The 93,798-nt window shown below is 43.5% G+C and carries 75 protein-coding genes, 1 tRNA gene and 3 pseudogenes (1 of these 79 cut by a window edge); 22 read left to right on the top strand and 57 right to left on the bottom strand.

The window, feature by feature from the left end:
• The first annotated feature begins 191 nt into the window (after nucleotides 1-191).
• Nucleotides 192-1,097: a hypothetical protein gene (locus ACVBIO_RS06165; protein ID WP_447172210.1), complete on the top strand. Its 906-nt coding sequence runs from the start codon at nucleotides 192-194 to the stop codon at nucleotides 1,095-1,097.
• A gap of 696 nt (nucleotides 1,098-1,793) precedes the next feature.
• Here ACVBIO_RS06165 and ACVBIO_RS06160 read toward each other — a convergent pair.
• Nucleotides 1,794-2,622: pseudogene (locus tag ACVBIO_RS06160) on the bottom strand (IS5 family transposase).
• Between the two features lie 185 nt (nucleotides 2,623-2,807).
• On the opposite strand from ACVBIO_RS06160, the gene ACVBIO_RS06155 reads away from it, so the two are divergent.
• On the top strand, nucleotides 2,808-6,623 hold the full coding sequence (locus ACVBIO_RS06155; RefSeq protein ID WP_447172209.1) for a hypothetical protein: 3,816 nt from the start codon (nucleotides 2,808-2,810) through the stop codon (nucleotides 6,621-6,623).
• Nucleotides 6,624-6,890: 267 nt separating this feature from the next.
• On the opposite strand, the pseudogene ACVBIO_RS06150 reads toward ACVBIO_RS06155, so the two are convergent.
• Both ACVBIO_RS06150 and ACVBIO_RS06145 read right to left on the bottom strand, forming a co-directional pair.
• A pseudogene (locus tag ACVBIO_RS06150) lies at nucleotides 6,891-7,363 on the bottom strand (IS5 family transposase); the annotation flags it as partial.
• Nucleotides 7,364-7,380: 17 nt separating this feature from the next.
• Nucleotides 7,381-7,965 (bottom strand): annotated as a pseudogene (locus ACVBIO_RS06145) (IS3 family transposase); the annotation flags it as partial.
• An 84-nt stretch (nucleotides 7,966-8,049) separates the two neighbouring features.
• Here ACVBIO_RS06145 and ACVBIO_RS06140 point away from each other — a divergent pair.
• Nucleotides 8,050-9,030: a transposase gene (locus ACVBIO_RS06140; protein ID WP_447172208.1), complete on the top strand. Its 981-nt coding sequence runs from the start codon at nucleotides 8,050-8,052 to the stop codon at nucleotides 9,028-9,030.
• A 730-nt stretch (nucleotides 9,031-9,760) separates the two neighbouring features.
• Here ACVBIO_RS06140 and ACVBIO_RS06135 read toward each other — a convergent pair.
• The 9 genes from ACVBIO_RS06135 to ACVBIO_RS06095 form a co-directional block, all read right to left on the bottom strand.
• Nucleotides 9,761-12,163 carry an alpha/beta hydrolase family protein gene (locus ACVBIO_RS06135; RefSeq protein ID WP_447172207.1) on the bottom strand — a complete coding sequence of 801 codons (2,403 nt, stop codon included), beginning with the start codon at nucleotides 12,161-12,163 and terminating at the stop codon, nucleotides 9,761-9,763.
• Nucleotides 12,156-14,552, bottom strand: coding sequence for an ABC transporter permease (locus ACVBIO_RS06130; RefSeq protein WP_447172206.1), 2,397 nt, complete (start codon nucleotides 14,550-14,552; stop codon nucleotides 12,156-12,158). Before ACVBIO_RS06130 ends, ACVBIO_RS06135 begins: the two co-directional genes overlap by 8 nt.
• 2 nt (nucleotides 14,553-14,554) lie before the next feature.
• Nucleotides 14,555-15,229, bottom strand: a complete 675-nt coding sequence (locus ACVBIO_RS06125) for an ABC transporter ATP-binding protein (protein ID WP_447172205.1) — start codon at nucleotides 15,227-15,229, stop codon at nucleotides 14,555-14,557.
• A 51-nt stretch (nucleotides 15,230-15,280) separates the two neighbouring features.
• On the bottom strand, nucleotides 15,281-16,510 hold the full coding sequence (locus tag ACVBIO_RS06120; RefSeq protein WP_447172204.1) for an efflux RND transporter periplasmic adaptor subunit: 1,230 nt from the start codon (nucleotides 16,508-16,510) through the stop codon (nucleotides 15,281-15,283).
• Between the two features lie 14 nt (nucleotides 16,511-16,524).
• Nucleotides 16,525-18,648 (bottom strand): peptidase domain-containing ABC transporter, encoded by a 2,124-nt coding sequence (locus tag ACVBIO_RS06115; RefSeq protein WP_447172203.1) that lies wholly within the window; start codon nucleotides 18,646-18,648, stop codon nucleotides 16,525-16,527.
• Nucleotides 18,649-18,664: 16 nt separating this feature from the next.
• Nucleotides 18,665-19,366 carry a hypothetical protein gene (locus tag ACVBIO_RS06110; protein WP_447172202.1) on the bottom strand — a complete coding sequence of 234 codons (702 nt, stop codon included), beginning with the start codon at nucleotides 19,364-19,366 and terminating at the stop codon, nucleotides 18,665-18,667.
• 4 nt (nucleotides 19,367-19,370) lie between these two features.
• Entirely contained in the window at nucleotides 19,371-20,402 is a 1,032-nt protein-coding gene (locus tag ACVBIO_RS06105) for a radical SAM protein (RefSeq protein ID WP_447172201.1), read from the bottom strand.
• A gap of 68 nt (nucleotides 20,403-20,470) precedes the next feature.
• A complete protein-coding gene (locus tag ACVBIO_RS06100) occupies nucleotides 20,471-20,650 on the bottom strand; it encodes a hypothetical protein (protein WP_447172200.1) in 180 nt (59 codons plus the stop codon).
• Nucleotides 20,651-20,766: 116 nt separating this feature from the next.
• Entirely contained in the window at nucleotides 20,767-20,961 is a 195-nt protein-coding gene (locus tag ACVBIO_RS06095) for a hypothetical protein (RefSeq protein WP_447172199.1), read from the bottom strand.
• A 447-nt stretch (nucleotides 20,962-21,408) separates the two neighbouring features.
• Between ACVBIO_RS06095 and ACVBIO_RS06090 the strand changes: the two genes are divergently transcribed.
• The gene (locus tag ACVBIO_RS06090; protein WP_447172198.1) at nucleotides 21,409-23,589 is read left to right on the top strand and encodes a winged helix-turn-helix domain-containing protein; all 2,181 of its coding nucleotides are present in this window, start codon (nucleotides 21,409-21,411) and stop codon (nucleotides 23,587-23,589) included.
• A 33-nt stretch (nucleotides 23,590-23,622) separates the two neighbouring features.
• Here the strand turns inward: ACVBIO_RS06090 and ACVBIO_RS06085 are convergent, their stop codons facing one another.
• The 5 genes from ACVBIO_RS06085 to ACVBIO_RS06065 form a co-directional block, all read right to left on the bottom strand.
• On the bottom strand, nucleotides 23,623-24,300 hold the full coding sequence (locus ACVBIO_RS06085; protein ID WP_447172197.1) for a helix-turn-helix domain-containing protein: 678 nt from the start codon (nucleotides 24,298-24,300) through the stop codon (nucleotides 23,623-23,625).
• A gap of 750 nt (nucleotides 24,301-25,050) precedes the next feature.
• Nucleotides 25,051-25,920, bottom strand: a complete 870-nt coding sequence (locus tag ACVBIO_RS06080; protein ID WP_447172196.1) for a hypothetical protein — start codon at nucleotides 25,918-25,920, stop codon at nucleotides 25,051-25,053.
• 286 nt (nucleotides 25,921-26,206) lie between these two features.
• On the bottom strand, nucleotides 26,207-26,608 hold the full coding sequence (locus tag ACVBIO_RS06075) for a hypothetical protein (RefSeq protein ID WP_447172195.1): 402 nt from the start codon (nucleotides 26,606-26,608) through the stop codon (nucleotides 26,207-26,209).
• A gap of 8 nt (nucleotides 26,609-26,616) precedes the next feature.
• A complete protein-coding gene (locus tag ACVBIO_RS06070; RefSeq protein WP_447172194.1) occupies nucleotides 26,617-26,892 on the bottom strand; it encodes a hypothetical protein in 276 nt (91 codons plus the stop codon).
• Nucleotides 26,893-26,962: 70 nt separating this feature from the next.
• Entirely contained in the window at nucleotides 26,963-28,315 is a 1,353-nt protein-coding gene (locus ACVBIO_RS06065) for a tyrosine-type recombinase/integrase (RefSeq protein WP_447172193.1), read from the bottom strand.
• Nucleotides 28,316-28,797: 482 nt separating this feature from the next.
• Here ACVBIO_RS06065 and ACVBIO_RS06060 point away from each other — a divergent pair, with 482 nt between their 5' ends.
• The gene (locus ACVBIO_RS06060) at nucleotides 28,798-29,154 is read left to right on the top strand and encodes a hypothetical protein (RefSeq protein WP_447172192.1); all 357 of its coding nucleotides are present in this window, start codon (nucleotides 28,798-28,800) and stop codon (nucleotides 29,152-29,154) included.
• Nucleotides 29,155-29,265: 111 nt separating this feature from the next.
• Complete coding sequence (locus ACVBIO_RS06055; RefSeq protein ID WP_447172191.1) at nucleotides 29,266-29,595, top strand: hypothetical protein; 330 nt, start codon at nucleotides 29,266-29,268, stop codon at nucleotides 29,593-29,595.
• 282 nt (nucleotides 29,596-29,877) lie between these two features.
• Here ACVBIO_RS06055 and ACVBIO_RS06050 read toward each other — a convergent pair.
• The 5 genes from ACVBIO_RS06050 to rpsU all read right to left on the bottom strand — a co-directional run bounded on the left by ACVBIO_RS06050 (nucleotide 29,878) and on the right by rpsU (nucleotide 34,778).
• A tRNA-Ile gene (locus ACVBIO_RS06050) sits at nucleotides 29,878-29,954 on the bottom strand.
• Between the two features lie 344 nt (nucleotides 29,955-30,298).
• Nucleotides 30,299-32,134, bottom strand: coding sequence for an RNA polymerase sigma factor RpoD (gene rpoD / locus ACVBIO_RS06045; RefSeq protein WP_447160351.1), 1,836 nt, complete (start codon nucleotides 32,132-32,134; stop codon nucleotides 30,299-30,301).
• A 126-nt stretch (nucleotides 32,135-32,260) separates the two neighbouring features.
• Nucleotides 32,261-33,991 (bottom strand): DNA primase, encoded by a 1,731-nt coding sequence (gene dnaG, locus ACVBIO_RS06040; RefSeq protein WP_447160352.1) that lies wholly within the window; start codon nucleotides 33,989-33,991, stop codon nucleotides 32,261-32,263.
• Nucleotides 33,992-34,111: 120 nt separating this feature from the next.
• The gene (locus ACVBIO_RS06035; RefSeq protein WP_299801993.1) at nucleotides 34,112-34,555 is read right to left on the bottom strand and encodes a GatB/YqeY domain-containing protein; all 444 of its coding nucleotides are present in this window, start codon (nucleotides 34,553-34,555) and stop codon (nucleotides 34,112-34,114) included.
• A 7-nt stretch (nucleotides 34,556-34,562) separates the two neighbouring features.
• On the bottom strand, nucleotides 34,563-34,778 hold the full coding sequence (gene rpsU, locus ACVBIO_RS06030; protein ID WP_142872304.1) for a 30S ribosomal protein S21: 216 nt from the start codon (nucleotides 34,776-34,778) through the stop codon (nucleotides 34,563-34,565).
• Nucleotides 34,779-35,006: 228 nt separating this feature from the next.
• Between rpsU and tsaD the strand changes: the two genes are divergently transcribed.
• The gene (gene tsaD, locus ACVBIO_RS06025) at nucleotides 35,007-36,023 is read left to right on the top strand and encodes a tRNA (adenosine(37)-N6)-threonylcarbamoyltransferase complex transferase subunit TsaD (RefSeq protein WP_447172190.1); all 1,017 of its coding nucleotides are present in this window, start codon (nucleotides 35,007-35,009) and stop codon (nucleotides 36,021-36,023) included.
• Between the two features lie 64 nt (nucleotides 36,024-36,087).
• Here tsaD and ACVBIO_RS06020 read toward each other — a convergent pair whose 3' ends face one another.
• Together ACVBIO_RS06020 and plsY are read right to left on the bottom strand one after the other, a co-directional pair.
• Nucleotides 36,088-36,711, bottom strand: a complete 624-nt coding sequence (locus ACVBIO_RS06020) for a 2OG-Fe(II) oxygenase (protein WP_447162705.1) — start codon at nucleotides 36,709-36,711, stop codon at nucleotides 36,088-36,090.
• 309 nt (nucleotides 36,712-37,020) lie between these two features.
• Nucleotides 37,021-37,623, bottom strand: a complete 603-nt coding sequence (plsY, locus tag ACVBIO_RS06015; protein WP_447162704.1) for a glycerol-3-phosphate 1-O-acyltransferase PlsY — start codon at nucleotides 37,621-37,623, stop codon at nucleotides 37,021-37,023.
• 312 nt (nucleotides 37,624-37,935) lie between these two features.
• Here plsY and folB point away from each other — a divergent pair, with 312 nt between their 5' ends.
• Genes folB through ACVBIO_RS05990 form a run of 5 tightly spaced genes read left to right on the top strand, consistent with a single transcriptional unit; the run spans nucleotide 37,936 to nucleotide 41,445 of the window.
• The gene (gene folB / locus ACVBIO_RS06010; RefSeq protein ID WP_447162703.1) at nucleotides 37,936-38,289 is read left to right on the top strand and encodes a dihydroneopterin aldolase; all 354 of its coding nucleotides are present in this window, start codon (nucleotides 37,936-37,938) and stop codon (nucleotides 38,287-38,289) included.
• Entirely contained in the window at nucleotides 38,290-38,781 is a 492-nt protein-coding gene (folK, locus tag ACVBIO_RS06005; protein WP_447162702.1) for a 2-amino-4-hydroxy-6-hydroxymethyldihydropteridine diphosphokinase, read from the top strand.
• A 23-nt stretch (nucleotides 38,782-38,804) separates the two neighbouring features.
• The gene (locus tag ACVBIO_RS06000) at nucleotides 38,805-39,605 is read left to right on the top strand and encodes an undecaprenyl-diphosphate phosphatase (RefSeq protein ID WP_447162701.1); all 801 of its coding nucleotides are present in this window, start codon (nucleotides 38,805-38,807) and stop codon (nucleotides 39,603-39,605) included.
• Between the two features lie 53 nt (nucleotides 39,606-39,658).
• Nucleotides 39,659-40,492, top strand: a complete 834-nt coding sequence (locus ACVBIO_RS05995) for a putative RNA methyltransferase (protein ID WP_447162700.1) — start codon at nucleotides 39,659-39,661, stop codon at nucleotides 40,490-40,492.
• Nucleotides 40,493-40,545: 53 nt separating this feature from the next.
• Nucleotides 40,546-41,445: a L,D-transpeptidase family protein gene (locus ACVBIO_RS05990; protein WP_447163747.1), complete on the top strand. Its 900-nt coding sequence runs from the start codon at nucleotides 40,546-40,548 to the stop codon at nucleotides 41,443-41,445.
• Between the two features lie 267 nt (nucleotides 41,446-41,712).
• On the opposite strand, the gene ACVBIO_RS05985 is transcribed toward ACVBIO_RS05990, so the two are convergent.
• Both ACVBIO_RS05985 and ACVBIO_RS05980 read right to left on the bottom strand, forming a co-directional pair.
• Nucleotides 41,713-41,979: an Lpp/OprI family alanine-zipper lipoprotein gene (locus ACVBIO_RS05985; RefSeq protein WP_447160360.1), complete on the bottom strand. Its 267-nt coding sequence runs from the start codon at nucleotides 41,977-41,979 to the stop codon at nucleotides 41,713-41,715.
• 233 nt (nucleotides 41,980-42,212) lie between these two features.
• Entirely contained in the window at nucleotides 42,213-43,436 is a 1,224-nt protein-coding gene (locus ACVBIO_RS05980) for a multifunctional CCA addition/repair protein (RefSeq protein WP_447160361.1), read from the bottom strand.
• Nucleotides 43,437-43,819: 383 nt separating this feature from the next.
• Between ACVBIO_RS05980 and ACVBIO_RS05975 the strand changes: the two genes are divergently transcribed.
• Complete coding sequence (locus ACVBIO_RS05975; RefSeq protein WP_447172189.1) at nucleotides 43,820-45,445, top strand: AAA family ATPase; 1,626 nt, start codon at nucleotides 43,820-43,822, stop codon at nucleotides 45,443-45,445.
• Nucleotides 45,445-46,530, top strand: coding sequence for a general secretion pathway protein GspB (locus ACVBIO_RS05970; RefSeq protein ID WP_447172188.1), 1,086 nt, complete (start codon nucleotides 45,445-45,447; stop codon nucleotides 46,528-46,530). Before ACVBIO_RS05975 ends, ACVBIO_RS05970 begins: the two co-directional genes overlap by 1 nt.
• A gap of 103 nt (nucleotides 46,531-46,633) precedes the next feature.
• Here ACVBIO_RS05970 and nhaD read toward each other — a convergent pair whose 3' ends face one another.
• From nhaD to ACVBIO_RS05955, 3 genes are all read right to left on the bottom strand, one after another.
• Nucleotides 46,634-47,881: a sodium:proton antiporter NhaD gene (gene nhaD, locus ACVBIO_RS05965; RefSeq protein ID WP_447160364.1), complete on the bottom strand. Its 1,248-nt coding sequence runs from the start codon at nucleotides 47,879-47,881 to the stop codon at nucleotides 46,634-46,636.
• A gap of 438 nt (nucleotides 47,882-48,319) precedes the next feature.
• Complete coding sequence (gene hemL, locus ACVBIO_RS05960) at nucleotides 48,320-49,609, bottom strand: glutamate-1-semialdehyde 2,1-aminomutase (protein WP_447163743.1); 1,290 nt, start codon at nucleotides 49,607-49,609, stop codon at nucleotides 48,320-48,322.
• 28 nt (nucleotides 49,610-49,637) lie between these two features.
• Nucleotides 49,638-50,657, bottom strand: a complete 1,020-nt coding sequence (locus tag ACVBIO_RS05955; protein WP_447160366.1) for an aspartate carbamoyltransferase — start codon at nucleotides 50,655-50,657, stop codon at nucleotides 49,638-49,640.
• A 284-nt stretch (nucleotides 50,658-50,941) separates the two neighbouring features.
• Here ACVBIO_RS05955 and lgt point away from each other — a divergent pair, with 284 nt between their 5' ends.
• Nucleotides 50,942-51,727, top strand: coding sequence for a prolipoprotein diacylglyceryl transferase (gene lgt / locus ACVBIO_RS05950; RefSeq protein WP_447160367.1), 786 nt, complete (start codon nucleotides 50,942-50,944; stop codon nucleotides 51,725-51,727).
• 91 nt (nucleotides 51,728-51,818) lie between these two features.
• Here lgt and ACVBIO_RS05945 read toward each other — a convergent pair whose 3' ends face one another.
• From ACVBIO_RS05945 to ACVBIO_RS05920, 6 genes are all read right to left on the bottom strand, one after another.
• Complete coding sequence (locus ACVBIO_RS05945) at nucleotides 51,819-52,958, bottom strand: glucosaminidase domain-containing protein (RefSeq protein ID WP_447160368.1); 1,140 nt, start codon at nucleotides 52,956-52,958, stop codon at nucleotides 51,819-51,821.
• Nucleotides 52,959-53,412: 454 nt separating this feature from the next.
• A complete protein-coding gene (locus ACVBIO_RS05940) occupies nucleotides 53,413-53,826 on the bottom strand; it encodes a c-type cytochrome (protein WP_447160369.1) in 414 nt (137 codons plus the stop codon).
• A gap of 1 nt (nucleotide 53,827) precedes the next feature.
• Nucleotides 53,828-54,223, bottom strand: coding sequence for a cytochrome C (locus tag ACVBIO_RS05935; protein WP_447160370.1), 396 nt, complete (start codon nucleotides 54,221-54,223; stop codon nucleotides 53,828-53,830).
• Entirely contained in the window at nucleotides 54,223-55,449 is a 1,227-nt protein-coding gene (locus ACVBIO_RS05930) for a molybdopterin-dependent oxidoreductase (protein ID WP_447160371.1), read from the bottom strand. Before ACVBIO_RS05930 ends, ACVBIO_RS05935 begins: the two co-directional genes overlap by 1 nt.
• Nucleotides 55,449-55,769, bottom strand: a complete 321-nt coding sequence (locus ACVBIO_RS05925) for a c-type cytochrome (protein WP_447172187.1) — start codon at nucleotides 55,767-55,769, stop codon at nucleotides 55,449-55,451. Before ACVBIO_RS05925 ends, ACVBIO_RS05930 begins: the two co-directional genes overlap by 1 nt.
• Nucleotides 55,770-56,500: 731 nt before the next feature.
• Nucleotides 56,501-58,222, bottom strand: a complete 1,722-nt coding sequence (locus ACVBIO_RS05920; protein ID WP_447160373.1) for a chloride channel protein — start codon at nucleotides 58,220-58,222, stop codon at nucleotides 56,501-56,503.
• Between the two features lie 61 nt (nucleotides 58,223-58,283).
• Here ACVBIO_RS05920 and ACVBIO_RS05915 point away from each other — a divergent pair, with 61 nt between their 5' ends.
• Together ACVBIO_RS05915 and erpA are read left to right on the top strand one after the other, a co-directional pair.
• Nucleotides 58,284-59,087 carry a DUF6776 family protein gene (locus ACVBIO_RS05915; RefSeq protein ID WP_447160374.1) on the top strand — a complete coding sequence of 268 codons (804 nt, stop codon included), beginning with the start codon at nucleotides 58,284-58,286 and terminating at the stop codon, nucleotides 59,085-59,087.
• The gene (gene erpA / locus ACVBIO_RS05910; RefSeq protein ID WP_447160375.1) at nucleotides 59,080-59,430 is read left to right on the top strand and encodes an iron-sulfur cluster insertion protein ErpA; all 351 of its coding nucleotides are present in this window, start codon (nucleotides 59,080-59,082) and stop codon (nucleotides 59,428-59,430) included. The genes ACVBIO_RS05915 and erpA overlap by 8 nt, the downstream gene beginning before the upstream one ends.
• Before the next feature lie 89 nt (nucleotides 59,431-59,519).
• Here the strand turns inward: erpA and ACVBIO_RS05905 are convergent, their stop codons facing one another.
• The 6 genes from ACVBIO_RS05905 to ACVBIO_RS05880 form a co-directional block, all read right to left on the bottom strand.
• Nucleotides 59,520-60,041 (bottom strand): hypothetical protein, encoded by a 522-nt coding sequence (locus tag ACVBIO_RS05905; RefSeq protein ID WP_447172186.1) that lies wholly within the window; start codon nucleotides 60,039-60,041, stop codon nucleotides 59,520-59,522.
• Between the two features lie 83 nt (nucleotides 60,042-60,124).
• The gene (locus ACVBIO_RS05900; protein ID WP_447163738.1) at nucleotides 60,125-60,505 is read right to left on the bottom strand and encodes a DUF2750 domain-containing protein; all 381 of its coding nucleotides are present in this window, start codon (nucleotides 60,503-60,505) and stop codon (nucleotides 60,125-60,127) included.
• A 135-nt stretch (nucleotides 60,506-60,640) separates the two neighbouring features.
• Nucleotides 60,641-61,336, bottom strand: a complete 696-nt coding sequence (gene aqpZ / locus ACVBIO_RS05895) for an aquaporin Z (protein ID WP_447160378.1) — start codon at nucleotides 61,334-61,336, stop codon at nucleotides 60,641-60,643.
• A gap of 177 nt (nucleotides 61,337-61,513) precedes the next feature.
• Entirely contained in the window at nucleotides 61,514-62,845 is a 1,332-nt protein-coding gene (locus ACVBIO_RS05890) for an alkaline phosphatase (RefSeq protein ID WP_447172213.1), read from the bottom strand.
• A gap of 304 nt (nucleotides 62,846-63,149) precedes the next feature.
• Complete coding sequence (locus ACVBIO_RS05885; protein WP_447168815.1) at nucleotides 63,150-65,672, bottom strand: prolyl oligopeptidase family serine peptidase; 2,523 nt, start codon at nucleotides 65,670-65,672, stop codon at nucleotides 63,150-63,152.
• A gap of 165 nt (nucleotides 65,673-65,837) precedes the next feature.
• Entirely contained in the window at nucleotides 65,838-68,657 is a 2,820-nt protein-coding gene (locus tag ACVBIO_RS05880) for a TonB-dependent receptor domain-containing protein (RefSeq protein WP_447172185.1), read from the bottom strand.
• Between the two features lie 353 nt (nucleotides 68,658-69,010).
• Here ACVBIO_RS05880 and ACVBIO_RS05875 point away from each other — a divergent pair, with 353 nt between their 5' ends.
• Complete coding sequence (locus ACVBIO_RS05875; RefSeq protein ID WP_447172184.1) at nucleotides 69,011-71,173, top strand: winged helix-turn-helix domain-containing protein; 2,163 nt, start codon at nucleotides 69,011-69,013, stop codon at nucleotides 71,171-71,173.
• A 126-nt stretch (nucleotides 71,174-71,299) separates the two neighbouring features.
• Here ACVBIO_RS05875 and ACVBIO_RS05870 read toward each other — a convergent pair whose 3' ends face one another.
• Both ACVBIO_RS05870 and ACVBIO_RS05865 read right to left on the bottom strand, forming a co-directional pair.
• A complete protein-coding gene (locus ACVBIO_RS05870; protein ID WP_447172183.1) occupies nucleotides 71,300-72,409 on the bottom strand; it encodes an anhydro-N-acetylmuramic acid kinase in 1,110 nt (369 codons plus the stop codon).
• 80 nt (nucleotides 72,410-72,489) lie between these two features.
• Nucleotides 72,490-73,920: a peptidoglycan DD-metalloendopeptidase family protein gene (locus ACVBIO_RS05865; RefSeq protein ID WP_447172182.1), complete on the bottom strand. Its 1,431-nt coding sequence runs from the start codon at nucleotides 73,918-73,920 to the stop codon at nucleotides 72,490-72,492.
• A 127-nt stretch (nucleotides 73,921-74,047) separates the two neighbouring features.
• Here ACVBIO_RS05865 and tyrS point away from each other — a divergent pair, with 127 nt between their 5' ends.
• Entirely contained in the window at nucleotides 74,048-75,244 is a 1,197-nt protein-coding gene (gene tyrS / locus ACVBIO_RS05860) for a tyrosine--tRNA ligase (protein WP_447172181.1), read from the top strand.
• Nucleotides 75,245-75,335: 91 nt separating this feature from the next.
• On the opposite strand, the gene ACVBIO_RS05855 is transcribed toward tyrS, so the two are convergent.
• The 6 genes from ACVBIO_RS05855 to ACVBIO_RS05830 form a co-directional block, all read right to left on the bottom strand.
• Nucleotides 75,336-75,746, bottom strand: a complete 411-nt coding sequence (locus ACVBIO_RS05855; protein WP_447163735.1) for a hypothetical protein — start codon at nucleotides 75,744-75,746, stop codon at nucleotides 75,336-75,338.
• A 128-nt stretch (nucleotides 75,747-75,874) separates the two neighbouring features.
• Entirely contained in the window at nucleotides 75,875-76,354 is a 480-nt protein-coding gene (locus ACVBIO_RS05850) for a nuclear transport factor 2 family protein (RefSeq protein ID WP_447160386.1), read from the bottom strand.
• Complete coding sequence (locus tag ACVBIO_RS05845; protein WP_447160387.1) at nucleotides 76,354-76,977, bottom strand: trimeric intracellular cation channel family protein; 624 nt, start codon at nucleotides 76,975-76,977, stop codon at nucleotides 76,354-76,356. The genes ACVBIO_RS05850 and ACVBIO_RS05845 overlap by 1 nt, the downstream gene beginning before the upstream one ends.
• Nucleotides 76,974-77,351, bottom strand: a complete 378-nt coding sequence (locus ACVBIO_RS05840; protein WP_447160511.1) for a DUF2721 domain-containing protein — start codon at nucleotides 77,349-77,351, stop codon at nucleotides 76,974-76,976. Before ACVBIO_RS05840 ends, ACVBIO_RS05845 begins: the two co-directional genes overlap by 4 nt.
• A gap of 169 nt (nucleotides 77,352-77,520) precedes the next feature.
• Nucleotides 77,521-78,501, bottom strand: coding sequence for a cobalamin biosynthesis protein CobD/CbiB (locus tag ACVBIO_RS05835; protein ID WP_447172180.1), 981 nt, complete (start codon nucleotides 78,499-78,501; stop codon nucleotides 77,521-77,523).
• A 47-nt stretch (nucleotides 78,502-78,548) separates the two neighbouring features.
• Nucleotides 78,549-79,241 (bottom strand): 5'-methylthioadenosine/adenosylhomocysteine nucleosidase, encoded by a 693-nt coding sequence (locus tag ACVBIO_RS05830; protein WP_447172179.1) that lies wholly within the window; start codon nucleotides 79,239-79,241, stop codon nucleotides 78,549-78,551.
• Between the two features lie 229 nt (nucleotides 79,242-79,470).
• Here ACVBIO_RS05830 and ACVBIO_RS05825 point away from each other — a divergent pair, with 229 nt between their 5' ends.
• From ACVBIO_RS05825 to ACVBIO_RS05815, 3 genes are all read left to right on the top strand, one after another.
• Nucleotides 79,471-79,989 carry a GNAT family N-acetyltransferase gene (locus ACVBIO_RS05825; RefSeq protein WP_447172178.1) on the top strand — a complete coding sequence of 173 codons (519 nt, stop codon included), beginning with the start codon at nucleotides 79,471-79,473 and terminating at the stop codon, nucleotides 79,987-79,989.
• Nucleotides 79,990-80,054: 65 nt separating this feature from the next.
• A complete protein-coding gene (locus tag ACVBIO_RS05820; RefSeq protein ID WP_447172177.1) occupies nucleotides 80,055-80,438 on the top strand; it encodes a VOC family protein in 384 nt (127 codons plus the stop codon).
• 26 nt (nucleotides 80,439-80,464) lie between these two features.
• Nucleotides 80,465-80,950, top strand: coding sequence for a GNAT family N-acetyltransferase (locus ACVBIO_RS05815; protein WP_447163731.1), 486 nt, complete (start codon nucleotides 80,465-80,467; stop codon nucleotides 80,948-80,950).
• A 23-nt stretch (nucleotides 80,951-80,973) separates the two neighbouring features.
• Here the strand turns inward: ACVBIO_RS05815 and ACVBIO_RS05810 are convergent, their stop codons facing one another.
• The 8 genes from ACVBIO_RS05810 to gltB all read right to left on the bottom strand — a co-directional run.
• The gene (locus tag ACVBIO_RS05810; protein ID WP_447160392.1) at nucleotides 80,974-81,456 is read right to left on the bottom strand and encodes a MarR family winged helix-turn-helix transcriptional regulator; all 483 of its coding nucleotides are present in this window, start codon (nucleotides 81,454-81,456) and stop codon (nucleotides 80,974-80,976) included.
• Nucleotides 81,457-81,622: 166 nt separating this feature from the next.
• The gene (locus tag ACVBIO_RS05805; RefSeq protein WP_447163748.1) at nucleotides 81,623-82,327 is read right to left on the bottom strand and encodes a TorF family putative porin; all 705 of its coding nucleotides are present in this window, start codon (nucleotides 82,325-82,327) and stop codon (nucleotides 81,623-81,625) included.
• Nucleotides 82,328-82,356: 29 nt separating this feature from the next.
• A complete protein-coding gene (locus tag ACVBIO_RS05800) occupies nucleotides 82,357-83,574 on the bottom strand; it encodes a BCCT family transporter (RefSeq protein ID WP_447172176.1) in 1,218 nt (405 codons plus the stop codon).
• 333 nt (nucleotides 83,575-83,907) lie between these two features.
• Entirely contained in the window at nucleotides 83,908-85,605 is a 1,698-nt protein-coding gene (gene betA, locus ACVBIO_RS05795) for a choline dehydrogenase (RefSeq protein WP_447172175.1), read from the bottom strand.
• Nucleotides 85,606-85,614: 9 nt separating this feature from the next.
• The gene (gene betB, locus ACVBIO_RS05790) at nucleotides 85,615-87,078 is read right to left on the bottom strand and encodes a betaine-aldehyde dehydrogenase (protein ID WP_447172174.1); all 1,464 of its coding nucleotides are present in this window, start codon (nucleotides 87,076-87,078) and stop codon (nucleotides 85,615-85,617) included.
• Nucleotides 87,069-87,674, bottom strand: coding sequence for a transcriptional regulator BetI (gene betI / locus ACVBIO_RS05785; RefSeq protein WP_447172173.1), 606 nt, complete (start codon nucleotides 87,672-87,674; stop codon nucleotides 87,069-87,071). Before betI ends, betB begins: the two co-directional genes overlap by 10 nt.
• 662 nt (nucleotides 87,675-88,336) lie before the next feature.
• Nucleotides 88,337-89,746: an FAD-dependent oxidoreductase gene (locus tag ACVBIO_RS05780; RefSeq protein WP_447172172.1), complete on the bottom strand. Its 1,410-nt coding sequence runs from the start codon at nucleotides 89,744-89,746 to the stop codon at nucleotides 88,337-88,339.
• Between the two features lie 5 nt (nucleotides 89,747-89,751).
• On the bottom strand, nucleotides 89,752-93,798 hold the 3' portion of the coding sequence (gltB, locus tag ACVBIO_RS05775) for a glutamate synthase large subunit (protein WP_447160398.1). Its footprint extends 402 nt past the window's final position; 4,047 of the gene's 4,449 nt are visible here — the last part of the coding sequence; its start codon lies off the right edge, out of view; it ends in the stop codon at nucleotides 89,752-89,754.

The following is a 93,798-nucleotide window of genomic DNA, read 5'->3' as shown; positions in this document are numbered from 1 at the left end:
TGTGTCACGAAGTGATTCATTCATCAGGCAAAGCCTGGCTTGGTAGCGATACCTATCGCTATTTTCATCCCGAGAGGGAGAAATAAGTATCTCGGAATAAAAATCAGTACTTTTTTGCCTGAACAGGCATTGTTTGTGTTCTAAGATTCTATCTCTTGATAACCATGTTCAACGTAACAACGGATATCAAGATGAATGAGCAAAACAATCCAATCCAACAGTTAAATCAAACCGTCGAAACAGCGGGTGAAATAGCTCCTGAAGCAGCGCGGTTATATCAACCTTATATCTCCATGCTCATGCACTACCAACCGGGAACAAGCAACAATCAGATTGGTAAAGATAGGCGCATATTAACGATGAAAATCGTTACACGTTTCGGCCTAACATCACCAACGATTATCAGCTGGCTTTACGGCATTCCACACCGGCTGGCATTAGAGCATTTAAACAAGCTCGTCAGCGAGAAATTACTGAGCCTTGTTATCACCCATCGCTCCATCGATGACCGTGTTTATGTGCTGGATTATGCTGGGGCGAAATACGTCGAAGAGTTGTTATCAGTTGCGGTCTATTTCCGTGCTGGAGAACCCAGCTTACGAGTCAACCAAAACACCATAATGCACGACCTTATGATGCAGTACGTTCTGCTCAAAGGCGTGCACAATCAAACAAAAGATAAGATAGCTAAACCCTACTGGTATTCATTCGTTACTGAGCCTGAGTTTAAGCGGCTATTTAAATCCAATGATGTGCGCAATGTCGATGGCATAGCGATAGAGCCCTACGGCGCAGTCGCAGCGATTGAAATTGAGCATTCATTTAAGACCAAGGCTGCAAGGCAAACCATCCTCTTAAAGTGGCTGTATGGCCTCAATAACGGTTATTACGATAAGGTCATGCTGTTCTCGCAATCCCTGCAAATCTTCAATGACATAAAGAGGCTGCACAACCAGCTCTATGAAGAGATGCCAACAAGGTTTGATAAGAAGACGCGGCAGGTACTACTTAGCGTAGAAGATGCTTCATTGCTCAAAGCACGGATAGTGCAACGAACGGTGCTGTGCGAGGAATTAACTGACGTGTTTTATCGATAATAGAACGGAGAAAAGGGCGCCGAAGCGCCCGATCCCCAGCTAACCCAAAGGCAAGCCAAGTGATGATGTCAGTCTGCACGCTTTGGTGCTGTCTAACGAAAGGCTAGCACTAGTTACTAGTCTTACTCTCTAAGAGAATCAAGTGAACCAGTCTTCCATTACGGGTTCAATAGTAGATAGACCCGCTTATGGGGTAATTTGATGAAATAGGCAATAGATTAACCTTCTATTAAGAGCGTCTGCTAAGAAGATTTTGCCCCATTGTGTGTGCGTATTACGACGATTGCGATCACCCATTTCGGTTTAATCCGATCACCTAAATCATCTTTTTCTCCCCCCCCTACTTCTACCCTAAGTGATCGGATTACTCCGAAACATGCAGACCTTGTGTCTGGCACGAAAGTGAGCCTATTTCCAGCTGGTCTCCCGTTGCAAGAAAATTTGGAGAACTTTATTAATGGAGAAACGCAAATGATGACTTCATCTGAAGTTAGTGCCTCTCCTTACTGCACTCAATGGCAATCCATCGACTGGAAAGTCATTGAGCAGCAGTATCAAAGCTTCAAGTGTGTATTGCAAAAGTAACCCGAGTGGTTGCTGGGTAACATGGTACGCCTTAGTGGAGGTTTGAGCCCAGTGCAGGGTGTTGTTGCTTAAATCAAAAATGAAGACGCAACAACCCTTCCCAAACTTAAGCTAGTCCACAGCCTGTCTTACAGGCATGCCAAGACTGCACATTTTGTTAAGAGCCCACACTCCTGAAAGTATTTCGCCAACTTGGCCATTGTAATCACGCAGAGATAGCTTATCGCTGACCAATTGCTTAAATCGGTACATCGCCGTTTCTGATATCGAGCGCTTGTGATAACCCGTTTCTTCCTTCCATTCCTTCAGCTCTCCAGCTTTCAGACGGCCTACGGCTTCATTTCTAGAATGTCCTTCCTCCCATATCGCCGCATTACTTCTTGGCGGAAAAATAGCGAGGGCTTTTTTCTTCGCAACCTCTTCATAGCATTGCCTAGTATCGTAAGCACCGTCACCAGATATTGCGTTAATATGTCGACTTAACTGCCTTAATAAAGAGGGTAAGACTTCACTATCACCGACGCTCATCATCGTGACTTGCGCACTCACTATTTGATGTGTATTAGTATCTACTGCTAAGTGAAGCTTGCGCCATACGCGCCTTTTCTCTGCGCCATGCTTCTTAACTTTCCATTCGCCCTCGCCAAAAACCTTTAAGCCAATAGAGTCTATTGCCAAATGCATAACGGCACCTTTAGCTGGCATTCTATAAATGACCTCCACTGTTTGGGCGCGCCTGCTAAGGCAACTATAATTAGGCGATTTGATATCGAGTCCCATGCTCGCTGTAGGTATGCCCTCTACCACGACGGCCATGGTGCTCTTTACAGTACCAGCTTGCGGTAGCTTCCTCATCAAGCCAGAAGATCACCGAACCTCGATTGACCAGTGCCTTGTTGTACTCTTTCCAATTGATGATTTTATGCTTAGTTTTGCCCATTATTATCTACGATGACCGCTCACTTGGTCGATCTGATCGTCCCTATGGGAAAGGGTTCAATCTATTTGTGCAACAACGCCACTTCGCAGTTGAATTCGGAGATAAGTAAACGCTTTAAGAAGACTACGTCTATACTCTTTTGTCTAGTTAACAAATTAGTGGGTAACCTAGTAGAGGTCTATTATATGGACAAGCCTATTTACATTAAAAGAGATGTTGTTAGTGAAATTACCGATAGCATTCAACGCTCTAATTTTACATGTGTAGGTGGTTTGGGGGGCTCTGGGAAAAGTAAAATTTTTGAGAGTGATAGCTGTTTTTCAGCAAATAAAATACACCTATACATCAACCGTAAAGATTTTGATGCGCAACATAACTTAATACTCCCGTTGTTGTCTTATCGTTTAATACAAAAAATTTTAAGTCTAGGAAAAAACAAGAACGCCAAGCTGCTTTATAAATATCACGAAGATGTCTACTCATATGCATCTGGAACTGAGGAAGTGTCCAAAATTATATCCAGAAATTTCAATTGGATTAGTTTCGGAATTGTAATATTTTTCATTATATTGTTTCATGTTGTATCTGACTTTGGAACCCCGTTATTAGGTCTTTCCAATATTCAAGATGCTGTCGTTAAAATGATTGTTATTATTTTTGGAATGTATATTTTTTATATAAGGTATAAGAATAAAAATATTATTGAAGAGGTTTTTTTGTCGATCAAACATCTTTATCCTGCATACTTGGTTGGAGATGGTTTTAACTATTTTAGAAAGAGTAGGGGGAATTATCATAAAGAAGAATTCGATTGTGATAATGTAATGAAGTATCTGGATAAAATTGGAATAAGTGATGACTCTAGTGTTATTATTGTTATTGATATCAATGAAACACCAAAGGATACAGAATCAATTGTTCAGTTAATAAGGTATGTCGATAAGTTAATTTCAAACAGTAATAATAAAATAAAAGTGGTTTTTGTTTCTAAGAGAAGACGGTTACTTTTTGATGCTGCAGATAAGTGCTCTAATCATATTAATGAACGTATTAGAAAGCAAATTGGAGTTGGTGAACTCACGATAGAGGAAAGCGAGTCGTTAGTAACAGAAATGCTTAATGATTTTTCTGGAGGTACTGATAGAAATCTCGTATTGAGTGAAATCCTTTCTGTCAGGGAAAATAAAGACGAGAATTTATGTAAGAAAGAAGTCCAACTTGCACAAGGTATTTTTGATTTCTTAGTTAGTGGGCCAATTGGTAGGCAGTCTCGTTTAGCCATAACCGTCAAAGAAAGAGTGGAGGTTTTTTATAGGATATATAAAGACGCTTCGCTAAAAGAGTTAGTTTTGCCTGATGATGTGAGTAACAGGTTAGCTATAAAAAATATCATTGATGAAATGGCAAAGCAAGAGTATACGGATGAGGATAGGTTCTTCTACGCAATAGAAAATAAGGGGCAATTTAAGAGGAGCGCAAAACTTTTGACTTACTTTAAGTATATAAGAAAGCAGGACTGGGAGATTCTATCTCCAGTAACTAACAACTTAGCTTCATTTGTTGATATAAAAAATATGCATTCTATATTTATATCTAAAGTTTATTCAGGAGGAATAACTGAGACAATAAAAGTTAGAGCTGAGGTAAGGAATGTCCTTTTGAGAAGGGCATTCATCAATAATGAGTTTGGTAGAGATATAAAACGACTAATGCTAGATAACTTTAGTTTGCTAAGTAATCTAGATAAGAGTAAATATAATGATTCCTTATGTATTTCACTACTGTTCTGTATCGAATCTATGACCTATATTGCTAACTTTAAAATGATAAGAACTACCGAGGATGTGAGTATTCTAAAGTCATTACTAATAAAAATCAATGAAGTGTTAGAAAACTGTAGAACAAAATCTGACTACAATATTGATATTATGGATGATATTTACCTTTCGGTGTTTTCTCTATTAGAGTCAATGGTTTGCCCAAAATATGAAAGCGAAGATATTCTTATTTATCATTCTGATAAGCTCTTATGGAGTGATGTAATTGATGAGTTCAGAGCAATACTAGATAAATTTAAGAGTTATGGGAATATATTCATACTTTCAAACGAAAACAAGGGCGCATTACATAATATCGAATTCATGATTCCGGCTGTCAGTACTGATGTTGAATTGAGTCCGTCATATATACTTTTGGAAGAAACTGTAAACGCTCTTAATAGCAAGGTTTCCAAATGGGAAGAGATGTCTTTTTTGGTTGCTAAAAGTCGAGAAGACTCTAGTGAAGAGCTTGACAATAATCTCGCTCATGAATTGATGACGGCATTTGAAAATAGGCCTGTCGACTACGATGAATTGGAAAATGATTTGGCAATATTTGAGGGAATGCTAGTTAGTTATCTAAAAAATAATAACAATGAAGAAGCAAGGCTTGAAGCGTTGATTACGTATAGGAAGTATGCAAATTCGTTTATTTCACAAATAATTCATTATAGAGGATTTGATCAAACCCATTGTCAGATTGTTATAAGAAATACAATTTTATCGGTCTGTCGTTTATTCGATTCTGAATGTTTAGTTGCTAATCGTGTAGCTATAGATTGGTTAATGCTACGATTTTTATCTTATTCTAAAGGCTTTTTGCTGGAGAGCGATAAAACTATAGAAGAATACTGGTCAAACTGTATATCTAATATGTTTAATATTTGCAAGTTTTTAAATGAAGAACAGCGAATTAAATTGTTTGAATGCGTAGGTTATGTACTTGAACACAATTCTCTGTTAGAAAGGGATTCTGTTTTAAATCTAATTGTATCATTGGATGGATCTGAGGACTATGATTGCGTTGGCATTTTAATTAATCAGCTTTTCAGTTTCTATAGAAATAAAAACACTGCATTCCAATTTGTATCGCTGATAATAGATTATGTAGAATATTCTATGAATTCAGAAAATCTAGTCTATTCGCGGGTAAGCAATTTGACTAGAGTAATGTATTTAGTTGTTGCTATTACGCTAAATAATGACGACGCGTATCAATCGAAACTCCGTAGGTTATATTTGAAGTTGGTTGTGATTAATTTGTCATTTAAAGAAATAAAATGGGAAAATACAGACTATAATTTTATTCTAAATAGTGATTCAGCTCATGAATTCTACGATATGGACTTTGATGGTAATTCCAATTCGTTTTTTAGTTCCATATTGGAAGTTTTGGCTGAGTTTAGTCCGTTAAAGTCTAACTATGAATGTGGTGATTTTGCTTTTTTAAAGCTGAAGTCACGTAATGATAAATTTGCTTTGTTTTCGAGTGAGCGCACAAGTGAAGATAGTGTATGGGTCAGTAACGAGTTGTTGTCAAGCAGGCTTTTTTATATCTTAAATTTAAATAACAGTAAGGATATTCCCTTTAGCTTGACTCAACCTTTAGTTATAAAAAATACAATATCCTCATGTGGCTCTCCTACAGGCACGCTACGTGGACCTGATTATGTTAGTGCAGTACTTCAACTGTTTTTTCCGATTGCTAATAGTTGGAATGGGATTGGTACCAGTTATTCCACTCAAGCAAAAGATGGCAGAGTTAAACGAGAGTGGATAGGGAACTTGTGGGCTGGTGGGTCTAATAGTTGGGTAGTTATAAGGGTAACCAATCTAAATATGACATATATGCTGGCGAACAAAGGTGTTTTTACAAAATCCTTAGAGTTTGTCACGGGTATACGTCGATTAACATTATTTGAAAAATCAAGTTATTCAAAAGAGATTGCGTCCAATCAAGAAATAAAACATTTTGTCAATAACGCTAAAGAAAAGTTTGTTATTAACTATGGTTTAAACGATGAGGTAATACTTACTCATACAGAACTGGTTCATGACGATAGAGAAAACAGAACATTCATTTCTATGTTTAGGAAGATTTTTGATAATCCTGTGTCAATTTATGGCTGGGATAATAATGCACTATTAAGCGATGACTCAGAACTAGAAGAAGGCATGTAGTTTTGGTCGCGTGGAATTGGATACTTGAGTTAGAGGGGTTGTAATTACTAAATCAATCTTTGGCCGAATCGCGATACGTAAGCTCATCCGAGAAAAGCTAGATTAGCAAAATCGTTGACACATATCTGTCTAAAAGCCCAAAAGTTAGATAAGTGGTAAGTCTCTAGGAAGCTCATATGTGAGATTTTTCCAAATTACAGAGTAGAGGAGCCTGGCGTTGTTGCTTAAATCAAAAATGAAGACGCAACAACCCTTCCCAAACTTAAGTTAGTTCACAGCCTGTCTTACAGGCATGCCAAGGCTGCACATTTGTTAAGAGCCCATACTCCTGAAAGTATTTCGCCGACTTGGCCATTGTAATCACGCAGAGATAGCTTATCGTTGACCAATTGCTTAAATCGGTACATCGCCGTTTCTGATATTGAGCGCTTGTGATAACCCGTTTCTTCCTTCCATTCCTTCAGCTCTCCAGCTTTCAGACGGCCTAAGGCTTCATTTCTAGGATGTCCTTCCTCCCATATCGCCGCATTACTTCTTGGCGGAAAAATAGCGAGGGCTTTTTTCTTCGCAACCCCTTCATAGCATTGCCTAGTCTCGTAAGCTCCGTCACCAGATATTGCGTTAGTTTGTCGTCTTAACTGCCTCAATAAAGAGGGTATGACTTCACTATCACCGACGATCAACATCGTGACTTGCGCACTCACTATTTGATGTGTATTAGTATCTACTGCTAAGTGAAGCGGTAATCCCCCCATTTTTAATGGAGTTCAGAAGTAGAGATATTAATTTGTGCTAAACGCTGCATAGGAGTTATTCCTCCCAATGCCATGTTTGGCCGTTCATTGTTATAAACCCAAAGCCATTCAGTTGCAAAGTTTTGTAGTTCGGTCACCGAGTCAAATAAGTAATGACTTAGCCAATCATAACGCACTGTTCGGTTGTAACGTTCGATATAGGCGTTTTGCTGAGGGTTGCCTGGTTGAATATAGCAAAGTGCTATTTCATGTTTCTCAGCCCAAGCTAGAAGCAATTTACTTATATACTCAGGCCCATTATCACACCGTATAGACTTTGGTTTACCACGCCACTCAATGATCTGTTCAAGTGTTCTTTGTACACGGATCGCAGGCAGAGAAAAATCAACTTCGATAGCTAGTCCTTCTCGATTAAAGTCATCGATCACATTAAATAGTCTGACTGAGCGACCGTCTGCAAGTTGATCATGCATAAAGTCCATTGACCAACATTCGTTGGCTTTTTCAGGTACGGCTAGTGGTTGTGGCTTATTACGAACCAATCGCTTCTTAGGTTTAATACGAAGGTTTAACTCAAGCTCACAATATGATTAACTGTGACACCCATAATTGTTGGCTGGATTTTCAACCTCTGACTAAGCTTTACTAATCACAATTGGACTGAGGTTGTTATGGCCAGACCAAGAAGTACTTTAGTTAGCATAGAAGACACTCCTTTTTACCACTGCACATCTAGATGCGTGCGAAAATCCTGGCTGACTGGCGTCGATAAATATACGGGCCAGTCTTATGAGCATCGTCGTGATTGGGTTGAATCAAGGCTACTTGAGTTAGCTAGTATTTTTGCTATAGACGTCAGCGCTTATGCGGTGATGTCCAATCACCTTCACTTGGTGCTGAGGGTGGATGTTTTTGAAGCGAACAATTGGACAGATAGAGAGGTAATAGAGCACTGGCATCAACTGTTTAAAGGCACCGACATTACTCAAAAATTTGCTAAAGGTGAGGTCATTGAAAGTGTAGAGGTTAGCAGTTTAAAACATTCGATTGCTCAATACCGAGGTCGATTAAGTGATATCTCTTGGTTTATGCGGGCACTGAATGAGCCCATTGCTCGCATGGCCAATAAAGAAGATAACTGCACAGGTCGTTTCTGGGAAGGAAGGTTCAAATCTCAAGCCTTGCTTGATGAAGCTGCCGTCTTGGCTTGCATGGCTTATGTTGACCTCAATCCTGTTCGCGCAAAAATGGCTGAGACCCCAGAAACCTCAGACCAAACGAGTATTCAGCTTAGAATTAAATCCGCCCTAAACGGTGAGCAACCCAGTACGTTACTGCCTTTTGTTGGTAACGAACGCAAGGATATGCCCAAAGGGCTGATGTTCAGTGCCAAAGATTACCTGCAACTGGTTGATGATACCGGGAGGGTAATTCGCAAAGATAAGCGTGGAGCTATAAGTGCTACCTCTTTGAAAATACTCCAAAGGCTTAATATTCCACAAGCAAACTGGATTAAACTCACGAGTGATTTTAGTCGATTATTCAAAGGTCCAGTAGGCACGCTTGAAGAGCTCGATGCGTATCGCGGACACTTAGAGCGTAAGCGAAGGCAAGGCGCAGCTAATTGTCGACGATGGTTAGATAGCGCTTAACAAAGACTTAAATTCATAATTTTTAAAAAAGCTCCCGAACCTATGTTCGGCATTTTTGTTGCATGCTCACTGGTGAAATAGCTGGGATTTTAGTGATTGAAAACGGTTTTACGCTTAATTTAGTTTTGAGGGCAGGAACTGAATGTAAGTAACCCAGATTATTTTGTTAACTCTAGAAAATGAAACAATAATGGATGGCCATGTTGTTAAGCTCTATGAAGAGATGCCAACAAGGTTTGATAAGAAGACGCGGCAGGTACTACTTAGCGTAGAAGATGCTTCATTGCTCAAAGCACGGATAGTGCAACGAACGGCGCTGTGTGAGGAGTTGACTAATAGGTTCTATAGATAATAGAAGGGAAGAAAGGGCGCCGAAGCGCCCGATCCCATAATTGTGCAAGCGATGCCTCGCAACGTAAATACCTTCTTCGCTTTCGTGTCGGGTATTCAACTCAGACTATCCCACTCGTACTCGCTCTCTCAGTATTCGCTTTTATTGGGACACAATTACTAGGCCATGAGAGTTGTCGCTTAGAGGGTTTGATGATTCAAACCGTTCTAATCGTAGGTAATGACTGCAATGGAGAACTTTAGACGTTCGTTAATATTTATACCGTGATGTAGATATGCAGCTAGCGTTGCTAGTTGAGTTAACATTCTTCTGCTTGGTGACTTCTACCTGATGATTAAATCCAGTTTTATCCATCGACTGATAGGCGCCACTGTGTCATTATTGGTCCTGGGTTATAGTTAGCCAACGAGCTAACCATTCAGACTGCTGAATGAGTAACTGTTGTAGGTTTTCTTTAGCTCGATACTGATGGCCCTCATATGGCAGTATGATCAGCTTTGCTGTTTTGTTATTACTGGCCAGTGCATTATACATCCGTGTTGACTGCATAGGAGAAGTTCCAGGATTAAGATCTTTCTCCCCGTGAACGAGTAGGATGGGTTCGTTAATTTTATCGGCGAACAAAAAAGGTGACATCATAAGGTAAGTCTGATTTGCTTGCCATAAATTGCGCTTTTCACCCTGAAAGCCAAATGGGGTTAGTGTTCGGTTATATGCCCCACTTCTTGCAATTCCTGCACTAAAAAGGTCGGTGTGAGCGAGTAAGTTAGCGACAGCGAATGCTCCATAAGAGTGTCCCATTACTGCTAACCGTTTCACATCGATAATACCGGTTTGTTCTAATGCTTTGACTGCAGCTTCTGCGTTCATGGTTAACTGCGCTATAAATTGATCGTTCGGTTCTCCATTGCCAATAGCCATAATGGGCATTGATGGGGCCTCAAAAACTGCGATATTGTCGTGTAATAAAGGCAGCGGACCTAAGGGGTCAAATTGCCTAAATTGGTTTGGGACAGTCGAAGATTGCTGGCTTATCTTTATGTTTTTGAATGCCTTTGGATAGACCCACAACACAGCAGGGATCTTACCGCTTTTAAGGTGTTCTTTAGTGACGCCATTAGGGAGGTGTAACGTCCCCTGTAATTGTAAACCATCTTGGCGTTGATAATTTATAATTTGAGGTGAAGATGAGATCATATTCTGGTGCTCGCTCTTATATATGACAGTCTTTTTTGCGTAGTTATCCCCTGCTAGGCTGATATATTGGCGAGCTTTACTAACGCTCTCTGAGCTGATTATTAGTGAGTTGCCATGCATTGCGAGTGGTATTTCTAATGCAGACTCTTTGCCAGTAAAGATCCGCTCTTTGCTATTAGTATAGAGATTGTGAGTGTCGATGAAAGGAGTTAGCCCCTTATTCGTTCTGCCCATGGCTTTCATATAAATCTGCTTTTCATTGCCTTCTAGCAACACCCTATTTCCAGCTGGAGTACGAGTTGTCATTGGATCGCCGATGTCAGCGTACTTATCGCGATAATCTCGCTGTGACAACACTCTGGTTTTCTCTGGTTGTTGGTATTTTAGCAGTTGAGTTCGTGACTGCCGGTCTTGATAACGCCATTCCTGCAGCAACCCGATACCATCTGGACTCCAGATGAGATCATAGTATCGCCAGGTTAATGCTAAAACCTCTTTTCCCTCGTTTAAAAAGGGACTAGTGAGACTATAAACCCTATCATGAACGCTTTGGTCATTGGTCATTAATCCCTGTTCGCTTGCTTCAACCCATGATATTGTAGATGATTTAAATGGGAGCCATTGAACTCCCCTTGCGCCCATAGCAACCCTATCCTTGGCTTGTGCTAAATGTGGTTTATTCCCTAGTGACGGTAGCGAGTAAACATGTTGCTTTGTGAAGAGATCGACAATTGAATACTCCCGTCCCCATTTTTTTAATGGCAAGGTTGATGAGGGGGTACTAGGCAGTTTTTCAATAAGTAAGTAATTTCCATCGGGAGAAATAGCAAAATGGTAGATGAGGCCACTATCAGCGATAGGTAGGCTATTGCCTTGTCGATCAATCTTGGTTAGTTGTGACCGGCTGATAGATTTGAACGCTCGCTGTTTATCCGGTGAATTGAGTAGGTGTTTATAAGTTCTACCTGGTTTTACTTTATCATCAGTTGAAGATATTCGTGGTTGTAATATGTTAGTGGCAAGGACATGTTCTGAAGGTATGCTTACTTTAACGATGACAGCACTACTATCTGGTAGCCAGCGAAGGTGCCTTTCACCTATGCGGGTTGAAAGTTCAAGTTGGGACAGGGAGATTAGCCTGTGTTGTGCGACATCATAGTTCCATAAATGTACCCCTATATCGCTTTGTATAAGCAATGCTAGTGCGCTTGAGTCAGGAGCCCAACTATAATCGATAATGACACCGTTATCTGGTTGGATGGTTTTACTGTATTGGCCATTTTTTATTACTGTGATATGGCTATATAATCGTTGATTGGGTCTACTGGCAATTTCGGTATAAAATGTTTCCCCCGCCAATGTTCGGCTTGGCTGCGCAAGAGTTGCCAATGAGGGATAGTTTATCTGATGTAAAATAGCCGTTTGTTCCCCATTGGGAGCACCATACCACTGTGTTGTTGTACTTTGTGCTAGAAGGTCACCCCAGAGATCACTGGGCTGACTTTCTGGCTGCGCGAAAGCCAAGCTGTTAAAAAGCACTGCAAAGAGAATAACGCTATAACAGCTGATTGAAGACTTATTCATCTCTTAGTGCCTTTATTGGATTTTGACTTAGAATCTGCCGTACAGGTATAAAACTCACTGTAAATGATAACAAGCAGACTCCGAACCAGATCGCGGTTGTCATTGGCCAGTTTGGAGTTATCTTACTGAGCGTCTGGCTATTAAAGTACGCCATTAACAGGTAGCTCAGTGAGAAGGAGAATACCAAGCTCATAATGACTGGCCGCATTAACTCTACCAAGCTTTCATTTAATAACTTTTGATTATTGGCTCCCATAGCAAGTTTGACCCCTAGGGAGTAACGACGAACCTGCACCATATAATTTACGATGCCATTAATACCTATACAGACCATAAGCAGGGAGAGTGAAGCTAGCACTATTGCGACACCCGCAGCAGCAATGTGCAGCTGCCGCTTTTGCTTAAACTGCTGCTCTAGAGTGATTAACTTGGCAATATCTAGGCGTGGGTTTACCCGGGTGATTAAATCTCTAAGCTGCTGCTCAAACTCTTGGCTCTGTGCTGTGGTGATCAAGTAAGAGTATTCACGCCAGCCACCGTTTTTTAATGGATTAAACACCTCATAAGCTTCATCCTCTATACTCCCTGGCACATAAGTGTTTGCAGTGATCCCAATAATAGGATGGAAAGTCTTACTGTTAAAACTGATCTTTTGGCCGATAATATTGGCACTGTTTTGATCGATTAAATCGGCTAAACGCTGATTGATTATGACCGGAAAGTTGGCTAGCTCGCTATCTCCAGCCTTGAAGCCACGACCAAAAATGGACAACTCGAGCGCTTCAAGATAACCGGACCCGATACGAGTTTGGCGAACCTGAGCAATATAGCCCCCATCTTCACCGTAGATTTGATTAACGTTTAAGCTCTCAGGCAATCTTGGTTCAGAAACCGGTAGCACGTGAGTGACGGTATCGAGTTGAGATATCTGTTCTAGCAGAGTTCTATGTAGGTTTATGCGTTCATTCTTGATATCGAGATTCGAGTAATTAACGGTTAATGACCACTTGTTATCGGTGTTGAGTCCATTGGCACGCAATGCTTCAGACAGTGTCAGCAACACCACATGGCTCGCGGCGAGTAAAACTATAAATGAAAACATCACTTGTAGACCAATCAAGGTATGACTCACACCTGCACCGACCTGTTTGCCAACCCCTTTACCGCTGCTTTGCAGGCTGTCAGTAAGATTTTTCTCTTTAACAACACTGAGTTCAATATAGGTATAGAATGCTGAAATAGTGAGAGCTAAAGCGATGGAAAGCAGTAGGGTGTTGGTACTGATTGATAATGTATCTAGCCTTTGTATGGAGTCTGTGGCGAGCAACTCCATAACTGAAAAGCTACTCTGGGTCAGTAGTAGTGCCAATACGACGGCTAAGCCGATGATAACAATATTATGTTTAAATGCAGCGATAGCTAACTTTTTGCTGTTTGCACCGAAGGCAAAGCTAATGGCTAAGTTTTTTATTTTCGAGATAGCTCTCGCAATTTGCATACTCGATAAGTTGATCAGTGCGATAACCATTAGCAGCACTGCGCCGATTAATAGCATAAGCACAATCTTGCCACTGTCCCCTTGGAGAGCCGTTTTAAAGTCCGTAATTTTAGCTCCTACAGTAAAGTCCTTTAACACTTCAGGCGTGTATATTTCGGCGCCTGCAATGGCCAGTAGGTTTAACTGCTCAGTGATTTTCTCTAACTCTATACCAGGCTTCAGTCGAACAACTGCTTTATAAGATCCCATAAATCCAGGTGAAGTTTTGGGCTTGAAGGTTTCATCCATGTCCATGGGAATCCACACGGCATCATTGATATCGTTGTATTGTGGTAGGACTAAGTTATCTGGCGTGACGCCAATGACATTAAAGCGGCGTTGGTTGAGCTGAATTTTTTTGCCAATAATATCTTTATCTGCACCATAATGCTGCTGCCAGACCCGGTAGCCCAATATCACCGAGGGTTGCTTTGTTCCTAACGCCTCATTTTTGTTGAACAGTCGCCCAAGCTCAGGCTCTACACCTAGTACAGAGAATAGGTTACTCGACGTCAGTATCACATCCACTTCAGGGCGCTTTATTTTGTCGTAGAGTTTATAGTCATTCCACGTGTGGTAAGTGGCTAGCTCATCAAACAGATCATTTTGCTCATCTATATGAGTCATTATTTGAGCATTGGAGGCGGCTCCATCGAACCCTTCAGCTTTAATTCGTCCTTCTAACAAATAAAGGTTGTTACTTTCGTTGTAGGGAAGGGGAGCAAAGAACACCAAGTCGACGAGGCTAAATACACTCAATACCATAGAAAGGGTCAGGGTGAGTGTCAGTACAGTGGTTATATAATACTGTTTGGCGCGCTTAAAGTTATTGATGGCGAGTTGGATTAACATGCTTAGGCCACCTCACTGCAAGGGGCTGCGTCAGAGGGCTGTATTAAGCCATCCTTTAACTTAATATTGCGTGATGCCATATCGGCATAACGGGGATCGTGGGTGACCAGCACTATGGTGGTGCCCTGCTTATTTAACTCCTGCAGCAGTGACATTACCGCATCACCATTTTTAGAGTCCAAATTACCCGTGGGCTCGTCGACAAGCATAATGCCAGAATCCCCTGCTAGTGCTCTAGCAATTGAGATGCGCTGCTGTTGTCCACCAGATAGTTGGCTTGGATACAGATTGGCTTTATCCGCTAATCCGACCTTATCTAGGCAGTCTAAGGCGCGCGCTTGACGCTGCTCTAAGCTATCGCCGCGGTACTTTAGCGGTAGGGCGATATTCTCAACGACCGAATACTCATCAATTAGATTAAATGATTGAAATACAAAGCCAATTCTATTGCCTCTGATGCTAGCTCGTTGACTAGCATTCATTCCTGTGACCAGTAACCCATCGATATAATACTCGCCACTGTTGGGGGTGTCTAACAGCCCCAATATATTTAACAAAGTCGATTTACCACAACCAGACGGCCCTGAAATAGAGACAAATTCGCCATCAAATATTGAAAAACTGATTTTTTTCAATATTTGCACCTGCTGTTCGCCCGAGTCAAATGACTTGCTCATGCTATTTATCTTGAGTATTTCAGTATTCACGTTATTCATCCTTGGCTCGGGTTAGTTGGTCAATGTAAGGTGGTAGGTTTCTGCTGAAAGCTCATGGGATGAGGTGATCACTTCATCGCCCACTTGCAGACCTGAGAGGATCTCTATCTGTTGCCCTGAGACTTTTCCAAGTTGAACATCGACTCGGGTTGCACTGAGGTTATCTGTTAACTTAAACAGAGTGATCTGACTGTTCTCTTTTACACCCTTGGGCTTTTTCATAAATTGCACCCCTTGGCGCACCTTGGCAAAGATGGTGGCATCGACCAACTGCATAGGTTTTACGTTGATCTTTGACTGTGTAGTGAGCTCTATATCCACTTGAACAGCTCCTTCGTTGACTACAGGGTCTACACGGACAACCTCACCAAGGATCTGACCATGCAGTGTGGTGATCTCGGCTACCATGTTAGAGGTGACCATATGGGATTGCATCTGAGGTACTTTAATCTCAGCCACCAGGGGAGATAAGCTACCTATCAAGGCCAATTCAGTACCCGCAGTGACACTCTGGCCAAGATTTAGCGGTAAGCGTTGAATCACCCCTTTCATTCCTGCTGTGACAGAAAGTTGATTGACCATGAGTGTGGCTACATCAAACTCCTCTTGTGCTTGAGCGATAAGGTCGTCCTGAATTGATAGCGCTTCAGTTTGCATGGCAATCATTTTACTTCGCTTGGATTTTTCGAGTGTTATCCGTTTGATAAGCTGTTTTGCTGTAAGCTCATTTTTCTTGGCATGGATCCCAGAGATGATGCCTGACTTCGCTAATGAGCGTTCTGCGTCAACCTGTAGCATTGCAATCTCAGATTCTGACTCTAGTTCTGACAGACTCGTTTCAATATTGAGCAGCTCCCTTTGATGTTGCAAAACTAATTTGCGTTTCTGGGTTTTACTATTTTGTAACTTGGCAAGTGCTTTACGTAGCTGACTTTCTAGCTCAGGGTTTTTCAGGATCATAATGACTGTATCGACATCGACTGCAGCCCCAGATTTTAAGACAATTTCATCTACAACAGCATTGCTTGTCGCTGTCAGCAGTCGCTTGTTGATTGATTGTAGTGAGCCATACCCTGTCACCTTTGTGGAAAAGTCACCGCTTTCAACCTTGCTGATAGAGACACTAGCGTAAGGCAGTGTTTCTATATCGGAATAACCTAAGCGCCATCCAGTAATCAGCATTATCAGTGAGATCCCTGTTAAGGCGCGATAAACCACTTTTTGATTGATTTTGATTTTCATATATAGCCTTACAATTATGATTTAGCCGCTATTTCTTCAATGTTGTTATCTGAAATTAGTTGATTTAGATCTATTATGCGATCAGCTGCATTTATCGTTTCTTGACGATGTGCGACACTAATTCTGGTGATCTTTTTCGTTTTAAGATATTGGTTGACCATAAGCTCGGTTTTACTATCTAGATGACTGGTGGCTTCATCTAGAAATAGTATTTTTGGTTGACTATACAACGCTCTGGCAAGTAATAATCGCTGCTTTTGCCCCCCAGACAGCGTACTGCCCAGATCGCCAACTTGTGAATGCAGACCCATTGGCATCGCTTGGATCTCTTGCCAGATGTAGGCGCCTTTAGCCGCTTCCTGAACTCTTTCAAGATCGGGTTTAGGTTCAAAAAATGAGATATTTTCTATAAGTGAGCCATTAAGTAGTTGATCGTTTTGCATGACGGTGGCACATAAGGATCTGAAGTTACGAACCCCCATATGGTTTACACTGTAGCCATCCAGTCGATAGTCAACCTGCTGGGGTTGAATCAATCCTGTCATCAATTTAAGCAAGGTCGATTTACCTAGACCAGAGCGACCCACTATCACAACAGATTCGCCTGCATCAACATGAAAGCTGATGCCTTGGAATAACCAAGGAGAAGAGGGACTGTAGCGAAAATGTAAGTTTTTAACTTCAATCAAGCCTGATGTGTTGTCCTTTGATAACCCTAACCCACCTTCCTCAGTCTCTTGTTTTTGTAAGACAATATCCGACATTCGGCGCAAATAGGTGGATGCTAATCGAAAACGAAACAGTTGGTCGACAAGTGCTTGTGCGCTATTTGAAAATTGTAATCGATAGGCTAAAAATGCGATGAACATCCCGACACTAAATACATTATCTATGATCAGCAGAGCACCGATATAGATCACTAACAAATATTCAATTTTCCCAATCAGATCTTGTGATATCTCAGCAACGATGCTGACTTTTTCGCGTTTGATATTTTCATTGGTGGTATCAGCAAAAAGATTTAACCAAGACGATAAACGGGTGCTTTCCTTCACATAGCATTTGATTGGCATAATAGCCCTGATTGTTTCCAGGAAGTGGCTATTTTCCTTCGCCTGCTTAGACAAGGCTTGCTCAAGGTACTTATTTTCTTTATTTGTCAAAAAAAATCTAACGATGAAGGTTAATAAAAGAGATGAAACAGAGATCAGGGCCAAGTATGGCTCATAGTTGTACATGATAATTAGCGTCGTAATACCCAGTAATCCTTCTACAACTGAAGTAATGAATCCGCGACTGATCATTCTTTGTACTTCATTAAACGCTTCAAAGCGGGACTTTATATCACCAATGTGACGCGTCTCGAAAAAGGATAATGGTAGGTGGAGTAAGTGCCTTTGAATATTGGCTTTCACCTGAAAACCTAAATTCTTGTCCAGATACAAGATCGCAGCAGTTCGTAAAAAATTGCTTGCCGAAGTGAGCAGAGTGATAAAGATGAACCCAAAAAGGAACCACAATAGAATACTATGGTCTGACAGGGGAATGCCCTGATCGATGACCAATCTTATGTAATAGGGAGCGACTAAAAATAAGCCCTGCAATATTATGGCGATCACAAAAATTTTAAACAGCGATAGTCCTAATCCCTCAATATTGCCGATAAAAGCGGTTAAGGGGACTTTAATACGCTCATCACTGGTCTCAAAGCCACTGGAAGGGGTGAGCTCAATGACAATACCAGTAAACGCCTCTGAAACTTGAGTCCAATCCAGCTTCACTTTGCCTTTGGCGGGATCATGAATGACTATCCCGTGCCGATTTACGGCCGTCAAAGTGACAAAATGATTGAAATTCCAGTGTAAAATTGCAGGCCCTTTAATTCTAGATAGCTGTCCCAGCTCAAGCTTTAATACTCGGCCAGATAAACCGATATCATCGGCGACCTTGATGATCTCTTTTACTGTGATCCCTTGAATGCCAACCGGATACTTTTTTCGCATCGCCAACATGTTCGTTTTATAGCCATGATAATATGCAACCATGGCTAGGCAGGTAATGCCGCATTCTGCTACTTCGCTTTGGACGAATACGGGGGTTTTTGAAGAACTAAAGTCAATATAATCGGTGAGTTGCATACTGGTACCTTAGTTTTTATCTGAGTAATTGAGCTATGGTTGCTGGCTGTTCATTAAGCATGATTTTCAAGCTTGATGTAGGAGACAAGAGGGGAAAGTATCGTGAGCTTATGAATGTCACTAAGATTTTTTGCCCCTTTCCAGGGATAAATGAACCCACAATCATGGATATTCGACCTTCGATGGATTTATCATTGATAATAATATTGATAGACTGGCCAATGCTCACGGGTTTGCGAGGCTCTTGTTGTAACCACAATGAAAAATCATCAGAGCTTGAGGTGTCTAAAAGGTAGCCGATAGCTTGATATGCAGGGATGATGGTGGAATCTGCTTGAGACTGAAAATAGATCCCCGCTTTGGTCGCTCTTAAGTATTGGTGTTCGCCAGTTTGTTCTTGCTCATTAATAATATTGATATTTACCAAGGGCTGGCCTTTTGCTACCAGAGCTCCTTCGCTGGCTAATTGCTGTGAAATTACCACTGCTTCAGACATAACTAGGGGAGAATAATTATCAGCCCCTAGTACTACATCATAAGTATGACTGGTTGATAAGGTTACAAATTGGATTGTAATTACACAAACGATAATAGTTATGCATAAACCCATTATTGACTTGCTTATAATACTGGGTTGTTTTATTACAGAGTGGCCAAACTCTTGCGATCTGTATTGATGCCTTAATGCTTCTTTTCGAAACATATTGATAATTGACATTGGATTAGCCCACTTTTTTAATCTGAATATCACCAATAGTTGAGTTGCTATTCATATAGCTTAGTGGGCAGCCCATTTGCCAACTATCTAATGTAGTAAATCCCTGTAACCAGGTCTGCATTTTTTTACTTTCGATAGTGAGTGTGCCATCTTGATTTATTTGACCGATTTTGTTTTTAGGGTCACTCAGAGCTACTGTACATTTATTAAGTTCACCATTGGCTCTTATCGCAATGGAGTTGGGTTTACCCGCATAACATATGTAATTGCCTTTTTTATTTAAATCAAAACTGTTTTCTCGATATTTTTCTGTTTGATTTTTCGCGAATAGTTTTGCTGTTTTACGTTCGATAAGCTGTTTAACACTCTCTGTATTATCACCACCTAGGTTTTCGATGGCTTTAAAAAAAAGAATAAATCGATCATCTTGAGCCAAGTGCTGATCAAAGCGTTCACAAAATTGAAGCACACTCTCTTGGTTGAAATCGGTAACGTGTATTCTTAAGGTTATTTTAAATGGCAAAGTGGTTTCTGCTGCGGCGATAAGACGGGCCCAGATCTTATCAAAACTGCCTTTGCCAGTGCGAGTAACACGAGTTTGATCATGACCTTGCTGATCGCCATCGATTGAAATTTGAAAGTGATCTTGCTTAAGTGATACTAACTTTGATAGCGTTTTTACATCAAGTAATAAGCCGTTGGTCGTCATATCACCACCTAATTTGAAGTGATACTTTTCCGCGAGTTGTAAGGCATGCTCCGCAAGGTCAAAAACGATGTCTTTTGCCAGTAGAGGTTCACCACCGAACCAACTTAACGATAAAAGCTTGAGAGTCTTAGCTTTTTTTTCTATTAATAATTTAGTCGCATCAACTAACCAAGTTGGCATTTGGCCAATCTCAAAATCTTCATAACAATAGACACACCTGAAATTGCATTGTTCCGTTGGATAAAGAATGAGGTGAAAGTTTTCTTTGCTTAAACTACTGGATAGGGCTTGATGAGAGAAACCATTAATCATATTGATGTCGTCCATTTCTATTATAATACCATCACAGAAATAATGGCTAACCCAGTAATGGGTTAGCTATTACTATCTGCTGATTATTTTAAATCAGCAGCACATGAGCCATTAATACAACCTACGTTATTACCTTCTAGCTCTTCTTCTTCAGGGTTGAAACCACCGGCTACTGCTTCAGCGAGTTCAGGGCTTAGTTCAACATCGCCTTCTTGGTTAACTGTAATATCTGTGTTTTTAATGTTTTCAAATTTAGTAGTCATAATATTTCCTTTATTATCATTTTGTTGGTTATCCATATTTGGATGAATCTATTATGCTCAACGCCTATTTTTATGAAACTGGTAAATATACTAGGGCAATAATTCGGATATACTCTCTAAAGTCCTTCAGACGCTACATGTTTAGTCACTGTTACATCCTCATCATTCAACTGACAAAAAATAGCTTCAGGATTAACCATGCCACCAACCATTTCATCCAATAAGTCTAGACTTGTTATTTCAATAAACCCTTCAGCAGTCCTTACAGCACTTGCCACTGACGGTTTTTCTTTTTGCTTATTACTATTCATGAACCAGATCCTTTAGTTGAAATTATCTAATGTGTTTTGATGGCATTTCGTCCCGCTATTATTCTAGGTATAGAAGGAGTCCGACCTCTTTGTATCTAAAAGTAATTTCAATACTGGGCACTAGCAATAATCTGGCTAAAACCATCGCGTAACCAAGTTGTAACTTTCTTTTAATTCAGTTGGTTACCAGCATGTGTTGACAGTGTTAGTTACGCAAACTATGAAATTGTTCCCGTAATAATCCAGATTTGACTGAGGCGCCGGCTAAGTTTACTTAACCCGTGACTATGCTGTTAAATACGCCGATGTTGTGCAAATGATGTTTTACTGTAATGTCTATGTATTTAAAGGTTTAGGTGTTAACATCAGAGAAAAATTGGAATTACTACGGCATTCACTTAGGGGAATGAGTGGATAAAGAGCGGTATTGATAGGGCGGGTGGATAATTGATCACAATTGGTAGTTACACTTTAAATGTCGAAGAGATGACCCTTACCCGTGATGAGTTTGAGGTTGTGCTTGAACCTAAAGTCTTTGACGTTTTGTTGTATCTTTGCAGCAATCCGAACCGTTTTATTTCAATGGATGAGCTGCATGACAATGTTTGGCAGGGTCGATGTGTTTCTGATGCTGCTGTGCGAAGAACGATCAGTAAATTACGCCTACTATTCAATGATGACCACAAAGTACCGCAATACATTAAATCGCTACCCAAGCGTGGTTATAAACTGATTTGCCATGTATCTTCACCGCTTGAACCTGCTGATAATTCAACAACGGATACACCACAAGCCTCAGCCGTCGCCATACTGTCATCAGACAATCAGATTCAGAGCTCTGCAACTATTGATCCTGAGGTAACACCGAACATTACAATAAGCCACACTTCTTCTTGGCGTGTTATCTTAGATAGGGTGGCAACAAGCAAAAAAATGGCGATGTTCCTAACCTTTATTTTGGTATCGATATTGGCTGTTGCTGTGTTTAGAGATGGCTTTATAGATGGATTGATAGAAAGTCCAGTTCTCACTGAGCAACGGGCTACCAGGGAAGTCATCAAGACTTTGCCCGGTGACAAAATGGCCATCGCACAATCAGCAGATAAGCAGTTTTTAGCCTTTTCTGGCCAAGTTAATCAACAAACTGGCTACCAGATATATGTCAAGCAACGTCATGAAGCAAATTTTATTCCTGTAACCCAAAATGCGTTTTTGCCTGGTGCTTTGGCTTTTTCTGCTAATAACAAGCATTTATTTTATTCGGATATAGCGCAAGGAAATTCTTCACTCAATAGTATTTCGCTGGCTGAGGAGGGGAAAGGCAACGTTGATACACTTTTAGCTAATTACCATTTTATTGGTGATGTATTTACCTCCTTAGATCCTGCTTACGTTTACTTTTCTGGGCAGGAGCGGGTGGAACAACCCCAATACATCTATCAATATGACCTAAATAATCAAAGTGTGAATAGGATGACCTCTAGCACTAATAAAACCTATTTTGATGTAAAAGGCGCTATATCTCCTGACGGGAAATTCTTGGCAGTGTTACGTTACTCTAAATATGAAAAATCTTCAGACATCAGGGTATTCGAGCTCGCCAGTCATGACGTAGTCTTTAAACACCATCAAAAACAACTTGTTTATGATTTTCAATGGCTTAATGATCAAGAGTTTATCTTGCTTGATAGAAATAAGTTATACAAACTTGAGTTTAACGAAAGCGCTATTGTGACCGTACTCGAGAACTCGCCACCGTTAGCCAAATTCATTGTAGATGAGCAGCATATTATAGGGTTGTCCACTTCTGACTATGCCGAGAATGTACTCTTCTTTGAACAAGCTTTACCGTTTGAACATTGGTCTACAACTCACATCTATACTTCTCTTACAGATAGCTATTTTTTAGGTTATCAGCCTGAAATTGACTCAAAATTAGTCTTGTCTTACACAAACCATGTTACTAGTTTGGGGAAACTGAATACCAAAACCAACAATATCACCCCCTATATACAAACTGAATACAGTTTAAGAGCCTTAGATTCATCATCGGGCAAGCTGGAACTTATAAAGTTAAACTATCGCTTTGCTTTATTTAATACAGAGACTCAAGCCATAAAATATATCACTGCAGGTGATGATTTTATTGGGGATGCGTCGTTCTCAGCGGATGAACAATATGTTTACTTCTCCATTAAAAATTATGAAAAATGGGTTATTTTTCGATACAGTATAGATAATGAAACCATCGTCGAGTTATTTGATGGGTTTCGTTATATCCGCCCTTTTGGAGAGGACTATATCTTAGCGACCGGTAAGGGCGACTTATTTTGGTCTGACAGTGCTAATAGCAAACAAATCGCACTCAATTATCAACTCTCTGAAGAGCCTAACACCCACTGGGATGTCACATCAGACCGTATTTATTGGAGCAGTCATGATCTAGTACAGACAGTATTTCACCAACTCGATATAAGTGATCTTACCCATCCGCTTGAGTCAACAAAAAAATTCGATTACAACAAGGTGAGACCGGATTTTACCATTAACCACGATGGGACTTCATTTATCTACCGCCAAAGAGATGAACGTCACTCGCAGCTGATCCGCTTTGCTGTGACGCCTTGAGCACACTTGATAGCAATTATTTAAGCAAGCGCTTTAAAGGCGTAATAATTGGCCATTGAACAGACACTTAACTATGGCTTGTTGTCGGTTGGTGCTGCCAGTCTTTTCAATGCAATTTGCTAGATGAAAATCCACGGTGCTTTTACTAATGGTGAGAATTTGACTGATTTCCCATGAGGTTTTGCCTTCTGATGCCCATTTTATGCATTCCTGTTCCCTTTTAGTTATCTGAACGGGACTGTTTGTATTTAATTCACGATAACAAGAGTAGATAAACGTTGAGGGGATGAGCCAATACCAGCCAATTTTATCAATCATATCGGACGACAACGCATTATCAGGAATGGAAAAAATTAAGCAGGCAAATTCAGTACCTCGTCCTTTGATTGGTATTAGCAGTTCGAGGCCTGTATTTGTAGATAGCGTAGGTTGCGATTTATTAACCTCCAGTAACCTTCGGTAATCAATCGGTTTATCTTCATTCATGCAATAGCGTAATATTTGTAAATCTTGTTTAATATGATCAATAAGTCCAGACGGCACGTTGCCAAATGTGGCAGTGGAAAGGTCATTAGCAGATAGAGGCGTAAAAACCATTAAGCCACCCCAGTGGTAATTAAACCTGTCATTGATATCAGAAAACAATCTGTTCAAGCTTATTTCAGAATTAACTGTGGTAATTTTATTTATTATTTCAGACAGGTTGTTCATTACATACGACCTCTAATAATGGACGGATCTAATTGACGGCGTTAGTAAGAAGTTGTATATGGCATTTTTCAGGTTCTTTATCACACAGCCCTAAATTCTCACCTTCTTGTGCTGATACTTGTATTGGGCATGCTAGGAATATGGCTGAAAATAGAATCGCATTAATAGTTATTGTTAGTTTAGTTGTCATTTTTTTTATTTCTCTTACAAGCTGAATTTGAGCACATATCCGTGCTGACCAATACAACTTGTACGAAACCCTAGCGTCCTCCCATAAAGACTCTGTATAGATTTGATAATTTATTTGTAACTAAGGCCAAAGTTAAAAGTTACAACTTAGTCTGCTTATTTTGATTGTATTCCCCACGAGCCTTATAGACTCGTTTTCAAGCTGGATTCTTTACACTATTCGTCTTGTTTTTGGCAAATGTAAGCCAAATAGGCATGGTAATTGATGAGTGTTAATTATCAAAACAGTAGCCAATATAGCGCAAATACCCGAATGAATTCTTGGTCTCAAGGATTGTTAGTTATCAGTAGTTATTCTTTAGTTCTGTGGAGCAGGTGCCATTAACCCTGTCTAGAAGGATATTATTTGGCTCAGTTACATTATCGGCGAATTCATGAGTAGTATGACTTTTAAAGTACTTTCGGTGCTATGCTGTTCCGTTTTCGTTAGCGTAGGCAAAAGTGTTGTTTTCGTGACTTAGCTCTCTATCTAAGCCACTTCATGCTATAGCCTGCTACCTCTTACCAGCCTTGATAGTTTTCGAGTAGCCTCTTTAGAATATCCTTCTGCACTTCATCGAGTTGCATGCACATGTCGCCAAATTGAGGGTAGCGGAAGCCGCTAGCAAGCTCCTCCCGCTCATACTTATTAGCAAGGTCAATCTTTGTTATTTCAAGGGATTCACTTTTAGCTTCAAGACTCTGAAACATCATTAGAGCAGTGGTGTATCGCGTGTTGTAGCAGCTTGCCAATGCGTAGCTCAAAAGCTTGTCTGCTGAGCCTTTGCTGCCAAATATGAGCTTTTTAATATCGATGTCGATTTCATAAATATCTTGAACTTGATTGAGGTTTTTTCGGTGTGGAGCGAGGGTGTAACCACGCCCTAAATAAATCAGACAGTCTTTGACCGCATTTAGAAACTTAACTTGTTTAGGCGAGTCTTCTCTAACAGGTAACAGTCGCTCAACAAGCATGTTTGTTAGGTTCTGCTCTGTATTTTTGATACCTGGAATTGCGACTCTGGTATATTTAGTTGTTCCTGCTTCAACCCACCAAAAACCAGTGTAACTATCGTCATTAGAGTAAAGCCCAAACTCAGTATGTTCGATTCCAAACGTTGACTTTACAAGCTGAGGCAGTGCTTCGTTGAAGCTTTGTACGTTATGAATACCGTTACCCCAACAAATGCACTTCATGGCCTCTGCGTGGCTTAGGGATTGTTTCCTTTCAAGCTCTTTTGCATTGTGCTTGGCTTGTTCAACAGTTAAGGCAGTTGGAAAAATGAGTACATTCTCAATTAAAGAGAGTTGAGTTAAGTGGTGTGAATCTTCAATTCGGCCATCACCTTTGGGATAAAGGGACTTTACTGCAGTTTTAGTCTTGTTGTTCATAACAGGCTCCAGACACTTGCAATCGTCACTTACAAATCGATTTAGGCAAGCGTAAAAGTAACTACCGCATATATAGTGATGACGGCAGAATAGTTAATAAGTAAAAGTGTTTGTTGTTTAGGCTCAATAGAACCTCGGTCACTAACCGTTGTTATGTACGATTTGCCTTATCTACACCGATGCAAAATGCTATTGATGCCTGTCTATTAACCTAATTTTGATACGTGTTGCTAAGAGAAAGCTTAAAGAGCCCAAGAAAGCGAGCCTAATGGCTCGCTAGTAGTTGCTATAAACTGTCCTCTAATTTTTGTGCCCAATGTTGTTCAGCTATGTCGAAGTAAATTTCAGGAGGCAATCCAAAAATAGCTTCGAATTCGTCATCAAATAAGCCGCAGAAGCTTTGTATTTCTTCTTTGAGCAGCAGCAACACCATGTACATATCCAAATCCTCCAGATACTGACTATCTAGCTCTGGATGCTCTTCTTGTATCGATTTACTGATACTCATGCCTAAAATCCTCCCAGCAGAATCTCTATGTTGATAGATGTATCGACTAAAGCTCAATTCGATATCATCGTCTTGTGTTACTTGGTAGCCAGCCAGTAACAAAATAGTGCTATGGTCGCGCCAAGGCGATTTAGATTGCCTTTGATACTCTCTGATAAAAGGTGACTTCTTATCACTCATTGTGGCTCCTAATTGACTAATGATGTGTCCTCATCAGTAGTTAGGGCTACCACTTGCGAATCCTTGAAGTGTTGGCGAAAAAACGTGATTACCTGTTCTTGCTGCAGTGGTAATACGTGTTTTTTGCTCAAGTGTTTCCTTATGGCGAACTCTAAAAAGTTGAGTTCTGTTTCAAGCGTATATAGTGCTCTATCGATATACATCTGCTCTTCTACAAGGCAGCTTGATATCTCATCAAGTAAGTTCACCAAGGTATTTAGTTGGCATTGAAAACTCGCTTTCATCGACGTTCTCCTGTTGTTTTTGATGTTCAACAACTAGGTAGAAAGTGAGAAGGCGAGTTTTAGGCGAACACTAAGTATGCACAGAGCAACCTTGAGCTTTAGCCGGCATAATATGATTTAGTGATTCAGAGTAGTCATCCATATCGTTACAGTGATCATCTTGGATCACATGAGAATAACGTTCTGTTGTTTGTGAGCTTTTATGACCCAAAGCAATTTGAGTTTTGCGGATGTTATTAGTTTGCTTGGTATGTCTAGTGGCGAAAGTATGTCTAATAATTCTAAAGTCAAGATGGGCAAAGCTAAGACGCTTTATAAAGCTAGCCTTCGTTTTTTTGTAGCTAGTAATATGGGCTCCTTTGCTCCTGGGACTTGGGAATAACCATTGAGTCGCAGTTGTTTGGTGACATGAGTGTTTTAGCCATTCTTTTAAAATCGCTTCGATTTCAGGCGTGATCTCAATATATTGGTCTTTTTTGATTTTCCCTACCGTCGCGCGAATTTTTAGTTTTTTATCGGCAAAGTTGATATCGCTCTTCATTATTTGTAGTGCGTAACTAGGGCGTAGGCCTGTGTGGAAACACAGCAGTGCTAGTGGAGTAAAGTAGTCGGCATAAACTGACCCTACAGTCTTCCCTTTAAGCTTTTGCTTATCTCTTGCAGCCAACTCTTGGTAAATTTCTGAGAGTTCATTATCTGTATAGTATTTATCTTCAGTATTGTTAACTTGCACCTTTAGAGGCTTACACAGTAGCTCTTCATCGAATACGAAAGGGTGACGAGGATCTTCCGAGGCCGCACGTATTGCAGCTCTTAAGGTACTCATAGCGCCTTTTATTGTTGACTCGGCTAAATCATAAGGTGACATACCTGAGCTAAGCTGTTTACTTGTTAGCTTGACTGTATGAAATCTTAGCCATTTTAGTAGATGGCTTTTAGATATTTCATTAATCGGGAGCGATAGTAAATTTGAGAAGTGATGTTCAATCAGATTCGTTTTTGATGCTGCGGTTTTAGGATTGCTTAAATAGATTAAATTTTGGTACTCAGGTAAATACTCTCCAAGCGTTGGCATTGGTTTACTGGCGTGAATATTTCGACCATTTTGATGAATGGCTTGCTGAGCAGCAATCGACCCTAAGTGTGAGTTAACCCTTTTATCCAGTTTTGTTGCTGCTGATAGATCGCAAATTCTTTTCTGCTTAGAGTGCTTTTGGAGTGGTAACCGAGCGCGACTATAGAAGACTACTCCTGATTCCAAAATAACCTTTAGCTCATCATTCTCACTGTTAAACCCATTTCGGTACAGGCGTACATTTAAGTTATCGATAGCGAGAACATTAATTTCAACATAACTAATTTTTTTGTTGAACCAATCATTGAGCTTTGCACGGGTTTGTTCTGCCTTGGTTTCGCCAGGCATCTTCCCAGCTCCGTAGACAGTAAAGTTCTTTAGGAATAGGTCCGAAACCTTGCTATCAATGGCTTTATAAAGCTGCGTTATCATTGGAAGTAGCATAATAATGATTAAGTTATATAACATGTATCGTCTCTCGTTTTTAGTGGGTTTAAGTGCTTGTTGAGTAGATGATGGCAGTAAATTTTTTTTTTAAAGAATCGTGGTTAAGCTGTAATTACGCTTTTTGATTAAAAAAATGACTAAATTTAAAGGTATCGCTTATAAAACAGTGCGTTACATGTTAAAAATAATTTATATTTATTTTTAACAGCTACTCTCGACGATAATGAATACATTGGTGCTTTAATCTAAATATCAATTTATTCATTGGTTTAGGTTGTTTCGGTTGGTTTGGTTATGTGACGATGGATTAGAGCTTACCCCCCGATTTCTGACTTTTTATTTTTTTATTTAAAGTTCGGTTCTTCTAATAGAGGAGTTACCGAATGCGCCAAGAAATAACAAAACTACTATTCACAGAAGTCGAAGCGGCTGAACACCTCAAGCTCTCTGTTAGCACCTTGCAGAAAAGTAGAACCAAAGGCGACACTAGGATTTTGAATGGTTTGGCACCGGCTTTTGTGAAGCATTTGGGCGGGGTTCGCTATAGTGTTGAGACCTTACGTCAATTTAAAGCTGAAAAGGGCGCTAAGGATTTCTACACTGAGCTTGAGACTTTCTATTTACCTAACCGAAGCGAAGCTCCTGCTATTCCGACTTCGCTTGATATTGAGCAGGAAGAAGATCAATTTGACTGGTCTGTGCTTGTTGAGTCATCAGCGAAAGAAAGTGTGAGGATTTAAATTGGAGGTAGGTGCTCACAACATTTAACTCCACATTAGAGCTTAACCAGAATTTTTTGGAATTTTTCATCTCGCTTAAAATTTAAGGGTGTCTAGAAGGGAGCCCTTAAAATGTTAGTTATTGCAAACCAAGTATTGTTGACTGAAGTTGAAGCTGCGGCAGCGATAAGTTGCTCTTTGAGTGCCTTGCAGAAAAGTCGCTCAAAAAAATCGACCAAGATAGATGACGGTCTGGCTCCTCGGTTTATTAAAGACAAAGGGGCTATTCGATACTTGCTAACCGATCTTGAGAAGTTTGTGAGTAATTTAATGCAGCAAGATATGGCCGCTAACGATAATGCTTGTGAGGAGGCGGATACAGCCGCAGTGATGGGTGATGTTGAAGCTGCTGTTAAAAAGCCAGCGGAAGAAGATGTATTCGATTGGTCAACGTTGATCTAGCTAATACTCATCAGTTCATTATTTAAGAGCGCTCACCGAAAGTTGGGCGTTTTTTTGTTTTTAGCATCTCGTCATTGTTTCTGAGTGAAAAGCGTTTGGACTCAAAACTTGAATCGGAGACAAAAAGGATTAGTATTGAAAGTGCACCCCTTTTGCACTGGGTTGCATGGTTTTGTGCGATATGTGTGCGATGGGCCCTAAGTTCAAAACTTGCAAAATAGCAGTTCTTGAATTTCAGGTACAAAAAAGCCCATTGAATCAATGGGCTTCTTCGTTTTAATTTGGTGGCCCCTCCCAGACTCGAACTGGGGACCTGACGATTATGAGTCGTATGCTCTAACCAACTGAGCTAAGGGGCCGACTTAAGATAGTCGTCACTATCGAAAGCGCTGAGAAGTATACGAGGTTTACTGGCGCTTGTCACCAGAGATTTTACTCGAAATACACTTATAGATGCACGACTGCTTATCTGTTAATCAATATGGCTTGGTTTTAATGACCACTTTTATGATTAATCGAATTTTTGAGCAAAATTCAAGGTCATAGCGACTAGGTTACAGATAGTTTTGTTACGCGTAGTATTGAGGTGCTTAATCTGAGGGGGAGCTTTGATTGATTACTCACAGCGGTAGTCATACCCATTTTTAAGCAAAAAAAGCTGCCTATTCGGCAGCTTTTCTATTTGAGTTAAAGTGTTTGACGATTACTCGTCTAGGAACGACTTTAAGATCTCAGAGCGAGAAGGGTGACGCAACTTACGTAGCGCTTTAGCTTCAATCTGACGAATACGTTCACGTGTTACGTCAAACTGCTTGCCCACTTCTTCTAGCGTGTGATCAGTATTCATGTCGATACCAAAACGCATACGCAGTACTTTAGCTTCACGAGCCGTTAGACCTGCTAAGACTTCGTGAGTCGCGTTCTTCAAGCTTTCGCCTGTCGCTGAGTCAAGAGGTAGTTCAAGCGTCGTATCTTCAATGAAGTCACCTAAGTGCGAATCTTCATCGTCACCAATAGGCGTTTCCATTGAGATCGGCTCTTTAGCTATCTTAAGTACCTTACGGATCTTATCTTCAGGCATTAACATGCGCTCTGCCAACTCTTCAGGAGAAGGTTCACGACCCATCTCTTGCAACATTTGGCGAGAGATACGGTTAAGCTTGTTGATTGTCTCAATCATATGTACTGGGATACGGATCGTTCTTGCTTGGTCAGCAATAGAGCGAGTGATCGCCTGACGGATCCACCAAGTCGCATAAGTTGAGAACTTATAACCACGACGGTATTCGAACTTATCTACCGCTTTCATCAAGCCGATATTACCTTCCTGGATTAGATCCAAGAACTGTAGACCACGGTTGGTGTACTTTTTCGCGATAGAAATTACTAGACGTAAGTTTGCTTCAACCATCTCTTTCTTCGCACGACGAGCTTTCGCTTCACCGATAGACATACGACGGTTGATATCTTTAATTGCACCGATCGCTAGACCCGTTTCAACTTCGATAGCATCAAGCTTTGCACGACAACGCTGTACATCAAATTCAACCATTTGTAGACCTTCTACATATGATTTACCTGATGCGAGTTCGTCATTGAACCATTCAATGCTGCTTTCGTTGCTAGTATAAACTTTGACGAAGTTTTTCTTCGGCATTTTAGCTTGTTCAACACATAGCTTCATGATCAAACGTTCTTGAACACGGACTTTATCCATCATAGAGCGCATGTTTTTAACTAAGCGGTCAAACTGCTTAGGCATTAAACGGAACTCTTTGAAGATCTCGCCAATTTCAAAAAGGGCGACAGTCGACTCAGGGTGACCACGGCCTTTTTCTGCAATGATTCTTAATGCGTTTTCATGAGCGACGCGAAGCGTAGTGAATTTCTCTTTAGCTTCTTCAGGATCAGGACCCTTTGGACCTTCCTCTTCTTCGTCATCATCATCATCGTCATCGTCGTCTTCGTCATCTAATTCATCATCAGATAAATCAGAACCAACGTGAGTTGCAGTTGGAGCAACATCTTCAGCATTTGGATCGATGAAGCCTGAGATAATGTCAGATAGTCTGACTTCTTCAGCTTCATAACGGTCGAATTGCTCAAGGATCATAGCAATCGCTTGCGGATATTCCGCTACAGATGCTTGAACCGTGTTGATACCTTCTTCGATACGTTTAGCGATAACAATCTCGCCTTCACGAGTAAGAAGTTCAACGGTACCCATTTCACGCATATACATACGTACTGGGTCGGTTGTACGACCTAATTCAGATTCTACTGTTGCAAGCGCAGCAGCAGCTTCTTCAGCAGCATCCTCATCGGTGCTGTCTTCAGACATCATGATATCATCAGCATCCGGAGCCTGTTCATAGACTCGAATACCCATGTCATTGATCATCTGGATAATATCTTCAATCTGGTCAGAATCGACCATGTCTGCAGGTAAGTGATCGTTCACTTCTGCATAGGTTAAGTAACCTTGCTCTTTACCTTTGGCGAGCAACAATTTAAGTTGCGACTGCGGAGTATGATCCATAGATATCATCCAAGTTGGGAAACAGTTAAAACGACGGGCAAAAAACAGCCGCGCAAGTCGTCAATTATAGCCTTCGGTGCTTCTCTGTGCTAGTCCAAGTGTTTACTTTTGAGGCTAAATCTCTATCTAAGCCTTACTTTTAATCACTGAAATTAGCTTACTAAGCTGTAACCGCTCTTCTTTCGTGAGGTTCTTCTTCATACTCAGTTCCTGATAACGTTGTTCAAGATACTGGTTATTTAACCACACGAGGGTTTCTTTTAACTTTTGAAGCAAGTTTTCATCCGCCACTTGATGATCCCATTGGGTCAGTTTTTTTAGGGTGCTGAATTGGTTATCGCCCCTGAACTGTTCAAGTAGTTGTGCGCTGCTTATTGCTTGCCCGCGAGTTAAATCTAATACAAGGGTCAGCAAGTCTATGCCGGCCATCTGTATATGTTTTAGCGCTGGTTGTTCGGGTAGTTTTTCACCCAAATGCGGATGTTGTACTAGCAACGCGATGGCTAATCGCAGAGGCGTACCTCGTCCTTTCAACGCTTTGTGCTGACTTGGCTTTTCGGCCATCTTAGTCGAAAAGTTAAATTTTCGCTTAAGCTCATCGGCACCGTTCATTCTTAGCTTGTGTGCTAAATCTTCGAGTAACAGGCTCTGTAATACAGTGTCCTGTACTTTTTCTATGAGTTTAATGGCATTTTTTGCCAATACACTCTTATCTTCATTGCCATAAGTTTTTGTGAGGTTCTCAAACAAAAATTCAGGAAGTGCCATAGCTTGGTCAATTTGCGCTTCAAACGCTTCTTTGCCAATTTGCCTAACCAAGGTATCGGGATCTTCACCTTCAGGAAGAAACATAAATCGAACCTGATTACCTGGTTTCAGCAGCGGCAGTGAAGTTTCTAGTGCGCGCCATGCAGCTTCTTTTCCGGCTTTATCACCGTCATAACAACAGATGACTTCTTTTGCACTACGTAGTAGCAACTGAAATTGATCAGCTGTGGTCGATGTACCTAAAGAGGCTACCGCATAGTCAACATCAAACTGTGCCAACGCCACTACGTCCATATAGCCTTCAACAATCAAGACTCTTTGTGGTTCGCGGTGACGCTGTTTTAATTCATATAGGCCATAAAGCTCATTACCCTTATGAAATATGGGCGTTTCTGGAGAATTCAAGTACTTCGGTGTACCGTCTCCTAAAACTCTGCCTCCAAAGCCGATGACTCGTCCGCGTCTGTCTCGGATTGGAAACATTAGGCGGTCGCGGAATCTATCGTAGCGTTTGCCACTGTCGTTCTCGATCACCATTCCTGCGGTAAGCAGCTTGTCTTGCGAGTCTTGGTTTTGACGGTAACGGCTGAGTAAGCCATCCCACCCATCGGGTGCAAAGCCGATATTGAAGTGTTCAACCACTTCTTTTGAAAGGCCTCGATGTTCAAGATAATCAAGGACTTTATGTTTGTCTGTGTGTTGCCTTAGTTGGCTTTGAAAGAATAGGCTAGCTTCTTCCATTAACTGATATAAATCGCGACTCAATTCTTGATCGCGTGGCTTCCCTGTACCTTGCTCCCGTGGAACTTCAAGTCCCAATTGTCCGGCGAGTTCTTCAATGGCATCAACAAAGTCGAGTCGGTCATATTCCATGACAAAATCGATGACGTTGCCGTGCGCGCCGCAGCCAAAGCAATGATAAAACTGCTTGTCTCTGCTGACTGTAAAAGAGGGAGATTTTTCGCTATGAAAAGGACAACAGGCAGAGTGGTTTTTACCCGCCTTTTTTAGGGGCACTTTAGGGTCGATGAGATCGACAATATCAGTGCGAGCTACTAGCTCATTAATAAAATCACGAGGTATCGCCATTAGTATTGTTAAATGCCGCCTTGTTACGTGAAATCAAAAGTTTCGTGAAATCAAATTTGGGAATTTCGAAAACAAACAAGCCGTGCAGAAGCACGGCTCATTCATGCAATAAAACTAAAGTTATTTGAGTTTTGCACGGATCATAGCGCCAATTGCCGCCATGTCAGCTCTACCCATTACCTTTGGTTTTAATGCTCCCATTACTTTACCCATATCCGCCATGGTGGATGCTCCCATCTCAACGATGCTTGCATCAACTAACGCAATGACTTCCTCTTCTGAAAGAGGTTGAGGCAAAAACTTTTCTAAAACTAGAATTTCTTCTGCTTCTATCTGCGCTAGTTCGTCACGGCCTGCTGCTTCATATTGAGCAATAGAATCGCGACGCTGCTTTACCATTTTGGTTAAGACCGCTATAGCTTGGTCGTTAGTCAGAGTTTCGCGGGTATCCACTTCAACTTGCTTAACGGCGGCTAGTGCCATACGAATCGTCCCCAAACGCAGCTTTTCTTTCGCGCGCATGGCTTCTTTCATTTGGTCTTTTAGCTGATCAACTAGGCTCATAATGAGATTAGTATAAACGTACGCGACGTGCGTTTTCGCGAGAAAGCTTCTTAGCTAGACGCTTAACTGCAGCGGCTTTAGCACGCTTGCGGCAAGTAGTTGGCTTCTCGTAGAATTCACGAGCGCGAACGTCAGCTAAGATACCAGCTTTTTCACAAGAGCGCTTGAAACGACGAAGAGCTACGTCGAATGGTTCGTTTTCACGTACTTTAATAATTGGCATACGCCATCACCCCTTAGGTGTAGGTTGTATTGAGACAATTACTTGACTCAGATTATTTAAAAATGGTGCGGAATTCTATACCGACTCGCACCCTCTTGTAAACCCCTTAAAGCGATCTGAATAGGGCATATTCGTCGATATTATCCGCAGACCGTGACAGGACTATGGAGTAATTAAAGCACAACAGGTAGAATTAGCGGTAATTATGTCAACCGAAGACGAGAAATAATGCGGGTTTTAGGTATTGAAACATCCTGTGATGAAACAGGAATTGCGGTTTATGACGATGAAAAGGGCTTGCTGTCGCATGCGCTTTACAGTCAGGTTAAATTGCATGCCGACTATGGTGGGGTTGTGCCTGAGTTGGCCTCTCGCGACCATGTTCGCAAAATTGTACCTTTAATACGCCAGGCGTTAGCCGATGCTGACATGACTATCGAGGATATCGATGGTATTGCTTATACCAAAGGGCCTGGACTTATTGGCGCATTATTAGTCGGTGCTTGTGTGGGGCGTGCATTGGCATTTTCCTGGGATAAACCTGCAATTGGTGTACATCATATGGAAGGGCACTTGTTAGCGCCCATGCTGGAAGATGACGTACCAGAGTTTCCGTTTCTTGCTTTGTTGGTTTCGGGCGGTCATTCCATGCTGGTTGGCGTTGAAGGAATAGGCCGCTATGAAGTGCTGGGTGAGTCTGTTGATGATGCAGCTGGTGAAGCATTTGATAAAACCGCTAAATTAATGGGGCTTGATTACCCTGGTGGTCCAAGGTTGTCAAAACTTGCCGCTAAAGGCGTACCCAATAGTTATCGCTTCCCTCGTCCTATGACAGACAAGCCTGGGCTTAACATGAGTTTTTCTGGCCTTAAGACGTTTGCTGCAAATACGATTGCTGCAGAGCCGAAAGATGCTCAAACTCGCGCCAATATCGCCTGCGCCTTTGAAGAAGCTGTTGTTGATACCTTAGCGATTAAATGTAAGCGCGCCTTAAAGCAGACGGGTTATAAGAACCTTGTGATTGCGGGCGGCGTGAGTGCGAATACTCGTCTACGCTCATCTTTGAGCGATATGATGCAAGGCTTAGGTGGTAAAGTGTATTACCCTCGCGGTGAGTTCTGTACCGATAACGGCGCGATGATTGCCTATGCCGGTCTGCAGCGTTTAAGAGCGGGTCAAGTTGAAGACCTAGCGGTAAAAGGGCAGCCAAGATGGCCACTCGATACTTTAGAGCCTGTTGATTAAGGTTTTAAAATAAATAAAAAAACGGCGCTCATTGAGCGCCGTTTTTATGACTACAGTATATCTATTAAAATCCGTGGTTAGCGTTACTCACACGGAACCAGCCCGCAATACTGTAACGGTTAACTCCGGTGCGCAGTACTTCGTGGGGGAAGCGTTCGCTTAAAAATACCACCCATTTACCAAATTCAGGCGTAATGGTTGCTAGTTTATTATCGCTTTTATCATATACGATCAATTCACCAGCATGCTCGGGTTGCCAGTCATGGTTGAGGAACAGGACTGAGGTTAAAATGCGATTTCTTGTTCCTTGTAATACATCTGAATGTTTTTGATAAAATGCACCAGGCTCATAAATGGCGTAGTGGCTCTCAAAATCAAATAGTCCTAAAAACAGTCGTTTGTTCATGCCCTCGCGAAGCTGTGTCATGAGTTCAAGGTAGAGTTTGTCTGAAGGGCGCTGTTCTGACAGCCAACGAATTTTATCGCTGCGTATCGTTTCTACGCGTTGCTGTTCGCCACCACGTCCAATCGCCGCAGGTCGAAAGTCGTCCCAAGTGGCACTTTTAGAGCTTTGTAATAACTGCTCACATACAGATAACGGTAGCGCGTCGGACAGAACGATATAGCCGGTTTCAACCAATGCATCGGCAATGGTATCCATCACAGCTTCACTTAATTGTGGAACCATAACAAAAGGTACTCAAAAGGAGAGAACACGATAGCTTTACTGGCAGGCTCAAAGAGGCTGAGCGCTGTATTCGAGGTAGTGTCAGAACGGGTTGCGGCTCGGTCAAGCTAGCAACTCAATCAAAATCGGCGCGGTTATAGTCCGCGATGGATAAAAAGCAATCGCAGCAAGTATAGGTAGCCTTAGTTAAAAAGCAATTTCTAAAATACTCTTTCGTGTAAATAGGTCGTGCAGAAGAAAGCTGAAAGGGGCAGGTACAGAGATTAATCCTAGCGAGCTAATCAATTGTTAAAGGCATTTGTTTTAATATCACGATGGCTTTTTTCGAGAAATCTTAGACTCTTCACCCTTAAGCAGGCGTTTAATATTGTCTTTATGACGAATTACTATCAGCGTCGAGAGCATGGCTACTGGGATAGTAAATCTGTCATCGAGCCACCAGGTGTATACCGGAGCCAGTAACGCGGTACAAATTGCCGCGAAAGAGGAGTAACGTGTGAGTAGAAGGATGACAATCCATGAGCCCATTAACCATAGTGCTAGGTCATGACCGATAGGAGCCATAGCACCGAATGCTGTTGCGACGCCTTTGCCGCCTTTGAAGTCAAAAAAGACTGGGAAAATATGCCCAAGACAGGCGGCAATAGCAATCACGCCCAATGCGATAGGGTCGACACCAAGTCTAAAGGCTAAGTATGCGGGAGCGGCGCCTTTTAACATATCGCAAAATAGCACTAACGCGGCAGAACTGGCTCCACCGATCCGTAGCACATTGGTCGCGCCAGGGTTCCCTGAGCCTTGGGTGCGGGGATCGGGAAGACCACGTAGCTTACACACCAAAACAGCACTCGACACTGAGCCTGCCAAATAGGCGCCCAAGATCATGACGATTGTGAGTACAGTTACGGTCAAATTGGTTTCCTTATCCTTCTTAGGGTATCATCGCGCCACATAAAAAATGTGCTTGTGTGTTTTGTTGGTTACAGATGAATTAAACACATAACGAGTACATAAAATATTGTTTGAAATGCTTTGGTCGCAGCCTTGCTCTCATAAGCGACAATTATTTAATAATTCTTTATATAGCGAGAGTTATCCTACTTTGGTTTGGTCTCGTTAGAAAGAGCGTTAGCGTAATATTTCAGCTTTGGGGCGGATTATATCTCTTTTGTTCGTTTTAGCTTATCTGACCTCAGAGTCATTGATTAACGTTTTGGAGACATCATGGATAAAGTACTGATTAGAGAACTGAGAATTGAAACCGTAATCGGGATCTATGAGTGGGAAAAACAGATCCATCAGAGCTTGCTTATCGACTTAGACATGGCTTGGGATAATCGACTTGCAGCAGCAAGTGATGATTATCAGCATGCCCTTTGCTATGAAACGGTGTCGAACCGATTGACAGCGTTGATCACCGAAAAGCCGATAGAGTTAATTGAAACCGTAGCTGAGTTGATTGCAGCTTGTGTGATGAGTGAATTTAATGTGCCTTGGGTCAAAGTTAAAGTGATGAAGCCGGGAGCGGTGCCCACAGCATCTGCAGTGGGTGTCGAGATTGAAAGAGGTTATGCATAGATGGCGAAGATTTTTATCAGCCTTGGTAGCAATATCGAACCTGAACGTCACCTTAAGGCTGCGTTAACCGATCTTAATGACTATTTTGATGCGCTCGAACTGTCGTCAGTATTTGAAAGTGAAGCTGTGGGTTTTGAAGGGACTAACTTTCTTAATATGGTGGTTGCCGCCCAAACTGAGTTACCGATAGCTGAGGTAGTTAGCACTTTTAAACAGATTGAACAGAACCATGGTCGAGTGAAAGGGGCTAAGAAATTTGCCCCAAGAACTTTAGATTTAGATCTATTGCTGTATGACGATACCGTTACAACTCAGCCAATAGAACTTCCAAGAGCGGAGATCCTTTATAATGCCTTTGTTTTATGGCCATTAGCGGAAATTGCTCCCTCTTTAATCCACCCCGTTGTCCAACAGTCGTACCAAGCCCTTTGGGATAACTACGACAAGAGTCAGCAGTCATTATGGCCAGTAGAGTTTAGCTGGTCGAAGTAAACCTTTTTTGATTTAGGATAGTTATGGATACCTTTCAGGTGATTATATTGGCTCTTATTCAGGGTCTCACCGAGTTTTTGCCGATCTCAAGTTCTGCTCACCTTATTTTACCTGCTCAGCTGTTGGGCTGGGAAGATCAAGGCTTGTCGTTTGATGTGGCAGTCAATACGGGATCGCTATTAGCCGTGGTGATGTATTTCCGCCGCGAGCTGTTATCAATGTTTACTGCTTGGACAGGCAGTATTGTTACAGGTAAGCAAACCCAAGAAAGTAAGTTATCTTGGTGGATTATTTTAGCGACTATTCCTGCTGTAATTGTTGGTTTTAGCGCAAAAGGTTTTATCGAAACCCATTTTCGCAATATGGAAGTGATTGCAGCCACCACCATTATTTTTGGTCTATTACTGTGGTGGGCAGATAAAATGCAGCGTGAAGGGTTTAATGAGTTTCAAGTCGGCTGGAAAAAAGCCCTTGTGATTGGTATTGCACAGGCGATGGCGCTTATACCGGGTACCTCACGTTCTGGTGCTACGATTACCGCAGCCTTGATGCTAGGATTAAGTCGCGAAGCCGCGGCACGTTTTTCATTTTTGATGTCGGTACCTGTGAGCTTAGGCGCTGCGATTTTGGTCACTAAAGATCTGCTCGATAGCGGTCAAGTTATCGATTACCAAGCACTGGGTTTGGGTATCGTGGTGTCATTTATAGCGGCATACATCTGTATCCATTACTTTTTGAAGATCATAAGTAAGATGGGTATGACACCATTTGTGATTTATCGCCTCGCTTTAGGTGCGGTGTTATGTGGCTTTATCTTCCTGTAAATAGATAAAGTCACCCTATAATTTAAGCATTCAAGCTAATTGATGAGCGTGTTATGAATAGTATTTATCTTTGTCCTGTATGTCAGTCACCCTTTATGGTGCATGAAGAGTCGAAAGGCTTGCACTGTGAAAACAAGCATCACTTTGACATCAATGAGCAAGGCTACTGGGTGTTTAGCCAACCCAAAAAACCTAAAGCAGACTCACGCGCAGTGATGCGTGCTAAGCGCTATGTACTTGAGTCGGGGATCTATATTCCGCTAGCACAAGCGATTGCCAAGGTTATTGCTGAGTTACCTCAAGTTATCTCCGCAGAGGCCTTGTCTCAGCTGGACTTTGATTGTGGTGATGGTTACTTCTTGCGTACGGTAAAGGGCATTTTGTCTGAGTTAAAGCCCGAGCTGTCATTAACCCAAACGGGTATCGGTGAAGCTGAGAATGCCATATTTGCTGCTGCTAAAGCGGAGGCGAGTCCTACCTATATCGTTTCAACGTTGAAGCACTTACCTTTTGCCAATGAAAGCTTTGATTTGGTCACGTTGATCGATAAGCAGTTAAAAGGCAAAGAGTTGACTCGTGTACTGAAGCAAGATGGCGTGATACTGCAAGTGGCTGCGGGTCCTAGGCATTTATGGCAAATTCGTGAGTTTATCTACCCAGACTTATCTGAAAAGCCAGTTAGTGATAATTTACCTAAAGAGCTTGAGTTGCAGCATAGTGAGCGCTTATCTCTTACGGCAAGTGTATCGGGCGAACAGGCAATAGCACTACTTGAAATGACACCGTATGCATGGCGTGCGAATGATAAGGTGCGTCATCAAATTCAACATGCTCAGTTTGATACATTAGAAATCGACTTTGTTATTAACGTGATGACTAGAAAATAATCTGTGCTCAGGTTAACCTTTGCTTATTCAACTAATCGGAAACTGAAAAACTGATGATGCGTAATTTGCTGTTGTTCATCTTGGCATTTTTGCCACTGACTTCATTTGCCAATGTTTATTCAATTCCTCAAGATGGCAGCCGCCTAGTTGGGGAGTTGCAAGAGCACGTCGTACAGAAGGGGGACTTCTTCCAGACGATTTCAAAACAATACAATATCGGTATTTTGGAATTGATGGAGTCTAATCCTGGCGTTGACCCATTTTTGCCAACACCTGGTAGCCGTTTATTGATCCCAACGCAAATGTTACTGCCTGATGTGCCTCATAAAGGTGTGGTGATTAATTTAGCTGAGCTGCGTTTATATTACTTCCCTAAAGGCGGTAAAGAAGTGCATGTGTTCCCTGTGGGAATTGGCCGTATTGGCCGAGAAACACCTGAAATGGTCACTAAGATCAAGTCACGTATTCCTAATCCAAGTTGGACACCGCCTGCTAGTATTCGTAAAGAGCACTTAGAGGAACTTGGCGAAGAGTTACCTCGTGTGGTTCCCGCTGGGCCGGATAACCCATTAGGTAAGTTTGCCATTCAGCTTTCTTATGGCGACGGCAGCTACCTTATTCACGGAACAAACAAAGACTTTGGCATCGGCATGCGTGTTAGTGCAGGCTGTATTCGTCTCAATCCTGATGACATTGAATGGTTGTTCGATAAGGTAAAATACGGTGACCAGGTTACGATTATCAACGAAACCGTTAAAACATCGACAGAACCTGATGGACGTCAATTAATCGAGGTGCATTCGCCACTTTCAACGGCTAACGGTGGCAGTGATAAGGTCCGTGAAATGAGTCGTGGTGTGGTTGAGTTTATTGGTAAAGAAGACGTAGATTACAGCAAAGCCAATGATGCGTTACTGACTCAAGCTGGGATCCCGGTGAACATTCAAAGCTAATCGTAAAGTTGATTATTGATTGGTATTATTTTAAAGGCGTCCATATTGGGCGCTTTTTTATTGTCTGCACTTTCATGACTGCATTGATATCACACACTAGCGCTAACGTTTTGTTTTAGGCGGCGGTAAATGGATAGTAATTAGCTGTTGGGAGGTTTGCTGGGAAAAAGATACTGCAGATAAATTTAAGGCTTGGTCAAGTGCAATACCTGAAACCAAGCCTTGGGAGTTAGCCTGAATAAAAATTAGGCCAAATTCCTAAACATATTACTTCTTGTAAGAAGAAGCGATGTTGTCGATACGCGCGTTAGCACGTTCTGCTTCAGCAAGACCAGCAACGCCTACAGCAGCTGCATCGTTGATGTCTGCAGACATTTTAGCGTGATCTGACTTTAGAGAGCTAACTTCAGCTGAAAGCTGGTCAACTTTGTTACCTAGGTTTGCAACGCTTTCTTCAAGAGCAGTAGTGTTTGCACAGCCACCTAGAAGGGCAGTCATTGCTACACCAGCAATCAAAAGTACTTTTTTATTCATCGGGAATTCCCTTTATTTAGGTTGGATTAAATAAGTACAGCTGCACATGACAACTGAACTGGTTAATTATGTCACAGACAAAAAATTTTGCTATGCATTTTAACGCTAAGGCCTGAATAACTTAGCGAAAATTACCGCAACTGCAAGCTAAGTGTAAATTATACATATTTAACACAACTCTAATACTAGACCAAAAGTATGAACTTTTGATGAGTTTTTTATTTATATCAAAATTAGTGTAAGTCCTTGATGGCCTGAACAGCCATAATTCTAGCGATATTTAATTGCTCTCGGATCGCCGCGCCTTTATAGCCTTGCTCTATGATTGACTTAACCTCAACAGCTGAAGCCGCTAAAAAACACTGCTTAAGGTAATCCGCCTGAGGGTAAGGGGTTAATTCTAATCCCGCTCGACCTTTACTATCGGCTTCGCAAGCGATAAGTAGTTGCAGTAGACGTTGTGGCTTACGCCAAAAATCTGCTTTATCAAATAGTTTGACGATGGTGTCGGCTCTAAGCTCGGTTATGTTATGAATATTTTGATGCTGGTCGCTAACCAAGAGTGCAAGATCGCGATATTCATTAGGCACTCGAATGCGTAAACAGAGGGCTTTAATGAGTGGTAAGCCCTTTTGGCCATGTCCATAATGTTTAGGTAGATGCTCTTTCGGGCTAAGGGCTTTACCTAAATCGTGTACCAGTGCAGCAAACCTTACAGCGTTATCTTTTGTCAGCTTAGCAGCTTGCTCAAGTACCATTAAAGTGTGAATGCCGGTATCGATCTCTGGGTGCCATTTTTGAGGTTGTTCAATGCCAAATAGGGCTTCAATCTCAGGAAATAGCACTGCAAGTGCGCCGCAAGCTCTTAATACTTTGAAAAATACCTGTGGGCTATCGGTGGCTAATGCCTTATCTAATTCGACGAAGACACGTTCAGCCGTTAAGGCTTCAAGCTCACCGCTTTGGCTTATTTTAGTCATCAAATTAATGGTTTCAGGCGCAATAGTGAACCCAAGAGAGTGGAAGCGAGCGGCAAAGCGTGCAACGCGAAGTACTCGCAACGGATCTTCGATAAATGCATCTGATACGTGTCTTAAAATGCGCTTTTCTATATCCGCTACGCCATTATATGGGTCATATAACTTCCCATCGTCATCCTGGGCGATAGCATTAATGGTTAAATCTCGGCGGAGCAGGTCTTGCTCTAGGGTCACGTTCGGTGCAGCGTCAACACTGAAACCACCATAACCGGCGGCCGTTTTACGCTCAGTGCGTGCAAGCGCATGTTCTTGCCCCGTTTTAGGGTGTAAAAATACCGGGAAGTCTTTACCTACTTGATTGTAACCAAGTGCAAGCATCTGCTGCGGTGTTGCGCCAACCACCATATAGTCATGGTCTTTCACATCTAGGTTGAGTAATGTGTCGCGGACGGCGCCGCCAACTAGGTAAATTTTCACAAGGTTTCTCGCTAAGTAACTTAGGTGGGAGTGTAGCACGGAACGATTGTGCCTTTAGGGCTTATGATAGCGAATATGGGACGATTACTGGCAAGATATGCGTCTCAATTTGATATTGAGCTTACTTTAGCTGAATAAGTTAAAGCAAATTTTGACAAGCATAGCCCTTGGCTTTAACGTGAGTCTTAATTCTACGTTTATGCTTATGGTTTGTGCTCATGCTAGCGCTTAAGTCGAAGTGAAACGCTCGCGTTTGTTGGCGAATGCAGGTTAAAAGTATTAATTGGCAATTCATCTCTAAACGTACTCTAACTCGTGTGCATAAAAAATCCAACCCATCACTTGTGGTTGGCTTTACAGGTTTTAAAAGGATAAAAGCTCGCATGTATAAGGCTTTCTTTGGCTTAAATGATAATCCGTTTTCTATCGCGCCGAACCCTCACTATCTGTTTTTGAGTGATCGCCATAGAGAGGCTTTAGCCCATCTTACCTATGGGCTAGGTGAAACCGGTGGCTTTGTATTGCTAACGGGTGAAGTAGGTACCGGCAAGACCACCGTTTCACGTTGTTTGTTACAGCAGCTTCCAGATAATACCGATACGGCATTTATTTTAAACCCGTCATTGACCGAGTCTGAATTACTGGCAACCTTGTGTGATGAGCTCGGCATTGTTTATGGCGACAACCCAAGCCTAAAGCAGCTTACAGACTTAATCAGTAAGTTCTTGCTTGATAATCACAGCAAAGACCGCAATACGGTATTGATCATCGATGAAGCGCAGCACCTTCGAGCCGAAGTACTTGAGCAGTTAAGGCTGTTGACGAATCTAGAGACTGATACCAAAAAACTACTGCAAGTGATTTTGATCGGGCAGCCAGAACTACAGCAATTACTTAAAAGACAAGAGCTGCGTCAGTTAGCACAGCGAATTACTGCTCGTTATCATTTATTGCCGCTAACGCTTGAGGAGGTTGCCTTGTATGTGCAGCATCGACTTCAAGTGGCTGGACGTCATGAGCCGCTGTTCCACAAAAGCGCAATCAAGGCGTTACACAAGTACAGCGGCGGTATTCCAAGATTAATCAACTTGTTGTGTGAGAGGGCACTTATGGCCAGCTACGCGCAATCTAAAGTGCCGATTGATAATAAGATGGTGCGCTTAGCATCGGCTGAAGTCTTAGGTGAAGAGCCTGAGAAAAAAAGTGTATTACTGCCTGTTGCAGTCGCTGCATCGCTTGTTGCAACCTTTGGTGTTGCGTTTTATCTGTTTAGTCCATCAGGCTCAAGTGGCTTGCCAAGCGCTTTTTCAAGTGTTGAAGCCACACAAACTGCGGCAGTGGCTGATGTCAGCATGACTAAACAGGAGGACAGTCGCCGCCAGTTAAGCAGTAGCCAGCGTGTACTCAATACTGCTATCTCTGAAAGTCGTGATATTGATACCGCTTATGCCAGCATTTTAGGTTTGTGGGGCAAGGTGCCTTATATTGGTTTATCTGCATGTCAGGCTGCAAAACAGCAGGGGCTTGATTGTTTCCAGCAGCAAGGTAATTGGCACTCTTTAGTCCGCCTTAATTATCCTGCTGTGGTGTATTTAGCTGATGATAATCAGCAAGCTTTCTATGGCACAGTGGTTTCAAGGCAGGGTGATCAAATCTTGCTACAACTTGATGAGCAACAATTATGGGTAAGTCGAGACTGGTTTAACCGTCACTTTGCCGGTACCTTCGAGATCTTGTGGCAAGCGCCAAAGAATCAGCCAAAAGAGATTGGACAGTTAGCTAATCAAGCCCAAATCCAGTGGCTAGAAAACAGTTTAGCGCGTGTTACCGACACCTCGCCTCGATTAGTAAACAGCTTTGATCCAGAGTTAGAGCAAAAGTTAAAGGCGTTTCAACGCCAACATGGTTTGATTGCTGATGGTATCGCAGGTGCGCAAACGCTTGTACAGATCAACTTATATTTAAGTGATGCCGGCCCGCGTTTAGGCCAAGACAAAAGGTTGTATTAATGTCGATTTTACTCGATGCAGTGACGCGAGATAAGCAGCAGTCTCAAGCGATAACACATGATGTTGTATTGACTCCAAGAGCGCAGTACAGAGAAAGACAGACGAGCAAGAGTGCAAGGTTTGCTGTTATTTTTACCTGTTCACTATTGCTAATGATTCTAGCGGCCTGGCTGTTAAGCCGCGTGCTATATCCAGAAGCTGGAGCGGTTGTGCAAACCTTAGGCGTGAACGGTAAACCAGTTTCAGCCAAAGCGTCATCATCACAACTACAGCCACAACGACAATTACAATTACAATCAGAACTAGAACTAGAACCAGAACCAGAATCAAGTCGCGGCGAGCTTATCTCTGAAGTCCGCTTAGCGGGAAAGGTGGCGTTGCCAGTGGCTCAGGCTTTTGAGACCCAAGCCGCAACTGTACGCAATGTAGGGCAGTCACCCAGTGCGAACCAAACTCAATTTGTGACCTCAAAGCCGCAATCTAATGACTTAATGGCTGCATTGCTTAGTGCACAAGAGAGTGTAGAGCACAGTGGCTCGCAGCAAGCGAGAATAAACCAGAACTCTTCAAGGCAGGGGACGCAGACATCATCACAGCAATTGAGTGCTGATGAGCCGATTATTTTAGGGGCGCATAGCAATAAGCGTGGCGATGAGCTGCTTGAGTCTTTGAAGTATCAAGTTGAATACGCAGCAAATGATGTTGGTCTAGAGCGTGAAAAGCCAGCTGATAACAATAATAACTTGTTAGCGGCGTTTGAAGCGGCGCTTAAAGATGTTGAACGTGAAAATGCGGTTGCAAGTCCGGTGACGGAGGAAAAGCTAGATCCGATTCCAACGACACCCAAGTCAGATGCTATCCCCAAATATGGACAATTACCTGCGGGATTACAGTTACAAGTACCTGAATTTAATATTAATGCCCATGTCTACTCGAGCGTGCCTGATAACCGTTGGCTAAACGTTGATGGCGCTGAGCTGCAAGAAGGCGATAGCATTCAAGGTAAGCTGACAATCGTTGAGATAAGGCCAAGGGATGTAGTGCTTGCTATTGAAGGTACGGAGTTTAAGGTCCCAGCCATTTAAAGCTTATACCGATACAGGCAATTACAGCATTCAATTACAGCAACAAAAGGCCTAACATTGTTAGGCCTTTTGGTTTTCGGGATAAAATACAACAGGTTAGCTGTTAACCATATAGATGATACGCCAAAAATAGGGTTAAACCGTAGCCCACGCTGTAACAAAGGGTCAACGCTGGGACATATTTAAGATAGCTGACAAAGGTAAGCTCCTTAACCTTGCTCATCGCTATAATTCCCGCTGCAGAGCCTATCACCAGTAGCGAACCACCAACACCTACAGCGTAAGTGAGCCCTAACCACTCTGGTGTGTTGAGTATTGGTTCGGCTTTAAGTAGTGCTGCCGTTAACGGGACATTATCTAACAGTGCAGAGCCTATACCTGCGACAAAGTTAGAGATATTAGGGTCAAATTGAGAATACACTTGGGTGAGCAGATCCAAGGTTCCTATCTCTTTAAGCATGCCAACTAATAGTAAAATGCCCAAGAAAAACAGTAGTGTGTCGTATTCAACTTGGCGAATGTACTCAAGAATTTGTAGTTCCTCTTTATCGCTTCTCGTTGTATGACCAACTAAGAACATTACTGAAAGACCAGTTAAGAAGGTCAGAACTGGCGGGATCCCAAATAGGATGTTGAGCGCCATGGTCATGATGATAGTGGCAAAGAAAATCACCGCAATAACCACATCGACGGAACGAACCTGCTTGGTGATAGGGCTGGTACAGACTTCACCCTCAGCTTTTAATGAAAACAATACGGCTAACAACATCACGCTCACGGCTGCTGGCACAAATAGCATCAGTAGCTCAGACATACGCACATGGCCGCCTAAGAAGATCATCAAGGTGGTGACATCACCCGTTATCAAGGCGACACCGCCGGAATTGACCGCAAAAATGATAAGTACTGCCATGCGGCGGCGCATCTGCTTTTCAAGTTTAAAAGTTGTTAGCAAGCCCAGCGATACTAAGGTGGCGGTAACGTTGTCACAAATTGCAGATAGCACAAGCGAGAATAAGGCTACTTGGATCATCAGTAATCGCACTGAAACTCGCTGTGGAAATAGCTTCTGTACCAATATTTGAATCATGCCCTTGGCGTTGAGATAAGCAACAAAGGTCATTGTCGACATTAAAAATAACCAGAGAGTAGCAATCTCGAGTAGATTTTCATTGAGCTGATGTTCAATGATTTTCTCATGAGTAGGATCACCAGCGGCCATAAATAAGGCAATCCAGGAGATGCAGCCAAAGAAAAGTGTGGTTTTTGCTTTATTGAGGTGGGTTATCTCTTCAAACACAATACTTAACAGAGCAAGTACTGCTAGCGAAATTAAAAATGCGTACAACATAGGGCGACTCACATTGGTGATGTTATGGCGTACCTAAACTGACACGGAATACACCAAATTAAGTTTATTTTAAGGTTAGGCGGCGAGATCAAACCACAGCAATAGACGTATGACAACTGTTAAGTCGCTCTTATTTTGTTTTAAAGTGTGATATTGGTGGTGTAAAGGCTTTCTGTAGTGATTAATTCTGCATTTTTGATTTTATCTAGGTTTTTACCTTAACCAAGTTAAGCTTTTACTTATTTTGCAGAAGGGTTAGCTAAATCACGCTATAGCTGTAAATTATGATAGCGAAATAATTGGAATCGCTTCTCGCTGTATGGCATGTCGTAAATAGTAGATATAAAAAAGGAACACTTAGCCAAGTGTTCCTTTGTATTGAGCTCGCTGTGAAAGTGTCGTTTTACACGTTTAGTCTACAGCGCTTAAGCTTATTGATTACGCTTTTGCTAGTTTAGCAAATACGCGGTCAGCTGCTGCCAGTGTTGCTTCAAGCTCTTCTTCACCATGAGCAAGTGATAAGAAACCTGCTTCATAAGCGCTAGGTGCTAGGTAAACACCTTCATCTAGCATTAGGTGGTAGAACTCAGCAAACCGCGCTGTGTCACACTTAGTCACTTGGGCAAAGTTAGTCACAGTTTCCTCATCAGTGAAGAAGAAACCAAACATGCCGCCAACGTAGTTGATTGCCATTGGAATGCCGTGCTTGTTAGCCGCCGCTTTAAAGCCTTCAGCAATGTACTGAGTCTTAGCTGCTAGTTGCTCGTAAACGCCTTCTTCACAAAGTGCTTCCATTTGTGCAAGACCTGCAGACATCGCAATTGGGTTACCAGATAGGGTACCTGCTTGGTAAACTGGGCCTGTTGGCGCAATAAACTGCATCACATCTTTACGACCACCAAAAGCACCGACTGGCATACCGCCACCGATCACTTTACCTAGCGTAGTAAGATCTGGTGTTACGCCGTAGTGACCTTGTGCCCCGCTCTTAGATACGCGGAAACCTGTCATGACTTCATCGATAATCATCAGTGCGCCGTACTGATCACAGATTGTACGTAGACCTTGTAAGAAACCGTCGATTGGCGGAATGCAGTTCATGTTGCCTGCTACAGGCTCGATGATGATACAAGAGATCTCTTCTGGGTATTGCTCGAAGATAGCCTTAACTGATTCTAGATCGTTGTAAGTTGCAGTTAGGGTGTGCTTAGCAAAATCTTCAGGAATACCTGGAGAGCTAGGCTGACCCAGAGTTAGTGCACCAGAACCGGCTTTAACTAGCAAGCAGTCAGCGTGGCCGTGGTAGCAGCCTTCAAACTTAAGTATTTTGTCACGGTTAGTGAAGCCACGTGCTAAACGGATAGCACTCATGGTTGCTTCAGTACCAGAACTCACCATACGAACTTGTTCAATTGATGGAACCATTTCGATGACTTTTTCAGCCATAGTGATTTCAAGTTCAGTCGGTGCACCAAAAGATAGACCGTTTTCAACCGCAGCTAATACAGCTTGACGAATTTTTGGGTGGTTGTGACCTAAGATCATCGGTCCCCAAGAACCGACGTAATCGATATATTTTTTGCCATCGGCATCAAAGATATAAGCGCCATCAGCTTTCTCGATAAAGCGCGGAGAGCCACCTACACCAGAGAATGCACGTACTGGAGAGTTAACGCCACCTGGGATGGTCTTTTTAGCCTGCTCAAATAGTTCGTCAGAACGAGTCATTTTTAATCCTTAAAAGTCTATAGCCGATTTATACATCAGCTTTTCGTGAATACCAATTAACTGGACGTTCGTATTGCTCAAGTTGAGTATCAACACCTAACGTCAGTGCAAACAGTGCCATGCGGATCAGCAGACCATTATCGGCTTGTCTAAAGATAGCCAGATTTGGATGGTCGTTAAGATCGTTATCCAATTCATTTGCTTGCTCACGAGAGTCTCGTGGCAATGGATGCATGATCACCGTGTTTGATTTGCAATGTTGTGTATAAATACTTTGGTTTAAACGGAACTTGCCACGGTATTTATTCGCCTCTTCTTGAGAAGGGAAGCGTTCTTCTTGAATACGCGTAAGATAGAGTATATCAGCGCGATCTAAATTGCCTTCAAGTTGGTCTGTTATTGTGATCTTATGGCCAGCATTTGCAATGTCATTGATCACAGAGTCAGGCATTGCTAGCTCTTTTGGTGATACGAGTGTGAAGCTGACATCTTTATACATACATAACAGGCGAGAAAGTGAGTGAACCGTGCGGCCAAATTTCAAATCGCCGACCATAGCGATATTCATGCCACTAATATCACGGCCGCCAGCAGCTAACTCTTTTTGAATGGTAAATAGATCCAGTAGTGCTTGAGTTGGATGCTCGTTTGAGCCGTCACCACCATTAATGACGGGGACGCGACTACCTTTAGCAAATTCGCTAACAGAGAAAGAGTCTGGGTGACGCATAGCAATCACATCGGAGTAGCTTGAGAGTACTCGAGCTGTATCGTATAGCGACTCGCCCTTTGATAGTGAGGAGGAGCCCATACCGACAGTTTCATTCACTCTGCCACCAAGTAGGCTAAAGGCACTAGCAAAGCTGACGCGAGTACGGGTGCTCGGTTCGAAAAATAGGTTGCCTAAAACAGCACCATCTAAAACCGTGGTACGTTTTTGTCTTAAAGCGTAGGGAGTCATACGAGTAGCAACGGAGAAAACGTTTTCAACGGCTTCCAAATCTAATTGGTTTACCGACAGAATGTGCGAACCTTGAAACTGAGTCATCAGCCTATATTTCCAATTTCTGAGGGGCGTAAATAGCAATGCTATTTGCCCAAATTTATGTAGGGTGGCTGAGGCGGCACTATAGCAGAATCTAATTGACAGATAAATATAGCAAACGCAGAACGACTGATTAATTTAGTTCGTTTATAGCAATTAGTTGATGGGCAGAAACATTCTGTTGCGGCAAATTTTGCTTAAGCCTTGCCAAAAGGCTTGCTGACGCGTAAAACTGCGCATGAGTTATCATATTTTCGATTTAAAACAACTGATTTGGAAGGCTTAGTTTGGACCACTTTATTTGGAATATAGACCCCGTAGCAATAAGCTTTATGGGGTTAAAAGTACATTGGTACGGCATTTTATTTGCACTTGCGATAGCGTCTGGCTTTCAGGTGATGAAGCGTATCTACATTAAAGAGAACTTACCCGTAGAGTCGTTAGACAACTTGCTGATGTATTGTGTTGTTGGCATTATCGTTGGCGCGCGCTTAGCTCACTGTTTGTTCTACGATCCAGCCTATTATTTTAGTCACCCCTTAAAAATATTGGCGATTTGGGAAGGAGGCCTTGCCAGTCATGGTGGCGGTTTAGGGGCAATTTTAGCCCTGTATTATTATCAGCGTCAGGTTAAGTTACCTTTCTTATTCTTACTCGATCGCCTTGCCATCGCGACAGCGATTTTTGGCTTCTTTGTCCGTATGGCAAACTTTGTAAACTCTGAAATTTTGGGATTACCAAGCACTGTGCCTTGGGCAATCGTGTTTGAACGTGTCGATATGTTGCCGCGCCATCCTGCGCAGCTTTATGAAGCGATAGCTTATCTGTCTATTTTTGCTCTGTTGTGGGCAGTCTATAAACTGACCGATATGAAGCAGAAGCATGGCGCCATCTTTGGCTTATTCTTAGTATTAGTGTTTAGCTCACGCTTCCTGATTGAGATGGTTAAGGTCAAGCAAGCGGTCTATGCTGATACGTGGACATTTAGTGCTGGTCAGCTTTTGAGTATTCCATTCCTGCTCGTCGGTATTATGCTGCTGTTAATGCCTTATTTACGTAAAAGCCAAGCCTGAATTTAAATCGCTTTGCTCTTAGGTGAATGAAAAAGCCGTAAACGAACTGTTTACGGCTTTTTGTTTATGGGCTGTCTTGCCTGGAATGTATTTACTCTGGTCGAGAGATAAGGTGGAGTGGAGCGGCATCGCTTAAATAAGCTTCATCGACTTGATCTAACTTGTTATAGCGGATCATCTGACGGATTCCATCAATATAAGCTTGGCCTCGCTCTGAGTATTTATCTAAGGTTCCAGCAAGCTCTAAGCCTGTGATCGGTTTATTGTCAGCGCGTAAACCAGCGCGTAATTCTCTGAGCTTTTTATAGGCATTGTTAGTGTTGAGGTTGAGCATATAACCTTCTACCGAAGCCAGTGGGGTGTCAAAACGCGCCAAGCCGTAATTCCCTAACTCTTTACGCTGCTGCTTGGGCACCATCCCCTTGCCACTGAAGTCCCATTGCCCAAAAAAGGCATTACCTTCAACGGTAAATCGTGATGTGGCCCAGCCGCTTTCCTCTGCAGCCTGTGCTAACACTAATGAGGGCGGCATAATATCGACCTCTTCTAGAAGTGTTTGCCTTTGCTGTTCGGTGAGCGGGGTGTCTTCGTCTTTGACTATCTTGTATTTGAATGCAATTTTTTGTAACACTGCATCATTTAAAGGAGCGGATTCAATCAGGCGGCGCTCTAATAAAATGTTTTCATTTGCGACGAGAATAAGCGGCGCAAGCAAGCGGAAAAACACCATTTTCTTCTGTTGTACTGGGATTTTATTTGTGGTTTCTTCCCAACCTTTTCTTACTGACTCAAAGGTGAGTCTAGGTACCTCCCTATTGCCTTCTCTCCAGCTTTGAGTGTTGTAATTAAGTGAATCAAATAAGTCGCTTAACTCATCTAGCGAGTTGATTACAACGTCTTTAGGCATTTTCTTCGGTCGGTTGTCTGATACTTTGGTAAAGCTGGTTTGGGTTTCGCTAGAGCCTGTTGCAGTCGCAAGATCGGCAGCAACGGTTTTCTTGTTTTGTATTTCAGAAGTTGATGTTTCAGGAGTTTGTATCGCGCTCGGTGACACGACTTTTTCTGATTGTGAAACTGTGGCTAATGGCTTATCGGCTAAGGGGGGATCCATTTGTTGTTTAGTCACCGTTTCGATACCGCTTTCAGGATTAAATTGGGAGTTGGCTGCATAAAGAATCAATAAAGCGGCTAACACGGCAAGGGCGATAAGTGTTTGAGGCTTCTTAAGCATACGCACTCCTTTATGTTGAAAATTTTGGATTAGTCACCAATGTTAATTTAGTCGATCTAAATGCTATCGTCCTCCATTGTTAACTAGATGTAAACTTCCAAGTAACGATCACTGAAAATATCAACTGATGGTTTAAGCAGGGGGTTACTGCGTAACTATCTGATTGATAGATTAAACGTACCAGCTTTTAGCTGGGTTTCAGCTAATAGTTAGTTGTTAAGTATCAGCAATGTGATGTAGGTGAGGGTAAATAAGCTTTTATGCTTTTTCTGCTAATTGGGAGACGAAGTAGAGCAGCCGCTAGAGTGCAAGCAGCCGCTGGATAGTACTAATCATATTCAACTGTTTTTAACTGAGTGCGTATTAATAAAAAGCCCAGATAATCGTATTATCTGGGCTTTTTAGTGGCTCATTGCAACAACCGCTTAAGGCTTGTTTCGACAACCGCTTAAGGCTACTGACTTAAATCCGAGGCGGTTTGCGTCGAGTAGTAGTAAGCAATATCTTTCATTTCAGTTTCTGAAAGCATGCCTGCTTGCCCTTGCATTAAGGGATCCGTGCGATCGCCACGCTTAAAGTCAACTAACTGCTTGAATAGGTAAGCCGCTTTTTGACCTTTAAGATCGGGATAGGTCTTCATCATGCCAAGCATGGCATCACCATGACAAGCGATACAGCGTTGGCTAGCCAGCGCTTCACCCTTGCTCGCATCCGCTTTATAGTTCAGTGCGCTTGACTCAAGCTTGAGTCCTTGCAATGCAAGGGTATCTTTAAAGGATGTATCTGTCTCGGCCTGAACAGTGGCTACCGTTGTCGTTGCCCATATCAAGCTGGTTGCTAAGACTTGTTTAATTAAACGATTACGCATCTTAACCTTCCTTGCTTGATGTTGGCAGTGGTGGCATTTGATCGGCCTCCAATGGCTTACGTCTAAAGATCTTCATATCGATACCTGTCTCATCATAATAAGTTGAGAGGTAGTCGAGTACCGGATCCCATGTATCAGAAAGATCCCACAAGCCTTGGGTATCAATCATCCACTGAATGGTATCGCGCCAAACTTCGCGGTTACCTTTGTTCTGCGGAATAATCAAGGTGGTATGGCAGGCGTTACATTGTTGGTCCACCATTTCCCAGCCGGGTGCCATGATAAGGCCTGATACAGGATCTACTGGGTAGCTTTTAACTGGCACAGCATCGGCAGCCTGAACCCCTATTAAGCTACTTAAGGCAAGCAAGCCTGCCGTAAACAGAGTCTTTGTCATTATACGACCCTTATTGCCACTCGGTGACAACCGTTAAATAGGTAACCTTTCGGGTTCCACTGTGGCTGAACCATAGGCTGAGTATCGCCTTTAGTGTCCGTTGCGCGAGCCCAAATCTCATAGTAACCAGTCTGTGGAAGCTTAAGGTCAATATTCCACTGTTGCCATGCTGTAGGGTTTACAGGCTTAGTTAACGCGGCTGTTTGCCATGTTGTGCCGTAGTCGTAACTGACTTCAACTTTAGCGACATCTCGCATACCAGCCCAAGCATGACCGCTTACTGAAAGCGTTTTGCCTAGTGACATTTCACCACCAGTTTGCGGCGAAGTAATCAATGACTTAACAATCATCTCTTCAATGATCTTAAAGTCTTTGTTATCAACTTTTTCACCAGGTGCAACAGGGTGCTTAGGGACTTGATAAGCAGGTGCGCCCATTTTCTTACCATCGTGAACGCGATCTCTCACGCCCATACCCGTAGCACATTTTTGTGAAACAGAACCAGGACGACCACCGAATACGATACGCAGTGGGTAACCGTGCATATATGGAATATCTTCGCCGTTCATGCCCCATGCAATCATGCCATTTTCATTCATGGCTGCATCGATTGGTACACCGCGAGAGATGGCTGCGCCTTTACCGCTGATATGCTTATCTGCGCCATAGTGAGCGGTATAAACTGCGTCACTTTTCACGCCACAGTCAGCAAGTACGTCTTTAATTAATACACCAGTCCACTCTGCACAGAATACCGCAGTGTTACTCCACTGGTTACCCTTAGCGTTTGGATAGAAGTTCTCACGGCTGTTACCGCCACACTCTAGAACAAGTTGTTGAGTATGGGTCTTGAACTTCTTTTTAAGCTCAGCAATTGTGTAGGTCTTAGGTGTTTCGATTGACTCACCATCAACAGTGAATTCCCACGTGTCAGGATCTATCTTGTCGAACTCAGGCATCTGGCCGTTCCAACGAATAAACGCTACGTCGGCTGGCGTTTTAACTGGCGCAAGTAAATGCTCTGGTGGGAATGCGTTGAGTGGGCTTGAGTTAAGTACTTTAAAGTGGCCTGGTAAGTCATCAACATTCTTCCACTTAACCGCAGATACGTCTAACGGCTCAATACCGGCAGGGCGGTTTGATGCAAAGGCCCAGTTTAGCGGGAGCATGGCTGTTACTGAGGTCGCCGCAGCGCCCTTTAAAAAATTACGTCTATCGATAGCCATTAATCTTGTTCCTTACCTGTATTGAAATAAACTGCCATTGCCTGCATCTGTTCTTCGGTTAACAGTTTAGCGACTTTACTCATCGTCTTGTCTTGGCGTTTGTCAGCTTTAAAGTTTTTTAGTTGTCCAACCATGTATGCCGCGTTCTGTCCCTTTAGATTTGGGATCGAGTTGAATTCATTACTACCGTCGACTCCGTGGCAAGCAATACACATGTTGAGCAGCTGCTGATAGTTCTCTGCAACGGCTTGACTGCTAAAGCCAAGTACTGATGCTGAGAGCACAACTAGCGCTGCTAATTTATTATTTATTACACTCATAGCGTGCCCTTATCGGGAGATGTTGTTTACTCTTGGTTAAGCGGCCCCAGTAAACTCGCCTTACCTTATTTGCAGATAACTCCTTGGTGCTAGCACCAGGTTACGACCTTGCAACGTTTTTATATCAATGCTTTCGAGTACTTCATTGTCGTTATTGGTAAAAGAAAGCGTTTGAGTTCGTGAAAATACAGAGAAATGTGAGCTTTAGCCTGTAAAAAGATCTAAAAAGTTGTGAAAATGCCGAATAAATACACGTAATGTCGGTTTTTACTTCTATTGTTGGCTGAAAGTGTAAGAGGCGGGAATTGTTCGCTGATTGTTGCTGCTTTATTGTTCTGAGGTGTTGTAGATGCTGGGGATTGGTTTTTAATCTGTAATCGGTAGAATGTTTGAGCGTTTTGTCGAAAGGCTGCGTAGCATCGCTTGGAACTGTTGGGGTGTTTTTTACTCTTTTACTGATAATTAATTAGCCGAAAATATGCTGCAATTAATTGTCGAACATAGGTGAAAGTGAGATTAAATCCTATATGTTAAAGATGCTGTCTTTGGGTTGTAACTTGTTTCAAAACCCTTGATGGCATGAAGAGCTGAGAGGATGCATGCAGAACTATTTAACCCCTAACGGGAATTTAGCCCATTGTCTAGAGGCGCTGTTATTCAGTAAATTCGTCCAATATTGTGCTTTACACACTAAATAAGGGGGCTTGATAAGCTAGCTGTTTAGGACAAGGTTACACCTGACCAGAACGGATCTCTCTTTGTAGTGATCCCCAGTTAATTACCCCAACAATATTGTCGCTTTCTTGCTGGTAGATGTAGACCTCGCCTCGTCGGTATTTTGAAAGAATCGCATACACTTCATTGAGCGTTGAGGTGTCGGGTAATCCCTGAATTGGGTGACGCGTTAACGCGCTTGCATCATCTTGTACCTGTAGCTCTAGCTGCAACATTTCTACAATACCTTGAGCATTGCGAACTAATACAGAGCGGCCTTCGGCGCGCTTAAGTACCTCTAATAAAAGCTCTTGATTGTCGTAAACGATGACGAAGCGTTTATCCATTAAGTGCCTGACGCCCACTTTTTGCAACCCAAGGTTTACCGGTGCGACTTTATAACCTAAGCCCATTATTTCAAGCTGCTTAAAAAAAATGGACTTAGTATTAAAGCCTTGATGAGCAATCAAGAAGGCTGGGATCACCACAAACATTGAGGGCAAAATAATTGAGGCGTTGTTGGTCAGCTCTATTAATGCCACAAGCGCCGCTAGTGGCGCACTTAAACAGACGCCCATCATGCCCGTCATGCCGATAATAGTATAGAGGCCAATATAGGGTGCAATACTTGGGAACATTAGCGAACAGACTAAAGCCAGTATGGTGCCAAGTAGTGCGCCAATTCCATAAAGAGGGCCAATCAGTCCGCCTGGGATCCCAAGGCCGATAGCGGCAATGGTCGCTATGATTTTACCGATTAAAATCGCACTTAAAAATAGAATGCTGGGATGTTGGTTAATGGTCTCTGCAATGGCGAGCTCACCGCTACCAATCGCTTGTGGTAGTACTAAACCGACTAATGTAGTGACAGCTCCAGCAAGCAGTAAGCGGTTAATTAGCGGCCAGTGTTGTCCGATAGCCGTCACTTTAAGAAGACTTGCGTTGAAAAATGCGGCGATGCAGCCAAGTATTACCCCAAATACTGCCAGCAGTGGATATTGGCTTAAGGGGATCACTGCTACGCCAATCTGCTCGAATTCATGTACATCACCAAACACCAGTCGGCTGCTGAGTGCGCCGCAAATGGCAGAGAGCATAATGGGGAAGAAGTAATGGATTTTGTATTCTCTGAGCACCACTTCAAATACAAATATGACAGCGGCCAAAGGCGCGTTAAAAATGGCGGCAATACCTGCTGCTATACCACTGGCACACATCACCCTTACGCTGTTGTCTGGCAGTTTAAATTTTTCGGCGAGTACACTAGCGCTCACCGCGCCTAAATGAATAGCAGGACCTTCTCTACCGACAGAGAAATTAGTCGCAAGCGCAAACAGAGCTTGAAAGAATTGACCAGGGGCAGACTGCAGTGGAATTTTGCCGTAATGCAGTTTAACTCTGTGGATCACATAGGCGATGCCCATACGTTTATAACGCTGAGATCCCATTTTTGCGACACCCCAGATTAAAAATGAGCCTAAAAGCGGTAATAGTACTCGCCAGTCATCGATGATATCCGTAAAATTCATCACCTGAGTTTTGGTGAAGGTGTCACACCAAAGCAGTAATAATCTAAAAAGAAGAATGATGCCGGACGCAAATAGTGCAAATAGCAATGCGAGCAAACATAACTGTACACTGACCTTAGCTTGCGACAGCGTGTCTTTAAGGTCGGTATGTAGGTACTTTTGAAATTGCTCTCGCTTCTTAACAATTGTTTGATGCACAGAAATTTCCAAAATGTATGTTTGTCACATTGATAGTTAAATGTGAGATTTTTTATTAAGGGGCTGTTACTTAATGCCAAATTATCATCGTTGGCTCGATCGCTTGCAAGTGATTGAACGACAAATTAGACCCTCAAGTGTTTATTTACTGCTTTTATTACTGGTGTCCTTTGCTTTAGGTGCGCTCAGTTATGATGTTGCAAAACTGCACTACCTGCCTAAAGCTGAGGTTAAGGCTGATAAATCAGAGCAGTATATTCTGCAATTGCAGCAACAAGCACAAACCTTGGCTGCACGTAATATCGAACTAGCATTAGAGCGTGAAGCTAACAATAACATGCAGACAATGTTTGTTGAGCAAAATGTGAAACAAAATGAGCTGGAGCGTGAACTGGCATTTTATCGTAGTGTGATGGCGCCGGAAAATATCGCTGACGGTGTCGCGATTAATGCATTAGAGATTGAGCCAAGCCTTGAGCCACGTCAATATCGAATTAAATTGGTACTGACACAGTTAGAGAAGCGTAAGCGCTCGTTATCGGGTCGCAGTGAAGTGACGTTAATCGGCTTACAAGACGGTAAAACCCTTACCCTAAAATTGTCGGATTTGACTGATGCCTCGTTTAAATTCAAATTTAGGTATTTTCAGGTATTAGAAGGGGAATTTACATTGCCTGAAGGCTTTAGCTTGTCTAGAGTGAAGGCCAAAGTCATCGTGCCTGCGAGCCGTTGGACCAAAGGTTCACAAACGGAACAAGAGTATAATGCACAAGATTTACTTGTGGATGAAAAAGAACAGGGCATAATACTTGAACAAAATGGTCAGGTATTAGATAATTCTGCACAGCAAACAGATCTAAGAGGTAGTAATGACTGAACAAGCTGAAGATGCTTTGCCAATTCGCTTTACCGATGCGGCGGCTTCAAAAGTAAAAACCTTGCTAGAAGAGGAAGAAAATGACGCACTTAAGCTACGTGTATACGTAACAGGTGGCGGTTGCTCTGGTTTCCAGTATGGCTTTACGTTCGATGAGAAAGTAAACGACGGTGACTTTACAGTCGAGAAGCAAGGTGTTCAGTTGGTTGTCGATCCAATGAGCCTGCAATATCTTGTTGGTGGTGAAGTGGATTACACTTCAGGCCTTGAAGGTTCTCGCTTCTTTGTTAAGAATCCAAACGCGACCACCACATGTGGTTGTGGCGCGAGTTTTTCTGTTTAATCTAATTGATTGAGTAGAAGCTCGAGATATAAAGAAGCCGTCTAATGACGGCTTTTTCATATCTGTAATTTTTATATCTGTAAGTCGCGTTAACGCATAATGTTGAGGTTCATCTCTCGATTAAAGTAGCGTCCCACCTTAGTTGTAAATGCAATCCATACCTGCACAATCGCTAATAAAATGAGTATGCCAAATATCAGCCAGTCTGGGAGCTGTGCCTTGAAGCTGCCAATGGCAAAGCTTGATGGTCCTGATGCTGCGAGGTTGTCAGGATCGTAAAGCACAAGAGGTAGTATGCTGACAACGGCGAGCTGCAATGAGGTGTAGACCCTAAGCATGATAAGTCCCGCTTTTTGCTTACCTATGATGGCTAACACTATAAATAAGGTCAGGATACAAAACAGTACGCCTTGTTTTGCTATTAACCCGCTCACGGAGATCATCACAAAAAATATGAGTAGGGCAATGAGGCGTTTGGGCATGGCGACTTTTGTTGCAGATAGTCCACTTTGCGTCGCAGGGGGGGAGTCTGTGGTTGAGCTAATATCGCATTGTGTTGCTGATTGTGTTGCTGAATCAGCGATAGAGCGTGCAGGGGGTTTGGTATCCACTTTTTATTCTCTTTATCGTTTTATGAGCAGATAAAAGCGTAAAAATGGTAAGCCTAAATGGCTTACCATAAGCGGTCTTATGATTAGTGACGCTTTTTAGGCGTTAGACGCTCTTCAAGCTCGTGTGGTGGGATCACCACACCTAAATCATCTTGTACTGGGAAAATAGCAACGAAGAGGTCGTCGTCTTGCATACCAGGAACCCAACGCTCTAACCACTCATCAACTGGAATCGATAACGCCTGGCAATCTTTCCAGTCATCAACAGCCCAAAGTGCGGCAGCTTCTTCAGTTGGCCACATCGGAATACAATCTTCCTCTTCAGTAGTCAGCATTACGCAGCCGTCTAAATCTTGTAATGACCACAGTGTGTTGTGCTCTTTTGCTTGCTCAACAAGATAGTCATAGCGAGATTCTGGCGTCATTTCAGTAATTTGCTTTAGGCTTTTGTTTTTGTTGCTCATGGTTTACATCTCTTTATTTAAAATGTGGCGAGCCTTCAAACAAGGAGAACGCGCCGATTAAAGGGATAATAGCACCAAGCTGACTATTGAAAAAGAAAACAGAGCCGATTTAGGCTCTGTTTTCTTTAGCGCTTGCTATTTTTTAGCATCGAATATTTTGTAAATCATGCCAGCGATGATCGCTCCAATTATAGGGGCAACCCAAAACAACCACAGTTGAGACAGTGCGGCTTCGCCAACAAATAACGCTGGAGCAGTACTTCGAGCGGGATTTACCGAGGTGTTTGTAACCGGGATACTGATTAGGTGGATAAGGGTGAGCCCTAAGCCAATAGCAATAGGGGCAAAGCCTTTTGGCGCGCGAGCATCTGTAGCGCCAAGAATTATCAGTAGGAAAAATAACGTCATCACGATTTCACAAATGAGTGCCGCGGTTAAACTGTAGCCCCCAGGTGATCGGTCGCCATAGCCGTTTGAGGCAAAGCCAGCCGATAGGTTAAAGCCATCTTGACCTGAGGCGATAAGATACAAAATACCTGCGCCAACGATACCTCCGGCAACCTGAGCGATAATATAGGGGAGTAATTCTGATGCAGGAAAACGCCCACCAGCCCAGAGTCCAACAGAGACCGCGGGGTTTAAATGACATCCCGAAATATGACCAATGGCAAATGCCATCGTCAGCACTGTTAAGCCGAATGCAAACGCAACACCTAGAAAACCAATACCCACTTCGGGGAAAGTTGCGGCTAAGACGGCGCTACCACAGCCACCTAAGACAAGCCAAAGCGTGCCGATGAATTCAGCCGTCATTTTTTGAGTCATATTCATATAACTGTTCCTTGTGTTTTAAGCCGACTCTATTTGTTGTAAATAGCTTGTCGACTTTTAAAATAAGACTTTGTTACTTTAAGTTGTCCTAAATAAAGGGTTAAGTAAATAGCTAAAAAGTGAATTTTATTATCTGACAATGCCAATGACTCATCATTATAATGCAGATAAGACAGACTAATTAACCTTGTAACGCTCATCTTGCACCATCTGAATAAGCGTCGCGGCAATTTCGGTATTGTCTTTATGGCCTCTAAAGTACAGTGCGCCTTTACCGTAAGCGTAAATGGGTACATCGATGGCGTCGTGGCCCCCTGTTGTCCATCCAGTATAGGTCAGCTTATCAATTGCTTGTTTAAGGTCGTCAGTTATTTGCTTTTCATGCTTGTGGTGAGATAAGCGAGAGTTAAGCTTTTTTCTTAGCCCGTCTATTTTTTTATCTTCGATAGCAATACTGATATGGGGCCGTAAAAACGTGCTAAATGCGGCTAAGTCATTTAATACATCGGGGCTGGCAATGATGAGTTTGGCCATCGTGCTTGGTAAGCTATGTACTTGATGCAGCAATTGGCCTTTCCATTGATAGGTGCCGTCGGTGCCTAATGTCAGGCCGCCTGTAGAATGGTCCGCTGTCGCGACCAATAAAGTATCTGGGTGATTATCGACATAGCGTTTAACCAGGCTTAGTGTGTTGGCAAAGTCATCTATTTCATTCATCGCGCAGGCGATATCGTTACTGTGACCACACCAATCTATTTGGCTTGCCTCAACCATCATGACAAACGGGGCACCTTTTGCGGACAAAAGGCTTAAGGCTTTACGTGTCATGGTTGTGAGTCTCAGCGGATCTTCACTTTCAATGGCGGCAGGTAAGCCTTTTGGTGCAAATAAGCCTAAGGCAGGTAAGCCTTCGATGCTATTTAAGTCGCTGAGTTTGTCTATGTATTGGTAGCCGTACTCTTGAAACTCTTGGGTGAGATCTTTGTCATCACGTACAAAGTATTGCGTACCTCCACCGAGCATAAGATCGGCCACGGGCCTTTTATCTATAAGGTTACTCAAGTAATTGTCGGCTATCTGGTCGTAGTTACGGCGGCTTTCATTATGAGCGAGAAAACTTGCTGGAGTGGCGTGATTAATTTGCGAGGTGACCACTACCGCAGTGGTTTTCCCTTGGGATTTTGCCATTTCTAGCAGAGTAGGGAAATGGCTGTGTTGCTGGTCAACCGAAATCGCACCGTTGTAGGTTTTGTAGCTGGTTGCGAGCGCCGTCGCAGCCGCTGCAGAGTCGGTGACAACAGTGTCATCGTCAGGATAAGTGCTCGACATGCCAACTAACAGTTGGTCGAAAATAGTCTTCTCGACTCTTTGGGTTTGAGGGTTGTCGTTATAGTAACGGTAGGCTGTGGTATACGCAGGTCCCATACCATCACCAATCAGGTAGATAATATTCTTGGGTAAGTACTCTGCGGCTATGACAGGAGCAAATGGGTCATCGGTTTGTGCCATTGTGACTGAACTAAACAGGGCGCCATAAATGACGCTTGAACAAATTGCCGATATTCGTAGAGCGGTATCTAAACAAGTCATAGTCTGCTTATCCTAAAAAAGAGAAGACGTGGCTAAATATATTGCTGCATTGAAGTCCCACTCAACGCCTTGATAGACAGCAAGACTTTGAGTGGTTAACAAGGGTTTGTTTATTAGCCAATCGGTATGGGCTGCTCGGCTTAATAAGCCGAGCAATTAACCCTATCTTTATCGTGAGTCCGTGTTTGAGTCAGTAACTACAAATGAGTCAAACTCGGGGGGCTTAATGAAACGTAACGTGTGTTGGAGCGGGCTTGGCCTTGTTAAAGGCTTCACTGCCCCTGACAAGCTCGGTTGTTTTAAGGTGTTGCTCAAGCCAACTCTCTTGCTCCCAAAGCATGTGCATGATCGACTCCTTGGCCTTATAACTATGACTTTCATAAGGCAGAGTCACTAATCGTGCTTGGCCACCGAGTCCTCTGATCGCTTTAAATAGTCTTGCCGATTGCATTGGGTAGGTGCCAGAGTTTGAGTCCATTTCACCATGCATCAATAGCAGTGGTTCATCGATTTTATCTGCATGGGTAAAAGGTGATATTTGTTGATATAGGCTAGGGGCTTCCCAGAAATTACGTTTCTCATGTTGAAAGCCAAATGGCGTTAAGGTGCGATTATAGGCACCACTTCGAGCGATACCAGCAGCAAATAAATCTGAATGCGCAAGCAGGTTTGCGACCATAAAGGCGCCGTAAGAGTGTCCGCCGATAGCCACCCGTTCTCTGTCAGCTACTCCCATCTCGACCAAGGTATCAATGGCGGCGCTAGCGTTGGCGACTAATTGATGACGGAAACTGTCATTAGGTTTTTCATTCCCCTCACCGACTATCGGCATGGCAACCTTATCGAAAACCGCAAAACCCTTAGCCACGAAAGGCACCGGGCCTTTAGGGCTAATCTGGTTATATTGATTGGGCGAGTAGTTGATCTGGCTGGCGACCTCTGCATTTTTGTATTCACGTGGGTAAGCCCACATGAGTACCGGCAAAGGACCGTCATCTTTGCTATAGCCAGCTGGGAGATAAAGTACGCCAGATAAGGGGAGGCCGTCATCACGATGGTAATTAATCAGTTGCCTGCTCATGCCTTGGTAGGCGTTTAGTTTATTTTGATTTTGGTACAGTAGCTGCTCGCGCCCCGAGTCGACATTAAGCATTACTAGGTGGGACGGCGTATCAGCGGTTTGCCTGCTAATGATAAGTGTTAGTGGTTTGAGGTTGACAATATATTTGATGCTTTCTAGCTGTAGAGGTGATGACTGCCACAGCGTTGTTGAATCATTGATTGCCAATGATGTTTTATCAATAACGAGGGGGGATGACTTTAAAAATGGCTGGTAACCCTCAGGGGATGCCCCTAAACCATAATGTAGCAGTCCGTTATTATGCAGCTTGATAACTCGGCCTAAGCTTTGACCATTGAGTTTTGCAGTCTGTCGATACAATTGGCCTGGGTCTTTATAAGTGTCGCGAATTGCCTTTTGGTACCAAAGCGCGAGTGAGTTATCACTGGCTTTTGAGGTATCTAAAAGACTTACTCGCATCTGTTTTTTATCTGATTGGCGCTCTGTGATAAGTGCCATGTTTTGCTCTGCCCACTGTATCTTACTTATGCGCCATGGCGTTTTAGTTAATGCTATTGCTGGTTGAGTAAAGGGCGCCTCAAGCTGTAGCAGCTCATCACGATAAGCGGTTTTTATGCGGCTATCACCTTTATCTAAGGCTTTAACAAAGGCGAGACTGCTGGGTTTATCGCTGCGCCAATGGATCATGCGTAGCCCTTTTCGCACTGAGTCACTGCCCGGTGGTCGATATTCACTGCTCTCTAATTTGGCAAGGGTTTGCAGTTGTTCTCCTGCGCGATTAAACAGCTCAACCGTTTGCGCAAAATCGTAATATTTCACCATATAGGAGAAAGGTGCAGAAATCCGCTTCACGATCAGGTATTGATCATCAGGCGACAAGCTATAGCTAATATTGATGGCGGGTTTGCCGATTGGAGTGATCTTGCCATCAAGGGCGATAAAACTCAGTTGGCTGGTGGTTAATGCTGAGAACTCTGCCTCATCCTGAGGGTTTTGCAATAGATCTTGATAGGTTCTACGAGGCGCTTTTTGCCCAGAGGTTTCGCTTATGTTGGGCGCGATAGGCGTGTGTTCTGATTCTAACAAGGAGGCTGTGACAGCTAAGTTAGTAAACACTCCCTTACTGTCATTTTGCCAGATGTACTTAAGCCCTAAAGTGGCATTGAGGCGCTGACTCGTTAGTTTGTGGCTGTGGCCATTTTTGATGTCGTAAACATAGATATTCGCGCCGGCTTGAGTAAGGCCAATGTAGCTTAAGTAGCGGCTATCTGGCGAAAAGTTCACACTGGCAGCTTGCATCCCCTTGGGTAAATGAATCTTAATAGGTTTTATTGCGGCGCCTTGCTTAGCAATATTGATAAGCGATATAGCGATATAGCTATATTTAACTCGGCTAGGTGTGAGTTGAGCCGTAGACACTCTAAGGCCTGCGAGTTTTCGCTCGCTGCGCGACAGTGCTTGAATTGATAAATGTTTTCTTGGGGTCAGTACCGCCAGCCATTGTTTGTCTTGAGATAAGCGAGTACTTACATTTTTAGTTTGCTCAACCACATTTTGCAGTGCCTGACTCGGTAATTGATAGCTATTGCTCAACGCATTTGAACTGAATAATAGCAGGCTGCAAATGGCTATCAGGGCATTCATTAAGAGCGGGTTTAGAGACATTCTTATCTCCTGATAATAGGAATAGTGACGATGTTCGTGGCGATAAAGATAAGCGCCCAACATTGGGCGCTTATTTCTCGTCATAAAAGGGAGATTTACGTCCAAACAACCTGAAGACACAACTTCAAGTCGTTTGGGTAACTACTTGTTTATATATCTACGAGATTAAAACTTCTGAGAGTAACCAATGAACAGACTACGACCAGTATTTGAATAACTGCTGTTGTCATCTTCATAGAAAGGCCAGTCATTGTGCTTGTCGTTACGCTCATCGTACAAAGGTGGCATTTCATCGGTTAGGTTTTTAACACCTGCCGTGAATCGACCTTCCCAAGGTGCGTAGTAGCTCAAGGTAATGTTGACGACTTGATAAGCATCTAGCGTATCAGTGTAATCATCTTCCTCATACTCTTCGCCATCGGCATCGATAAGGGTAAAGGTGTCAGTTCCTTTTGCTTCACCAGTGTAGTAGTAAGCAACCGTTGCGCTGAAGTCTTCATAATTCCAACTTAGGCTCGCATTACCTTTCCATTTAGGGAAGTAATCGGTCTCTGTTTGCTCTTCAATTTCGCTATCGACGCGCTCTTGGTACTCTTTCTTAATTAGGTAAGAGGCAGCAACTTTAAATTTAAAATCTCCAATAGCAGTTTCTGGGAATTGGTAGTTAAAGCTAGTATCAATACCTTCAGATGCTTCATATGCACTGTTGATTGGACCTTTACGCATACAAGAGATGTTCTCAATATCATCATCATCGAGTTCTGTTAGGTAACCGACAACATCCATTTGGTCACAGCTAGTGTAGTTGCCTGTTTGCTTATACTTGGCTTCGTCGTCTAACATCTCATCGGTTGAGATCGTTTTTACTGCTCCATCAAGTTCGATGTTCCACCAGTCAACCGTGATGTCTGCGTTGTCGGTAATATTAGCGACCACACCAAGGTTCCAGAACTCACCCTTTTCTTCTTCAAGGTTGACATTACCTGAGCTTATGCTGCTGTAATTATCTTCATATACCTCATCTGGAATGGTTGGATGCGGGTATGAGGTAGAACCGTAAGCTCGAGTGAGGCCTGCGTATAAACGGTGCATGTCTGGTGCTCTAAAGCTCTTACCCCAGTTGGCTCGAACCATGACTTCATCAATCGGACGGTATGAAAGTCCAACTTGTGGTGTGGTTGCGCCGCCTACATCTGAATCATCTAAATATTGGTCGTAACGCAGTGCTGCAGATAGGTCTAGAGACCTAACCCCCGGCATATTAGCCAGTAGTGGGATCTGTAACTCACCCGCTACAGCGACGCGGTCACGGTCGCCCTTACCACCGGTACCACCCATACCGATATAACCGCCGCTTGAAGTCACTTCATCTAGGGTATCTTCATAGCTTTCACGTGCCCACTCGGCTGTAGTTGCAAAGCCTGCGGTTCCGGCCGGTAACTCCATTAAGTCTCCGGCAAACACTGCCTGGAACTGGTGCATACTAGAGTCTGAATTTTTAGTCGAATCACCAATAAGCATATTCGCTTGCTCGGTCGTAAGCTGATTATTTGGGTACCACTTAGCAGCATCTGTGTCATTTGGGTCGAAAGTGACAATGTCTAGCAGTGCATCCGCTTTCACCATATGATGATTTTGCTTCTCGTACTTGTTGTAGCTGCTTGACCAGGAGATATCTAACTCATAATCACCAATATTACCGTCAGCGCCAAATGAGACCGATGCCTTAGTATTTTGGGTATCGTAAGTACGTGGACCGTCAAACTCCTCCATACGGCGACGCATCTGGAATTTGTTGTAATCGTCAAATTCGTACTTGTCGTAGCTCATTGCACCAGTGGCTTCGTCTTCATATATGTATGCACCGAAACCTTTTTCATCTTTGTACTTGGTGGCTTCTTTGTATGATGCGTTGATCATGCCGTAAAGCTGCCAATCATCATTTAAGTCGTAAGTAGAGTTTAAAACTAAGTTTACGCGGTCATAAGCAGATTGCAGGCCGCGGTCAGCATATTTGTCATAGTAACAATCGTAAGAACCCGCTGGAGTGTAGATGCCTTTATCACCAAATAGGTTGGTGCATTGTGCTTCATCGACAGGGCTATATTTGTCGCTGGTATACACTTTACCGTAGTCACGAACCCATGAAGCCCAGCTAGATGCTGAAGCGTCACCATATGGGCCAGCGCCCCAGCGAAGGTCACCGTCTTCATCTTCATAGTAAGCTGGGCTGTAAAGATCATCACGTTGGTAGGTTTGAATTGACTCTACTTTCTTGTATTCAAGAATTAATAGCGTCTGGCTCTTATCGGTATTAAAGCCCTGCAGGTAAGACAGATCGAGTTGCTCACCACCGCCTTGAGTTGGATCATTATATTTAGCTGAAACTTTCGCGCCTTCGTACTCTTTTTTCAGAATAATATTGACTACACCACCAACGGCATCTGAACCATAAATTGCCGATGCACCACCGGTTAGAATTTCGATGCGTTCTACTGCTGCTGTAGGAATGTCTGATACATCAACAAAGTTTGAGGTGCCACCTGCAGCGCTTGGGAAAGAGGCTTGACGGCGGCTGTTGATAAGAACCAAGGTTCTGTTGGCGCCCATACCACGTAGGTTAACTGAGCTAGCACTGTCTGTGAAACCATCGCTCTCACCATTAAGTGAACCACCAGTGTTAGCGACAGATGATTGCAGTACTTCTGAAATAGAGTTAAGACCGCTGTTGGCAATGTCGTCGGCTGTAATAACAGTAACAGGCAGGACACCTTCGAAATCAGCACGTTTAATACGTGATCCTGTTACCTCAATTTTTTCCATCTCTTGATCTGCTGCTTTCTTATCTGCGGCTTCAGCCGCGAATAAAGTTGATGGTGTTAGCGCGGCCATACTGATGGCCAGGCTTAATGCTGAAAGTTTCATCTTAGGTTTCATCTTAGGTTTCATCTTAGGTTTCATCTTAGGTTTCATCTTCGATTTCATTGATTGCAGTCCTTATTTTTATAATTTTCCCAAACACGTTAATCATTTTTTTGTAAAATCTCAGATGATTTAAACGCGTCATTCCAGGGATGAATACTGTCGATTTTCCAATTTATCTACTGCTGGTTATCAACTGCAACCATTTGTAATTAATTTGTAAGTGAACGGCAATCGGTGTTGGGTCGTTTATTTGTTGTTTATATGTCTATTTAATCTCTATTGCTTTTACTTTCACTGGCTTAGCGTGTATTTTGGTGCTGTTGTTATCGCAATATCTATGTTGAATAGATGTGAGTTTTAGGTCGGGTTTGAGATTGTTGATGACAGAAATATGAGCGGTAGCAGGAGTATTAATGAGAGAAATAAAAAAAGAGGCCATTTTTAGATTAGGACTTTGTGAGGTTAACCCTAGCGATAACAGTCTTAATTTTTTTGATGCGGCATTGACTGACGAACCTTCAAACAAAGTCTCCATTCAGCCAAAATTTATTGAAGTATTAAGCTATCTTGCTCGGCAATACCCTAAGGTCGTGACTCGAGAAGAGCTAATAGACAATATTTGGGAAGGTAATAGCTATGTTGGCAGTAAAGCATTAACTAATGCTATCTGGCATCTACGAAAACAGCTTAATCAAGGCAGTGTTCAAAGCAGTGATAGTGAGCAAGTTATAGAGACTGTACGTAAGATGGGCTACCGTTTGTTGCTTGAGCCCCAGTTTAGCGATGCTGACTTAGTCGATGAGCTAGACCTGTTTTTACAGGCTCAATTGAAGATTAGCCGTTTAACCCAGTTTAATCAAAGGTTGGCATTTGCTGGTGGGCTAGTTTTAGCTTTAATAGCAATATCTTGGGGCTATCATTTATATCAAGACAGTATTCGATACGTGCCGACAGTTAAGCAAAATTTAACCTCTGCTGCGGGATCTGAGCTTTACCCTGCGGTTTCCCCCGATGGTCGTTGGCTAGTGTATGGCAGTCGTGGTAATAACAAATACGCCAGCCTTTATCTTAAAGATCTGCAAAATCCTACCGAAACGCCAAAACGACTGACTTCAACAAAAACAGCAGAAATTAGAGCTGTTTGGAGTGCTACTGGCAGCGCGCTGTATTATGGTTCAGAGCATCGCAGTGAGGATAAGTGTTATTTGACTCAGCTTGACTTAGACAGTAATGAAGCTCGTAAACTCGGTGATTGTTACACCTATAGTTCGGCTATCGATATTGCTCCAGACGGTGGTCGCCTAGTGTATATCTGGGACGGGGGAGAGGGATTTGGTTCGGGTCTTTATGAGTTGTCTCTACTCACCCAAGGCGAAGAGCCTAAACGCTTATCTTGTACTGAGAATTGCAGCTACCGAGACCGAGATGTGGCCTTTAGTCCCGATGGCAGTTGGCTCGCTGTTGCGCGCCGATTTGGTAACATTTCGGAAGATATCTTTATACTACATACCCAAACAGGCGAGGAGCAACGCTTAACTTATGGCTTGGAAGATATTCGTGGCCTGAGTTGGCATCAAGATAGTGAGCGCCTGATTTTTAGCACAGAAAATTCAGGGGTCAGAAATGGCTATATAGTGGGCATTGATAATAAACAGATCTTGCCGTTAGATGTGGAAGGTATGAGCTACCCGCGCTCAATCCCTCATAGTGATGAGCTGGTCTACTCCAACTATATGCGCGACTATCAGGTGGCTTCGTTTGCACTAGAACAATCGATTCCCACAGCAACCTTTCCACTGTTACAAGTTGAATACAGCTATCGAAATCCAGATTACTCCTCGGTCACTAAGCGAATTGTCTATGTGTCCAACGAAACTGGGTTTAATGAGATCTGGAGCAGTGATGCAACAGGTCAGCAAAGGCGTCAGCATACTGACCTTAAGCGCCGCGTGGCTTATCCAAGCTGGTCCCATGATGGCACTAAGGTGGCCTTTTTAGCACCGGATGATAAAAATGAGGGCAATAAAATTCATGTGTTAGATATGAATACCTCTAATATCAGCATTCTTGCGACGCCGTACCTTGATCATAACCGTCCAAGTTGGGGCTGGAATGATGATATGGTGCTGGCAAGCAGTAAAGATGGCATCACTGAGTTCTATCTTGATAACCGTTTACCTCAGGTGATAAGCCCAATCGATATGCGTTTAGGCAAGATGATAGCAGAAGATAAATTAGTCTTTACCCAGCTTGGGAAAAACGGTCTGTGGATGCTGTCGCTGACAAATCCTGGTGAGTTAAACGAGCTGATCAGTGCCAATCATTTCGGAGAAGGCTATAACTGGGTCGCAACCGATAAAGGGGTTTATTTTAGAAAGAGTCGTAGTGGATTTCAGCTCATTAATTTTTGGCGATTCAATACTGGGCTTATCACGCCTATTTTGAAGTTACCATCGGGCAGTATTCCACGCTCAGGAGCGATGACTTATATCAGCAGTAATAACAGCTTGCTGATGACCTTATCGCAAAACTACAAGCGTGATGTGATAAAGCTACAGCATAAGTTACTGTATTAAATTGAATTGCAGGCAGATTAAAAATAACATTAAGTCGTTTTTTTGCAGTAAGGATAGCCAGTACAGATGAGCGTACTGGCTAATTGTATAGACTAATTCTATTCGCTAACTTTATAGGATAATAGATTAATCTGCAGGGTGGAAAGAGCCTAGTATTGCTTCTCTAGAGGCGCCGGTCACCGCAGGTAAGTTGCCCGGTAAACCATTGTGGTGTCTCATCGCCAGCCAAGCAAAAGCAATGGCTTCAACCCATTGTGGGTCCATACCTAGCTCTGCGGTCGTGACCACCTTGTAATTGGGGAGCAGCTTGCGTAAGCGGTGCATTAACTCGCAATTATAGGCTCCGCCGCCACAGACATAGAGCTCAGCATTATCTGATAACAATAAAGCGTCATTGGCGATGCTGTAACAGGTTAAATCAAGCAGGGTAGATTGAATATCTGCTTCAGTTAAATGACCAAATTCAGATAATTGCTGTTCGGCCCAGGCTTGGTTAAATAGCTCTCGCCCGGTACTTTTAGGCGCTGCAAGCGCAAAGTAGGGGTGTGACAGTAGATGCTGCAGCATCTGTTGATCCGTGGTTCCTGACTTTGCCCACTCGCCATCTTTATCAAAGGGTTGTCCAAGCTGATGCTGGATCCAGGCATCACTTAAGCCATTACCCGGGCCTGTATCAAAACCGGTGACATCTTGAGTGTTACCCGGCAAGAACGTCACATTAGCAATGCCGCCGATATTGAGGATAATGCGTGGGTGGTTTGGGCTAGCAAACACGTGTTGATGAAAAGCGGGCACTAAAGGTGCACCCTGGCCACCAAGAGCCACATCTTTACGCCTAAAGTCAGCAATCACATTTATGCCAGTTTCAACAGCAATAGTATTAGGATCGGCGATCTGTAGGGTGAAGCCCATTTCAAGATTAGGCATGTGGCGTACGGTTTGCCCATGGCTACCGATGGCAATGACCTGCGACTTATCGACGTTGGTTTTTTCAAGCAATGCATTGACGGCCTTGGCGAATAGTTTTCCCATCGTGCGGTCGAGGTGACCAAGGCGGTTTATTTCATCGTTACCCGGTAGGCAAAGCTTTTGTAGGCTAATGAGTAAAGCACGGGGTAACTCTTCTGTATGAGTTGCAATAAGCCTTGGCTGGTCATGGTCAAAGTTCACTAGAACCGCATCAACGCCGTCCATACTGGTGCCCGACATCAAGCCTATGTAATAACTGTTATTCATCGTATTGGACCTATAAACCTAATGGGTACTTGTTGCCAGCAACGAAAAAAACGCTGGCAGTGTTAATGAGAACAGCAGCGCTAATGCGCTGCAATCTGTACCTGTTTGTTATGTTCAAGCTCTGCCATCATTGTCTTACTAAGCGTAGCAAATTGGGCCTTTTCTTTCTTTGCGATAGGCTCAGATTTAGGCAACTTAATGGTGCGAGGATTGCGGTGAACGCCGTTAACGATAAATTCATAGTGAAGATGTGGGCCTGTTACCCGGCCTGTGGAGCCAAGGGTACCAATAATCTGCCCCTGCTTAACTGATTGTCCGGTTTTTACATTACGCTTGGTCAGATGAAGATACTTGGTGGTATAGGTATCGTTATGCTTAATAAACACATAGTTACCATTGTATTTATTATAACTAGACTTAATAACTCGGCCGTTACCCGCCGCTTTAATCGGAGTTCCAACAGCGGCAACGTAATCAACACCTCGGTGGGCCTTAACCTGGCCCGTTACTGGATGCAGTCTACGGGGGTTGAAGCTTGAGCTGACATATTTAAAGTCCACCGGGGAGCGCAAGAAGGCTTTACGCATGCTGCGGCCCTCTTCTGAGTAGTAGGTACCGTCTTTATACCTAACCGCGGTATAGCGATCGCCTTGGTTGGTAAATTCGGCCGCCAGAATATTACCGTTTTTTAAGAACTCGCCATCGGCATACTCTTCTTCAAAGATCATCGCAAACTGATCGCCTTTACGAAGATCTAAGGCAAAATCGACATCCCAGCCGAAAATGGTGGCTAGCTGCATGATTTGATTTGGCGTCAGTCCTGCGTTAACTCCTGCATTCCAGAAGTTATTCTCAATGGTCGCACTGGCAAATTTAGAGCGCGCTTCAACCTTTTTAGTGACAATGTGCTCTTGATAACCGCTTGGGGCATTATCAACGATTAGGGTGGTGATTTTGTCGAGATGATACCTAAGTTGAACCAGTTTGCCGTCTTCACTTTTAGCAATAACTAAATTATCGCCAGGCATGATTTTCAGTAGATTTTTTTTAGCTTTAGGGAGCTGGGTGACATCATAGACATCTTTTGCCGTTAAGCCTGCACGAGTAAACAGTGCTGCTAGAGTATCGCCACTTTTAACTTGGAAACGTTTTTCGTTTAATGTTGGCGTAACAGCAATGGCAGTAAGGGGCTTCTCAGACGCTTGAGCGAGTGGCTGCTTATTGGTTTGTTCGAGACCGTTCTCTATGTGAGTGGCTATACGGGTGTTATTGTGCTCAGTCGGGGTCGACTCGCTCATCGCTGCCGATGGTGGTGTTGGTTTTCTAAAAGCCAGCGGCACGTCATAACGGGTATTAACGTCATATTCGCCATTTGCTGATGGCGTTTGCTTGGACGCTTGCACATCATCGGACGGCAAAAAAATAATGATTAGCGTGACAAAAACTAAACCGCACAAGAGCATTTGATGTAATTTTGGCAGTAATTTAAATAAAGTTATAACCTTTCCCATTGACCTTGATACCAAATTCACTCTTTCTTATTGATCCCTTTAGTGTACACACTTTCATTTGTGCTTGCTAACAAGTAACATGAGTGCCCATATTTTTTTGATTAGGCTCCCAGGAGTAAGCGCCGATATGGCTGATTTAGAGCAAGCATTAGCAGAAATAAAACGTGGCACCGACGAGATATTACTCGAAGCGGATCTACTGGAGAAGTTGAAAGAATGTCGCCCGTTAAAAATTAAACTCGGTGCCGACCCAACCGCTCCTGATATTCATCTTGGCCACACGGTTATTTTGAACAAGATGCGTACCTTCCAAGAGCTAGGTCATGAAGTGATCTTTTTGATTGGTGACTTCACTGGTATGGTCGGTGACCCAAGTGGTAAGAACAGCACTCGTCCACCATTAACCCGTGAGCAAGTGCTTGCCAATGCTGAGACTTATAAGCAACAGGTTTATAAGATCTTAGATCCAGCTAAAACCCGTATCGAGTTTAACTCTACTTGGTTAGAGCCGCTTGGTGCTGCCGGTATGATCCGTCTTGCTTCACAGCAAACGGTTGCCCGCATGATGGAACGTGACGACTTTAAAAAGCGTTATGGTTCAGGTCAGTCAATTGCGATCCACGAATTCATGTATCCATTGCTACAGGGTTATGACTCGGTTGCACTAGAGGCTGATGTTGAGCTCGGTGGTACTGATCAGAAGTTTAACCTGCTGATGGGCCGTGAATTACAAAAATCTGCGGGTCAAAAGCCACAGACTGTGATCATGATGCCACTGCTTGAAGGTTTAGACGGCGTTAAGAAGATGTCTAAGTCAGCACACAACTATATTGGTGTGAGCGAGCCTGCAGGTGAGATGTTCGGTAAGATCATGTCGATTTCAGACGTGTTGATGTGGCGCTACTTTGAGCTACTGTCTTTCCGTCCGTTGACTGAGATTGAGCAGTTTAAAGCAGACGTCGAAGCGGGTGCTAACCCACGTGATGTGAAGATTGCACTGGCTAAAGAGATCATTGCACGCTTCCACGACGAAGCGGCAGCTGAAGCTGCGCATCAAGAGTTTATTAGTCGCTTCCAAAAAGGCAATATCCCTGATGATATCGAAGAGTTAGAGATTGCTGCTGGTGACGGTATTGCGATTGCTAACTTGCTAAAAGAAGCTGGGCTTGTCAGCTCGACTTCTGATGCAATGAGGATGATTAAGCAAGGTGCAGCTAAGATTGATGGCGATAAGATTGAAGATACTCGTCTTCAACTTAATGCCGGTACCTCAGCGGTATTCCAAGTGGGCAAGCGTAAGTTTGCTAAAATCACTCTGGTGTAGAAGCATTAAATCAGAGGGCTGCGCTGCGAAACCTATAAACATGTTTAGATAGTGTGCCCCTGTTTAAAAAGCTAAAGCCATTAACTTGTCGTTAATGGTTCTGTGAACAGCGGTCTGTGCCAAAATGCAGGCCGTTTTTACATTGCCAAGTTAACCTTGCCGCATCTAAAACCCATTTATCTTTGTGTTTTTCCATCGAAATAATCAATAACATCTTAGGGTGTTCGCCTTTTGCCGCGCTGACGTTATACGTCACCACTTTGCCCTGGTATTGTTTAACTTTAGCGAGCAAGAAGTTAGTCCCTGCATAGTGAGCCGAAATCGATTCTGGTTGCGTGCTCCAGCTGCGTTTTTGGTGCTGGGCGATCTCAAGTTTTTGATTAAACTTAACGATAGGTTGGTCCGCAAAAGACACCACTATGGGCTGCTCTAGCGCAAAGGCGGAACCACATAGCAGTGGAAGCAAGATAATAATAGCTCGAAAAGCATTGATGACACTCATAACAACCTACGAAATACAAAGTACCTAATACTTTGACAGGTGAACGCAGAAAAGTTTCCACGTTGCGAGTAAATTGTGAGCTGAGTCGGTAAGTTATTGCGAGTTAAAACGGCTGTGAGGTTTAAGGGTTACTGAACAGAGAGTTGATCCGACATGGTTTGATAGTCCATCAAATCTTGATGCTCTTTTACCCGCTCATGAGTCATGTCTAAGCTTAGCGTTGTAACACCTGGAATGGCGATATTAATGATGCGCCCAGGCTTTCCAAATTGCTCGCCAGGCCCCTTGTAACGGTAATTACCTATCAAGACCACGAGTGAGCCGGAGTTAAACATATGCTCAATGTTAAAGTCATATTCAAGTACGCCGCTGTGGGCTCGTTTTAAAAATTGTAGAATGTGGCGTTTGCCAGTGTATTTACGCCCGGCCGTTTTATCGTTAAACACGCTATCACGATTGTAAAAAGCGCTCAGGCTAGAATAATCTTGATGAGTCAGCGCCTGAATATACTTGATCGCCAACTGCTGCTCTTTTGGCATGTCGCCAACATTAGCGAAAGCCGGAAAGCTAAACAGTACAAATACAAAACTCAAAAAAGCTAATCTCATTATTGTGGTGTCTTTAAATCAAAAGCAGGTAATGAAAGGTGCCAACGGATTGCCGCTAATCTAATCACGAGTGCGGTACTCATTGCAAATAATAAAGCAAACATATCGGCGGCTCCCCAATGTAGGCTAATGGTATAGCAGATCCCGCCCATTATCGATGCGGTTGCATAAATCTCAGTGCGAAGCACCATAGGAACTTGCTGACAAAGCAGGTCGCGAATAATACCACCGCCTACACCAGTGATTAAACCCATGATCACGGCAGTCATACCGCTGAGTTCTAAATTTAGTGCTTTCTCTACACCAATTACAGTAAATAGCGCCAATCCGAGCGCATCGGCAACAGGTAAAATATAGCGTGGTACTCGTTTAGGCTTACGTACAAAAATAAAGGTCAGTATCACGGTAATTAAAATCACCGTAATGTAGTTAGGGTCCTGGATCCAAAAGACGGGGGTGGCGCCCAACAGGGCGTCACGAATACTGCCACCGCCAATGGCGGTTACCGACGCAAGTACCAGTACGCCAAAGGGGTCCATTTTGTGCCTACCGGCAGCGAGTGCACCTGATAATGCAAATACTGCTGTACCGCAAAGGTCAAAAAAATAGATCCAATCGATCATTTATCCAACTCTTGTAGATGAATATTAAGTGCATCGACAGAGATACGAATTTCAATCACTGAAAGCAGTAGTGAATATAAGAGTAAGAATAGACTACAACCAAAGATAAACGCGCCGACTTTGTTAAAGCCAACGTAGATAAAAATCATGCACAGCACACACAGAGCGAAGCTTAATGCTCCAGACTCTTGCATACGCTTAATGATGCTAATTCGCTGACGAAGGTTTTTTAATTGGCTATGGTTTATGGGCTTGCCATCAGCGCTCAAATTACGGATAAGTGCCGCTAACGAAAAGAAACGGTTGGTATACGCCAGCAATAGCAAAGAGATGGCAGGAAAGAGTAAAGCAGGCGTGGTTAGCGAAACATGAATATTATCAAACAATGGATTCAGCCCTAAAATGAGTCAACACAACAAGTTTAAAGGATGATACCAACGCCAACAATTTATACAAGATGATTACAATCCGCAGGCTAAATAAACAGCGGTAAAGTGGGGTAATTAAATAAAATTCAATGCTTAGGTTTATAAGCCAGCGAAATCACCCCTGCATTACCCGTAACAGTGCCCATATTCCCGGCAAGACGACAATAGCCAAAGCCCAAAGGCTAAAGGCGATTGAGTTGAGTTTAATCGCGCGAACTAGATCATTTTCATCGGGGAGAGAACCGTAAGACACCTTCGGGGTATCTACCCTAAGTTCTTTAAATTTAATTGGTCCGCCAAGTTCAATCGCTAATGCACAGGCGACAACTTCGCAGGTTTGATATTCATTTAATGGGGTCGTATTCACTTTTGGGCGAAACAGGGTCGCAAGGCTTTTTGGGCCACCTTGAATGGCAAGGCTTAGGCTCCATAGTTTGGCTGGAATATAGTGGACTATAGTACTGAGTATATATATAGGCATACCAAAGAAGCGGTAAAGTGGATTATAAACCGGCCAGCAAAACTCAAGCTGTTTAATCATTCTTGCCACAATGAGCAGTGGGATGCCGCCAATAGCATAAAACAAGATGGCTGAAACAGTACCGTAGATTGAAGTGGTCGAGAGTCGTTCGATAGCGGCCTTACACAGACCAACGCTAGAAAGAGAATAGGTGCTGCGATTTAGCCAAGGCTCTAAAAGGCCACGGGCTCGAACTTTATTGTCCCCTTTAATCGAGATCATCACTTCATTGGCAATATAGCGAAAATGATCGTCCTGCAAGCACAGGTAAATCACCACGGCTTCAAAGAACCAGGGGAACTCAGCGAGTTCTATCAGAAAACTTATCACTGCCCAAAAAGGAACGATTAACAGTAACATGGCTAGGGAGCCGGCGATTAACTGCTGTGACGGGGCGCGGTCGACATGGTTAACTTTAGTGCTTAAGTTTTTAGCCACTTGAGATAACCATTCAAGTGGCTGCAGATTGCGCGGAAGAGGGGCAATTCGTGCCAACAAAATTGACATTAATAACACTAAGGCTCCAGTGTAAAGCTGACTATCTTGAGAAAAGATTTTAGTAAACTCTGGCACCATATCGCTGCGCTATCCTTATATTTTAGAGCTTTGCGTTACGTAGCTTATTAAAGCTGCTCAAGCAGAGCGATAACCATCAATGCTGAGTGATGACCTGCTTTTACAATGTACTCGTCAAAATCCACAGGCGAGTCGTTGTTAGCATTGTCAGACAGTGAGCGGATAACCACAAACGGTACGCTAAACTGATGACAAACTTGCGCGATTGCAGCGCCTTCCATTTCACATGCTGCCATTGTTGGGAAGTTCTCAAGCATGGTCTTAGTGCGCAGCGGATCGCAAATAAAGCTATCGCCAGTACAAATCAGACCTTCAATCGCTTTTACTTCGCCAAGGCTAGCAACCGCTTTTTGTGCTGCTGCAACCAATTTTGCATCAGGGATAAACGCTGCAGGTTGCTGCGCCATCTGGCCAATTTCATAACCAAACGCAGTTACATCAACATCATGGTGACGCACTTCAGATGAGATAACGATATCGCCAATGGCTAAATCATCAACAAAACCACCGGCTGAGCCCGTGTTAATAATGGCATCTGGCGCGTACTTTTCGATAAGTAGCGCAGTCGCAACACTTGCAGTGACTTTACCAATACCAGAGCGAGTGACGATTACGTCTTTACCCGCAAGTTGACCCGCAACAAACTCGATACCCGCAATGGTTGTAGAGCTTGGATTTTGCATCGACTCAACTAAGTGCGCAACTTCTGGCTCCATAGCGCCAATAATACCGATTTTCATGAAATGACCTTTTTACTACCTGAATGAATATGGGCGCTAATATACCACGGCGCTTTGCGTTAGTGAAAAAGCCTTGAAGGTAAGATGAGAGGTGGCGTGTAGATTGTTTCACTTTGGTCACAGTGGTAGGTTTATAATATTCATTACAGTCAATCATTCTTCATCTTGATTGAAAAAGGGATTTTAGCGAAATATGGTACCATTTCCGCAGTTAGAGACCGACAGGCTAATGTTAAATCAGCAAGTGCTTGCTGATTCAAAACTTATTTTACAGATGTTTTCAGACCCCGAAGTGATCCAGTTTTATGATTTAGATTTTAGTCATGAAGCGCAAGCCGTTGAGTTAATCAATAATGATACTAAGCGCTTTGAACAAGGCGAGGGTATTCGATGGGCCATTCGCGATAAAGTAACCCACAAGCTTTTGGGGGGATGTGGAATTAATCGCTTTGAATGCAGTAACCATGTTGCCGTTATTGGATATGAATTCTTTAAAGAGTATTGGGGCAAGGGTTATGCAACTGAGGCAATAGCTAAACTTATCGAGTTTTCATTTTCTGAGCAGTGCCCTGAGCATGTCAATAAAATCGAAGCCTATACCATGATTGGTAATCATGGCTCTGAAGCTGTCTTGAAAAAGTTAGGTTTTAAATGCGACGGTATTTTAAGAGAGCATGGTTATTGGAAGGGTGCTTACCACGATTTAAACGTATTCTCTTTGCTAAGATCTGATGCAGTTATAACCTGAATCATTTTGTTGATTACATAATCAGGGCTAAAAAGATTTTTTAACTAGTTTACAAGGAGGGCCAAGTGAACCTAAATCAAGTTACCTTGCCAGTAGACAATATGCCTCAGGCGGTACAATTCTATTTGACCTTAGGGTTTGAGCTGATTGTCGATACGCCGCACTATGCGCGTTTTGAGTGTCCAGAGGGGGAGGCAACATTTTCGTTGTCTTTGGAAGAGGGTGATTTCGGTAATAATAGAAAAGCCTGTGGAGCCATAATCTATTTCGAACATGAGAAGCTCGATGAGTGGGTTAGCGAGCTAAAGCAAACGGGCATTGAGTTTGCTCAAGAGCCAACGGATCAAGCTTATTTGTGGCGTGAGGCGGTATTGCACGACCCATCAGGCAATAAAATTAAGCTCTACTGGGCGGGCGAGAACCGACTGAATCCGCCGTGGCGAATATGAACAGTTAGATAGAGATTGAGAGAAAAATGCAAATCAAACTAGGCTTATTACGTGACGAGCAGGTGCTGTCACTATTAAAAGAGCACCATCAAGATATGGCGTCTCACTCTCCGCCTGAAAGTGTTCATGCACTCGATGGTTCTGGGCTGGAAGCTGACGATGTCAGCTTCTGGAGCCTTTGGGCATCAGCTCAAGATAATAATGAGGGGGAGCAACTCGCAGGTTGCGGCGCTCTAAAACAACTGGATCGTACCCATGGTGAAATTAAGTCGATGCGCACATCCACTGATTTTTTACGTCAGGGTGTTGCACAACAATTATTAGCGCACATCATTGCAGAGGCGAGATTACGAGGTTACCAAAGACTCAGCCTTGAGACCGGCTCTATGGCAGCGTTTATACCCGCCAAGAGGTTGTATGAGCAATTTGGTTTTAGCGAGTGCGCGCCGTTTGCCGATTATAAGCAAGACCCTTACAGCAGCTTTATGACATTAAAGCTTACTTCACTTTAGATAAAGGTTAGAGCAGGCATCTGTTAAGTTTGTTCATCTGCCTGAATTTGGCCCACCAACAGCACTGGGGCGGCGTCGAGCTCTTCGGCGTCCATCATGGCGGCAATGCGCTCAACTGATGACAACAGTTGGCTTTGCTCCCACTGTTCAAGATTTTGATAGCGTGTAATAAAGTGCTCTTGTAATGGCTTAGGCGAGCTGCTCAGTAATGCTTTACCTGCCTCACTCAGTGATAGGATAACTTTGCGTTTATCGGTCTCGCTGCGTGTTCTAACGACGAGTTCACGGCTTTCTAGCCGATCAATAATTGTTGTCACAGTTGCAGGACTGAGTGCGACCTCTTTAGCGACGTCTTTTGCTAGCGGAGTTTCAAGCTGTTCAATACTTTGCATCACCATTAGCTGCGGACCCGTTAAGCCAGATTGCTTGTTGAGTTGGCGTGAATGGATATCAATAGCTCGGATCACTCGGCGCAGTGAAATCAATAATTGTTCGTACTTTTCCATCTGTTTTCCTTGGCCAAAAGGCCTTTGCCGGTATGCTTATACTGATAGGTATTAATGAGCGAATATGATTGTCTTTTATCGCTGTAATTAAAATAGTGCGGTACAACGACCAGCGTTATACCGCACTATTTATGCTAGGTGCAAGCTTCAGTGTGCGACGAGTCCTTTAGAAGTTAAAGGTTCTTGCAACCGATAACACGGCGCGAGTATCGGCTGTGTCTATGTCCATGCTGGTATCTTCAACGGCTAGGTTAAAGTCAAACCCTTTCCAGCTTGTCATGTATTCTGCGCGGTAATGGTTATAAGATTTATTGCCATCCCAAGACCACTTGTTCACATCCGTTGATGTTGAACGGTCAAAACTGATACGAATGTCGTGACCTTCGGCAATGCTAAATGTGTGCGCTGCCATCATGATGTAATGACCCGCATCTACACCGAAGTAATCCCATGTGTACCAGAAGTTGAGCTCTGTTTGACCAACCGATGACCCATAGCCAAATTTAGTGTATACCTCTGGATACTGGTACTCATCTGAGAACGAGTCACCATGGTAAGTGTAATAAGCGATACCGGCATCGAGTGATACGCTTTCGCTGAGCTGGAAGAACATTCCGCCGTAAAAATCGAGTTCTAACCAGGTGTCATCGCCTGAACCGTAATCAACGTTCGATGCCCAAGTACCCACATACCAACCCGCATCGGCGGCGTAATCTAGGCTTGCCTGCAAAGCAGGGCCATTATCTGTTTGGCTTACACCGTTAAAGGTGTAGTCAGAAGTGGCATTAATCGTTGAGCTAACACCGGCTATAGCCGTTGTTGGCAATGCGATTAGACCCAGTAGCGCTAGATTTTTAATTGTTGTTTTCATCATTTGTCTTTCTTTTCCTTTGTTTCTTTTTAGTTAGCTAATTCAATTTTGCTAAAATCAATTTTGTTTTCTGTTGGTGAGTGCTCAATCGCAGCCACTTTCTTATACTTAGTCGCTAAGATGTAACCAAAGCAGCCTAAAATCAGGCCAATAGCTAGGGCACCAACCCACTGAATTTCTAGGAAGTTAAGCTGGAATAACAGAGTGAGGCCACTCATTAAGACGAGATTACCTAAGATGTACTTAGCCTTGCCAAAGCGCTCAACGGTTAGGTTTAGGTTATCTGTGTAGAGACGAATTAACGAGTCGAGTGAGTTAATCACAAAGGTGACACCAACCATCACCATAGCGAGGTTATAGAAGCCTGTGGTGGCGATCTCATTGGCGCTGTAGTAGTACAGAACGGTAAACCACACGGCAATTGGCAAGGATGGGAATACCATCATGGCAATCAACACTTGATAGGTCTTCATACCGCCAACAAAGCGTGATGTGAACTGACCGATCATGATGCTCCAAGCAAACCACCAGAATAGGTAGAACTCGTGGTAATCGTTCATCGGCAGTACGAAGTGATGGATATTGCCAAAGTAGTCACCAATTAAGGCAAAGGTATTGACGAATTCGCCCACGCCCGACTCTTTTGACATAAACGCCCCAGCCCACATCAGTACGATTAAACCTAAGAATAACCAAGTACTTGCTAAGCTGAGCAGGCGTACATAACGGATACTAGTGCTTGAATATACGGCCGCAGCAATAATCACAAATACAATCAGATAAAAGCTGCTGACTATCGACTCACCATCGCCCATTTCTGGCAGATACCAAGGTAAGTTGGTTAACAATAGATATGCGGTAAAGGCACAGGTGCCGATAATCACTAAGTTATTAATGAACTTAATCACTGGAATTTCAAAGAACTTCACTCTTGGCTCGATCACACAAAAATAGAAGCAAGTTAAGAAGTAAAATGCCCAAATTAAGAATGCCCAAAAACCAAACTCAATCGCCAATGGATTGGTAAAACCATACTCAGGGCTCGCGCCTAAGTCTGCGTAGCCTGCAAACTCGGTGAGCGGGAACATGATTAAGCCAACGTCCAAACCTGAAGTAAACAGGATGGCGATAAAGGTAAAGGTACGCACCGGCGTGACACCGACACATTTGACGTTACCCCAGCGGTAGATCACAAAGGCAATGGCTGCGAATGTGAATAATATCCCTATAGTTAGCCAAGTGGTCATTTTTGAACTCCTGACTTATTTGTAGTGTACAACTCTTGATTAAAAAGCATGGTTATCCCTTGTTTTTATTATCGTTATGCCCGCTTTTAGCCAAATTTTGGCTGCAAAAATCCCTCAAGCCTTAATTGCCGCTTTTACGACAGTTAAGGTTTGATAAATTAAACGTGGCGATTAGTGCCATTTAGCCTCAGTGGCTTAGGCTGGCTACCTATACGTAAACAGTTTGAAGAGGCGGCAGAAGGATTGCCGAACATCTTCATCTCGTTTGTGGAGGGGCTTGGCTTAGCGCTAGTCGCGTCACAGTTACTGACGCGTCCTACTAGGCCGAAGCGATTATCTTGCTGGTGGTCGTAGCCTTTGCTGCTGTTGCCAATCTTGGCTGATGATCACTTCTGCTGTGCTTGGCGCGAGTGGCGTATTACCTAAGATTAAGTCGGCAGCGCGCTCGGCTAACATGATCGTCGGCGAATTCAAATTGCCATTGGGGATGGTCGGGAAAATAGAGGAGTCAACCACTCTAAGATTCTGCAGCCCATGGACTCGTGTTTCAGAGTCGACAACAGCCATGGGATCTTCGCCCATTTTGCATGTGCAAGAGGGATGGTAAGCGCTCTCAACAGCGCTTCTTACAAAGCTGTCTATCTGCTCATCTGTCTGTACCTGAGTTCCCGGTTGAATTTCTTCACCGCGGTATTCATCGAGCGCAGGTTGATTGATGATTTCACGGGTTAGACGCACGCAGGCACGAAAACCTTCGATATCGTCTTGATGAGACAGGTAGTTAAATAAAATGCTGGGTGCCTGCTTAGGATCATCTGAGATGACTTTGACACTGCCGCGACTCTTGGGCTTATTGTGGCCAATGTGCACCTGAAAACCATGCCCGGCAAACGCTTCTTTGCCGTCATAGCGCATCGCTGCTGGCAAGAAGTGATATTGCAGATCTGGCCACTCTAGCCCCGCCTTTGAGCGAATAAAGCCGCAAGACTCGAAGTGATTGGTCGCGCCTAAACCAGACTTGTTTAAGATCCAGCGGCTACCAATAAACAGTTTGTTAAGTGGGTCTAATTTGCCGTTAAGCGATATCGGCTTTAGGCACTTGAACTGGAAGTAAAACTCAAGATGGTCTTGCAGGTTTTCACCCACACCCGGCAGCTCATGTACTTGCTCGATGCCTGCCTTGGCTAAGGTATCAGCCGCTCCAACACCTGATAGTTGCAGGATATGCGGTGAGCCGATTGAGCCTGCGGACAGCACTACCTCTTTGCTGGCGTTCACATCAAGCATTTTTCCTTTACGCTCAAAGCGCACACCCACGGCTTTGTTCGTTTCACCTTGCTTGGTTGAAAACAGTACCTTGTGCACCTGAGCATGGGTGATAACCGTTAAGTTTTTACGCTTCATCGCAGGTCTTAAGTATGCATTGGCTGTTGACCAGCGCACGCCATTTTTAACCGTCATGTGCATTGGGCCAAAGCCCTCTTGCTGGGCGCCATTATAGTCATCAGTTGCCATGTAACCGGCATCAACACCCGCAGCAACAAATGCCTTGTATAGCGGGTTTTTCATGTTGTTGCCGTTGTTAACACCGAGTGGACCGTCAATGCTACGATAATCATCGCCGCCAAATGCCCAGTCTTCCGCTTTTTTGAAATATGGCAGGCAATGGGCGTAATCCCAGTCTTTTGCACCGTGCTGTTGCCATTCATCAAAATCGCGAGCATGGCCACGTACATACACCATGCCGTTAATCGATGATGAGCCACCTAGTACCTTGCCGCGTGGGCAATGCATACGGCGATTATCGAGATGAGGCTCTGCATCAGTTTCAAACTGCCAAGCGTACTTTTTAGTATTCATGGGGATTGACAGCGCAGTAGGCATCTGGATAAAGATGCTTCTGTCGCTACCGCCAGTTTCAAGCAGCAGCACACGATTATTGCTATCGGCTGATAGACGGTTGGCTAACACGCAGCCTGCACTGCCTGCGCCAACGATAATATAATCATATTGTGAATTATTCGTCGTCATATCAGCTCCTTAAAATGGACTTTCAAGAGGCTGCATACCAACGTATACGGCTTTTATTTGGGTATAGGCTTTTAGGGTCTCACTACCGTTTTCACGGCCAATCCCTGACATCTTATAACCCCCTACTGGCATTTCAGCAGGTGAGGCGCCATAGGCGTTGATCCAGCATATGCCAGCTTGCATCTGGTGAATAACGCGGTGGGCACGAGTAATGTCTTGGGTAAATACACCAGCGGCAAGTCCTAAACGGGTATCGTTAGCACGGCGAACCACTTCCTCTTCATCACTAAAGGGCAGCACTGACATTACAGGGCCAAAGATCTCTTCTTTACTGAGTGTCATCTCATCAAGGCACTGACCAAAGATGGTTGGCGCGACAAAATAGCCATTAGGGCTATTTTCTGGTGTTAGCGCATGGCCACCCGCTAATAACTCGGCACCCTCTTTTTTACCTATCTCGATATAGCTCAGTACTTTTTCTTGGTGGGCCTTTGAGATCAGCGCGCCAAAGTTAGTGGCTGGATCCATAGGATCGCCACAGATGATATTGTTTTGAGTGCGTGTTAGTAGCTTTTCAATAAACTGCGGGTAGATATCTTGTTGCACAAATACGCGCGTGCCGTTGGTACAGATCTCACCTTGGGTGTAGAAGTTGCCTAACATGGCTGCTGAAACGGCGTTATCGATGTCGGCGTCATTGAAGATAATTAGCGGTGATTTACCACCAAGCTCCATGGTGACTTCTTTGAGTGAACTTGCCGCTGCAGCCATCACTTTTTTACCTGTGCCCACTTCGCCAGTGAATGACACTTTGGCAATGTCATCATTGTTTGTGAGCCAAGCGCCAACCCGACCATCGCCTTGAACAACGTTAAACACACCATCGGGGACACCTGCTTCGGTAAAGATTTCGGCTAGCTTTAGCGCTCCTAGCGGAGTTTCTTCCGATGGCTTAAAGATCATTACATTACCGCAGGCCAGCGCGGGAGCGGCTTTCCAGCAAGCGATTTGTAGCGGGTAGTTCCATGCACCAATGCCGGCGCAAATGCCCAGTGGCTCTCGGCGAGTGTAATAAAAGTCATCACCCACAGTTTGCTGATTGCCTTCAATACTGGGGGCAAGACCGGCAAAAAACTCAATGGAGTCTGCGCCTGTGACAACATCGACCACAGAGGCTTCTTGCCAAGGCTTGCCTGTATCTTGAACTTCGATGGCTGCTAACTCATCGTTGCGCTGTCGAAGCAGTGCTACGGCTTTAAGTAGAATGCGACTACGTTCTATGGCGGTCATTTTTGACCAGGTTTCAAAACCTGCTTTAGCGCTTTCAATCGCAGCTTGTTGGATTGTTTCATCGGCGACTTCGACTAAATAATTCACCTCTCCATTAGCTGGATTGATAACTTCGAAGGTTTCGCCTGTGGTATTTTTGAGAGCTTTGCCGTGAATATAATTGCGGTAAACGACTAGTGACATCGGGTTTCTCCGTACTGCATGATCACTGCCTCGATAAAGGCTTTAGATAGAATTTGGGCCTGCTGAAACTCTTTCTCTGGAGTAGGGCTTAGCGCACTACGTAGCCAAAAACCATCGATCATCGCGGCTGTCTGCTTGGCCGCGGAAATGGCGTTGGCTTTAGGGAGGAGTTGTTTAAAAGAGAACAGAAGGTTGCTGTATAAGCGCTGGCTATTAATGTGTTGTAGCCTAGCAAGGCCTGGCTCGTGCATGGCTTGTGACCAAAAGCTTAACCAGGTTTTTGTTGCGGGTTTTGAACGCTGCAGCTCAGTAAAGTTGGCTTCAACAATGGCGTGCAGTCGCTCTAGTGGTAATAGTTTTGTGCCTGCGGTACGGCTCAATAATGCTTGTTTTAGTTGATCTAGCAGATACTTTTGCGTTGCTTCAATCAGTCCTTGTTTACCGCCGAAGTAATGACTAATTAGCCCAGAAGATAAACCTGCCAAACCGCTGATAGTATTGATAGTCGTATTGTGCAACCCATGACGTTCTACAGAGACAAGAGTGGCTTCGATGAGCTGTTGTTGGCGGACGGTTTTCATTGGCGGACGGGGCATATAAAAGCAAATTCCTGAATTTAATTCTTATTGTTATTTTTTGTTTACTCTTGTGAAGAATTTGTGCTTTTGAATGTTGATTGAACGTTCAATTAATAACAACTCTAATGGTTAGAGCTATAACGATCAAGCTTTATCGGGAAATGAGAACTGCTTCACAGATTTAATTTAGTGAATTAAGCATGTGGTTAGTTCCTCTCAAGTTATTGTTTATATAGTGATAAATCACCAGCTTTAATTTTGCTTAAACAGGTCAGACGAGCTAAAACTAATTTTGAATAAAAATTAGTTTTAGCTGTAATCGTTATTAAAGTCGCCTGGTTTGGGGCAAGTGGTGAAGCTGATAAATTTGACGCTTTGCTTTGATAGTGCTCTTTTCTGGTAGCTATTTAACGTATAAGGATTTTGGTGGGACTGGACGGGGCTGAGAGTGATAGAGATTAACAGACTGCTAAAAATAGCAGGCAAAAAAAGGCGCTCCACTGGGAGCGCACAATCATAAGCGCATAATTACAAGTAACTAGGTATACATCTCTTAAATACATGAGGCTTTTAAGCCATCATTTTTAAAGATGATTTAGCTTTTTAAGTAATTTACTCTTATAAGTAATTTACTCTTATAAGTAATTTACTCTTCTAAGTAATAGTGCTCTTCTAGATATTTAGTCTTCTAAGTAATTTAAAATGCCCATGGCGGCATCACGGCCCTCTGCGATAGCTGTAACGACCAAGTCAGAACCGCGCACCATGTCGCCCCCAGCAAACACCTTAGGGTTACTGGTTTGAAATGGATTATCGGCGACTTTTGGCGCTTTGACTAAGCCCCAGTCATTAAGCTCAATGTTGTAGTCATCAAGCCATTTTGCTGGGCTCGGTTGGAAACCAAAGGCGATAATGATGGCATCGGCATCAAGCACCTGTTCACTGCCTGCTATAGGCTCTGGGCGGCGACGTCCACTGTCATCGGCTTCACCGAGCAGGGTCTCGATAAATTCGATCCCCACCACATTACCGTCGATGGTTTTAATTTCACTGGGTTGACGATTAAACAGAAACTCAACACCCTCTTCGCGAGCATTTTGCACTTCACGCCGAGAACCGGGCATATTCTCCTCATCTCGGCGATAGGCACAGATGACTTGCGTTGCACCTTGACGTACTGCAGTGCGTACACAGTCCATTGCAGTATCACCACCTCCTAGCACGACGACGCGTTTGTCTTTTAGGCTGAGGTAGGGATTATCTAAGCATTCAGTCCCCATGACATTATGGGTATTACCAATTAAGTAAGGCAGTGCCTGATGTACGCCACTTGCATCTTCCCCGACAAGATTGGCTTTCATGGCGGTGTAGGTACCCATGCCAAGAAATACGGCGTCGTACTGTTCAATTAATTGCTTAAAGTCGATATCTTTGCCTACAGTGACACCTAATTTAAACTTGATGCCCATACCCTCAAGTACATTGCGGCGAATTTGCATCACCTCTTTATCGAGCTTAAATGACGGAATTCCATAAGTGAGTAGGCCGCCAATCTGCACGTTTTTATCAAACACTACAGCTTGAATACCGTTGCGAGCTAAAATATCGGCGCAGCCAAGACCCGCAGGTCCTGCGCCGACAATTGCCACTCGCTCTTTACGTGGCGTAACCATTGACATATCGGGGCGCCAGCCTTGTGAGATGGCCGTATCGGTAATGTACTTTTCAACATTACCGATAGTCACAGCCCCAAACTCTTCGTTAAGCGTACAAGCCCCTTCACAGAGCCTGTCTTGTGGGCACACTCGGCCGCAGATCTCGGGCAGGGTGTTGGTCTCGTGGACCAAATCAGCCGCTTCCATAATACGTCCCTGTTTGGCCAGTTGCAGCCAGTTGGGAATGTAGTTATGCAGTGGGCATTTCCATTCACAATAGGGGTTACCGCAATCTAAACAGCGGTCAGCTTGCTCTTTCACCTGTGGTTGGGCAAAGGGCTGGTAAATCTCAATAAACTGCGTTGCACGTTGTTTAGCTGCATGTTTAGTTGGGTCTTTACGCCCAACTTCAAGAAACTGAAAATCATTGCTCATGTTATTTACCCCGCTCTGACTGCAAGTGCAGGTTCTGATTGCGCTAACTTTAATAGATCATCTAGTGCAACACTTTTTGGTTTCACTAAAATGAAGCAATCTAGCCAGTTTTCGAAATCGCTCAAGATCATCTTGGCATGATCACTATTGGTTTCTGTTACATGCTGCTCTATCAAATCGCGTAGATGCTGCTGATGTATTGGCGATTGTACTTTGTGTGTATCGACCATCTCGGTATTGACTCGGCGGTTAAAGTGACCATATTGGTCAAATACATAGGCAAACCCACCGGTCATACCTGCACCGAAGTTAACGCCGGTTCTACCGAGCACAACAACAATGCCGCCAGTCATGTATTCACAACCGTTATCACCCAAGCCTTCGACAACGGCAATGGCACCTGAGTTACGCACCGCAAAACGCTCGCCAGCTTTACCTGACGCGAATAACTTGCCGCCAGAGGCCCCGTACAAACAGGTATTCCCTAAAATCGCCGAACGCTCGCTCTTGAATGGGCTTCCCAGTGGTGGATAGACACAAATTTTACCGCCAGACATGCCTTTACCGACGTAATCATTGGCATCACCGCATAGCATTAGCTCAAGACCCGGTGCGTTCCATACTCCAAAGCTTTGGCCTGCGCTGCCGTTAAATTTCAGGGTGATAGGGGCTTTCGCGCCGCTTTTACCAATGTGGGTTGCGATATAGCCTGACAGGCTCGCTCCTACAGAACGGTCGGTATTGTTGATGCTAAACATCTCACAAATGGATATACCGGCTAATACGGCCTCTTTACAATCTGCGACCAGACGTTGGTTTAATTGACCTTTGTCTGATGGAGGATTGATTTCGCGCCATGTAACCGCTGAGTTTTCTGGCACCTTAGGGCGATATAGGATCGGTGCTAAATCGAGATGTTGTTGTTTAGCCGTATCGCCCTCAATGGCTGCTAACCAGTCGCTGCGCCCTACCATCTCTTCAAACTCTGTTACACCCAGTGCCGCCATGTACTCACGGATCTCCTGTGCCACAAACTCAAAATAGGTCATGACGCGTTCTGGTAATCCATGGTAATGCTCATTGCGCAGTTTTGGATTTTGGGTAGCGACACCCGTCGCGCAGTTGTTGAGGTGGCAAATACGTAGGTATTTACAACCTAGAGCAATCATAGGCACAGTTCCAAAACCAAAGCTTTCAGCGCCGAGCAGTGCGGCTTTGATAACGTCCTTGCCGGTTTTTAAGCCGCCATCCACCTGTAAGCGGATTTTATGACGCAGACCGTTTGCGATCAGAGACTGATGTACCTCGGCAAGACCAAGCTCCCATGGGCTTCCGGCATACTTTACTGAGGTGATAGGGCTGGCACCAGTACCACCGTCGTACCCTGAAATGGTAATCATATCGGCGTAGGCTTTAGCGACACCGGTGGCAATGGTGCCGACACCTGGCTCAGATACCAGTTTGACTGATACTAGCGCTTTGGGATTGATTTGCTTCAAATCAAAAATCAGCTGAGCTAAGTCTTCAATCGAGTAGATGTCATGATGCGGTGGTGGTGAAATCAGTGTCACACCTGGGCGAGCATTACGTAGCGCGGCAATCTCAACGCTGACTTTATCGCCAGGAAGTTGTCCGCCTTCGCCTGGTTTTGCACCTTGAGCAACCTTGATTTGTAATACTTCAGCATTGACTAAATAATGTGCCGTTACGCCAAATCGACCCGACGCAATCTGCTTAATTGCCGAGTTACCTTCGGTATTGAAGCGGCGTGGATCTTCTCCACCTTCACCGGAGTTTGAGCGACCGCCTAAGCGGTTCATCGCAACGGCTAGTGCCTCATGAGCTTCAGGGCTTAGGGCTCCGATACTCATTGCGGCGCTGTCAAAGCGTGGGTATAGGGTTTTAGCTGCTTCTACTTGTTCAATTTTAACGGGGGCAAGTTCACCTTTGACTTCAATTAAGTCACGCAATGTTGCAATTGGGCGATTATCGACAAGTTCAGTGAAACGTTTATAACTTGGGTAATCTTGATCTCTCAAGCTTGCTTGTAAGGTGTTAACCACATCAGGGTTAAAACAATGGTATTCGCCACCCTCAACATATTTGAGCAATCCGCCTTGGGTCAACGGCTGGTGCGCTCTAAATGCATTTTTGTGTAGCAGTTGCTGATCTTGTTCGATTAAATCGAACGTCGCTCCTTGAATTCGGCTTATCACGCCATTAAAACACAGCTCGACGACTTCATCTGCAAGACCGACTGCTTCAAATTGTTTACTGCAGCGGTAAGAGGCGACGGTACTAATGCCCATCTTAGACATGATCTTACGCAGCCCCTTGTCTATGCCATGACGGAAGTTAAGCATCAAGTCACGGGTATTTTCAACACCGTTACGCTTAGCTAGATCAGAGATGCACTCATACACAAGGTAGGGGTAAACAGCCGTAGCGCCAAAGCCTAGCAGCACTGCAAAGTGATGAGGATCGCGGGCTGATGCGGTTTCAACAATGATGTTGGTGTCACAGCGAAGGCTATTATCAACCAGCACTTGCTGTGCTGCACCAACCGCCATAGCAGCTGGGATCACTTGCTTAGATTTAGCGGTTGCACGATCTGAAAGCACTAATAAGGTGGTACCCGATCGCGCTAAACGTTCAGCTTCATCACAGATACGTTTAACGGCCGCTTCTAAACCTTCACTGAGGTCATAGTTTAAATCGACGGTATTGGCACGGTAGTAGGTGCTATCGAGTGCCATTAGCTGGTTGAAGTCGCTATATAGCAACACTGGCGAGTTAAACATCACACGGTAGGCATGACCTGTGGTCTCGTTGAATAGGTTTTGCTCACGACCCGCGCAAGTGGTTAACGACATCACGTGCTTTTCACGTAGCGGGTCAATAGGTGGGTTGGTTACCTGGGCAAACTTTTGGCGAAAATAGTCATAGAGGGTACGTGATTTTTTCGACAACACTGCCATCGGCGTGTCATCGCCCATAGAGCCTGTGGCTTCTTCACCTTTTTGAGCTAGCACCCAAATAACTTGCTCTAACTCTTCACGAGAATAGCCAAAGTGTTTTTGATATTGCAGCAGCTGGGCATCATCAAATTCACGTCTACCTTGATCGTTCGGTCCAAAATCTTCTGCAGGTTTAAGCACTTTACTATTTTTAGCCATCCACTCTTTGTATGGGTGGCGACGCTTTAAGTCGTTATCAATTTCAAACGATGAATAAAGTTGCCCATTAAGGGTGTCGAGTACTAACAACTCACCGGGTCCTACGCGACCTTTCTCGATCACTTCATCTGCAGCGTAATCCCAAATGCCGACTTCAGAGGCTAAGGTTAGTATACGGTCTTTAGTGATGACATAACGCGAAGGGCGCAAGCCATTTCGGTCAACGGCACAGGCCGCGTGACGGCCGTTAGTCATTACGATACCGGCAGGACCATCCCAAGGCTCCATATGCATCGAGTTAAAGTCATAGAAGGCCTTTAACTCTGCATCCATTTCAGGGTTACTTTGCCACGCTGGTGGGATCAATAGACGCATTGCGCGATATAAATCCATACCGCCAGCAAGTAGCATCTCTAACATGTTGTCCAGAGATGATGAATCAGAACCCGTTTCATTTACGAAAGGTGCTGCCTGCTGTAAATCAGGTAGTAATGGTGCGTGAAACTTATAAGCACGCGCTCTTGCCCATTGACGGTTACCGGTAATTGTGTTGATTTCGCCATTGTGAGCTAAATATCTAAATGGCTGAGCCAGCGGCCATTTAGGTGATGTATTGGTTGAAAAGCGCTGGTGGAATAAGCAGATTGCACTTTGGAGGCGGATATCTGCCAAGTCACTATAAAAAGCAGGCAGGTCTGCAGGCATCATCAGACCTTTATAGACGATGACCTGGCCTGAAAGACTCGCTACATAGAAGTCTTTATCGTGAGTAAGCTGTTGCTCTACACGCCGCCTTGCCATATATAAGCGTCGTTCTAAGTCTTTTTCTCGCCAGCCAATGGGGGCGTTAATCAATACTTGAACTATCTGTGGTTG

The sequence above is a fragment of the Shewanella sp. 0m-8 genome (assembly GCF_052977265.1).
Note: the sequence above shows the minus strand (reverse complement) of the source record. Positions and strands in the feature narration are given on the sequence as shown.

Excerpts from the sequence above, each read along its gene's own strand:
- aqpZ (WP_447160378.1), bottom strand. The coding sequence starts at position 61,336 with ATGAATATGACTCAAAAAATGACGGCTGAATTCATCGGCACGCTTTGG.
- ACVBIO_RS05815 (WP_447163731.1), top strand. The coding sequence starts at position 80,465 with ATGCAAATCAAACTAGGCTTATTACGTGACGAGCAGGTGCTGTCACTA.
- ACVBIO_RS06080 (WP_447172196.1), bottom strand. The coding sequence starts at position 25,920 with ATGAACAACAAGACTAAAACTGCAGTAAAGTCCCTTTATCCCAAAGGT.
- ACVBIO_RS05875 (WP_447172184.1), top strand. The coding sequence starts at position 69,011 with ATGAGAGAAATAAAAAAAGAGGCCATTTTTAGATTAGGACTTTGTGAG.
- ACVBIO_RS06130 (WP_447172206.1), bottom strand. The coding sequence starts at position 14,552 with ATGTTAATCCAACTCGCCATCAATAACTTTAAGCGCGCCAAACAGTAT.
- ACVBIO_RS06055 (WP_447172191.1), top strand. The coding sequence starts at position 29,266 with ATGTTAGTTATTGCAAACCAAGTATTGTTGACTGAAGTTGAAGCTGCG.
- ACVBIO_RS05975 (WP_447172189.1), top strand. The coding sequence starts at position 43,820 with ATGTATAAGGCTTTCTTTGGCTTAAATGATAATCCGTTTTCTATCGCG.
- dnaG (WP_447160352.1), bottom strand. The coding sequence starts at position 33,991 with ATGGCGATACCTCGTGATTTTATTAATGAGCTAGTAGCTCGCACTGAT.
- ACVBIO_RS06100 (WP_447172200.1), bottom strand. The coding sequence starts at position 20,650 with ATGACTACTAAATTTGAAAACATTAAAAACACAGATATTACAGTTAAC.
- ACVBIO_RS06105 (WP_447172201.1), bottom strand. The coding sequence starts at position 20,402 with ATGGACGACATCAATATGATTAATGGTTTCTCTCATCAAGCCCTATCC.
- ACVBIO_RS06085 (WP_447172197.1), bottom strand. The coding sequence starts at position 24,300 with ATGAACAACCTGTCTGAAATAATAAATAAAATTACCACAGTTAATTCT.
- ACVBIO_RS05955 (WP_447160366.1), bottom strand. The coding sequence starts at position 50,657 with ATGACTCAGTTTCAAGGTTCGCACATTCTGTCGGTAAACCAATTAGAT.
- rpoD (WP_447160351.1), bottom strand. The coding sequence starts at position 32,134 with ATGGATCATACTCCGCAGTCGCAACTTAAATTGTTGCTCGCCAAAGGT.
- betA (WP_447172175.1), bottom strand. The coding sequence starts at position 85,605 with ATGACGACGAATAATTCACAATATGATTATATTATCGTTGGCGCAGGC.
- ACVBIO_RS05835 (WP_447172180.1), bottom strand. The coding sequence starts at position 78,501 with ATGGTGCCAGAGTTTACTAAAATCTTTTCTCAAGATAGTCAGCTTTAC.
- ACVBIO_RS05800 (WP_447172176.1), bottom strand. The coding sequence starts at position 83,574 with ATGACCACTTGGCTAACTATAGGGATATTATTCACATTCGCAGCCATT.
- ACVBIO_RS06065 (WP_447172193.1), bottom strand. The coding sequence starts at position 28,315 with ATGCCTGGCGAAACCAAGGCAGAACAAACCCGTGCAAAGCTCAATGAT.
- ACVBIO_RS05970 (WP_447172188.1), top strand. The coding sequence starts at position 45,445 with ATGTCGATTTTACTCGATGCAGTGACGCGAGATAAGCAGCAGTCTCAA.
- ACVBIO_RS05995 (WP_447162700.1), top strand. The coding sequence starts at position 39,659 with ATGAATAGTATTTATCTTTGTCCTGTATGTCAGTCACCCTTTATGGTG.
- hemL (WP_447163743.1), bottom strand. The coding sequence starts at position 49,609 with ATGACTCGTTCTGACGAACTATTTGAGCAGGCTAAAAAGACCATCCCA.
- ACVBIO_RS05825 (WP_447172178.1), top strand. The coding sequence starts at position 79,471 with ATGTTAAATCAGCAAGTGCTTGCTGATTCAAAACTTATTTTACAGATG.
- ACVBIO_RS05925 (WP_447172187.1), bottom strand. The coding sequence starts at position 55,769 with ATGAGTGTAATAAATAATAAATTAGCAGCGCTAGTTGTGCTCTCAGCA.
- ACVBIO_RS05935 (WP_447160370.1), bottom strand. The coding sequence starts at position 54,223 with ATGACAAAGACTCTGTTTACGGCAGGCTTGCTTGCCTTAAGTAGCTTA.
- ACVBIO_RS05915 (WP_447160374.1), top strand. The coding sequence starts at position 58,284 with ATGCCAAATTATCATCGTTGGCTCGATCGCTTGCAAGTGATTGAACGA.
- ACVBIO_RS06075 (WP_447172195.1), bottom strand. The coding sequence starts at position 26,608 with ATGAGTGATAAGAAGTCACCTTTTATCAGAGAGTATCAAAGGCAATCT.
- erpA (WP_447160375.1), top strand. The coding sequence starts at position 59,080 with ATGACTGAACAAGCTGAAGATGCTTTGCCAATTCGCTTTACCGATGCG.
- ACVBIO_RS05855 (WP_447163735.1), bottom strand. The coding sequence starts at position 75,746 with ATGAGTGTCATCAATGCTTTTCGAGCTATTATTATCTTGCTTCCACTG.
- ACVBIO_RS06120 (WP_447172204.1), bottom strand. The coding sequence starts at position 16,510 with ATGAAAATCAAAATCAATCAAAAAGTGGTTTATCGCGCCTTAACAGGG.
- ACVBIO_RS06135 (WP_447172207.1), bottom strand. The coding sequence starts at position 12,163 with ATGAATAAGTCTTCAATCAGCTGTTATAGCGTTATTCTCTTTGCAGTG.
- rpsU (WP_142872304.1), bottom strand. The coding sequence starts at position 34,778 with ATGCCAATTATTAAAGTACGTGAAAACGAACCATTCGACGTAGCTCTT.
- ACVBIO_RS05985 (WP_447160360.1), bottom strand. The coding sequence starts at position 41,979 with ATGAATAAAAAAGTACTTTTGATTGCTGGTGTAGCAATGACTGCCCTT.
- ACVBIO_RS06165 (WP_447172210.1), top strand. The coding sequence starts at position 192 with ATGAATGAGCAAAACAATCCAATCCAACAGTTAAATCAAACCGTCGAA.
- ACVBIO_RS05845 (WP_447160387.1), bottom strand. The coding sequence starts at position 76,977 with ATGATCGATTGGATCTATTTTTTTGACCTTTGCGGTACAGCAGTATTT.
- ACVBIO_RS06140 (WP_447172208.1), top strand. The coding sequence starts at position 8,050 with ATGGCCAGACCAAGAAGTACTTTAGTTAGCATAGAAGACACTCCTTTT.
- ACVBIO_RS06020 (WP_447162705.1), bottom strand. The coding sequence starts at position 36,711 with ATGGTTCCACAATTAAGTGAAGCTGTGATGGATACCATTGCCGATGCA.
- ACVBIO_RS06070 (WP_447172194.1), bottom strand. The coding sequence starts at position 26,892 with ATGAAAGCGAGTTTTCAATGCCAACTAAATACCTTGGTGAACTTACTT.
- folB (WP_447162703.1), top strand. The coding sequence starts at position 37,936 with ATGGATAAAGTACTGATTAGAGAACTGAGAATTGAAACCGTAATCGGG.
- ACVBIO_RS06155 (WP_447172209.1), top strand. The coding sequence starts at position 2,808 with ATGGACAAGCCTATTTACATTAAAAGAGATGTTGTTAGTGAAATTACC.
- ACVBIO_RS05880 (WP_447172185.1), bottom strand. The coding sequence starts at position 68,657 with ATGAAATCGAAGATGAAACCTAAGATGAAACCTAAGATGAAACCTAAG.
- ACVBIO_RS05885 (WP_447168815.1), bottom strand. The coding sequence starts at position 65,672 with ATGTCTCTAAACCCGCTCTTAATGAATGCCCTGATAGCCATTTGCAGC.
- betI (WP_447172173.1), bottom strand. The coding sequence starts at position 87,674 with ATGCCCCGTCCGCCAATGAAAACCGTCCGCCAACAACAGCTCATCGAA.
- ACVBIO_RS06035 (WP_299801993.1), bottom strand. The coding sequence starts at position 34,555 with ATGAGCCTAGTTGATCAGCTAAAAGACCAAATGAAAGAAGCCATGCGC.
- ACVBIO_RS05890 (WP_447172213.1), bottom strand. The coding sequence starts at position 62,845 with ATGGCACAAACCGATGACCCATTTGCTCCTGTCATAGCCGCAGAGTAC.
- nhaD (WP_447160364.1), bottom strand. The coding sequence starts at position 47,881 with ATGTTGTACGCATTTTTAATTTCGCTAGCAGTACTTGCTCTGTTAAGT.
- ACVBIO_RS05805 (WP_447163748.1), bottom strand. The coding sequence starts at position 82,327 with ATGAAAACAACAATTAAAAATCTAGCGCTACTGGGTCTAATCGCATTG.
- ACVBIO_RS06115 (WP_447172203.1), bottom strand. The coding sequence starts at position 18,648 with ATGCAACTCACCGATTATATTGACTTTAGTTCTTCAAAAACCCCCGTA.
- ACVBIO_RS05945 (WP_447160368.1), bottom strand. The coding sequence starts at position 52,958 with ATGCTTAAGAAGCCTCAAACACTTATCGCCCTTGCCGTGTTAGCCGCT.
- ACVBIO_RS05940 (WP_447160369.1), bottom strand. The coding sequence starts at position 53,826 with ATGCGTAATCGTTTAATTAAACAAGTCTTAGCAACCAGCTTGATATGG.
- tsaD (WP_447172190.1), top strand. The coding sequence starts at position 35,007 with ATGCGGGTTTTAGGTATTGAAACATCCTGTGATGAAACAGGAATTGCG.
- ACVBIO_RS05900 (WP_447163738.1), bottom strand. The coding sequence starts at position 60,505 with ATGAGCAACAAAAACAAAAGCCTAAAGCAAATTACTGAAATGACGCCA.
- ACVBIO_RS05810 (WP_447160392.1), bottom strand. The coding sequence starts at position 81,456 with ATGGAAAAGTACGAACAATTATTGATTTCACTGCGCCGAGTGATCCGA.
- ACVBIO_RS06000 (WP_447162701.1), top strand. The coding sequence starts at position 38,805 with ATGGATACCTTTCAGGTGATTATATTGGCTCTTATTCAGGGTCTCACC.
- ACVBIO_RS05930 (WP_447160371.1), bottom strand. The coding sequence starts at position 55,449 with ATGGCTATCGATAGACGTAATTTTTTAAAGGGCGCTGCGGCGACCTCA.
- ACVBIO_RS05830 (WP_447172179.1), bottom strand. The coding sequence starts at position 79,241 with ATGAAAATCGGTATTATTGGCGCTATGGAGCCAGAAGTTGCGCACTTA.
- ACVBIO_RS06125 (WP_447172205.1), bottom strand. The coding sequence starts at position 15,229 with ATGAGCAAGTCATTTGACTCGGGCGAACAGCAGGTGCAAATATTGAAA.
- ACVBIO_RS06060 (WP_447172192.1), top strand. The coding sequence starts at position 28,798 with ATGCGCCAAGAAATAACAAAACTACTATTCACAGAAGTCGAAGCGGCT.
- ACVBIO_RS05850 (WP_447160386.1), bottom strand. The coding sequence starts at position 76,354 with ATGAGATTAGCTTTTTTGAGTTTTGTATTTGTACTGTTTAGCTTTCCG.
- ACVBIO_RS05870 (WP_447172183.1), bottom strand. The coding sequence starts at position 72,409 with ATGAATAACAGTTATTACATAGGCTTGATGTCGGGCACCAGTATGGAC.
- ACVBIO_RS05990 (WP_447163747.1), top strand. The coding sequence starts at position 40,546 with ATGATGCGTAATTTGCTGTTGTTCATCTTGGCATTTTTGCCACTGACT.
- ACVBIO_RS06110 (WP_447172202.1), bottom strand. The coding sequence starts at position 19,366 with ATGTCAATTATCAATATGTTTCGAAAAGAAGCATTAAGGCATCAATAC.
- tyrS (WP_447172181.1), top strand. The coding sequence starts at position 74,048 with ATGGCTGATTTAGAGCAAGCATTAGCAGAAATAAAACGTGGCACCGAC.
- ACVBIO_RS06095 (WP_447172199.1), bottom strand. The coding sequence starts at position 20,961 with ATGAATAGTAATAAGCAAAAAGAAAAACCGTCAGTGGCAAGTGCTGTA.
- ACVBIO_RS05780 (WP_447172172.1), bottom strand. The coding sequence starts at position 89,746 with ATGAGCAATGATTTTCAGTTTCTTGAAGTTGGGCGTAAAGACCCAACT.
- ACVBIO_RS05865 (WP_447172182.1), bottom strand. The coding sequence starts at position 73,920 with ATGGGAAAGGTTATAACTTTATTTAAATTACTGCCAAAATTACATCAA.
- betB (WP_447172174.1), bottom strand. The coding sequence starts at position 87,078 with ATGTCACTAGTCGTTTACCGCAATTATATTCACGGCAAAGCTCTCAAA.
- folK (WP_447162702.1), top strand. The coding sequence starts at position 38,290 with ATGGCGAAGATTTTTATCAGCCTTGGTAGCAATATCGAACCTGAACGT.